Origin of the sequence: Escherichia sp. WS2035, from assembly GCF_046487065.1 — a bacterium.
Classification (GTDB): Bacteria; Pseudomonadota; Gammaproteobacteria; order Enterobacterales; family Enterobacteriaceae; genus Escherichia; species Escherichia coli.
Window position 1 is genome coordinate 400,808 of sequence record NZ_JBJQKD010000001.1, and the last position, 114,828, is coordinate 515,635.

Annotated in this window: 111 protein-coding genes, 7 tRNA genes and 3 pseudogenes (2 of these 121 only partly in view); 40 read left to right on the forward strand and 81 right to left on the reverse strand. The window is 50.9% G+C overall.

Going from position 1 to position 114,828, the window contains the following annotated elements:
• From ACJHX4_RS01920 to dsbG, 3 genes are all read right to left on the reverse strand, one after another.
• Window positions 1-555 carry the 5' portion of a phosphoadenosine phosphosulfate reductase gene (locus ACJHX4_RS01920; RefSeq protein ID WP_000029772.1) on the reverse strand. Its footprint begins 666 nt before the window's first position, so only the first 555 of its 1,221 coding nucleotides appear in the window; it begins with the start codon at window positions 553-555; the stop codon falls past the left edge of the window.
• Between the two features lie 146 nt (window positions 556-701).
• Entirely contained in the window at window positions 702-1,604 is a 903-nt protein-coding gene (gene citR, locus ACJHX4_RS01925) for a DNA-binding transcriptional repressor CitR (protein WP_001295853.1), read from the reverse strand.
• Between the two features lie 204 nt (window positions 1,605-1,808).
• Window positions 1,809-2,555, reverse strand: a complete 747-nt coding sequence (gene dsbG, locus ACJHX4_RS01930; RefSeq protein ID WP_001295854.1) for a thiol:disulfide interchange protein DsbG — start codon at window positions 2,553-2,555, stop codon at window positions 1,809-1,811.
• A gap of 371 nt (window positions 2,556-2,926) precedes the next feature.
• Between dsbG and ahpC the strand changes: the two genes are divergently transcribed.
• Window positions 2,927-3,490: an alkyl hydroperoxide reductase subunit C gene (gene ahpC, locus ACJHX4_RS01935; RefSeq protein WP_000052796.1), complete on the forward strand. Its 564-nt coding sequence runs from the start codon at window positions 2,927-2,929 to the stop codon at window positions 3,488-3,490.
• Window positions 3,491-3,660: 170 nt separating this feature from the next.
• The gene (gene ahpF / locus ACJHX4_RS01940; protein ID WP_000887629.1) at window positions 3,661-5,226 is read left to right on the forward strand and encodes an alkyl hydroperoxide reductase subunit F; all 1,566 of its coding nucleotides are present in this window, start codon (window positions 3,661-3,663) and stop codon (window positions 5,224-5,226) included.
• 120 nt (window positions 5,227-5,346) lie between these two features.
• On the opposite strand, the gene uspG is transcribed toward ahpF, so the two are convergent.
• The 11 genes from uspG to citC all read right to left on the reverse strand — a co-directional run bounded on the left by uspG (window position 5,347) and on the right by citC (window position 14,430).
• Window positions 5,347-5,775 (reverse strand): universal stress protein UspG, encoded by a 429-nt coding sequence (gene uspG / locus ACJHX4_RS01945; RefSeq protein ID WP_001295855.1) that lies wholly within the window; start codon window positions 5,773-5,775, stop codon window positions 5,347-5,349.
• Window positions 5,776-5,898: 123 nt separating this feature from the next.
• Window positions 5,899-5,988, reverse strand: coding sequence for a small membrane protein YldA (gene yldA, locus ACJHX4_RS01950; RefSeq protein WP_001287361.1), 90 nt, complete (start codon window positions 5,986-5,988; stop codon window positions 5,899-5,901).
• Window positions 5,989-6,130: 142 nt separating this feature from the next.
• Window positions 6,131-6,541 (reverse strand): nucleoside diphosphate kinase regulator, encoded by a 411-nt coding sequence (rnk, locus tag ACJHX4_RS01955; protein ID WP_000089731.1) that lies wholly within the window; start codon window positions 6,539-6,541, stop codon window positions 6,131-6,133.
• A 229-nt stretch (window positions 6,542-6,770) separates the two neighbouring features.
• Window positions 6,771-7,577 carry a ribonuclease I gene (rna, locus tag ACJHX4_RS01960; protein WP_001295857.1) on the reverse strand — a complete coding sequence of 269 codons (807 nt, stop codon included), beginning with the start codon at window positions 7,575-7,577 and terminating at the stop codon, window positions 6,771-6,773.
• Between the two features lie 113 nt (window positions 7,578-7,690).
• Window positions 7,691-9,154 carry a citrate/succinate antiporter CitT gene (gene citT / locus ACJHX4_RS01965; protein WP_000050328.1) on the reverse strand — a complete coding sequence of 488 codons (1,464 nt, stop codon included), beginning with the start codon at window positions 9,152-9,154 and terminating at the stop codon, window positions 7,691-7,693.
• Between the two features lie 50 nt (window positions 9,155-9,204).
• Window positions 9,205-10,083, reverse strand: a complete 879-nt coding sequence (gene citG / locus ACJHX4_RS01970) for a triphosphoribosyl-dephospho-CoA synthase CitG (RefSeq protein WP_000062475.1) — start codon at window positions 10,081-10,083, stop codon at window positions 9,205-9,207.
• Window positions 10,058-10,609, reverse strand: a complete 552-nt coding sequence (gene citX, locus ACJHX4_RS01975) for a citrate lyase holo-[acyl-carrier protein] synthase (protein WP_000550407.1) — start codon at window positions 10,607-10,609, stop codon at window positions 10,058-10,060. Before citX ends, citG begins: the two co-directional genes overlap by 26 nt.
• Window positions 10,610-10,612: 3 nt before the next feature.
• Entirely contained in the window at window positions 10,613-12,145 is a 1,533-nt protein-coding gene (gene citF / locus ACJHX4_RS01980) for a citrate lyase subunit alpha (RefSeq protein ID WP_001295860.1), read from the reverse strand.
• A gap of 10 nt (window positions 12,146-12,155) precedes the next feature.
• The gene (gene citE / locus ACJHX4_RS01985; RefSeq protein WP_000622357.1) at window positions 12,156-13,064 is read right to left on the reverse strand and encodes a citrate (pro-3S)-lyase subunit beta; all 909 of its coding nucleotides are present in this window, start codon (window positions 13,062-13,064) and stop codon (window positions 12,156-12,158) included.
• The gene (gene citD, locus ACJHX4_RS01990) at window positions 13,061-13,357 is read right to left on the reverse strand and encodes a citrate lyase acyl carrier protein (protein ID WP_000700703.1); all 297 of its coding nucleotides are present in this window, start codon (window positions 13,355-13,357) and stop codon (window positions 13,061-13,063) included. The genes citE and citD overlap by 4 nt, the downstream gene beginning before the upstream one ends.
• A 14-nt stretch (window positions 13,358-13,371) precedes the next feature.
• A complete protein-coding gene (citC, locus tag ACJHX4_RS01995; protein WP_000467705.1) occupies window positions 13,372-14,430 on the reverse strand; it encodes a [citrate (pro-3S)-lyase] ligase in 1,059 nt (352 codons plus the stop codon).
• A 379-nt stretch (window positions 14,431-14,809) separates the two neighbouring features.
• On the opposite strand from citC, the gene dpiB reads away from it, so the two are divergent.
• Both dpiB and dpiA read left to right on the forward strand, forming a co-directional pair.
• A complete protein-coding gene (dpiB, locus tag ACJHX4_RS02000; RefSeq protein ID WP_000939762.1) occupies window positions 14,810-16,468 on the forward strand; it encodes a sensor histidine kinase DpiB in 1,659 nt (552 codons plus the stop codon).
• Window positions 16,437-17,117, forward strand: coding sequence for a two-component response regulator DpiA (gene dpiA, locus ACJHX4_RS02005; RefSeq protein WP_000126500.1), 681 nt, complete (start codon window positions 16,437-16,439; stop codon window positions 17,115-17,117). Before dpiB ends, dpiA begins: the two co-directional genes overlap by 32 nt.
• 40 nt (window positions 17,118-17,157) lie before the next feature.
• Here dpiA and dcuC read toward each other — a convergent pair whose 3' ends face one another.
• Complete coding sequence (dcuC, locus tag ACJHX4_RS02010) at window positions 17,158-18,543, reverse strand: anaerobic C4-dicarboxylate transporter DcuC (RefSeq protein WP_000955057.1); 1,386 nt, start codon at window positions 18,541-18,543, stop codon at window positions 17,158-17,160.
• Between the two features lie 586 nt (window positions 18,544-19,129).
• On the opposite strand from dcuC, the gene pagP reads away from it, so the two are divergent.
• Together pagP and cspE are read left to right on the forward strand one after the other, a co-directional pair.
• On the forward strand, window positions 19,130-19,690 hold the full coding sequence (gene pagP, locus ACJHX4_RS02015; protein ID WP_001103088.1) for a lipid IV(A) palmitoyltransferase PagP: 561 nt from the start codon (window positions 19,130-19,132) through the stop codon (window positions 19,688-19,690).
• Between the two features lie 174 nt (window positions 19,691-19,864).
• A complete protein-coding gene (gene cspE / locus ACJHX4_RS02020) occupies window positions 19,865-20,074 on the forward strand; it encodes a transcription antiterminator/RNA stability regulator CspE (RefSeq protein ID WP_000034825.1) in 210 nt (69 codons plus the stop codon).
• A gap of 53 nt (window positions 20,075-20,127) precedes the next feature.
• Here the strand turns inward: cspE and crcB are convergent, their stop codons facing one another.
• The gene (gene crcB / locus ACJHX4_RS02025; protein WP_000939738.1) at window positions 20,128-20,511 is read right to left on the reverse strand and encodes a fluoride efflux transporter CrcB; all 384 of its coding nucleotides are present in this window, start codon (window positions 20,509-20,511) and stop codon (window positions 20,128-20,130) included.
• 92 nt (window positions 20,512-20,603) lie between these two features.
• Here crcB and ACJHX4_RS02030 point away from each other — a divergent pair, with 92 nt between their 5' ends.
• On the forward strand, window positions 20,604-21,392 hold the full coding sequence (locus tag ACJHX4_RS02030) for a deaminated glutathione amidase (protein ID WP_001295861.1): 789 nt from the start codon (window positions 20,604-20,606) through the stop codon (window positions 21,390-21,392).
• Window positions 21,393-21,520: 128 nt separating this feature from the next.
• Window positions 21,521-21,724, forward strand: a complete 204-nt coding sequence (gene tatE, locus ACJHX4_RS02035; protein WP_000503931.1) for a twin-arginine translocase subunit TatE — start codon at window positions 21,521-21,523, stop codon at window positions 21,722-21,724.
• Between the two features lie 99 nt (window positions 21,725-21,823).
• Here tatE and lipA read toward each other — a convergent pair whose 3' ends face one another.
• From lipA to leuS, 15 genes and pseudogenes are all read right to left on the reverse strand, one after another.
• A complete protein-coding gene (lipA, locus tag ACJHX4_RS02040; protein WP_000042632.1) occupies window positions 21,824-22,789 on the reverse strand; it encodes a lipoyl synthase in 966 nt (321 codons plus the stop codon).
• 240 nt (window positions 22,790-23,029) lie between these two features.
• A pseudogene (locus ACJHX4_RS02045) lies at window positions 23,030-23,554 on the reverse strand (YbeF family transcriptional regulator); the annotation flags it as partial.
• Between the two features lie 259 nt (window positions 23,555-23,813).
• Window positions 23,814-24,455, reverse strand: coding sequence for a lipoyl(octanoyl) transferase LipB (gene lipB, locus ACJHX4_RS02050; RefSeq protein WP_000284040.1), 642 nt, complete (start codon window positions 24,453-24,455; stop codon window positions 23,814-23,816).
• Window positions 24,456-24,555: 100 nt separating this feature from the next.
• Window positions 24,556-24,819, reverse strand: coding sequence for a DUF493 family protein YbeD (gene ybeD / locus ACJHX4_RS02055; RefSeq protein WP_000850550.1), 264 nt, complete (start codon window positions 24,817-24,819; stop codon window positions 24,556-24,558).
• Between the two features lie 109 nt (window positions 24,820-24,928).
• A complete protein-coding gene (gene dacA, locus ACJHX4_RS02060; RefSeq protein ID WP_001092082.1) occupies window positions 24,929-26,140 on the reverse strand; it encodes a D-alanyl-D-alanine carboxypeptidase DacA in 1,212 nt (403 codons plus the stop codon).
• A 139-nt stretch (window positions 26,141-26,279) separates the two neighbouring features.
• Window positions 26,280-27,368 (reverse strand): endolytic peptidoglycan transglycosylase RlpA, encoded by a 1,089-nt coding sequence (gene rlpA / locus ACJHX4_RS02065; protein ID WP_001231421.1) that lies wholly within the window; start codon window positions 27,366-27,368, stop codon window positions 26,280-26,282.
• A 10-nt stretch (window positions 27,369-27,378) separates the two neighbouring features.
• Entirely contained in the window at window positions 27,379-28,491 is a 1,113-nt protein-coding gene (mrdB, locus tag ACJHX4_RS02070; RefSeq protein WP_000131717.1) for a peptidoglycan glycosyltransferase MrdB, read from the reverse strand.
• A 2-nt stretch (window positions 28,492-28,493) separates the two neighbouring features.
• Entirely contained in the window at window positions 28,494-30,395 is a 1,902-nt protein-coding gene (mrdA, locus tag ACJHX4_RS02075; protein ID WP_000776191.1) for a peptidoglycan DD-transpeptidase MrdA, read from the reverse strand.
• Window positions 30,396-30,425: 30 nt separating this feature from the next.
• Window positions 30,426-30,893 (reverse strand): 23S rRNA (pseudouridine(1915)-N(3))-methyltransferase RlmH, encoded by a 468-nt coding sequence (rlmH, locus tag ACJHX4_RS02080; RefSeq protein ID WP_000776104.1) that lies wholly within the window; start codon window positions 30,891-30,893, stop codon window positions 30,426-30,428.
• A gap of 3 nt (window positions 30,894-30,896) precedes the next feature.
• Window positions 30,897-31,214: a ribosome silencing factor gene (gene rsfS, locus ACJHX4_RS02085; protein WP_001161664.1), complete on the reverse strand. Its 318-nt coding sequence runs from the start codon at window positions 31,212-31,214 to the stop codon at window positions 30,897-30,899.
• Window positions 31,215-31,473: 259 nt separating this feature from the next.
• Window positions 31,474-32,085: an adenosylcobalamin/alpha-ribazole phosphatase gene (locus ACJHX4_RS02090; RefSeq protein WP_001295864.1), complete on the reverse strand. Its 612-nt coding sequence runs from the start codon at window positions 32,083-32,085 to the stop codon at window positions 31,474-31,476.
• A 23-nt stretch (window positions 32,086-32,108) separates the two neighbouring features.
• The gene (gene nadD / locus ACJHX4_RS02095; RefSeq protein WP_000838881.1) at window positions 32,109-32,750 is read right to left on the reverse strand and encodes a nicotinate-nucleotide adenylyltransferase; all 642 of its coding nucleotides are present in this window, start codon (window positions 32,748-32,750) and stop codon (window positions 32,109-32,111) included.
• Window position 32,751: 1 nt separating this feature from the next.
• On the reverse strand, window positions 32,752-33,783 hold the full coding sequence (holA, locus tag ACJHX4_RS02100; protein WP_000620539.1) for a DNA polymerase III subunit delta: 1,032 nt from the start codon (window positions 33,781-33,783) through the stop codon (window positions 32,752-32,754).
• Entirely contained in the window at window positions 33,783-34,364 is a 582-nt protein-coding gene (gene lptE, locus ACJHX4_RS02105; protein WP_001269673.1) for an LPS assembly lipoprotein LptE, read from the reverse strand. Before lptE ends, holA begins: the two co-directional genes overlap by 1 nt.
• A gap of 14 nt (window positions 34,365-34,378) precedes the next feature.
• Window positions 34,379-36,961 (reverse strand): leucine--tRNA ligase, encoded by a 2,583-nt coding sequence (gene leuS, locus ACJHX4_RS02110; RefSeq protein WP_001157896.1) that lies wholly within the window; start codon window positions 36,959-36,961, stop codon window positions 34,379-34,381.
• Between the two features lie 234 nt (window positions 36,962-37,195).
• On the opposite strand from leuS, the gene ACJHX4_RS02115 reads away from it, so the two are divergent.
• A complete protein-coding gene (locus tag ACJHX4_RS02115) occupies window positions 37,196-37,678 on the forward strand; it encodes a zinc ribbon-containing protein (RefSeq protein WP_001044880.1) in 483 nt (160 codons plus the stop codon).
• Between the two features lie 69 nt (window positions 37,679-37,747).
• On the opposite strand, the pseudogene ybeQ reads toward ACJHX4_RS02115, so the two are convergent.
• A pseudogene (gene ybeQ / locus ACJHX4_RS02120) lies at window positions 37,748-38,083 on the reverse strand (Sel1 family TPR-like repeat protein YbeQ); the annotation flags it as partial.
• A gap of 4 nt (window positions 38,084-38,087) precedes the next feature.
• Between ybeQ and ACJHX4_RS02125 the strand changes: the two are divergent.
• Window positions 38,088-38,213: pseudogene (locus ACJHX4_RS02125) on the forward strand (hypothetical protein); the annotation flags it as partial.
• 9 nt (window positions 38,214-38,222) lie between these two features.
• Here ACJHX4_RS02125 and ACJHX4_RS02130 read toward each other — a convergent pair.
• Window positions 38,223-38,777, reverse strand: coding sequence for a tetratricopeptide repeat protein (locus ACJHX4_RS02130; RefSeq protein WP_001295868.1), 555 nt, complete (start codon window positions 38,775-38,777; stop codon window positions 38,223-38,225).
• Between the two features lie 101 nt (window positions 38,778-38,878).
• Between ACJHX4_RS02130 and ACJHX4_RS02135 the strand changes: the two genes are divergently transcribed.
• Entirely contained in the window at window positions 38,879-39,586 is a 708-nt protein-coding gene (locus tag ACJHX4_RS02135) for a DUF1266 domain-containing protein (RefSeq protein WP_001030943.1), read from the forward strand.
• Complete coding sequence (gene djlC, locus ACJHX4_RS02140) at window positions 39,583-41,034, forward strand: co-chaperone DjlC (protein ID WP_001295869.1); 1,452 nt, start codon at window positions 39,583-39,585, stop codon at window positions 41,032-41,034. The genes ACJHX4_RS02135 and djlC overlap by 4 nt, the downstream gene beginning before the upstream one ends.
• Before the next feature lie 59 nt (window positions 41,035-41,093).
• Here djlC and hscC read toward each other — a convergent pair whose 3' ends face one another.
• The 6 genes from hscC to gltI all read right to left on the reverse strand — a co-directional run bounded on the left by hscC (window position 41,094) and on the right by gltI (window position 47,118).
• A complete protein-coding gene (gene hscC, locus ACJHX4_RS02145; RefSeq protein WP_000367903.1) occupies window positions 41,094-42,764 on the reverse strand; it encodes a molecular chaperone HscC in 1,671 nt (556 codons plus the stop codon).
• 83 nt (window positions 42,765-42,847) lie between these two features.
• Window positions 42,848-43,783, reverse strand: coding sequence for a pyrimidine-specific ribonucleoside hydrolase RihA (gene rihA, locus ACJHX4_RS02150; protein ID WP_001207535.1), 936 nt, complete (start codon window positions 43,781-43,783; stop codon window positions 42,848-42,850).
• A gap of 117 nt (window positions 43,784-43,900) precedes the next feature.
• The gene (gltL, locus tag ACJHX4_RS02155; protein WP_000631387.1) at window positions 43,901-44,626 is read right to left on the reverse strand and encodes a glutamate/aspartate ABC transporter ATP-binding protein GltL; all 726 of its coding nucleotides are present in this window, start codon (window positions 44,624-44,626) and stop codon (window positions 43,901-43,903) included.
• On the reverse strand, window positions 44,626-45,300 hold the full coding sequence (gene gltK / locus ACJHX4_RS02160) for a glutamate/aspartate ABC transporter permease GltK (protein ID WP_000272824.1): 675 nt from the start codon (window positions 45,298-45,300) through the stop codon (window positions 44,626-44,628). Before gltK ends, gltL begins: the two co-directional genes overlap by 1 nt.
• Window positions 45,300-46,040 carry a glutamate/aspartate ABC transporter permease GltJ gene (gltJ, locus tag ACJHX4_RS02165; protein WP_000020941.1) on the reverse strand — a complete coding sequence of 247 codons (741 nt, stop codon included), beginning with the start codon at window positions 46,038-46,040 and terminating at the stop codon, window positions 45,300-45,302. The genes gltK and gltJ overlap by 1 nt, the downstream gene beginning before the upstream one ends.
• A 169-nt stretch (window positions 46,041-46,209) precedes the next feature.
• Complete coding sequence (gene gltI / locus ACJHX4_RS02170) at window positions 46,210-47,118, reverse strand: glutamate/aspartate ABC transporter substrate-binding protein GltI (RefSeq protein WP_001295870.1); 909 nt, start codon at window positions 47,116-47,118, stop codon at window positions 46,210-46,212.
• Window positions 47,119-47,571: 453 nt separating this feature from the next.
• Here gltI and ACJHX4_RS02175 point away from each other — a divergent pair, with 453 nt between their 5' ends.
• Complete coding sequence (locus ACJHX4_RS02175) at window positions 47,572-49,449, forward strand: rhomboid family intramembrane serine protease (protein WP_001276754.1); 1,878 nt, start codon at window positions 47,572-47,574, stop codon at window positions 49,447-49,449.
• Between the two features lie 126 nt (window positions 49,450-49,575).
• Here the strand turns inward: ACJHX4_RS02175 and lnt are convergent, their stop codons facing one another.
• The 5 genes from lnt to miaB all read right to left on the reverse strand — a co-directional run bounded on the left by lnt (window position 49,576) and on the right by miaB (window position 55,188).
• A complete protein-coding gene (lnt, locus tag ACJHX4_RS02180) occupies window positions 49,576-51,114 on the reverse strand; it encodes an apolipoprotein N-acyltransferase (protein WP_000853068.1) in 1,539 nt (512 codons plus the stop codon).
• A gap of 24 nt (window positions 51,115-51,138) precedes the next feature.
• Window positions 51,139-52,017 (reverse strand): CNNM family magnesium/cobalt transport protein CorC, encoded by an 879-nt coding sequence (corC, locus tag ACJHX4_RS02185; RefSeq protein WP_001278605.1) that lies wholly within the window; start codon window positions 52,015-52,017, stop codon window positions 51,139-51,141.
• A gap of 89 nt (window positions 52,018-52,106) precedes the next feature.
• Complete coding sequence (gene ybeY, locus ACJHX4_RS02190; RefSeq protein WP_000084467.1) at window positions 52,107-52,574, reverse strand: rRNA maturation RNase YbeY; 468 nt, start codon at window positions 52,572-52,574, stop codon at window positions 52,107-52,109.
• Window positions 52,571-53,611, reverse strand: a complete 1,041-nt coding sequence (locus tag ACJHX4_RS02195; RefSeq protein WP_001018040.1) for a PhoH family protein — start codon at window positions 53,609-53,611, stop codon at window positions 52,571-52,573. Before ACJHX4_RS02195 ends, ybeY begins: the two co-directional genes overlap by 4 nt.
• Window positions 53,612-53,763: 152 nt before the next feature.
• Window positions 53,764-55,188, reverse strand: a complete 1,425-nt coding sequence (gene miaB / locus ACJHX4_RS02200) for a tRNA (N6-isopentenyl adenosine(37)-C2)-methylthiotransferase MiaB (RefSeq protein ID WP_000162747.1) — start codon at window positions 55,186-55,188, stop codon at window positions 53,764-53,766.
• Window positions 55,189-55,333: 145 nt separating this feature from the next.
• Here miaB and ubiF point away from each other — a divergent pair, with 145 nt between their 5' ends.
• Complete coding sequence (gene ubiF / locus ACJHX4_RS02205; RefSeq protein WP_247773303.1) at window positions 55,334-56,509, forward strand: 3-demethoxyubiquinol 3-hydroxylase; 1,176 nt, start codon at window positions 55,334-55,336, stop codon at window positions 56,507-56,509.
• A gap of 154 nt (window positions 56,510-56,663) precedes the next feature.
• On the opposite strand, the gene ACJHX4_RS02210 is transcribed toward ubiF, so the two are convergent.
• The 7 genes from ACJHX4_RS02210 to ACJHX4_RS02240 all read right to left on the reverse strand — a co-directional run bounded on the left by ACJHX4_RS02210 (window position 56,664) and on the right by ACJHX4_RS02240 (window position 57,369).
• Window positions 56,664-56,738: transfer RNA gene (locus ACJHX4_RS02210), tRNA-Gln, on the reverse strand.
• A 37-nt stretch (window positions 56,739-56,775) separates the two neighbouring features.
• Window positions 56,776-56,850 (reverse strand) — tRNA-Gln (locus ACJHX4_RS02215).
• Window positions 56,851-56,898: 48 nt separating this feature from the next.
• Window positions 56,899-56,975, reverse strand: a tRNA-Met gene (locus ACJHX4_RS02220).
• A 15-nt stretch (window positions 56,976-56,990) separates the two neighbouring features.
• Window positions 56,991-57,065: transfer RNA gene (locus ACJHX4_RS02225), tRNA-Gln, on the reverse strand.
• 34 nt (window positions 57,066-57,099) lie between these two features.
• Window positions 57,100-57,174, reverse strand: a tRNA-Gln gene (locus ACJHX4_RS02230).
• Window positions 57,175-57,197: 23 nt separating this feature from the next.
• Window positions 57,198-57,282: transfer RNA gene (locus tag ACJHX4_RS02235), tRNA-Leu, on the reverse strand.
• A gap of 10 nt (window positions 57,283-57,292) precedes the next feature.
• Window positions 57,293-57,369: transfer RNA gene (locus ACJHX4_RS02240), tRNA-Met, on the reverse strand.
• A gap of 333 nt (window positions 57,370-57,702) precedes the next feature.
• On the opposite strand from ACJHX4_RS02240, the gene ACJHX4_RS02245 reads away from it, so the two are divergent.
• Entirely contained in the window at window positions 57,703-58,140 is a 438-nt protein-coding gene (locus tag ACJHX4_RS02245; RefSeq protein ID WP_000943484.1) for a hypothetical protein, read from the forward strand.
• 41 nt (window positions 58,141-58,181) lie between these two features.
• Here the strand turns inward: ACJHX4_RS02245 and asnB are convergent, their stop codons facing one another.
• The 5 genes from asnB to nagB all read right to left on the reverse strand — a co-directional run bounded on the left by asnB (window position 58,182) and on the right by nagB (window position 64,139).
• Complete coding sequence (asnB, locus tag ACJHX4_RS02250; RefSeq protein WP_000337077.1) at window positions 58,182-59,846, reverse strand: asparagine synthase B; 1,665 nt, start codon at window positions 59,844-59,846, stop codon at window positions 58,182-58,184.
• A gap of 255 nt (window positions 59,847-60,101) precedes the next feature.
• Window positions 60,102-60,854, reverse strand: coding sequence for a ribonucleotide monophosphatase NagD (gene nagD, locus ACJHX4_RS02255; RefSeq protein ID WP_000153129.1), 753 nt, complete (start codon window positions 60,852-60,854; stop codon window positions 60,102-60,104).
• Window positions 60,855-60,901: 47 nt separating this feature from the next.
• Window positions 60,902-62,122 carry a DNA-binding transcriptional regulator NagC gene (gene nagC / locus ACJHX4_RS02260; RefSeq protein ID WP_000187594.1) on the reverse strand — a complete coding sequence of 407 codons (1,221 nt, stop codon included), beginning with the start codon at window positions 62,120-62,122 and terminating at the stop codon, window positions 60,902-60,904.
• Between the two features lie 8 nt (window positions 62,123-62,130).
• A complete protein-coding gene (nagA, locus tag ACJHX4_RS02265; RefSeq protein ID WP_000271154.1) occupies window positions 62,131-63,279 on the reverse strand; it encodes an N-acetylglucosamine-6-phosphate deacetylase in 1,149 nt (382 codons plus the stop codon).
• Between the two features lie 59 nt (window positions 63,280-63,338).
• On the reverse strand, window positions 63,339-64,139 hold the full coding sequence (gene nagB / locus ACJHX4_RS02270; protein ID WP_001237072.1) for a glucosamine-6-phosphate deaminase: 801 nt from the start codon (window positions 64,137-64,139) through the stop codon (window positions 63,339-63,341).
• Window positions 64,140-64,471: 332 nt separating this feature from the next.
• Between nagB and nagE the strand changes: the two genes are divergently transcribed.
• Complete coding sequence (nagE, locus tag ACJHX4_RS02275; protein WP_001023114.1) at window positions 64,472-66,418, forward strand: PTS N-acetyl glucosamine transporter subunit IIABC; 1,947 nt, start codon at window positions 64,472-64,474, stop codon at window positions 66,416-66,418.
• A gap of 88 nt (window positions 66,419-66,506) precedes the next feature.
• Here nagE and ACJHX4_RS02280 read toward each other — a convergent pair whose 3' ends face one another.
• The 6 genes from ACJHX4_RS02280 to ACJHX4_RS02305 are packed head-to-tail and all read right to left on the reverse strand — an operon-like array spanning window position 66,507 to window position 72,339.
• Entirely contained in the window at window positions 66,507-67,787 is a 1,281-nt protein-coding gene (locus tag ACJHX4_RS02280) for an SLC13 family permease (RefSeq protein WP_000177661.1), read from the reverse strand.
• Between the two features lie 13 nt (window positions 67,788-67,800).
• Complete coding sequence (locus ACJHX4_RS02285) at window positions 67,801-68,271, reverse strand: YhcH/YjgK/YiaL family protein (RefSeq protein ID WP_000583481.1); 471 nt, start codon at window positions 68,269-68,271, stop codon at window positions 67,801-67,803.
• Window positions 68,268-69,437, reverse strand: coding sequence for a sialidase family protein (locus tag ACJHX4_RS02290; protein ID WP_000109425.1), 1,170 nt, complete (start codon window positions 69,435-69,437; stop codon window positions 68,268-68,270). Before ACJHX4_RS02290 ends, ACJHX4_RS02285 begins: the two co-directional genes overlap by 4 nt.
• Before the next feature lie 35 nt (window positions 69,438-69,472).
• The gene (locus ACJHX4_RS02295) at window positions 69,473-70,231 is read right to left on the reverse strand and encodes a TerC family protein (protein WP_000480543.1); all 759 of its coding nucleotides are present in this window, start codon (window positions 70,229-70,231) and stop codon (window positions 69,473-69,475) included.
• A gap of 59 nt (window positions 70,232-70,290) precedes the next feature.
• A complete protein-coding gene (locus tag ACJHX4_RS02300) occupies window positions 70,291-71,178 on the reverse strand; it encodes a dihydrodipicolinate synthase family protein (protein WP_001126959.1) in 888 nt (295 codons plus the stop codon).
• A gap of 3 nt (window positions 71,179-71,181) precedes the next feature.
• Window positions 71,182-72,339, reverse strand: a complete 1,158-nt coding sequence (locus ACJHX4_RS02305) for an iron-containing alcohol dehydrogenase (protein WP_000234742.1) — start codon at window positions 72,337-72,339, stop codon at window positions 71,182-71,184.
• A gap of 169 nt (window positions 72,340-72,508) precedes the next feature.
• On the opposite strand from ACJHX4_RS02305, the gene dtnK reads away from it, so the two are divergent.
• The 6 genes from dtnK (at window position 72,509) to chiQ (ending at window position 79,594) form a co-directional block, all read left to right on the forward strand.
• Window positions 72,509-73,744, forward strand: coding sequence for a D-threonate kinase (dtnK, locus tag ACJHX4_RS02310; RefSeq protein WP_000410734.1), 1,236 nt, complete (start codon window positions 72,509-72,511; stop codon window positions 73,742-73,744).
• On the forward strand, window positions 73,737-74,723 hold the full coding sequence (locus ACJHX4_RS02315; protein WP_001059579.1) for a D-threonate 4-phosphate dehydrogenase: 987 nt from the start codon (window positions 73,737-73,739) through the stop codon (window positions 74,721-74,723). The genes dtnK and ACJHX4_RS02315 overlap by 8 nt, the downstream gene beginning before the upstream one ends.
• Before the next feature lies 1 nt (window position 74,724).
• Window positions 74,725-75,486 carry a DeoR/GlpR family DNA-binding transcription regulator gene (locus ACJHX4_RS02320; RefSeq protein ID WP_000679501.1) on the forward strand — a complete coding sequence of 254 codons (762 nt, stop codon included), beginning with the start codon at window positions 74,725-74,727 and terminating at the stop codon, window positions 75,484-75,486.
• 219 nt (window positions 75,487-75,705) lie between these two features.
• Window positions 75,706-77,370 (forward strand): glutamine--tRNA ligase, encoded by a 1,665-nt coding sequence (gene glnS, locus ACJHX4_RS02325; RefSeq protein WP_001287134.1) that lies wholly within the window; start codon window positions 75,706-75,708, stop codon window positions 77,368-77,370.
• Between the two features lie 441 nt (window positions 77,371-77,811).
• The gene (gene chiP / locus ACJHX4_RS02330) at window positions 77,812-79,218 is read left to right on the forward strand and encodes a chitoporin ChiP (protein ID WP_001201175.1); all 1,407 of its coding nucleotides are present in this window, start codon (window positions 77,812-77,814) and stop codon (window positions 79,216-79,218) included.
• A gap of 49 nt (window positions 79,219-79,267) precedes the next feature.
• Window positions 79,268-79,594, forward strand: coding sequence for a ChiQ/YbfN family lipoprotein (gene chiQ / locus ACJHX4_RS02335; RefSeq protein WP_000733594.1), 327 nt, complete (start codon window positions 79,268-79,270; stop codon window positions 79,592-79,594).
• Window positions 79,595-79,677: 83 nt separating this feature from the next.
• Here the strand turns inward: chiQ and fur are convergent, their stop codons facing one another.
• The 5 genes from fur to ybfF form a co-directional block, all read right to left on the reverse strand.
• Window positions 79,678-80,124: a ferric iron uptake transcriptional regulator gene (gene fur / locus ACJHX4_RS02340; protein ID WP_001531486.1), complete on the reverse strand. Its 447-nt coding sequence runs from the start codon at window positions 80,122-80,124 to the stop codon at window positions 79,678-79,680.
• Window positions 80,117-80,203: a fur leader peptide gene (gene uof, locus ACJHX4_RS02345; RefSeq protein ID WP_001406816.1), complete on the reverse strand. Its 87-nt coding sequence runs from the start codon at window positions 80,201-80,203 to the stop codon at window positions 80,117-80,119. The genes fur and uof overlap by 8 nt, the downstream gene beginning before the upstream one ends.
• 209 nt (window positions 80,204-80,412) lie before the next feature.
• A complete protein-coding gene (fldA, locus tag ACJHX4_RS02350) occupies window positions 80,413-80,943 on the reverse strand; it encodes a flavodoxin FldA (protein WP_001018618.1) in 531 nt (176 codons plus the stop codon).
• 139 nt (window positions 80,944-81,082) lie between these two features.
• Complete coding sequence (ybfE, locus tag ACJHX4_RS02355; protein WP_001300829.1) at window positions 81,083-81,376, reverse strand: LexA regulated protein; 294 nt, start codon at window positions 81,374-81,376, stop codon at window positions 81,083-81,085.
• Window positions 81,377-81,515: 139 nt separating this feature from the next.
• Window positions 81,516-82,280, reverse strand: coding sequence for an esterase (ybfF, locus tag ACJHX4_RS02360; protein WP_000773282.1), 765 nt, complete (start codon window positions 82,278-82,280; stop codon window positions 81,516-81,518).
• A gap of 184 nt (window positions 82,281-82,464) precedes the next feature.
• Here ybfF and seqA point away from each other — a divergent pair, with 184 nt between their 5' ends.
• Window positions 82,465-83,010 (forward strand): replication initiation negative regulator SeqA, encoded by a 546-nt coding sequence (gene seqA, locus ACJHX4_RS02365; protein WP_001295872.1) that lies wholly within the window; start codon window positions 82,465-82,467, stop codon window positions 83,008-83,010.
• Window positions 83,011-83,035: 25 nt separating this feature from the next.
• Window positions 83,036-84,676 (forward strand): phosphoglucomutase (alpha-D-glucose-1,6-bisphosphate-dependent), encoded by a 1,641-nt coding sequence (gene pgm / locus ACJHX4_RS02370; protein ID WP_001295873.1) that lies wholly within the window; start codon window positions 83,036-83,038, stop codon window positions 84,674-84,676.
• 56 nt (window positions 84,677-84,732) lie between these two features.
• On the opposite strand, the gene potE is transcribed toward pgm, so the two are convergent.
• The 10 genes from potE to kdpF form a co-directional block, all read right to left on the reverse strand.
• Window positions 84,733-86,052: a putrescine-ornithine antiporter gene (gene potE, locus ACJHX4_RS02375; RefSeq protein WP_000075845.1), complete on the reverse strand. Its 1,320-nt coding sequence runs from the start codon at window positions 86,050-86,052 to the stop codon at window positions 84,733-84,735.
• On the reverse strand, window positions 86,049-88,247 hold the full coding sequence (gene speF / locus ACJHX4_RS02380; protein WP_001531487.1) for an ornithine decarboxylase SpeF: 2,199 nt from the start codon (window positions 88,245-88,247) through the stop codon (window positions 86,049-86,051). Before speF ends, potE begins: the two co-directional genes overlap by 4 nt.
• A 309-nt stretch (window positions 88,248-88,556) precedes the next feature.
• Window positions 88,557-88,661 (reverse strand): leader peptide SpeFL, encoded by a 105-nt coding sequence (gene speFL, locus ACJHX4_RS02385; protein ID WP_001312672.1) that lies wholly within the window; start codon window positions 88,659-88,661, stop codon window positions 88,557-88,559.
• On the reverse strand, window positions 88,640-88,774 hold the full coding sequence (locus tag ACJHX4_RS02390) for a hypothetical protein (protein ID WP_001295874.1): 135 nt from the start codon (window positions 88,772-88,774) through the stop codon (window positions 88,640-88,642). Before ACJHX4_RS02390 ends, speFL begins: the two co-directional genes overlap by 22 nt.
• Before the next feature lie 161 nt (window positions 88,775-88,935).
• Window positions 88,936-89,613 (reverse strand): two-component system response regulator KdpE, encoded by a 678-nt coding sequence (kdpE, locus tag ACJHX4_RS02395; RefSeq protein WP_000186068.1) that lies wholly within the window; start codon window positions 89,611-89,613, stop codon window positions 88,936-88,938.
• Window positions 89,610-92,294, reverse strand: coding sequence for a two-component system sensor histidine kinase KdpD (gene kdpD, locus ACJHX4_RS02400; protein ID WP_001295875.1), 2,685 nt, complete (start codon window positions 92,292-92,294; stop codon window positions 89,610-89,612). Before kdpD ends, kdpE begins: the two co-directional genes overlap by 4 nt.
• The gene (kdpC, locus tag ACJHX4_RS02405) at window positions 92,287-92,859 is read right to left on the reverse strand and encodes a K(+)-transporting ATPase subunit C (RefSeq protein ID WP_001295876.1); all 573 of its coding nucleotides are present in this window, start codon (window positions 92,857-92,859) and stop codon (window positions 92,287-92,289) included. The genes kdpD and kdpC overlap by 8 nt, the downstream gene beginning before the upstream one ends.
• Before the next feature lie 8 nt (window positions 92,860-92,867).
• Window positions 92,868-94,916, reverse strand: a complete 2,049-nt coding sequence (kdpB, locus tag ACJHX4_RS02410) for a potassium-transporting ATPase subunit KdpB (RefSeq protein ID WP_000088001.1) — start codon at window positions 94,914-94,916, stop codon at window positions 92,868-92,870.
• Window positions 94,917-94,938: 22 nt separating this feature from the next.
• Window positions 94,939-96,612: a potassium-transporting ATPase subunit KdpA gene (kdpA, locus tag ACJHX4_RS02415; RefSeq protein ID WP_000741157.1), complete on the reverse strand. Its 1,674-nt coding sequence runs from the start codon at window positions 96,610-96,612 to the stop codon at window positions 94,939-94,941.
• Window positions 96,612-96,701 carry a K(+)-transporting ATPase subunit F gene (gene kdpF, locus ACJHX4_RS02420; RefSeq protein WP_001272653.1) on the reverse strand — a complete coding sequence of 30 codons (90 nt, stop codon included), beginning with the start codon at window positions 96,699-96,701 and terminating at the stop codon, window positions 96,612-96,614. The genes kdpA and kdpF overlap by 1 nt, the downstream gene beginning before the upstream one ends.
• 312 nt (window positions 96,702-97,013) lie before the next feature.
• On the opposite strand from kdpF, the gene ACJHX4_RS02425 reads away from it, so the two are divergent.
• The 3 genes from ACJHX4_RS02425 (at window position 97,014) to phrB (ending at window position 99,245) form a co-directional block, all read left to right on the forward strand.
• Complete coding sequence (locus ACJHX4_RS02425; protein ID WP_000424788.1) at window positions 97,014-97,220, forward strand: YbfA family protein; 207 nt, start codon at window positions 97,014-97,016, stop codon at window positions 97,218-97,220.
• Window positions 97,221-97,320: 100 nt separating this feature from the next.
• Window positions 97,321-97,830 carry a YbgA family protein gene (locus ACJHX4_RS02430; RefSeq protein WP_001075784.1) on the forward strand — a complete coding sequence of 170 codons (510 nt, stop codon included), beginning with the start codon at window positions 97,321-97,323 and terminating at the stop codon, window positions 97,828-97,830.
• Window positions 97,827-99,245 carry a deoxyribodipyrimidine photo-lyase gene (phrB, locus tag ACJHX4_RS02435; protein ID WP_000207133.1) on the forward strand — a complete coding sequence of 473 codons (1,419 nt, stop codon included), beginning with the start codon at window positions 97,827-97,829 and terminating at the stop codon, window positions 99,243-99,245. Before ACJHX4_RS02430 ends, phrB begins: the two co-directional genes overlap by 4 nt.
• A 41-nt stretch (window positions 99,246-99,286) precedes the next feature.
• On the opposite strand, the gene dtpD is transcribed toward phrB, so the two are convergent.
• Entirely contained in the window at window positions 99,287-100,768 is a 1,482-nt protein-coding gene (gene dtpD / locus ACJHX4_RS02440; RefSeq protein WP_001032722.1) for a dipeptide permease DtpD, read from the reverse strand.
• Between the two features lie 270 nt (window positions 100,769-101,038).
• Here dtpD and ybgI point away from each other — a divergent pair, with 270 nt between their 5' ends.
• The 5 genes from ybgI to nei are packed head-to-tail and all read left to right on the forward strand — an operon-like array spanning window position 101,039 to window position 104,938.
• Window positions 101,039-101,782 (forward strand): radiation resistance protein YbgI, encoded by a 744-nt coding sequence (ybgI, locus tag ACJHX4_RS02445; RefSeq protein ID WP_000798857.1) that lies wholly within the window; start codon window positions 101,039-101,041, stop codon window positions 101,780-101,782.
• A gap of 22 nt (window positions 101,783-101,804) precedes the next feature.
• Window positions 101,805-102,461, forward strand: coding sequence for a 5-oxoprolinase subunit PxpB (gene pxpB / locus ACJHX4_RS02450; RefSeq protein WP_001188329.1), 657 nt, complete (start codon window positions 101,805-101,807; stop codon window positions 102,459-102,461).
• Window positions 102,455-103,387, forward strand: a complete 933-nt coding sequence (gene pxpC, locus ACJHX4_RS02455; RefSeq protein ID WP_000912730.1) for a 5-oxoprolinase subunit PxpC — start codon at window positions 102,455-102,457, stop codon at window positions 103,385-103,387. The genes pxpB and pxpC overlap by 7 nt, the downstream gene beginning before the upstream one ends.
• A complete protein-coding gene (gene pxpA / locus ACJHX4_RS02460) occupies window positions 103,377-104,111 on the forward strand; it encodes a 5-oxoprolinase subunit PxpA (RefSeq protein ID WP_000687120.1) in 735 nt (244 codons plus the stop codon). The genes pxpC and pxpA overlap by 11 nt, the downstream gene beginning before the upstream one ends.
• Before the next feature lie 35 nt (window positions 104,112-104,146).
• Window positions 104,147-104,938 (forward strand): endonuclease VIII, encoded by a 792-nt coding sequence (gene nei, locus ACJHX4_RS02465; protein WP_001531488.1) that lies wholly within the window; start codon window positions 104,147-104,149, stop codon window positions 104,936-104,938.
• Here the strand turns inward: nei and ACJHX4_RS02470 are convergent.
• Window positions 104,935-105,981 (reverse strand): AbrB family transcriptional regulator, encoded by a 1,047-nt coding sequence (locus ACJHX4_RS02470; RefSeq protein WP_001144717.1) that lies wholly within the window; start codon window positions 105,979-105,981, stop codon window positions 104,935-104,937. The genes nei and ACJHX4_RS02470 overlap by 4 nt on opposite strands.
• 179 nt (window positions 105,982-106,160) lie before the next feature.
• On the reverse strand, window positions 106,161-106,874 hold the full coding sequence (locus tag ACJHX4_RS02475) for a FadR/GntR family transcriptional regulator (RefSeq protein ID WP_000004202.1): 714 nt from the start codon (window positions 106,872-106,874) through the stop codon (window positions 106,161-106,163).
• A gap of 263 nt (window positions 106,875-107,137) precedes the next feature.
• Here ACJHX4_RS02475 and ACJHX4_RS02480 point away from each other — a divergent pair, with 263 nt between their 5' ends.
• From ACJHX4_RS02480 to ACJHX4_RS02515, 8 genes are read left to right on the forward strand one after another with little or no spacing between them, the layout of a single operon-like run.
• Complete coding sequence (locus tag ACJHX4_RS02480) at window positions 107,138-107,824, forward strand: RraA family protein (RefSeq protein ID WP_000265973.1); 687 nt, start codon at window positions 107,138-107,140, stop codon at window positions 107,822-107,824.
• A 12-nt stretch (window positions 107,825-107,836) separates the two neighbouring features.
• A complete protein-coding gene (locus ACJHX4_RS02485) occupies window positions 107,837-108,850 on the forward strand; it encodes a zinc-binding alcohol dehydrogenase family protein (RefSeq protein WP_000646085.1) in 1,014 nt (337 codons plus the stop codon).
• An 11-nt stretch (window positions 108,851-108,861) separates the two neighbouring features.
• Window positions 108,862-109,617 (forward strand): SDR family NAD(P)-dependent oxidoreductase, encoded by a 756-nt coding sequence (locus ACJHX4_RS02490; RefSeq protein ID WP_000991076.1) that lies wholly within the window; start codon window positions 108,862-108,864, stop codon window positions 109,615-109,617.
• 14 nt (window positions 109,618-109,631) lie between these two features.
• Window positions 109,632-109,943, forward strand: a complete 312-nt coding sequence (locus ACJHX4_RS02495) for a UxaA family hydrolase (protein ID WP_001295877.1) — start codon at window positions 109,632-109,634, stop codon at window positions 109,941-109,943.
• Window positions 109,943-111,139 carry a UxaA family hydrolase gene (locus tag ACJHX4_RS02500; RefSeq protein ID WP_000399432.1) on the forward strand — a complete coding sequence of 399 codons (1,197 nt, stop codon included), beginning with the start codon at window positions 109,943-109,945 and terminating at the stop codon, window positions 111,137-111,139. Before ACJHX4_RS02495 ends, ACJHX4_RS02500 begins: the two co-directional genes overlap by 1 nt.
• 27 nt (window positions 111,140-111,166) lie before the next feature.
• Window positions 111,167-112,135: a C4-dicarboxylate TRAP transporter substrate-binding protein gene (locus ACJHX4_RS02505; RefSeq protein WP_000735581.1), complete on the forward strand. Its 969-nt coding sequence runs from the start codon at window positions 111,167-111,169 to the stop codon at window positions 112,133-112,135.
• Between the two features lie 59 nt (window positions 112,136-112,194).
• A complete protein-coding gene (locus ACJHX4_RS02510; protein ID WP_001237779.1) occupies window positions 112,195-112,656 on the forward strand; it encodes a TRAP transporter small permease in 462 nt (153 codons plus the stop codon).
• The gene (locus tag ACJHX4_RS02515) at window positions 112,656-113,966 is read left to right on the forward strand and encodes a TRAP transporter large permease (protein ID WP_000126143.1); all 1,311 of its coding nucleotides are present in this window, start codon (window positions 112,656-112,658) and stop codon (window positions 113,964-113,966) included. The genes ACJHX4_RS02510 and ACJHX4_RS02515 overlap by 1 nt, the downstream gene beginning before the upstream one ends.
• Window positions 113,967-114,012: 46 nt before the next feature.
• Here ACJHX4_RS02515 and gltA read toward each other — a convergent pair whose 3' ends face one another.
• Window positions 114,013-114,828, reverse strand: partial view of a citrate synthase gene (gene gltA, locus ACJHX4_RS02520; protein WP_000785832.1) — the 3' portion only. Its footprint extends 468 nt past the window's final position; the window shows 816 of its 1,284 coding nt (coding positions 469-1,284); its start codon lies off the right edge, out of view; the stop codon is at window positions 114,013-114,015.

The window sequence follows — 114,828 nt, forward strand, 5'->3', positions numbered from 1 at the left end:
ACGTTGTTTATTTAAACTGGCGATGGCGACAAAACGGTTGTAGGACTCATCTGCACGGATGCCGATCATCATCGCCGCCGGACGTTTTTGTGAAAACCATTCAGCAAACTCACGCACAAATTGTTCGAAGGTCATGCCAGGCTGGTAAAAGGAGAAAAAGTCAGGATCGGTTATCGCATCTTGCGGGGGCTGACGCACCCATTCGACATCAGGTTCCCAGCACTGCCATTCGGGTTGGTATTGAGAAAGGGAATTTTGCGTCGTAAGCGGGAGCGCAACCCAGTAAAACTCTTCGATGACATCGGCGTAAAACTCACGTAATGACTGAACATAGTTAATAGTGCATGAGAACTGCGCTTCCCAGTCGATAAACAAAACGCAGATTTTTTTGCCCATTTGTCGGGCAATTTCAGCTGTCAGATGCAGCATTAATCCGGAATCTTTACCACCCGAAAAAGAAACACAGATACGGGGTAGGGTATTAAGTGTCCAGGTAATACGTTCTTTTGCAGCTTCCAGAATATTCAGTGGAAGCGGGATTTTATAAATAGACATCTAAAAACGCTCTCTGAACGTTACGGGGTGACTCGTGAGATGAATCCGCTAATTATAGGATAAACGAAGCAAGATAGAGCACATTATTTTATATTCACACAATGAATTAATTGATGCGTAATATATTATTTGTCAGTGGTAATGAATCAGAAGCTATCATTTAAACGATCTATGAATCGAGAGAAGACAAGGTTGTTCAACGAAGCCTTGTTATAGGAAATATAAAGTTTAACCGCAGGAAGAGGTTGTTCCAGTTTTATTTCTTTTAACTTCAAAAAGTCACGATGTAAATCGTACAGTTCGGTGGGCACAATGCCTAATAAGTCAGTAACAGAAATGCTATTAATTATAGTCAACAAAGAAGAACTGCGAAATGAAACTTTACGGTTTATAAAACGTTCATCTATGTCCATTTGAATTTCGTCAATCCCTGCTGATTTAGATATCAACAGGGTGAATTCTTCGGCGATAATTTGTTCATAGTTACTGGTATCAGTAATACGAGGATGTTTGTTGCTACATATAAGGGAATTGCGAATAGTGTGTAACGGCATGCAGATGACAGAGCGACTAATTACTGGTTGCAGCGTAATTGCCAGGTCAGTTTTGCGTTGAACCAACAGTTCTTCGGCATTTTCAGCTGAAAGCAGTATGTCATGGCATTCTATATCGATTGAAGTATCTTGTCTAAGACAGCGGATTAGCATGTTGTTATTAGTACAAGAAATAAGCTGAGGACCGTAGATAATAAAATTTTTCTTTAGTTCAGACTTATTAACGATATTGATCGTTTGTTCAAGGCCTCTGAGATTTTTCTCAAGATGGTGATGCAGGTTTAACCCTGTTGTAGTCGGCGCGATACCTTTCCCTGAGCGAATGAATAACGGGTCATTAAATTGCGCACGTAAACGTTGTAACGACTGACTAACAGCAGAGGGTGTTATATATAATGATTCTGCCGCTTTACTAATGCTGAGATGTTGATAAATACATTCAAATATAACCAGTAAATTGAGGTCAAATTTTTTTAGATCATAAAGATTAGCCATAACATACTCCGTTGTATTGTCTCTTCCATAAATCATTCACTTGATCAATAATGTTGTTGTATTTATATGTATTATGTTTTTCTGCTTAACTTTGGATTAAGATTTTCTAAAATAGCATAGCTGTCAGGTGGGTTACGAGCAATTCATGCGTTTTTAGGATGGTTGAAAAGCAATGATGTATTTCAACCATCCATGAATTATCTTTTATTTATTCCTCATAATGATATTAAGCGTTTTCTGATCGGGTAATCCGACGGCTTGTTGCAGGGTATTTTCCTTACTCATGTAATAGATAGCTGGTGTGACATTTGCCCCCAGATCGTCCATGAGTTTCTCGTTGTCGCTTAACACTTTCATTTGCTCTGTGCTTACGTTTGCAGGCACGCTTAGCTTAAGCTTGCCACCAGAGGCTTCATATTGTTGCCAGGTTTTTGCGGGATCTTTGGAGGCAAGAATTGCCGCTGCTGTCGCCGGGCTTTCTGGCTTGATAACCCCAACCAACAATGTTCTCAATTGCACTTTGCCAGAATCTACCCACGGACGAGCCTGCTGCCAGAACTGTTTACAATATGGGCAGAACGGATCGGCGAAGACGTAGACAATGACCGGCGCGTCTTTTTTACCGTCGAGGAGCCAGTGGGATTGTTCCATCCGTTGCCACATTTCACGTCCGGCGGGTGCGTAAATTTCTTTTTCGATAAGCGTGTTACTCAGGTTTTCACCTTTTTCGTTGTACATGTAACCAGAGATAGCGTGCTTACCATCTGGAGTCAGGTAGATGGTGACGCCCATATCCTGATACTTACCGAGATAACCTTTCATTCCTCCAGGGGCATCGAACGTTTTGATGATTGTAATACCCTGTTTTTCAATCGCTTTTACTGGGGCAGGAAGTTCCTCTGCGAAGGCGATTGCAGGAAGCAGGGCCAGTAAAAGTATCTTTTTTAACATTAATTTGTCCTTTTCAGTCAGTGCAAAAGTCGAGTAAAAGGCATAACCTATCACTGTCATAGGTAAGAGCTTAGATCAGGTGATTGCCCTTTGTTTATGAGGGTGTTGTAATCCATGTCGTTGTTGCATTTGTAAGGGCAACACCTCAGCCTGCAGGCAGGTGCTGAAGATACCAAAGGGTAGTTCAGATTACACGGTCACCTGGAAAGGGGGCCATTTTACTTTTTATCGCCGCTGGCGGTGCAAAGTTCACAAAGTTGTCTTACGAAGGTTGTAAGGTAAAACTTATCGATTTGATAATGGAAACGCATTAGCCGAATCGGCAAAAATTGGTTACCTTACATCTCATCGAAAACACGGAGGAAGTATAGATGTCCTTGATTAACACCAAAATTAAACCTTTTAAAAACCAGGCATTCAAAAACGGCGAATTCATCGAAATCACCGAAAAAGATACCGAAGGCCGCTGGAGCGTCTTCTTCTTCTACCCGGCTGACTTTACTTTCGTATGCCCGACCGAACTGGGTGACGTTGCTGACCATTACGAAGAACTGCAGAAACTGGGCGTAGACGTATACGCAGTATCTACCGATACTCACTTCACCCACAAAGCATGGCACAGCAGCTCTGAAACCATCGCTAAAATCAAATATGCGATGATCGGCGACCCGACTGGCGCCCTGACCCGTAACTTCGACAACATGCGTGAAGATGAAGGTCTGGCTGACCGTGCGACCTTCGTTGTTGACCCGCAGGGTATCATCCAGGCAATCGAAGTTACCGCTGAAGGCATTGGCCGTGACGCGTCTGACCTGCTGCGTAAAATCAAAGCAGCACAGTACGTAGCTTCTCACCCAGGTGAAGTTTGCCCGGCTAAATGGAAAGAAGGTGAAGCAACTCTGGCTCCGTCTCTGGACCTGGTTGGTAAAATCTAAATTTCCTTCGTCTTTCGCGCTATCAACTCCGGCGCGAGATACTTCGGAAATTCACCTAATTCTTCGGGTGCTGCGGCACCCGATTTTCTTCCCCGCACCATGATGCAAGCTGCATCCAGCTAGCCGCAGAGGCCGCTTGCATGATGATGTTTAAAGCCCAGGAGATAAACATGCTCGACACAAATATGAAAACTCAACTCAAGGCTTACCTTGAGAAATTGACCAAGCCTGTTGAGTTAATTGCCACGCTGGATGACAGCGCTAAATCGGCAGAAATCAAGGAACTGTTGGCTGAAATCGCAGAACTGTCAGACAAAGTCACCTTTAAAGAAGATAACAGCTTGCCGGTGCGTAAGCCGTCTTTCCTGATTACCAACCCTGGTTCCAACCAGGGGCCACGTTTTGCAGGTTCCCCGCTGGGCCACGAGTTCACCTCGCTGGTACTGGCGTTGTTGTGGACCGGTGGTCATCCGTCGAAAGAAGCGCAGTCTCTGCTGGAGCAGATTCGCCATATTGACGGTGATTTTGAATTCGAAACCTATTATTCGCTCTCTTGCCACAACTGCCCGGACGTGGTGCAGGCGCTGAACCTGATGAGCGTACTGAACCCGCGCATCAAGCACACTGCAATTGACGGCGGCACCTTCCAGAACGAAATCACCGATCGCAACGTGATGGGCGTTCCGGCAGTGTTCGTAAACGGGAAAGAGTTTGGTCAGGGCCGCATGACGTTGACTGAAATCGTTGCCAAAATTGATACTGGTGCGGAAAAACGTGCGGCAGAAGAGCTGAACAAGCGTGATGCTTATGACGTATTAATCGTTGGTTCCGGCCCTGCGGGTGCAGCGGCAGCAATTTACTCCGCACGTAAAGGCATCCGTACCGGTCTGATGGGCGAACGTTTTGGTGGTCAGATCCTCGATACCGTTGATATCGAAAACTACATTTCTGTACCGAAGACCGAAGGCCAGAAACTGGCAGGTGCGCTGAAAGTTCATGTTGATGAATACGACGTTGATGTGATCGACAGCCAGAGCGCGAGCAAACTGATCCCGGCAGCGGTTGAAGGCGGCCTGCATCAGATTGAAACAGCTTCTGGCGCGGTACTGAAAGCACGCAGCATTATCGTGGCGACTGGTGCAAAATGGCGCAACATGAACGTTCCTGGCGAAGATCAGTATCGCACCAAAGGCGTGACCTACTGCCCGCACTGCGACGGCCCGCTGTTTAAAGGCAAACGCGTAGCGGTTATCGGCGGCGGTAACTCCGGCGTGGAAGCGGCAATTGACCTGGCGGGTATCGTTGAGCACGTAACGCTGCTGGAATTTGCGCCAGAAATGAAAGCCGACCAGGTTCTGCAGGACAAACTACGCAGCCTGAAAAACGTCGACATTATTCTGAATGCGCAAACCACGGAAGTGAAAGGCGACGGTAGCAAAGTCGTAGGTCTGGAATATCGCGATCGTGTCAGCGGCGATATTCACAACATCGAACTGGCCGGTATTTTCGTCCAGATTGGTCTGCTGCCGAACACCAACTGGCTGGAAGGCGCAGTCGAACGTAATCGCATGGGCGAGATTATCATTGATGCGAAATGCGAAACCAACGTCAAAGGCGTGTTCGCAGCGGGTGACTGTACGACGGTTCCGTACAAGCAGATCATCATCGCCACTGGCGAAGGTGCCAAAGCCTCTCTGAGTGCTTTTGACTACCTGATTCGCACCAAAACTGCATAAGAAGAAGTAAGATTCACCTGTAATTGCTTAGCCGCCGGGGTCAAACCTGGCGGCTTTTTTATGGCATTAAAAAGCCCTGCAGGGATGGCTCCGGGCAGGGCGGGAGACTTATTCTGGCAATTAACGCACAACCAGCACCGGCAAATTGGCGTGGCGGATTACGCTCGAGGCGTTAGAACCCAACAGATGAGTTGAAATTGATGGGTTACGCGAACCAATCACTACTACATCTGCATCAAGTTCTTTCGCTAACTCGTTAACTTCATCCCGCACACTACCAAAACGGACATGTTGCTTAATGCGGGAAGGATCGATGGTGAAGTGGCTGACCATCGTTTGCAAACGTTCTTCTGCTTCATGTTGCAGATGCTCTTCAAAACGACGTACATCAGCGGCAAAACGGTGCAGGCTCAGGCTGGCTGACCCCGGTAGTACGTGAAGTAGATGAATAACTCCGTCATCCTGGGCGAGGAATTCAGCGTGGCGAATCGCTTTGTCGCTCAATTCCATTTCGAAAACATCCACTGGCATGATGATTGTTTTGTACATAAGCATTCTCTCCTTGTTTTTGCATGTATACATAACAGCACATTATTGGTTATGAATCTATAATTTGCGAGGCTGATTTGATCTGAATTTGCTATTGAGCTGGAAAATAAATAAAACCAGGCGCTACCAGCGTTGTTCAAGGTATAGCACTGCAGCAACAATAATTGCTGCTATGAATATATAAAATGCAGTGATACCGAGAGCTTCGCTCATATGAGGTTCCGCAGATGAATAACCAGTTCAGATTAGAATGCTGCGCTTAAGAGCAAAATGATAAATCTGGTTGATATTTGAGCGGAAAGAGGATGCGAGTGCATCCTCTGGGCAAAGCGAGTTATCGCTTGTGCAGATGGGATTAAAGCAGGTAGTCGCCAGCAGCTTCTGGCTGGTATTCGAGTTCCAGCACTTCAAGGTGGGTTGCAACGCCGCCCGGAAGTTCCCAGTGAATGGAATCGCCAACGCGCAGCCCCAGCAGTGCGGCACCTACCGGAGCCATAACGGAAAGCTGAGTATTGCTATCGGTCATTTTTGCCGGATACACCAGCGTGCGCACACGCACTTCGCCATCGCTAAGATTGCGGAATTTAACCCGGCTGTTCATTGTCACCACGTCGTGTGGCATCTCTTCTGGCGAACACATTTGGGCGCGATCCAACTCTGCGTTTAACGCGTCGGCGATTGGCAAACCAGCATAGGCGGGTTGCTCCAGCAGAATATCGATGCGTTCGGCATCCAGGTCGTTAATGATGATAGTTGGTCTGGACATTTTTACTCCATGTCGTCGGTACTGCGAGTGTCGCAGATAAACATACCCAAAAGAAAACCCTCACCGTCAGGCGGCGAGGGTTTAACTCACATGATGATACTGACTGTTGCTCACTCTTTGAAGTGATTTGCGTCACATTCAGGGAATTCCTCAATGTAGCGCATTATGTATAAATCTTAATCGTCATGGTTTATGGAAGACGAATTAGCGTGTTTTGTAAATCAGAGGATTAATAACCTGCTTTATCAATCACAAAGGTTTTGCCACAGTTGCCTGGGTGTGGTTGTGGCAAGAATGAGTTGGCAGAAAGCGGAGCGTTGATGGCGTCAGCTTTGATCGAGATCTGAATTTCAGTCAAATACGCAGGGTTACCCTGGCACGTTAGCTTAACTGCTTTCACGTTCTCTTTTCCCCAGCTTTTGGCAAAGGCGGCATCAAAGTCACGGCGGCTCACTGTTTTACCGTAGTTATCCGCAAGGAATTTTCCGGCTTCGCTCTCTTTAATTTCTTGATTCAGGCGTACCATCGTGCCGAAGTATGCGTCTGGATCAAAACCAAAGCAGGCACCGTGTTTGGCATATTCGTAGCGTTCCAGGCAGGAACGTCCGCCAGCTCCTGGCATGACTTCACTTAGTTTAGCTGCCGTTTCCAGCGATAACCCGGTTTCCGGCGATGAACACATCCGGCTGGCGCGTGCTTCTGGCAGATTCGGGATTGGGCGAGTAGCGCAACCGAAGCGCATCCAGCGGCGTTCATCAACACCACGGGCAGCAACCGATTTAGGCAATCCTGGCCACAGACCATGTACGGTCAAAAAATCAGCTTTGTTGGTCGTTTCGGTTTGCAGGCGACATTCATCTCGTTCGTTACGATTTCGATCGTGTTGACTCTGGCAAAATCCGGTTTGCCAGGAGAGGGCCAGGACATAGCGATCAAAATCGCCATACTGTTTTGCCTGCAACGCCACGGCGTTGGCAGAAGAGAAGGGAAGCAGAGAAACCGCGAGCAACGCGGCGTTACGCCAGAATGCTTTCATAATGGGTGTGGAACTCATACATACACTGAATATTATCTATTAAATCATAAAAAAGCCCGCCAGGTGGGCTTACCTGGCGGGCGTGATGATTTATTCAGCGTTTGGCGAACGTATTAGTTCCACATGGCGAGAATCGGCCAGCCAACCAACAGCAGCATAGAGATGTAAATCACCCCGAAGATTGCGCCAAGACGCCAGTAATCTTTTGATTTCACATAGCCACAGCCGTAAATAATCACCCCAGGACCGGTTGCATAAGGCGTCAGACAGCCCATGATACCGATAGACAGCACCAGCAGGATACACAGTTGTTCCATTGGTACGCCCGGAATCCCTTTACCGACGGCCAGAATAACCGGCAGCATGGTTGCGGTGTGCGCAGACAGGCTGGCAAACAGGTAGTGTGCAAAGTAGAACACCAGAACCAGTACAATCACCGTTGCGTTTGGTGAGAAGCCTTCCAGGTGTGTACTCATCGTGTTGGCGAACCAGTCGATAAAGCCAGAACGGGTCAGGCCATTCGCCATAACAACCAGCGTTGCCAGGTTGACCAGCGTGTTCCATGCGCTGTTATAGCGAGTAATGTCTTTCCACGGCACAACGTGCAGCGCCAGCATCAGCGAAACTGCCAGCAGACCTACCGCAGTAGCATTAATGACTTCACTGCCAAATACCCACAAACCTAAGCTGAGCAATACAAGGCCAATCAGCGTCCACTCTCTGCGCGTCAGCGCACCCATGGTTTTTAGTTCATCACCCGCCCAGGTTGCCACTTCTTCACTGTGTGTGATTTCCGGTTTGTACAGCACGTAGGAAAGCCACGGCGCAATGATAAGCAAGATAACCCCAACCGGCAGGAAGCAGAGGAACCACTGCAACCAGCTAATCTGGATACCGGCAATTTTGCTGACGAACTCCAGACCCAGCACGTTTGGTGCCGCACCGGTGACAAACATGGACGAACTCAGACTGGTACTAATGACCATCATCCACATCAAATAGCCGCCAATACGACGCGCGGACGGATCGTTCGGGAATGATTTAAACAGCGGCGGCAGGTTTTTAATGACCGGAAAAACCGTACCCCCGGTACGCGCGGTGTTGGACGGTGTAAACGGTGCCAGCAGAATGTCGATAATGACAATCGCATAACCCAACGTCAGCGTGCGTTTCCCCATGAATTTCACCAGGAAAAGGGCAATACGACGGCCTAACCCGGAAACTTCATACCCTAATGCAAAAATAAATGCGCCAAATACCAGCCATACCGTGGTGCTGGAAAAACCAGCCAGACCCCATTTCAGCGCCTGTTTTTGCGCATTAAACGCTGGGTCAGCTAATTCTTTGGCATCAAAGAGCAGGTAATTACTGCCAATAACGCAAATAGTAACCGCAATAAAACTGATCGCCGTTGCCGGAATTGGCTCGAGGATCATGCCGACAATCATTGCCACAAACACTGCAAAGTAATGCCACGCCTGCGGCGGCATACCGTCAGGTACAGGGATAAGAAACATGACACCCATCACCACCAGGGGCGCCAATAGTTTCCATATATTATCTTTTGCTAAAGACATACGGGTTCTCCGAAAATTAATATTTCCAAATTTATCAAGTGCTTAAATAATTAAATCTGTGCTAAAAACCAGGTAAGAATCAGCAGGTCGGCACTGCCGCCTGGACTGAGATTTCGTTCGATACACTCCCTGTCGAACTGCCGGAGATAATCGAGATCGGCGGGGGTTCGGATGCCCCCATTGTTTAATAGTGTTTGCGCCTCGCGCTGTAGCCAGCGCAGGCCCCCCTCGCCACCGCGCGATGCAACGTTGGTATCGCCGTTGGTAGCCATCAGTAGGAGCAAGGTATCGAGCAGTGCCAGTTCAGGATCTAACCCCTGATCCAGCAGAGTGAGGTAATGCGGCAAGGCGTGGTTGATTACCAGTGGATAACCTGCTTCGGCTTCACCGCGTGCGCCGGTAAGGCCAAGCTGCTGGTACAACCGTTGACCTGCCGTCAGTCGTGAATTATTGGTACGCAGTTCGCGATCGGTCAGGCCACGGCAGAAACTTGCCGCCGTAGAACAAACGGTTGTTGGCGTTACCGGCTGGTTGAGCTGAAGCAAACGGCCAATTGCCGCACACAGTAGCCCTAAAGAAAAAATGCTTCCTTTATGCGTGTTTACGCCCGCAGTGGCGCGGAACATATCACCTTCGCAAGCCATACCAATTGGGCGTAATCCGTTGAGTACCGCTTCCGGTGCCATTTCTGCACTACAGGCACCAAATTCAATGAAACGGGGTAACCAGCCCTGAATCGCCAGCGCGCTGCGGTGGAAATCTTCCAGCGCCATATCTTTGTGCGCACCGCAGTTAATGCGATCCACGAGGCCTGGTTTCGGTGACAGGTTGACTTCAGTCAGCATGGCGCGCCAGCCCAGCAGGGCGTACTCATCAATTAATGACGTCGCAAGCTTTGTGGTTTTAGTTGACGTTGCAGGCATCGACATCGTTTAGCAGCGCCTCCATGCGGTTGAGTAAATCGGTCAGTTGATGGGTTTTTCCACGCGCGCAAACAGCTGCGCTTTGCTCGCACAACAGGCAGCGGCGAGGCGGCAGTGAATAATCGCGGCGGGAGAGAATGTCGCCTTCGGGCGTCAGGACATCGATATCCCATAACCGCCCGAGAGGATGACTATGTTCAAGCTCAATGGTGGCGAGCTTGAGGTCGCGAGCCGGGGCGGCAATGCTCAACATGCCCTCCGGCCCGCTGGCGGAAACCAGTGCAGCCTGCTCCTGAATTTGCCAGCCCTGTTTTGCGGCTAAGGCACGCAAGGCTGTCACGCCATGATTAAAAATTCGGCGTGTGACCTCGCTGTCTTTAATCGGCCCTGGCGCAACCACGGTAAAGGAGACCAGTGGAACAGGATGGCGCTTGAGCCAGGCGTGTTGCCGTGCTTGCCTTTCATCCCGGCTGACGAGCAGCTCGGGAATTGACACCGCATGGTGGCTGGCGAGTTCAGGAAGCAGGTGCATGGCTTATTCCTTCACCTGATGCACAACATCGATCACCGAGCCATCGCGGTAACGCACAACGGCAACGACGCGGTCGGTGAATTCAATCGGCTGTGGTTCACCGGTCAGCAGACGCGCACGTTCACGCAGCCACTCAATAGAAACCACTTTGATCCCCGCTTCCTGCAGACGTTCTGCCAGCTCCGGACGTGCCGGGTTAACAGCGATGCCGTGGTCTGTGACCAGAATATCGACACTGGAGCCCGGGGTGATGCAGGTCAGCACGTTATCCACCAGCGTCGGAATACGACCGCGTACCAGCGGCGCGACGATGATGGAAAGCGCAGAGGCAATCGCGGTATCGCAGTGACCACCGGAAGCACCACGCAGTACGCCGTCAGAGCCGGTCAGCACGTTAACGTTGAACTGGGTGTCAATTTCCAGCGCACTCAGTACCACCACGTCGAGACGATCAACCGATGCGCCTTTCGACCCCCAGTTAGCGTATTGGTTGGCGCTGATTTCGATGTGATTGGGGTTACGGGCCAGCGATTGCGCAGCTTGGCTGTCAAAGCTCTGCACATCCAGCAGTTTGCGGATCAGACCTTTTTCGTGCAGGTCAACCATCGTCGCGGTAATACCGCCGAGGGCGAAGTCGGCGCGAATATCGCGGCTACGCATTTTGTCTTCCAGGAAACGGGTTACCGCCAGCGAAGCGCCGCCGGTGCCGGTCTGCATGGAGAAACCTTCTTTGAAGTAGCCAGAGTTAACAATCACATCCGCAGCGCTACGGGCAATAAGCAGTTCGCGCGGGTTAGTGGTCATACGGGTAGCACCAGCGCCGATTTTTGCAGCATCGCCAACGCGATCAACTTTGACGATCAGATCAACCTGATCTTGCTCAATGCTTGCCGGATTATGCGGATAAGGCAGCAGTTCTTCGGTAAGCATCACGACCTGTTTTGCGTTGTCGGCATCAACCATTGCATAGCCGAGGGAGCCGCAGCAGGCTTTACCGGAGTAGCCGTTGGCATTACCGAATTCATCACAGGACGGGACGCCGAGGAAAGCCACATCGATATTCAGTTCGCCGCTCTGTACCAGATGCACACGTCCGCCGTGAGAGTGGATTTGCACCGGTTCCGCCAGCAGACCACGGGAGATTTCTTCCGCCAGTGGACCGCGCAGGCCAGAGGTATAAATGCGGGTAACCACGCCCTGGCGAATGTGTTCTACCAGCGGCGCATGGCAATCACTCAGGGAGCTGGAGGCCAGAGTCAGGTTTTTAAAGCCCATCTTCGCGATGACGTCCATCACCATATTGACGGTCAGGTCACCGCCACGGAAAGCGTGATGGAAGGAAACCGTCATGCCGTCCTGTAAACCAGAGCGACGAATCGCTTCTTCCAGATCGGCGCACAGTTTGCGATCGCGCGCTTTTTCAGCCTGGTAGGTTTGCTTTGGCGAGTTCTGGAAAGCGGCAAGATCGCATTCAGCGCGACGATTCCAGGCCGCTACCCGTTCTTGTCGTTGAGATTGTTCAATTTTCTGCGTCATTTTGATTGCCTTATTCTTCGCGGATGCCGGAAAGTTCTGCACGGGAGAGCACCAGACGGGCGCGATCGATAACCGGACCGTCCACCATCTTGCCGTTCAGGGAAACCACGCCGAGGCCTTCGCGAGCGGCGGCTTCAGCGGCTTCTACGACGCGGCGGGCGTGATCCACTTCTTTCTGGGTCGGTGCGTAGAGGTTGTGCAGCAGATCAATCTGACGCGGGTTGATCAGCGATTTGCCGTCAAAGCCCAGCTGTTTGATGTGGGCGGCTTCTTGCAGGAATCCGGCTTCGTTGTTAGCGTCGGAATAGACGGTATCGAACGCCTGAATACCCGCAGAGCGCGCGGCCTGCAAAATGGAGCAGCGAGCGAACAGCAGTTCAGTTCCTTCCGGGGAGCGTTCTGTACGCAGGTTGCGCACATAGTCTTCTGCGCCGAGGGCGATACCGATCAAACGCTCGGAAGCGTGAGCGATTTCCACTGCGCGGGTAATGCCCAGCGGAGATTCAATCGCCGCCAGCAGGCCGGTACTGCCGGGTTCACGACCACAGGCTTTTTCGATACGCAGGATCTCTTTTTCGATATCCAGAACATCCTGAGCGGTATCGGTTTTCGGCAGACGCACAACGTCCGCACCACCGCGAACGACGGCTTCCAGGTCGTTAACACCCCATTCGGAATCCAGCGCGTTTACACGCACAATGGTTTCAATATCGCGATAAAGCGGATGTTGCAGCGCGTGGTAAACCATGCGGCGGGCGGTGTCTTTTTCACGCAATGCTACGGAGTCTTCGAGGTCAAACATCAGGGCATCAGCCGGGTAGATGAAGGAGTTGCTGACCATCGCGGCATTAGCACCAGGCACAAACAACATACTGCGGCGGGTGCGAGTTTTACGTTGTTGCAGCGAAGCGGAAATCATTGGCAATCCTCCCATGGCAGAGCCGGGATACCGCTGGCGCGTGCCAGCAGGGCTTCCAGTCGTGCACGTAAAATGCAGTCCAGTGCGCCTTTGTCATCGACATTCAGCTGTACGCCGCGCACGTTGTAGCGGGCGAGAACGTCCAGAATGGTGGTGCGAATTGCATCGCCAAACTGTTTCTCAACGCTGCTGTTGATTTGCAGGTCGATATCCTGCGTATCGAGTGGGGCGATGCGTATCATCACATCCCCAGACTCAAGGGTGCCTGCAACGGCGGGCTGGTTTATTTTCATTTTTCACCTGTTTCTCATGCGGGGGTCTTTTGACGAGCTGCCGCGTCCTGGCGGGAGTGCTCAAGCAGGTTCTGCAAATAATGCAGCGTGACTGCAGGGACCAGCGGCGCGATAGCCGTGAGATCGTTTTTTGCCAGCAGTTGACGTACCCGGGAAGCGGATATCGGCATCTCCTGGTAACGCAGCCGCTCAATTTCAACTAGTTCGATGGGCGGTGCGGAGATAGTCGGCGTTTCCAGCCAGTAGCGCATATCCTGGTTGTACTGGGCGGTAACGCGACAAAAGGGTTCAGTACCGACAAAGCGGTGAGTTACACCCAGCGCGGGAGCGAGGTACTGACGGAAAATCTTCAGATCAATTTCGGTGTAGCAATGGTTAATGACGCTCTGTTCTTTAATGAAGTAGCAAGGGAACGTTGCGCGGGAGATGATGTATTCGGAGCCGCGATGCACAGTCAGGCGTGGAATATCGGCGGTGCCTTTTAACACCAGATCCAGCCGGTCTTCATAGGGGAAGCGTGAAGAATCTTCTTTGACTAAAAACAGATGCAACCAGTCGCATTGTGCCGCAGCCTGTTGAATCAGATAACGGTGACCATTCGTAAAGGGATTGGCGTTCATCACAATGCAGCCAATTTTGTTCCCTGGATGACGAAATTTTTTCAGCGATTCGGCATAGCGTTTCAGTCGCGTGGCGCTGTTTTCCATCAGCACCATCACGCCGGGTACGCTGGTCAGCGTGGAAAAACCGCACTGGCGGAACAGCGCCTCGTATTCGGTTTTGGTATAAATAAACAGATGCGTGCTGTGCCGCTCATAGGCGAGGTTTATCAGTTCAGTGGCTAATGTCAGCGCCAGTCCTTCACCGCGAACGGATTCACTGATAGCAACGCATTTAATAATATTTCCGGCAATTCCACCGCACGCGATAAGCTTTTCATCGCGGGTTACGGTAATAAATACTTCGACTGTGGTGTCAACGCTCAAATCATTTTCATGCAGGAATTGGGCGATTTCCGCCATTTTTTTATTTTCTGAACGTTTTACGCGGGTGAAAATATCATTGCCGAACATAATAAATAGTATCCTGAAGGTGCATGTTGTTATCGATTTGCAACGAATGTTGTTCAATGTTGCAAATTGATAACCTTTTATTTTCACTTGGGAGAAAGGGGGGTGATCGAGGTATATCTTTTTCTCCTTTCGCTATACATCCTAAGGAGTATTTCGGCGTGAAATTTTGATTTATTTCACATAGAGTTAGTGGTTTTTTATTTATTTAATGGTTTTAAGTTTTTTAACTAATGTAATTACGAAATAACCCGCAGGTTTAAGTGATTTAATTGATTTAATGAATAAAATTTGCCACGATCATATTTAATATCTATGTATTTTTATTCAACATTTTAATTACATCCGTCAAAGAGGCTCGGGACAACCCGCAAGGAAAACAATGTTGCAGCTTAACGAGAATAAACAGTTTGCATTTTTCCAAAGACTGGCATTTCCGCTGCGTATCTTTTTGCTGATTCTGGTGTTCTCAATATTTGTCATTGCAGCCCTGGCGCAATATTTTACGGCCAGTTTTGAGGACTATTTAACGCTTCATGTGCGCGACATGGCAATGAATCAGGCAAAAATTATTGCTTCTAATGACAGTATCATCAGCGCAGTGAAAACGCGTGACTACAAGAGGCTGGCGACCATCGCTGACAAATTACAAAGAGATACTGATTTCGATTATGTGGTGATTGGCGACCGGCACTCGATTCGTCTTTACCATCCTAATCCGGAGAAAATTGGTTATCCTATGCAGTTCACCAAACCGGGCGCGCTGGAGAAAGGGGAGAGCTACTTCATCACCGGGAAAGGGTCAATTGGCATGGCGATGCGTGCCAAAACGCCAATCTTTGATGACGATGGAAAAGTCATCGGTGTGGTGTCGATTGGCTATCTGGTGAGTAAAATCGATAGCTGGCGGGCTGAGTTTTTATTACCGATGGCAGGCGTGTTTGTCGTGCTGTTAGGGATTTTGATGTTGCTATCGTGGTTCCTGGCCGCGCATATCCGTCGGCAGATGATGGGCATGGAGCCAAAGCAAATCGCACGCGTGGTCCGTCAGCAAGAGGCGCTGTTTAGTTCGGTTTATGAAGGGCTGATTGCGGTGGATCCGCACGGGTACATTACCGCCATCAATCGTAACGCAAGAAAGATGCTGGGGCTGAGCTCCCCCGGACGGCAATGGTTGGGTAAACCCATTGCTGAAGTGGTCAGGCCCGCCGATTTCTTTACCGAACAGATTGATGAAAAACGTCAGGATGTGGTGGCGAACTTTAACGGTCTGAGCGTTATCGCCAATCGGGAAGCTATTCGTTCTGGCGATGATTTGCTGGGGGCCATTATCAGCTTTCGTAGTAAAGACGAAATTTCCACCCTCAATGCGCAACTGACGCAAATTAAACAATACGTCGAGAGCCTTCGTACATTGCGACACGAGCATCTCAATTGGATGTCGACGCTCAATGGTCTGTTGCAGATGAAAGAGTATGATCGCGTGCTGGCGATGGTGCAGGGTGAGTCTCAGGCCCAGCAACAGCTTATTGACAGCCTGCGTGAGGCGTTTGCCGATCGCCAGGTGGCGGGGCTGCTTTTTGGTAAAGTGCAGCGCGCCCGCGAACTGGGGCTAAAAATGGTCATCGTCCCCGGTAGCCAGCTTTCGCAACTGCCGCCAGGACTGGACAGCACCGAGTTTGCAGCCATTGTTGGCAATTTACTTGATAACGCCTTCGAAGCAAGCCTGCGTAGCGATGAAGGAAACAAGATTGTTGAATTATACCTCAGCGATGAAGGCGATGATGTGGTGATTGAAGTCGCCGATCAGGGCTGCGGCGTTCCAGAGTCTCTACGAGACAAAATATTTGAGCAGGGTGTCAGTACGCGTGCTGACGAGCCCGGTGAACATGGCATTGGGTTGTACTTGATTGCCAGCTACGTAACGCGCTGCGGTGGTGTTATCACTCTCGAAGATAATGATCCCTGCGGTACCTTATTTTCAATCTATATTCCGAAAGTGAAACCTAATGACAGCTCCATTAACCCTATTGATCGTTGAGGACGAAACGCCGCTGGCAGAGATGCATGCGGAATATATTCGTCACATTCCCGGATTCAGCCAGATATTACTGGCGGGAAACCTGGCGCAGGCCCGAATGATGATCGAGCGTTTTAAGCCGGGGCTAATCTTGCTCGATAACTATCTTCCTGACGGTAGAGGGATTAATTTACTGCATGAACTGGTGCAGGCGCATTATCCCGGCGACGTGGTGTTTACCACTGCAGCCAGCGATATGGAAACGGTGTCTGAAGCCGTACGTTGTGGTGTATTTGATTATCTCATTAAGCCAATTGCCTATGAACGTCTGGGGCAAACGCTAACCCGTTTCCGCCAGCGTAAACATATGCTGGAAAGTATTGATAGCGCCAGCCAGAAGCAAATTGATGAGATGTTTAATGCCTATGCTCGCGGTGAACCCAAAGACGAACTGCCGACCGGCATTGACCCCTTGACGCTAAACGCGGTGCGAAAACTGTTCAAAGAGCCTGGTGTGCAACATACGGCAGAAACGGTGGCGCAGGCACTGACCATCAGTCGCACCACTGCCAGGCGTTATCTTGAATATTGCGCCAGCCGCCATCTGATTATTGCTGAAATTGTTCACGGCAAAGTTGGCAGACCGCAACGCATATACCACAGTGGGTGACATGATAAAGCCGGAGGAAACTTGCCTCCGGCATTACTATTTACTTGCCTGTGACCGCTGCTGCCGTTCCTGGCACCATCAGCTCTGTAGCAACGATAACAATCACCAAACCAACAAGCACCGGCACCGAGGTGCGTTTTACGACTTCAAACGGCGAGATCTTCGCCATCCCGGCAACCGCAACGACTACGCCAGAAACGGGTGATAGGGTACGACCCAGGTTTGACGCCTGCAGCATCGGGATAGTCAAATACGCCGGGTTAATGCCGGAGGAGTGCGCCAGTTTCGGGATCATCTCAACAAACGCATAAAACGGCGCATTGCCTGAACCGGTCGTGACTGCCGCCAGCATTGTCAGGATCACCAATACCAGCATCAGGATGATACTCGCCGAACCAAACGAGGTAGCGATAGAAATCAGACTTTGAATAAAGCCGATGGTGCTAAGCCCCTGAGCGAATACCCCAGCGGCAACCAGCAGCATCACCACGTTAGCAAATGCATCTGCCATACCGCGATAAGCCACTTCCAGACCAGAGAAAACTTTCTGGGTATTAAAGCTGCGGATGAACTCCAGAATGGAGGCAATTAGCATACAAATCACCAGAATAGTGATGATGTGTAATTGCGGACCCCATTTGCCGTCAAAAATCAGCACTCCGATGATCGGCGTGAACGGCAAAATGGCATAAAACGCAGGGGCAGTGGTGGTGATTTCACTGACATCTAACATTTCATGAGAGATGTGCTCTTTTTTATCCAGATAACGTTGCCAGAAGAAGTGGGCGATCGCCATGCCGATAATTGCAGCAATTGAGATAGGCAGCGTTGTTTTGAAGGCGAAGTCAATCAGCGACATTTCGGAAGCCTGCGCTGCCAGCACCACATCCCCTGAAGTCGGTGCGAGAATAATCGCCGCCGGGGAGGCACAAATGGCAGCAGCTGCGCCACGACTGATACCAACGTTTACCATCACCGGAAACAGGGTTGCCATCAGCAAAACACCCAGACCGGTTGCGGAAGAGACGGCCAGTGACATCAGACAGGCAACAAAATAGGCGGCAATCATCAGAAGGTAAGGGGAGTTAATATACTGCAATGGTTTTGACGCCAGCTTGACCACCATATCATTCGCGCCGATATGGGTCATGTAAGCGGCAAAGCCACACAGCATCATAATCATCATGCCGAGGTCGCCGCCGCGGCTCATTAGCAATATTTTAACGTATTCAACGATATCCGTGGCGCTGTAGCCTGTTGAAGCCTGGCTGGACGGTAACACTTTGTGCCCCATAATGGCACTGATAATCAGCAATAACAGGCCACCGACAAATAACACGCCAGTGGCAGAATACCCTTTAATGATGTAGCGAGCTACACCCACAATAACCACAACCCCAATAAGGAGTTCAATGAATGTCAGCATAATTTTTCCTGTCTCCAGGCCCCAAAGTAAATAATAAAAAATTCCTAAAAGTTAAGGAAAAAATATGCCCAATAAATTGGCGGTGAATGCTGATTAAAATCAAGAAAAACTGCCATTAAGACATTGAAGTTGCTGTTTTTATACGTAGATAACAAAACGCATATTTAGCGGTTGGCAAATATCACATAATAATGTGTGTAAATTGATGGCGGATTGATGCAAATTTGTTAATTGTAAGGTGTTAGCTGCGGTTGTGTGCTCAAAAAATAATCTTCCATGAGCATGGGTTGACGATACATAATATATTTTTCGTTAAGATATTTTTTATATCTTATTAAAAAATAAGGTAATTTTTATCGGTTGTATTTTGTTATCAGAAACGACTTGGTTTTTCTTTTATGACTATTCCCATCGCAGAAAACGATGCATCGTCTTTAATCGATGCGCGGAAATATTTATCTTGAACTAGCGGAAATAAATAGAGCAGCTATTCATATTATTCTTCATGTTGGGGCTATTGAGGTTATGTTAATTGTAGTTTTGCTATGTTAGTAGTAGATTTTTGATAAATGTTTAATGGTCACAAATGAACGTGAGTAAATATGTCGCTATATTTTTCTTTGTTTTTATTCAGTTAATCAGTGTTGGTAAAGTTTTTGCTAACGCTGATGAGTGGATGACAACGTTTAGAGAAAATATTGCACAAACCTGGCAACAGCCAGAACATTATGATTTATATATTCCTGCCATCACCTGGCATGCGCGTTTTGCCTATGACAAAGAAAAAACCGATCGCTATAACGAGCGACCGTGGGGTGGCGGTTTTGGTCAGTCGCGTTGGGATGAAAAAGGAAACTGGCATGGCCTGTATGCAATGGCATTTAAGGACTCGTGGAACAAATGGGAACCGATTGCCGGATACGGATGGGAAAGTACCTGGCGACCGCTGGCGGATGAAAATTTTCATTTAGGCCTGGGATTTACCGCTGGCGTAACGGCGCGCGATAACTGGAATTACATCCCTCTTCCGGTTCTACTGCCATTGGCCTCTGTGGGGTATGGCCCCGCGACGTTTCAGATGACCTACATTCCGGGTACCTACAACAATGGCAATGTGTACTTTGCCTGGATGCGCTTTCAGTTTTGAGACAAATGAAGTTTTAGTAAATTCTTTAAAATCAACCACTAAAATAATTAACATCAAAAATAACGCGACTTTTATCACTTTTTAGTAAAGTTGCACTGGACAAAGCGTACCACAATTGGTGTACTGGTAACCGACACAGCATTTGTGTCTATTTTTCATGTAAAGGTAATTTTGATGTCTAAGATTAAAGGTAACGTTAAGTGGTTTAATGAGTCCAAAGGATTCGGTTTCATTACTCCGGAAGACGGCAGCAAAGACGTGTTCGTACACTTCTCTGCAATCCAGACTAATGGTTTTAAAACTCTTGCTGAAGGTCAGCGCGTAGAGTTCGAAATCACTAACGGTGCCAAAGGCCCTTCTGCTGCAAACGTAATCGCTCTGTAAGATACGTCAGCAAGAATTCAAAACCCGCTTAATCAGCGGGTTTTTTTTGGTCTTTAGTGTGCGGTTGAGGCGGAAAACAGCCAGAAAGCCAGTGCGGTCATGGCAAAAGACCCCAAAAGGTTGACGAAAACGTTCAGTAACGCCCAGCCAAAGCGGCCCTCTTGTAACAAAAACACCACTTCTGCCGAAAATGTTGAGAAGGTTGTTAGACCGCCACAAAATCCGGTGGTGATTAATACTTTCCACACTGGATCAATGTTCGTCATCCTGCTGAACCAGGCGAATCCCATTCCTATGATGAATGCCCCAATCAGGTTTGCTGCCAGCGTTCCCAACGGAATCGCCTGATGCAGCGGGTTAAATCGCATACTTAACAGCCATCTCGCCACGCTTCCCGTACCACCGCCAATAAAAACTGCTAAAAGAAGTTGTAACACTGCAAAATCCTGCTATTTGATTTGTATGAGTGATAAGTGTAACGCCGAATAATCGCCGTTGGCGAATTTTACGACTCTGACAGGAGGTGGCAATGCTGGTTGCCGCAGGACAGTTTGCTGTTACATCTGTGTGGGAAAAGAACGTTGAGATTTGTGCCTCGTTGATGGCGCAGGCGGCGGAAAACGAGGTTTCGCTGTTTGTCCTGCCGGAAGCATTACTGGCGCGTGATGATCATGATGCAGATCTATCGGTTAAATCAGCACAACTGCTGGAAGGCGAATTCCTCGGTCGTTTACGGCGAGAAAGTAAACGTAACATGATGACGACAATTCTGACGATTCATGTTCCTTCAACACCGGGGCGCGCATGGAATATGCTGGTGGCGCTACAGGCAGGAAACATCGTCGCCCGTTATGCCAAACTGCATCTCTATGATGCATTTGCCATTCAGGAATCACGCCATGTTGATGCTGGTAATGAAATAGCTCCGTTACTGGAGGTGGAGGGGATGAAGGTCGGTCTGATGACCTGTTATGACTTACGCTTTCCAGAGCTGGCGCTGGCACAGGCATTACAGGGAGCTGAAATACTGGTACTTCCTGCCGCCTGGGTTCGTGGGCCGCTCAAAGAGCATCACTGGTCAACGTTGCTTGCCGCTCGTGCGCTGGATACCACCTGTTATATGGTGGCGGCGGGGGAGTGCGGGAACAAAAATATCGGGCAAAGCCGGATTATAGATCCCTTTGGCGTCACCATTGCGGCAGCGTCAGAAATGCCTGCACTCATTATGGCGGAAGTGACGCCCGAACGTGTGCGTCAGGTGCGCGCGCAACTGCCCGTCTTAAACAACCGTCGCTTTGCGCCGCCGCAATTATTATGATGTTTTTTTACTCGGCGCTTGATTCACCTTGTTACAGATTGCTATTGTGTGCGCGCGTCGAATGACCGTTAATATTCTCTGGTTTTTAAGGCGCGTTCTGTTGCCGGTTATATGTCAAGAAGGTATCTATGGGTGAGATTAGTATTACCAAACTGCTGGTAGTTGCGGCGCTGGTCGTTCTGCTGTTTGGGACTAAGAAGTTACGTACGCTGGGCGGAGACCTTGGAGCGGCCATTAAAGGGTTCAAGAAGGCGATGAATGATGACGATGCTGCGGCGAAAAAAGGCGCAGACGTTGATCTTCAGGCTGAAAAGCTCTCTCATAAAGAGTGACGTGGCGAGCAGGACGCTCCCTCAATATCTTGTTCGATACAAAAACCCGCTTCAAAAAGCGGGTTTTTTATCAGACAGATGTAAGTAATTATTACAGGATTACTTAACTTCCATCCCTTTCGCCTGCAAATCGGCGTGGTAAGAAGAGCGGACAAACGGACCGCATGCAGCATGGGTAAAGCCCATCGCCAGCGCTTCGGCTTTCATTTCGTCGAACTCATCCGGGCTAACGTAACGTTGAACCGGCAGGTGATGGCGGCTTGGCTGCAAATATTGCCCCAGCGTTAGCATCGTCACACCATGACGGCGCAGGTCGCGCATTACCTCAATAATTTCTTCATTGGTTTCACCCAGTCCCACCATCAGACCAGACTTGGTCGGGATTTCCGGATGCGCTTCTTTAAAGCGTTCCAGCAGCTTAAGCGACCAGTTGTAATCTGCACCAGGCCGTACCTGACGGTAAATACGCGGTACGTTTTCCAGGTTATGGTTGAACACATCTGGTGGCGTTGCAGTCAGAATATCCAGAGCACGATCCATACGACCGCGGAAATCCGGCACCAGAGTTTCAATTTTGATTTGCGGGCTTTTTTCCCGAATGGCAGTAATGCAATCCGCAAAGTGCTGGGCACCGCCATCGCGCAGATCATCACGGTCAACGGAGGTGATAACCACATAACGCAGCGCCATATCGGCAATGGTCTGCGCCAGTTTCACTGGTTCATTGGCATCAGGAGCTACCGGGCGACCGTGGGCAACGTCACAGAACGGGCAACGGCGGGTACAAATAGCGCCGAGGATCATAAACGTTGCAGTGCCGTGGTTAAAGCATTCCGCCAGGTTAGGGCAGGAGGCTTCCTCGCAGACAGAATGCAGGCCATTTTTGCGCATTGCGGCTTTGATGCCCTGGATACGTGTAGAGTCCGCTGGAAGCTTGATTTTCATCCATTCCGGCTTGCGCAGCAGGGCTTCGCGCTCTGTTGCCACGTTTTTAACCGGGATAAGGGCCATCTTATCGGCATCGCGGTATTTAACACCGCGTTCCATCACAATGGGTTTACTCATAGCGTGCGTGTTCCAGTTGCGAATTACGAAGGAAAGCGTTTCAATTCAATAGATTGTTGTAATTATCAACTATTTTTGAATTAACGACTGGCAGTATATCATTGAAACGGACCTGAAAGCAGCCAAAGCGGTCGCGAAAATGTAAAATTGTTGTTGGATTGTGCCATTTTATCGTTGTGCGCTGTGATCTGGCTGTAACAATACTTTTTCAAAATGCATTACGGATAACATCTATGACCCCGTGCAAAACATGTTATTGATGATGAGATCGGTTTGAAACTGACTGAGTTGGTTTTCCGCGCCGCTGATGGGCGGGTTGCGCAGTAAAAGCTGTGGATAGTGAGTTTTAATCGCCCGATAGATGACAGGAAGGACCAGGGCTCCGACCGAGGGGGAGGGCGCAATAGTTATCGTCCGTTGCTTATCATAGCTTCCTTCGATATCCAGCGCGCCAAGAATGGACTCAAGTCCCTGAGTGATAGACTCATATAGATACATCGCAAATGCGGTAGGAGTGACACCCTGGCCTTTGCGAATAAACAATAGGTCAGGGAATATAACGCGCAGTTTCTGAATAGGCTGATAGATTGCCGAGGGGGGGCAGATTAAGCACTTTCGCTGCATTAACGATTCCTTTATGGACATATGCAACTTCAAAATAGTCAGAAGGGTAAGATCAATATTTCGTAAGGTTGTAAATATTTGTGGTTTACCTTCTGACGATTTTCTGCTTAAACAGGGTTCAATTTTATTATTACTATCCACGCACTTACTCCAATTTTATTCATGAAAAAATAATATTTAAAAAAATTACAATAATCTTATGTCTAATTGGGACGGAACGCTTTTGCTCACCATGGTCAATTATTTCAATGAGTTAATCAATTAGGTGGGCTACGGAGCAAGGCGTAGCATCGCATTTCTGCAAGTGATAAAGAAAATATACAAACGCGAAGGAGATGTAAAGCATTAGCAGGTATTATGAGTAATGACCCAGTGTAAATTGGGCCATTGATGTATGGAATTAAGCGGTAATATATTCGAAGTCAGGATTGTTTAGTAGCGCTAAAATATTTTCCAGTAAACGTGGTGCAATATTATTAGTCGTCGCTTCGGGTTTCCATTGTGATATTTTAGCCATTTCCATTCCTGCATACCCACAAGGATTAATACGTAAAAATGGTGAAAGATCCATATTGACGTTTAATGCCAGACCGTGGAATGAACAACCGCGTCGAATACGTAAACCCAGTGAGCAAATTTTCTTTTCCCCGACATAGACACCAGGCGCGTCAGCCCGAGGATGCGCTTCTATACCCAGTTCAGCCAGGGTATTCACCACTGTTTGCTCAAGCAAGGTCACCAGTTCACGCACACCGAGTTTACGGCGTTTCAGGTTAAGCAACACATACATCACCTGTTGCCCCGGCCCGTGATAAGTCACCTGCCCACCGCGATCGCTCTGGATCACCGGAATATCACCCGGCATTAAAATGTGCTCCGCCTTTCCTGCCTGCCCTTGGGTGAATACCGGATAGTGCTCGACCAGCCAGATTTCATCAAGGGTACTTTCATCGCGGGTATCGGTGAATTCATGCATAGCCTGGGAGATTGGCTCGTAAGGCTGAAGACCGAGCTGGCGGACAAGAATTTTATCCTGATACAAAACGGCATCTCCGTGGAGAATGAGTAAAAGTGGGGGAAAAGTATATCACAGCGAGGAGAGGGGAGTTACCCGACCAGGAGCCGGGTAACGGAGAAGCGAGTTACAGAACCATGCGGACAATATCGATTTTGCCCAGTTCTTCATACAGTGTTTCAACCTGCTCGATATGAGTGGCGTTGATAGTGATAGATACCGAGTGGTAGTTGCCTTTGCTGCTTGGTTTTACCGTTGGGGTGTAGTCACCTGGCGCATGGCGCTGTACCACTTCAACCACCTGATCAACCAGCTCAGGTAACGCCTGCCCCATAACTTTGTAAGTAAAAGGAGTAGGGAATTCAAGCAGTTCGTTAAGTTTGGTTTTCATGTCAGCTCCGGCGTAACGTAATTAAATAGCAACTCCCGCCAGAAGGCGGGAGTTTTTTACTGATGCTTAGTATATGGGGACGGAAATTACACTTTCAAGTGTTCAATTTTTAACCAAACCAGTGATGGAACATTAATTTAATGTAATCAATGATTTTGCCGAAGAAGTTACCTTCCGGGATTTCTTGCAGCACAACCAGCGGGCGTTGTTCGATCGTTTTGCCGTCAAGCTGGAAGTTGATAGTTCCGACGACCTGATTCTTTTGCAGCGGCGCATGCAATTCACTGCTGTTCAGCACATAGCTAGCTTTCAGATCTTTCATGCGACCACGCGGAATGGTCAGGTACACGTCTTTATCAACCCCTAACGAAGCGCGATCAGAATCACCAAACCAAACCGGTTCAGAGGCGAACTCTTTACCTACTTTCAGAGGATTAACGGTTTCGAAGAAACGGAAGCCCCAGGTTAGCAATTTTTTACTTTCGGCTTCACGGCCTTTAAAAGTACGTCCGCCCATCACCGCAGAGATCAAGCGCATCTGGCCTTCAGTCGCAGAAGCAACAAGGTTGTAACCTGCTTTGTCAGTGTGTCCGGTTTTGATGCCGTCGACATTCAGGCTGTTATCCCATAACAGGCCGTTACGGTTCAGCTGGCGAATACCGTTAAACGTAAATTCTTTTTCTTTATAGATCGAGTATTCATTCGGTACGTCACGGATCAACGCCTGGCCGATCAGCGCCATATCTCGCGCGGAGCTGTACTGACCATCAGCATCCAGACCGTGTACCGTCTGGAAGTGGGTATTTTTCAGGCCCAGGGCGTTAACGTAGCTGTTCATCAAGCCAACAAAAGCGTCCTGGCTACCAGCGGCAAAATCGGCCATGGCGACACAAGCATCGTTACCCGATTGCAGGTTAATACCGCGGATCAGCTGAGAAACCGGAACCTGCATGCCCGGTTTGAGGAACATCAGCGAAGAACCTTTAAACACCGGGTTACCGGTGGCCCATGCGTCGTTGCCGATAGTGACTAAATCAGTTTCTTTAAATTTACCGGCTTTCATTGCCTGGCCGATAACGTAACTGGTCATCATTTTGGTCAGGCTGGCAGGATCGCGGCGGACATCAGCGTTCTGTTCGGCGAGTACTTTGCCGGAGTTATAGTCAATCAGGATGTAGGACTCCGCGTCGATCTGCGGTACACCCGGGATCATGGTTTTGATATTCAGGTCATCGGCATGTGCAGCAGAGATAAAGGCTGTGCAAAGAGCCGTGGTGAGCGCCAGGCGCTTCATGATACGAGCGGAAAAAATGGTATTCATGGTCTGAACTACGACATCCGTGATGGAATTAAAAAAAGTGCCCTACTATAGCAAATGCACTACCGGCAGGCATCTGACTTTCCGCGTGACTTTGTTAACGTCATTTACAGAAATTGACACATCAGATGCCTGCTTTACGCTACTGCGCGGTGGTAATAAATGACTGTAATTGGGCTTCGGTTTGCAAACGTTGCTGCAAGGTACTGGCTTCGGCTTTGCTGGCGAATGGGCCAAGCTGGATCCGCCAGACCGCGCCATTTTGAGTTACGCGACCGGGGACGCCGAACTTCTGTCCCAGTTGCTGTTGGTACTGTTGCGCACGAGCCTGATCGCTAACGGCCCCGACTTGCACCATAAAGTTGCCGCTGGCGCTTTGCGAGGCGGCTTGCGGTGTCACCATTGCAGGTGAGGTTGCAGGCGTTGTCGACGGAGCTGTAACAACGGGCTGTGGCGCAGGCGTCGGTTCGCTGCCTTCCAGTACACCAGGCGCTAAGGTCGTTGGTGCGCCGAGGAAACCGCTGCTGGTTACCGGCGCGCCGGTCGGATCTTCGCTTTTTAGCGTCGAATTACTGACCGGAAGAATGTCACCCTGCGGGACAGGCACTGAACTTGTTCCCGCGCCACCGCTTAAATCGGGAGGTGCTGGCAGGGCGTAAGTCTGTTTGGCGACTGTGGTACAAGCCATACCAGGACCAGAAAGCGAACCATCCTGGGCGACAATAATCGGATCGATACGAACTTTGGTGTTGTTTGACGTGTTAAGACGGTCAGCTGCCGCGCGAGAAAGCGAAATCACGCGGTCGTTGCCATAAGGGCCGCGATCATTAATGCGCACCACGATCATTCGCCCGTTAGCCAGGTTAGTGATTCTGGCGTAGCTGGGGATCGGAAGCGTTGGATGGGCCGCCGTCAACTGTGTCGGATCGAAAGCTTCGCCAGAGGCCGTCAGGTTACTGCCGGGTTCGGCATCATAGATTGCCGCCAGTCCCGCCTGGCTAAATCGAGACGGATCCTGCACGATTTTGTAGCTTTTACCGTCGCGCTGGTAATCCTGATTTGCCGTCGCGTTCAGTGGTTCGAAACGCGGGTCTGCCCCGCTAATTTCAACTATGGGGCCGTTACATACCGCAGGCTGCGGTACACTTACCGTCTGTTGCTGACCATCATCGCTTGTACATGCCGCGAGCATTCCTGCCGCGATGCAGATCCCGAGCCACTGCTTACGCATTGCGCACCTCTTACACGCTTTTCGACAACATTTTCCTGTGGGTGTGGATTGACATTACAATCCCGAACCCAGCCATCAGCACAATTAGCGCCGATCCTCCATAACTGACCAGTGGGAGCGGAACCCCTACAACCGGCAGAATACCGCTTACCATACCAATATTTACGAAGACATAAACGAATAATATCAGCATTAAGCCGCCAGCCATGACGCGACCAAAGGTGGTTTGCGCTCTGGCGGCTATCCACAGCCCGCGCATGATCAGCAGAATGTAGAGAGCGAGCAGAATCAAAATGCCCACTAATCCCAGCTCTTCCGCCAGTACCGCGAAGATAAAGTCGGTATGGCGTTCGGGGAGAAATTCAAGCTGTGACTGAGTGCCGTGCAGCCAGCCTTTGCCGCGTAATCCGCCGGAGCCAATAGCAATTTTAGACTGAATAATGTGATAGCCTGCGCCGAGTGGGTCTGATTCCGGGTCCAGGAGCATCATTACGCGCTGGCGCTGGTAATCATGCATCAGGAAGAACCACAGAATCGGAATGAACGCCGCTACCAGCACTACTGCGACGCCAATCAGACGCCAGCTAAGGCCAGAGAGGAACAGTACAAACAGGCCGGAAAGCGCAACGAGGATTGATGTTCCCAGGTCAGGCTGTGCAGCCACCAGCAGCGTGGGCATAAATATCAGCACCAGCGCGATAGCTGTATTCTTCAATGAAGGTGGGCAAACGTCGCGGTTGATAAAGCGTGCAACCATCAACGGTACGGCTATCTTGGCAATTTCCGACGGTTGAAAACGAACAATACCGAGGTCCAGCCAGCGTTGAGCGCCTTTAGAGATGGCACCGAAAGCATCTACCGCCACCAGCAAAATAATACAGATGATATAGAGATAGGGGGCCCAGCCTTCATAAACGCGTGGAGGAATTTGCGCCATCACCACCATGATGACCAGACCCATCGCAATCTGGCCGATTTTACGCTCCATCATGCCAATATCCTGACCGCTGGCGCTCCAGATAACCAGGGCGCTGTAAACCAGCAATGCCAGTAAGATCAGCAGCATTGTGGGATCGAGATGGACTTTATCCCAGAATGTTTTTTTATTCGGATTATCCGTCATGATTAATGGTCCTCCGCTGCGGCAACCGCTGGATTTTCCGCAGGCAGATCGGTGTTGTTATCACCCAGCATAATGTGGTCGAGGATCTGGCGCATCAGCGTACCAACCGCCGGACCCGCGCCACCGTTCTCCAGAATCATGGCGACAGCCACTTGCGGATTGTTGTATGGCGCAAAGGCGGTCATCAGTTTGTGGTCACGTAAACGCTCGGCAATTTTGTGCGCATTATAGGTTTCGTTCGCTTTCAGACCGAAGACCTGAGCGGTACCGGATTTCGCCGCAATTTTGTACGGTGCGCTGGCAAAATATTTATGCGCCGTACCGTTAGGGCGGTTAGCAACACCGTACATACCGTCTTTCGCCAGCTCCCAGTAACCGGAATGAATATCGCCGACGGGCGGTTCATGCGGTTGTACCCATGGCACCTGTTTGCCGTCTTCGGCGGTGCTCATCAGCAAATGCGGAACCTTCACGATACCGTCATTAATCAGGATCATCAGTGCCTTACTCATCTGGATTGGGGTCGCTGTCCAGTAACCCTGACCGATACCAACCGGAATGGTGTCACCCTGATACCACGGTTTTTTAAAGCGTTTCTGTTTCCATTCGCGGGTAGGCATGTTGCCGGAACGTTCTTCCGCCAGGTCGATACCGGTGTAATGACCATAACCGAATTTACCCATCCATTCGGAGAGGCGATCGATCCCCATATCGTAGGCCACCTGATAGAAGAAGGTATCCGCAGATTCTTCCAGCGATCTTGTGACATTCAGACGCCCGTGGCCCCATTTTTTCCAGTCACGATAACGTTTTTCCGAACCTGGAAGTTGCCACCAGCCGGGGTCAAACAACGTCGTATTGCGCGTGATCACTCCGGCGCTCAATGCCGAAACCGCCACATAGGGTTTAACTGTAGACGCGGGAGGATAAACCCCCTGTGTGGCGCGGTTCACCAGCGGTGTATTCGGGTCGTTCAGCAAGGCGGAATAATCTTTGCTGGAGATACCGTCAACAAACAGGTTTGGGTCATAACTAGGCGTGGAAACCAGCGCCAACACCCCACCGGTACGCGGATCGGTGACTACCACAGCTGCGCGGCTACCCGCCAGCAGCGTTTCAATATATTGCTGGAGTTTGAGATCCAGCGTCAGGTAAATATCGTGTCCGGCCTGCGGTGGTACTTCTTTTAACTGGCGGATAACACGCCCACGGTTGTTAACTTCAACCTCTTCATAACCGGTCTGACCGTGCAGCACGTCTTCATAGTAACGCTCAATGCCCAGCTTACCGATATCATGCGTTGCCGCATAGTTGGCCAGTTTGCCGTCATTATTCAGGCGTTCGACGTCTTTATCGTTGATTTTCGACACATAGCCGATGACGTGGGTCAACGCCGAACCGTAAGGATAGTAACGACGTTTATAGCCTTTAACTTCAACACCCGGAAAACGGTACTGGTTGACGGCAAAGCGAGCTACTTGTACTTCGGTCAGGTTAGTTTTCACCGGAATAGAGGTGAAACGGTGTGAACGTGCGCGCTCTTTTCGGAATGCAGCAATATCATCATCGGTCAGATCAACCACGCTGCGCAAAGCGTCCAGCGTTTGCTGCACGTTATCGACTTTCTCCGGCATCATTTCTATCTGGTAGATAGTGCGGTTGAGAGCCAGAGGGATACCGTTACGGTCGTAGATAATGCCGCGGCTGGGTGCGATAGGCACCAGCTTAATGCGGTTTTCATTAGAGCGGGTCTGGTAGTCGGTAAAGCGAACAATTTGCAGATTATACAGGTTGGCGATAAGCACGCCGGTCAGCAGCAAAATCCCCAAAAAGGCGACCAGCGCCCGGCGCACAAACAGCGCGGACTCTGCCGTATAGTCGCGAAAAGAGTTCTGTAGTTTCATCCGCTGCGTTTTCTACTCAAAGCTCACTTATCACTCACGGTGATAAGGATGGTTGGTGGTGATGCTCCACGCCCGGTACAGACTCTCTGCGACCAGCACGCGAACCAGCGGATGGGGAAGGGTAAGTGCCGACAGCGACCAGCTCTGCTCCGCCGCCGCTTTACAGGCAGGCGACAACCCTTCAGGCCCGCCAATCAGTAGACTGACGTCGCGACCATCCAGCTTCCAGCGTTCCAGCTCAGCGGCTAACTGCGGCGTATCCCAGGGCTTGCCTGGAATATCGAGGGTGACAATGCGGTTTTTGCCTGCGGCCGCCAACATCTGCTCACCCTCTTTGTCGAGTATGCGCTTGATGTCCGCATTCTTGCCGCGTTTTCCGGCCGGAATTTCAATCAGCTCGAAGGGCATATCTTTCGGAAAACGACGCAGGTACTCGGTAAAACCGGTTTGTACCCAGTCCGGCATTTTCGTTCCCACGGCGACAAGTTGCAGCTTCACGCATTAACTCCAGAGTTTTTCCAGTTCATACAGGCGACGGCTCTCTTCCTGCATGACATGGACAATCACATCGCCCAAATCCACGACAATCCAGTCGGCGCTGTTTTCACCTTCTACGCCGAGCGGTAACAGGCCCGCTGCGCGAGACTCCTGCACAACGTGATCAGCAATGGACATAACATGGCGGCTGGACGTACCCGTACAGATGATCATGCAGTCGGTGATGCTGGATTTGCCCTGAACGTCTAAGGCGATGATGTCCTGACCTTTGAGGTCATCAATTTTGTCGATAACAAAATCCTGGAGTGCTTTACCCTGCAAGTTTTCCCCCTGGGTGAATCAAATAGATAAAAATGGTCTGTCAGTATACCTGAACCAGAGGCGATTTCGGGACAATTGTCGCCGAATCGGCTTTCGAAAGTGGGCTATCATCCCACCCCGCGCCGCAGATTGCATCGCCATTTTTGTAAAACAATTTCTACAAAGTCGTGTCTGGCGGAAAAAGTCTGGCTGCGGAGAATATCAGCCTGCCCGGGGCTGTCAATGGTCGTTGCGGCTTACCCGTAAAAAAACAGAAAAGTCATGCATTCTCGACCCCGATGGCACGGCTATTGAGGACGCGTAGCGTCGCGAATTTTTGGTTGATATCAATGGCGCTCCAACACCCCTGGTCAACGCGGAAATGCCACATAGACTCGGCAGGCATACCAATTAAACGAGCAATTAACAGACTCAGTACGCCCTGATGGCTGACGACTAAAATATTCTGATAGTGCTGATATTCACTAAGCCTTGCGATAAATCGTTCCACACGTTGCGAAAATGCCTGAAATCCTTCACCGTTCGTGGGGATAGCTTGCTGCCAGTCATTGCACCACGCGCTATAGTTTTCGGCATCTTCTTGCATGAGGTCACGATGATGTCGCATCTCCCAGTCGCCAAAAAACATTTCATTGAGTTCAGGGATGATATGAACGGGGTGCTGGCGGTCACTAAGAACCAGTCGCGCGGTATGCTGTGCCCGTTCCAGTTCACTGCATAAAACCAGGTCAAAGGAAACATCATGTAGCAGCGTATGCAGATTTTGCGCTTGCTCAATACCGCGCGCGGTCAGGGGTGTGGGCGCATGACCGCTGTACAGACCATCGACATTCGCTTGCGTTTCACCATGACGAATTAACCACAGTCGCATCATGCCCTCCGTAACGACAGGTATCAGCGATACAAGCCTTGTTGGTTAATGTAAGTCAGTACCGGTTCCGGTAATAAATCCTCACACGATTCACCGTTTTGCAAACGTTCGCGGATGATGGTCGCCGAGATGTTAAACCACGGCGTTTCAGCCAGATAAATTTTACCGGCAGGCTGAAGGTGAAGATCTTCCGGGTTATGTGTCAAATGATCTTCCAGCCATTGCTGGTATTGCGGTTGCGCCATTTCAAGTGGGTAACCTGGACGCCGACAGACGATCAAATGTGCATTGTCGAGTATCGTTTCGTATTCGTACCAGGTCGGAAAGGTCAGCAATGAATCCTGACCAATAATAAACGCCAGCGGCACGTCCGGTCCTTGTTCCTGCCGCCACTCTTTCAGTGTTTGCGCAGTGTAAGAGGGGGCATTGCGCTTTAGCTCGCGTTCATCAAGAGTAAATAATGGCTTGTCGGCAATCGCCAGTTCAAGCATGTGTTTACGCTGCATGCTGTTCGCTTCCGGCTGGGGACGATGCGGAGGAACATTATTAGGGATGATTGTGACCCGCGTCAGACCAATCAAATTCGCCAGCGTTTCCACGGGTTTAAGATGACCATAGTGCACCGGATCAAAGGTGCCGCCAAACAGAGCCTGTAAAGATTTCATATCAACCGTCGATAAATACGTCCGCCAGGGGTTTATGGCACAACAGAAGAGATAACCCTTCCAGCTCTGCCCACACTGACTGACCGTAATCTTGTTTGAGGGTGAGTTCCGTTCGTGTCAGGAGTTGCACGGCCTGACGTAACTGCGGCTGGCTTAAGCGATTTAACGCTTCGCTCATCATGCCCCGGCGGTTCTGCCATACCCGATGCTTATCAAACAACGCACGCAGTGGCGTATGGGCAGACTGGCGTTTCAGGTTAACCAGTAACAACAGTTCACGTTGTAATGTGCGCAACAAAATAACCGGTTCGCTGCCTTCCAGACGCAGTTGCTGAAGAATATGCAACGCGCGCTTACTTTTTCCCATCAACAAAGCATCAACCCAATGAAAAGGGGTGAAATGCGCGGCATCATTCACCGCCTGTTCAACGCGCGGTAATGTCAGTTTGCCGTCCGGCCAGAGTAGCGATAAACGCTCCAGTGCCTGGGCCAGCGCCAGCAGGTTACCTTCATAACAGTAGCAGAGCACCTGATTTGCAGCGTCATCCAGTTCTAAGTTGAGCTGTTTTGCGCGCGCAGCAACCCAGCGGGGCAGCTGAGCCTGCTCCGGTGTCTGACAGGTCACCTGCACGCTGCGATTCGCAAGAGCAGTAAACCAGGCGGCATTTTCTTGCGCTTTGCTTAATTTATTACCGCGGACGATCAACAGTAGATCGTCATGCAGAAGTCCGGTGAGTGTGAGAAGTTGTTCATTGATCGCCGCATTCGGTCCGTTTTCGGGTAACAACAGCAATAGCGTTTGTCGACTGGCAAACAGGCTCATGGCCTGGCATAACGAAAAAATCGCATTCCAGTCGGTGTTGGGATCAATGGAAAAAGTGTGGTGTTCTTCGAACCCTTGCGCCGCAGCGACCTGACGAACAGCGTCCTGGCTTTCCTGCAATAACAGAGGATCGTTACCAAGTAAAAGATACGCCGCGCGCAGCCCTTCATTGAGCTGCGCGCGGAGTTGTTCCGGGTACAACCGAATCATCAGTTACCCAGCGTGGTGGAGACGCGTGCAGGCGTTGCCGGAGTATCCGTTGTGGTCGACGTCTGTTCTTCGTCGGAACGAATATCTGCAGCACGGATGCTTGGCAGCTTACGAATCAGCTGTTCGGCAGCACGGTCGTACATCTCTTTTACGATCATGTCTTGTTCGTTATCTTTCGCTAACGCCATTTGCGGGTTATCGAAGAACGAACGGAAGACCTTGGCGCTAATCGGGTAGATGTCACGGCCGGGGATCAACACGGTCGCATTCACCGTCATGATCATCTGATACTCTGCTGTTTGACCGTTACGGAATACCGATGCGGTATCTTTCGCGATGCTCACTTTACCCAAACGCAGGGATGGAACGTCCTTACGCGTGGTTTCTTTATCAAGCAACTCGACACCATTCAGACGTAACTGGTTACGCACCGCACGGCTTAATGGCCCGTTCGGATCGCCTGAGTCCAGGATCATGACTTTCATAGTGGAAGGAACCTGCGTGGTGTCACGCAGATGCCAGCCACACCCGGCGGTGATTAACACCGCCAGAGATAACAACAATGTTGCCAGATATCGCACGCTTCCTCCCGCGCTTAGCCAACGACCAGATTGAGGAGTTTACCTGGTACGTAAATCACTTTACGTACAGTAACGCCATCAAGATATTTTGCTACCAGATGTTCCTGGCCAGCACGTTCGCGAACCTGTTCTTCCGTTGCGTCCACCGGAACGGTGATTTTTGCACGGACTTTACCGTTAACCTGCACCACGACCAGCGTGGAGTCTTCCACCATCGCTTTTTCGTCAGCAACCGGCCACGGCGCGTTGTCGATATCGCCTTCGCCTTTCAGTTCCTGCCACAGCGTGAAGCAGATGTGCGGGGTGAACGGGTTAAGCATACGGACTACCGCCAGCAGCGCTTCCTGCATCAGGGCGCGATCCTGCTCGCCATCGGTCGGTGCTTTCGCCAGTTTGTTCATCAGCTCCATAATCGCCGCAATTGCGGTGTTGAAGGTCTGACGACGGCCGATATCATCGGTTACTTTAGCGATAGTTTTATGCACATCGCGACGCAGCGCTTTCTGATCTTCAGTCAGCGCATCGACGTTCAGTGCCGCAACATCACCTTTTGCTGTGTGCTCGTACACCAGTTTCCAGACACGTTTCAGGAAGCGGTTAGCCCCTTCCACGCCGGATTCCTGCCATTCGAGAGTCATATCAGCCGGAGAAGCAAACATCATAAACAGACGAACGGTGTCCGCGCCGTAACGTTCAACCATCACCTGCGGGTCGATACCGTTGTTCTTCGACTTGGACATTTTGCTCATGCCGGTATAAACCAGTTCATGGCCTGCCGCATCTTTCGCTTTCACGATACGGCCTTTCTCGTCACGTTCAACGATAGCATCAACCGGGGAAACCCAGTTACGTTCGCCGTTTTCACCAACATAGTAGAAGGCATCTGCCAGCACCATACCCTGACACAGCAACTGTTTCGCTGGTTCGTCAGAGTTCACCATGCCTGCATCACGCATCAGTTTGTGGAAGAAGCGGAAGTAGAGCAGGTGCATAATGGCGTGTTCGATACCACCAATGTAAATATCCACCGGCAGCCAATAGTTAGCCGCTTTGGAATCCAGCATACCTTCTTTGTACTCCGGGCAAGTGTAGCGCGCATAGTACCAGGAGGACTCCATAAAGGTGTCGAAAGTGTCGGTTTCACGCAGTGCTGGCATACCGTTAACGGTAGTTTTTGCCCACTCCGGATCTGCTTTAATCGGGCTGGTAATGCCGTCCATCACCACATCTTCCGGCAGGATCACCGGCAGCTGGTCGTCCGGGGTCGGCATTACGGTACCGTCTTCCAGCGTCACCATCGGAATCGGCGCGCCCCAGTAACGCTGACGAGAAACACCCCAGTCGCGCAGGCGGTAGTTCACTTTACGCTCGCCAACGCCCATCGCAGTCAGTTTATCGGCGATGGCGTTGAAGGCCGCTTCATGGTCAAGACCATTAAACTCGCCAGAGTTGAACAGCACGCCTTTTTCAGTCAGGGCTTGCTGAGAAAGATCTGGCTCAGAGCCGTCAGCTGCCAGGATAACCGGTTTGATGTTCAGGCCGTATTTAGAGGCAAACTCGTAGTCGCGCTGGTCGTGACCCGGAACCGCCATAACTGCGCCCGTGCCGTATTCCATCAATACGAAGTTTGCTGCCCAAACGGGAATTTCTTCGCCCGTTAATGGGTGAACCGCTTTAAAGCCAGTATCGACGCCTTTTTTCTCCATCGTCGCCATTTCAGCTTCGGCAACTTTGGTGTTACGGCATTCGTCAATAAAGGCGGCCAGTTCAGGATTATTTTCCGCCGCTTTCTGTGCCAGCGGATGACCCGCAGCCACCGCCAGGTAGGTACAACCCATAAAGGTGTCCGGGCGGGTAGTGTAAACGGTCAGCGTGTTGTCATAGTCGTTAACGTTGAAGGTGATTTCCACGCCTTCGGAACGACCGATCCAGTTACGCTGCATTGTTTTAACGGTGTCTGGCCAGTGATCCAGTTTATCCAGATCGTTGAGCAGCTCGTCAGCGTAAGCTGTGATTTTGATAAACCACTGCGGGATCTCTTTACGCTCAACTTTGGTATCGCAGCGCCAGCAGCAGCCGTCGATAACTTGTTCGTTCGCCAGTACGGTCTGGTCGTTCGGGCACCAGTTGACCGCAGAAGTCTTCTTATATACCAGGCCTTTTTTATACAGCTCGGTGAAGAATTTCTGTTCCCAACGGTAGTATTCCGGCGTACAGGTCGCCAGCTCGCGGCTCCAGTCATAACCAAAGCCCAGCATTTTGAGCTGGTTTTTCATATACGCGATGTTGTCGTACGTCCACGGTGCTGGCGCGGTGTTGTTTTTCACCGCCGCGCCTTCCGCAGGCAGACCAAATGCGTCCCAGCCGATTGGCTGCAGAACGTTTTTGCCCAGCATGCGCTGGTAGCGGGCGATCACGTCACCGATGGTGTAGTTGCGAACGTGGCCCATGTGTAGTCGACCAGAAGGATAGGGAAGCATAGACAGGCAGTAATACTTCTCTTTGCTCTCGTCTTCGGTTACTTCAAATGTGCGCTTCTCATCCCAGTGAAGCTGTACTTTGGATTCTATCTCTTCCGGGCGGTATTGCTCTTGCATGGCAGCCAGTGGTCCTGTTTTCAATACGGCTACAAATGTAGCGTTGATGTGGTTTTTCAGATCCGCATAGCATAGCCCAAACGCCCGCGTCAAAACAGCCTTTCGCGCACTCGACGTTGAAATGATGCCCGGATTATTCATACATTAATTTACAGAGTTTGTGGGCGTATTAGCAAAGCAAGGAACAAAGAACGTCTATTATTATAGTCAGTTAACGACCCGGGAGATGAAACGATGAACAAGGTTGCTCAATATTACCGTGAACTGGTCGCGTCACTGAGCGAACGCCTGCGCAATGGCGAACGTGATATCGACGCACTGGTGGAACAGGCGCGCGAGCGCGTAATAAAAACAGGGGAGTTAACGCGAACCGAGGTCGATGAGCTGACGCGAGCTGTCAGACGTGACCTGGAAGAGTTCGCCATGAGCTATGAAGAGAGCCTGAAAGAAGAGTCTGACAGCGTCTTTATGCGGGTGATTAAAGAAAGCTTGTGGCAGGAGCTGGCAGACATCACCGATAAAACGCAGCTTGAATGGCGCGAAGTTTTCCAGGACCTCAATCATCATGGGGTTTATCACAGCGGAGAAGTGGTAGGGCTGGGAAATCTGGTCTGCGAGAAATGTCACTTCCATCTCCCGATCTACACACCGGAAGTGCTGACGCTATGCCCTAAATGTGGTCATGACCAGTTCCAGAGACGCCCGTTTGAGCCGTAATAGTCTGATTTCGCACAGCAATAAAGAGAATATGGGCCGAATGAAATTCCCCGGCCCTTGTTTTTATCTCTACAGTAAATCTTCAATCTCACGAATTTCTTGACTGACATCTCTGGTTCCGGATGACTGAACTTTACGATACAAGTCGAGAGCCTGTCGGAGATCGACAGGTCTTCCTTCTCCGTAGTGATACATAATGGCCAGGTTATACCAGGCTGTGGCGTCATTGCATTCAGCGGCTATCGTAAACTATTCAAAGGCGGCCTGATAATCTTTCTCAACGCCTTGTCCGTGTTTATACATATAACCGATGTTGACGTAAGCGCCGACGCTTTCCTGAGCAGCAGCCTTCAGATACCAGTACATCGCTTGCTTATAGTCCTGGTCCACCCCTTCGCCAGCGTTATCGGAGCCGCAACCGCAGCCAATGCCCGTTGACGATGGTGGGCCAGGCTGTCTGGGCATCATTAAAATTATTTTCTATATTTTTATCTTTGCTGGTTTGATAGGGAAAATACTCCATCTGTTCGGGTGACAGTCGACGTTAATGTGCGGAAAGCCCGGCAAGTAATCTTTCCGCATTTTTGTAATGTTGTTTGGCGGCCAGTTTTAACCATTTTTGAGATTCATAATGGTTAACATTAATACCTGAGCCATTTCTGTAGATCAAACCCAAAGTATATTGAGCATGAGCATACCCTTGTTCAGCTGCTTCCTTATACCAGAGAATTGCTTTACGGGTGTCGGGTTTGACCCCCAGACCTTTGAGGTAGATCCACCCCAGTTTACTTTGCGCGCGTGGATTTTCCTGTTCTGCTGATTGCTCATACCAGTATCTCGCCTGTGTATAATCCAGTGGTTTACCGTCGCTACCATGAAGATAAAATTCTCCAAGGCGATATTGCGACGTTGAGTGACCATGAATCGCGGAAAGCTCCGTGGCTGCCGTGGTGAATGGAAGACTGCCCGGTGAGCTTAAATAATCAAAGGCATAATTCGCCATGGCTTTATCACGCAACGTCGTTTTCTTGGGTTGGCTAATACAGGTTATTGCTGCAACTATAAATATTGCGAATATATACATTAATTTTTTATTCATGTGTGAATGCTTCGATTTTCTTTTTATTTTGAAAGCGTCAAGTTTATACTCATCAATAATAAAAAAGTAGTCAGTTAATGCACTTAAGGGATTATTAACAAATGAATAAGGAAGAACAATATCTTCTTTTTGCGCTTTCTACGCCCATGGAAATACTTAATCAGGGTTGCAAGCCCGCGCATGACTCGCCAAAAATGTATACCGGGATAAAAGAATTCGATCTCTCATCATCCTGGGGAATAAATAATCGTGATGATTTAATTCAGACTATTTATCAGATGACCGATGATGGTCATGCCAATGATTTAGCTGGCTTATATCTGACATGGCATCGCTCTTCCCCTGAAGAGTGGAAAGCATTAATTGCTGGCGGCTCGGAGAGAGGGTTGATTTATACCCAATTCGTTGCCCAAACCGCTATGTGTTGTGGGGAAGGGGGAATCAAAGCCTGGGATTATGTGCGGATGGGTTTTTTATCACGGGTTGGTGTGCTCAACAAGTGGTTGACGGAAGACGAGAGTTTATGGCTGCAATCGCGCGTCTATATACGAGCACACCATTACTATCACAGCTGGATGCACTATTTTTCTGCCTATTCGTTAGGGCGTCTCTACTGGCAATCTTCTCAGTGCGAAGACAACGCTTCGCTACGCGAGGCGCTAACCCTGTACAAATACGATAGCGCCGGGAGTCGGATGTTCGAAGAGCTGGCAGCGGGAAGCGACCGTTTCTATGCCACGCTTCCCTGGCAGCCATTAACTGTCCAGCCTGAATGCCCGGTAACGCTTAAGGATGTGAGCGACCTATGAAAACATGTTGGCAAATCCTCGAAATTGAAAGCACGACGCAAATAGACATTATCCGCCAGGCTTATCTTGCTCGCTTACCGTTATGTCATCCCGAAACCGATCCACAAGGGTTTAAAGCATTACGCCAGGCCTATGAAGAGGCGCTGCGACTGGCGGTAAATCCTGTCGAGGAAGCAGATGATGAAGAAAAAGATGCTGCCACTGAGCATGAAATACTACGTGTATTCAGGGCATTACTGGATTCAGAAAATGATCGTTTTCAGCCCTCCGCCTGGCAGAAATTTATTCAGCAATTAAATACCTGGAACATGGAGGATGTCGATCAATTACGCTGGCCGCTGTGTGCAATCGCTATAGAAGCGCGATATCTTTCATTAAATTGTGCTTCTTTGCTGGCAGAGCGTTTGAACTGGCATTCGTTTAATGACTGCGAAGGAATAGATGAGGAAGAAAGGGAGGCTTTTCTTGAGGCCATTCAGGCTGGTGATTGTTTCGATTTCCTTAGCCTTCTGGAATATCCCGTTGCGTTGCAGAACCAGACGGTTGAGTATTACTTCTCGCTGGAACGTTGCTGCCGTTACCATCCTGACTATGTCACTGCGTTTTTGGCGATGGAAGGTCCGTGGTTCATTCCTGATGATGCGAAGTTGCATCGCAAACTGTTGCGCTGGTACAGCTCGGTGCAAACAGGTATGGCGGAACTCATTCCTGTCGCTCAACAGTGGCAAGCGGAAGAACCAGAAAGCGAAGATGCCCGTTATTACCAGTGCGCACAACGGTTGTACTGCGGCGAGGGGGAAAGCCTGCTTGCCGATCTCTGCGCGTACCGGGAAAGTTACCCATCTACACAAGCCGATAATTTGTTGTTGCAGTGGAGCAAGCGTCATTGCCCGGATTATTTCGCGTTATTAGTGATGGTTATCGAAGCGCGGAGCATGGTAGATGCGCAAGGTAAGCCGTTGAAATATGTTCCTGGTGAGAGCGCCCGGACGCGGCTGTTATGGGCGGAGATTTTACATAGCGGAAAATTATCGCCGTTAGGTCAATCGTTTATTGAGTCGTTATTCTTCAAACGCAAAGCATGGGCGTGGTGGAAATCGAGAGTCGGTAGCGAGACAGAGCAAGATTCACCGTTACTGGATTTGTATCGGGTAGCGGAACAGGTAGTACTTGAAGCGTTTCCGAAACAAGAGATGCTGGCCCGTCTGGACGCGCGGCTGGAACGCGGAGAGGCACATCCATTAGAGACCATTATCACCCGAATGCTGTTGACGAAAGTGAAGCTCGAGCCGGAGGATGAAGATGTCGATGAGCCAACACCTGAAAACCATGAAGAAATAAATGATGAGGATGAAAAACCACAGAGCATTACCAGCATTATCAAAATCAGTTTAACGGTGCTGGTGATAGGTTATGCTCTCGGCAAAATCGCGATGTTGTTTAGTTGACGATGTGTTTTTTGCGCCGATGCCGGATGCAGCGTTTACGCCGCATCCGGTAGCCGTGTTTATGGGATCTCAATGGCTAAATAATCGCTCGCCCGCCGCCGAACTTCATCCACGCGGGCCATATCGTTTGACTGCAACGCCGCATCAAAATCGGTGATCACCCGACCAATCTCTTCTCGCTCGTCACCCAGCGCCCGCGCCCACAACTCTTCCAGTTTGGCTTTAAAGGTGCGATTGATGAGCATATCGCGCGGATAAATTTTCAATGCGGATAACCGCGTCCGACTCTCTTCAATCTGCTGCGCGCTCAATGTTACCGGACTGTGATTAATCACTCTGGACTTAACGCTGCCGTCTTCCAGAAGCACGTCAACTTCAAGCAAGCCGTTGATATCATAACTAAAGCGAATATCAATCGACTGATAAGTCCCGGTTTTCTTCAACGGCACATCGAAGGATTCCACAAGAATGTTATTTTTAACTTTGTGGTTTTCTCCCTGATAGACGTTAACCGTAATTGAATCCTGTTCCGGGTGCATGGTTGAATAAGTTTCTACACGCGACACCGGTACTGTGGTGTTTCGTTCAATAATCGGCGAGAAAATGCCGGATACGCCCTGACGGTTAACTTCAACACCCAACGAGTAAGGGCAAATATCAGTGAGGATCACTTCTTCAATATCTTCATTGCGTAAGCGGCAGGCGGCCTGGATTGCTGCGCCCAGCGCGACAATGGTGCTCGGATCGTAACTTTGATACGGTAATTTGCCAAACAGACGCACTGCGATTCGCTGCACCAGCGGCATTTGTGACGCGCCGCCAACCAGCACCAGACTGTCGATTTGACTCGGCTTCAGACGTGCATCGCGCAACGCCTGTTCAATCGGCACTCGCAAGCGATTGAGCAGCGGCAACCACAAATCTTCCAGTTCGTTCTCGTAAAATTCGCATTTCCGCATTTCATCCTGGTACTGCCAGCGAATGTGCATTGGCGATTGATTGCTACATTTTGCCGCTTCCACGCAGGCGTACAAGGCTGCCAGTTCGCTATCGTTAAGCGTGGTTTTGGCAACTTCCGCGCGTTTTAAAACCTCATCGACCAGCATATGGGTAAAATCTTCGCCACCGAGGAAGTTATCGCCAGCGGAGGCGTTAACTTCAATCACCGGCGTGGCGTACTCGAGCACCGTAACGTCGAACGTGCCGCCACCGAGATCAAAAACCAGCGAGCGGGTATTTTGCTGCGTATGCAGGCCATACGCCATCGCGGCTGCCGTTGGCTCATTAATCAGGCGCACTGCATTTAGCCCGGCTAACTCTGCTGCTAAACGGGTATGCTTGCGTTGTTCATCGCTGAAATAAGCAGGAACGGAGATCACCACATCTTTAATCGGACGTTGCAGAAATTCTTCGGCATCTTCTTTTAATGAGCGTAATACCAAAGAGGACAGTTCTGGCGCGTTAAATGTGTCGCTGCCTAACCGCCAGTTGGTATTACTGCCCATTGCACGTTTAAATAACGCTGCCGTTTTATCCGGATGCGAAGTCCGCCGTGATACAGCCGGTTTTCCGACTAAAATATGATTATTTTCATCCATGCTAATTATGGATGGTGTTAAATATTCACCGAACTTATTTGGAATTAATTGCGCGGCACCGTCTTTCCAGACGGCAATTAAACTATTGGTAGTACCGAGATCGATACCAATAGCAAGTTCTGCATTATCCATTGCATTTATATCTTGAAAGAAAAAGAGATAACCAGATTAAGACCACCCAGGTAATGCGTGGTGATCTTAATCAATGACGTATGTTAAGCGTAAAATTTCAGACGATCAGCCAGTAAATCAACAAAGCCCTGACGATCAACATCGACCATTACGGTGGCATTCGGTTTATTGCCAGTCAGATAATAATAATCAACAACTGTCATACCCTGGGTATATTTCCCTTGTGTTTCCACGCCAACCCAGCGCTCAACAGTGGTAAACAACTCCGGTTTCAACAGCCAGGCGATGGTGCATGGGTCATGCAGTGGTGCGCCGACAAAGCCCCATTTTTCGTCTTTGTGATATTCGAGGAAGAAATCCAGCAGTTCGGCAACAATGGTTGAAACAGGGTTGCCAATCGCGCGGAAACGCTCAGTGTCTTCAACGTGGATTTGTGCTTTGTGAGTAACATCCAGACCGGCCATCACCACCGGAATTCCTGACTGGAAGACAATTTCTGCCGCTTCCGGGTCAACGTAAATATTAAATTCAGCCGCAGGCGTCCAGTTACCAAGCCCCATTGCGCCGCCCATAATCACGATACGGGCAATTTTGCTATGCAGTTCCGGGTGGCTATTGAGCAGCAAGGCAACGTTAGTTTGCGGTCCGGTAGAAACAATGGTGACAGGTTCCGCACTTTCACGCAGCGTTTTCGCCATCAGCTCCACTGCCGTGCAGTTTTGCGGTGCAAATGCCGGTTCCGGCAATGCCGGGCCGTCCAGGCCGCTTTCGCCGTGCACGTTGTCCGCAATAATCAAATTACGCATTAACGGTTTTACCGCACCGCTTGCTACCGGAATATCGGTGCGATTAAGCAAGGTCAGCATACGCAGAACATTGCGTAAGGTTTTTTCTGGTGTCTGGTTTCCGGCGGAAGACGTAATTGCTTTGACATCAAGCTCTGGTGAGGCGAGGGCGAGAACTATTGCGATAGCGTCGTCATGACCTGGGTCGCAATCTAACAGAATTGGCAGTGCCATTGTTGCTCCTTGTTGTGTGTTTCTTTGCGACAAGGGTAACGCCGGGATGTAACAGATACGAGGGACGAAACGAGAAAGCGTGAGATGGCGCGCAATTGAGTATGCGCGCCAGAGTGATTAATGCAGGATTTTTGCGAGGAAGTCTTTTGCGCGGTCCGATTTCGGATTATCGAAGAAAGCGTCTTTCGGCGAGTCTTCGATAATTTTACCCTCGTCCATAAAGATCACCCGATTCGCCACTTTACGGGCAAAGCCCATTTCGTGGGTCACCACCATCATCGTCATTCCTTCGTTCGCCAGTTCGACCATCACGTCCAGCACTTCGTTGATCATCTCCGGATCCAGCGCCGACGTTGGTTCGTCGAACAGCATGGCAATAGGATCCATGCACAATGCGCGAGCGATCGCCACACGCTGCTGCTGGCCGCCGGAAAGCTGCGCCGGAAACTTATTGGCATGTGCGGAAAGCCCGACGCGCTCCAGCAATTTCAATGCTTTTTCACGAGCCGGCGCTTTATTGCGTTTAAGCACTTTCACCTGCGCCAGGGTCAGGTTTTCGATAATCGACAGATGGGGGAACAGCTCGAAATGCTGAAACACCATCCCGACGCGGGAACGCAGTTTCGCCAGATCGGTTTTCTTGTCGTTAACCACGATGCCATCGACGGTGATTTCACCTTGCTGCACCGGTTCGAGGCCGTTGACGGTTTTAATCAGCGTTGATTTGCCGGAACCAGACGGGCCGCAAACCACCACAACTTCGCCTTTTTTCACTTCGGTTGAGCAGTCGGTCAGCACCTGAAAGTGACCATACCATTTTGAAACATTTTTCAGGGTAATCATTATGCTGTCCTTCTTTTCAAGTAGCTGACCAACAACGACGCGCTAAGGCTAATAACGAAATAAACAAATCCGGCAAACAGGATCATCTCAACCTGCGTACCATCACGCTCACCAATGGTTGAGGCGGTACGGAAGAAATCGGCCAGAGATAACACATACACCAGTGAGGTATCCTGAAACAGTACGATGCCCTGAGTGAGCAACAGCGGCACCATCGCGCGGAACGCCTGCGGCAGAATAATCAGTTTCATCGACTGCCAGTGAGTCATTCCCAACGCCAGCGCGGCGCTCGACTGACCACGAGAAATACTTTGAATACCAGCACGGATAATCTCTGAATAGTAGGCCGCTTCAAACATCGAAAACGCCACCATCGCCGAAATTAAACGGATATCATTTTTGGGTGATAATCCCAGCACGTTTTGCAGAAAACCCGGTACGATCAGGTAAAACCACAGCAAAACCATAACTAAAGGAATCGAGCGGAATACGTTAACGTAGGCTTTGGCAAACCACGCTACGGGCGCAAAGCTGGACAAGCGCATCACCGCCAGCATGGTGCCCCACAAAATACCAATCACCACTGCCGTGACGGTGATTTTCAGCGTGATCACCAGCCCGTCGAGCAGATATGGCAGGGAAGGAACAATGGAACTCCAGTCAAACTCGTACATTATTTGCCCCCCATGTTGCCGGGCAGGCGAACTTTACGTTCAACCAGCGTCATCACCAGCATGATAAAAGCGTTAATCAATACATACGCCAGCGTGATGGCGGTAAACGACTCCCAGGCGTGGGCCGAGTAATCGAGCAATTTACCCGCCTGCGCCGCCATATCCACCAGACCGATAGTCGAGGCGATGGCGGAGTTTTTCACCAGGTTCATCATCTCTGAGGTCATCGGCGGGACGATAACGCGATAAGCATTAGGCAGCAGTACGTAGCGGTAAGCCTGCGGTAGCGTCAGACCCATCGCCAGCGCGGCATTTTTTTGCCCACGCGGCAGCGACTGAATAGCTGCGCGTACCTGTTCGCAAACACGGGCGGCGGTAAACAGCCCCAGGCAGAGCATGGATGAAAGGAAAAACTGAATATTGGGATCCAGCTCTGCCTTAAACCACATGCCGATTTTCTCTGGCAGCAGCTCCGGGATCACTAGGTACCAGGTAAAGAATTGCACAATCAACGGCACGTTGCGGAACAGTTCGACATACAACGTACCCAGACCGGAGAGAAAACGGTTTGGAACGGTACGTAAAATGCCGAAAAATGAACCGACGAGGAAAGCGATAATCCAGGCGCAGATCGACAAAGCGATCGTCACCTGAAAGCCACTCCAGATCCAACCAAGATAGGTGGTGTTGCCGAACGGGGCTTGTTGTAAAAAAATACCCCAGTTCCAGTCTATAGACATAAATCTACTCCAGAAAAAAGAGGGTAGCAGCGTTAACTGCTACCCTCGAAGATTGTTACCCAGCGTATTGCGGTTTTCAGGCCCGATGGGGAACGACCACCAGGCGTATAGTCTGTCCGTGCTACGTAACAATCGAGAGGGCTGGAATTTCCGCCCCTGGTTCTTGTAATTAGTTCAGTGCCTTGTCATTCGGTTCTTTGAACAGTGCTTTCATTTCGTCTGACAGTTCGAAATTCATGTTCAGGTTTTTCGGCGGAATTGGATTTTTGAACCACTTATCAAACCATTTTTCCGCTTCACCGGAGGTCTGCACCTGAGCGATGGTATCATCCATCAGCTTTTTGAACTGCGGATCGTCTTTACGCAACATGCAACCATAGGCTTCCTGAGACTGCGGCTTGCCGACGATTTCCCAGTTGTCTGGTTTCTTCGCTTTCGCACGTTCACCGGCCAGCAGAGCATCATCCATCATAAAGGCAACGGCACGACCGCTTTCCAGGGTACGGAAAGAGTCACCGTGATCTTTGGCGCTGATGATGCGCATATTCATTTTTTGCTCTTCATTCAGTTTGTTGAGCAAAACTTCAGAGGTGGTGCCGGAAGTGACGACTACGGCTTTGCCTTTCAGGTCGGCAAAATCTTTGATATCACCGCCCTTTTTGGTCAGCAGGCGCGTACCGACCACGAAAATAGTGTTAGAGAAAGCCGCCTGTTTTTGGCGTTCGGCATTGTTGGTGGTAGAACCGCATTCAAAATCGAAAGTGCCGTTTTGCAGCAGTGGAATACGGTTTTGTGAGGTGATCGGAATCAATTTCACCTGTAAGTCTGGTTTGTTGAGTTTCTTTTTCACTGCTTCAACAATGGCGTTGGAGTAATCCTGCGAGTAGCCCACCACTTTTTGCTGATTGTCGTAATAAGAGAAAGGTACTGAAGATTCACGGTGACCGACGACAATCACGCCGTTTTTGGCGATTTTGTCCAGCGTATTGCCAGCTGCCGGGGCGGCGTCATCTGCCTGTGCCAGTCCTGCGGAAAGCGCCAGGGCCAGGATTGCTGTGGCAGGTTTACGTAATTGCATATCCAACTCCTTTATCTTCTGCGTTAAAAACGCATGGATACCCGTTGTGAGTGTTTGTGTTGTTATCATCTGCGACTTTATTGTGCAGTGTTGTGCTTGTTAGGTAACATTTAGTTTGGATAAATGTAAAGATATTGCTGTTTTATTGTTTGTTTTTGCGAGGTGCGCCGCACCATTCCGAAGCAAAATTCTTAAACCGCACCTTTTTGGTGCTACCGCTGATTTGTGGTGGTGCAACCCGGTTGCGTTGCGGCTGATTTCATTGCTTACACAGTAAATAAAGCAACTTACATGCCAAAAAATACTTAGGGGTGAATTAATTACGATTGTAATTTCAGTTTGAAAAAGTCATATTTCGGACAGTGTTAACTTTTCGGTGTGGGACGTTTGCCGGGATGATAACTACACACGGGAAAATGCTTTTTACTAGTCTTTTCAAGGAAGAATCACCTTATGTCTGCATCTTCGGTTAAGCCGTTAAATGTTCAATTACCCGCAATAACCCTGATCCTTTTTGCGCTCTGTGTTGGGATATTTTGTTACCTCGCACAATGGATGAGTTACGAAGAAGTCGATCAATCCGCACTCATCCATCTCGGCGCTAACGTTGCTTCTCTCACGTTGTCGGATGAATCCTGGCGCTTATTGAGCAGTGTTTTTCTGCACAGTAGTTTTTCCCATTTGCTGATGAATATGTTTGCACTCCTGGTGGTGGGGACAGTGGCGGAACGGATACTGGGGAAATGGCGACTCCTGATTATCTGGTTATTCTCCGGCATCTTTGGTGGGCTGATCAGCGCCTGTTATGCGTTACGCGAAAGTGAGCAGATAGTCATCAGCGTTGGGGCATCCGGGGCAATTATGGGAATAGCGGGCGCTGCGATAGCAACACAGCTTGCTTCAGGTGCGGGCACACACCATAAAAACCAGCGGCGAGTATTTCCTCTGTTGGGTATGGTGGCGCTGACACTGTTGTATGGTACCCGGCAAACAGGAATAGATAACGCTTGCCACATTGGCGGCCTGATTGCGGGGGGCGCGTTGGGTTGGCTGAGTGCGCGTTTAGTTGGGCAAAATCGGCTCGTTACGGAAGGCGGGATTATTGTTGCGGTCACTCTTCTTCTGACCGGGACTATCTGGCTTGTGCAGCAGCAGATTGATGAATCAGTTTTACAGGTCAGGCAAAGCCTGCGTGAAGCGTTTTATCCGCAGGAGATTGAACAAGAGCGACGACAAAAAAAGCAGCAGTTAGTGGAGGAGCGCAACGCCCTCAGGGAAACATTATCCGCTCCGGTAAGTCGTGAGCAGGCCAGTGGTGATTTACTCGCTGAGATTGCCGATATCCATGATATGGCGATCAGTCGGGATGCTAATACGTTGTATGCCGCAATTGAAAACACGAACAGCATTGTTGTTTTCGACCTCGGACAAAAGAAAATCCTGCATACCTTTACAGCCCCCATAGCGAAAGAAAAGTCAGTCAAACATTGTGGTGGCTGTAAAGATCAGGGCGTCAGGTCGCTGGCGCTAAGCCCGGATGAAACGTTGCTGTATGCGACTTCATTTGAAGCGAATGCATTATCGGTCATTAACGTGGCAACGGGGGAGATTATTCAGTCGATTACCACCGGCGCACATCCTGACAGCCTTATCCTCTCGCGTGATGGCACAAAAGCCTGGGTGATGAATCGCACCAGTAATAGTGTGTCAGCGATTGATCTGGTGGCTTATCAGCATGTGGCGGATATCCCGCTGGAGAAATACGACGGGACGGGGATGAGCGGTAAACCAGGCGCCTGGGTTATGGCACTTTCCCCGGATGAAAAAACATTACTGGTTCCGGGAGCAGGCAGAGGTAACATCGTGCGGATCAATACCATCACGCATCAGAAAGAAGACTTTCCCGCAGGTGATGCGCGTGGTGTCGTTTCTGCGATGGGATTCCGACCAAAAAATGGTGAGATTATTTTTGCCGATAGCCAGGGGATTTCACGTATAAGAGCTGAGGATCAACAAGCCAGCATTATGACGCAATGGTGTAGCAGGAGCGTTTATTCCGTTGAGGGTATTAGCCCGGACGGTCAATATTTAGCGTTGGTGTCATATGGCCTGCAAGGTTATGTCATCCTGCTCAATATTAATGCCGGGCAGATTATTGGCGTTTATCCTGCCAGCTACGTGAATCATCTTCGTTTTTCAGCGGATGGTAGAAAGATATTTGTTATGGCGAAGAACGGGCTAATACAACTGGACAGAGAAAGTTCACTTGATCCGCAGGCAATTATTCGGCATCCCCAATATGGCGATGTGGCTTGTATCCCTGAACCGTAAGAAAAAAGGGCATGATAATCATGCCCCAGAGCGTGTTGAAAAAGTACGCTTTATCCTACAAAATCGCGAAAATTCAACATATTGCAAAAATCGCGTAGGCCTGATAAGCGTCGCGCATCAGGCACATTAACGTTTGCGAGCACGCAGACTCATCAGTACAGCGGCAAAGCCAAACAGTGCCGTCAGCACCCACAGTGGCCAGTTGCCGGTACGTGAGTACGGGGTGAGTCCGGTGGTCGGCGTTACGTTAGTGGTTAACACCTCGCGGGTGAACTGCGGGATCATCGCCTGAATCTCACCCTGCGGGCCAATCACCGCCGTAATGCCGTTGTTGGTGCTGCGCAACAGTGGGCGCGCCAGCTCCAGCGCACGCATTCGCGCCATCTGGAAGTGCTGCCATGGACCAATAGACTTACCAAACCACGCATCGTTGGAGATAGTCAGCAGATAGTCGGTATCCGGGCGGAAGTTATCGCGCACTTGCTCGCCGAGAATGATTTCGTAGCAAATGGCCGCAGTAAGTTGAATGCCATTCAACGACAGCGGTGGCTGAATATATGGTCCGCGGCTGAATGACGACATCGGCAAATCAAAGAACGGTGCTAATGGACGCAGAATCGACTCCAGTGGGACAAACTCGCCAAACGGCACCAGATGGTTTTTGTTATAGCGATCGGCTGATTCATAGCTGTACGGTGCGCCTTTACCCAGTGTGATGATGGTGTTGTAGGTATCGTAGCGGTTCTGTTTATTGAGACGCGCGTCGACAATCCCGGTGATCAGCGAGCTACCTTTATCGCGCAACTCACCGTCCAGAGCTTTGAGGAACGGTTGCTGATTAATTTCCAGATCGGTTATCGCCGACTCCGGCCAGATAATCAGCGATGATTTGCCCATCAGCGGTGCCGTTGCGTTGTAGTAAATCTTCAGCGTATTAAGAAGCTGGCCTTCGTCCCATTTCAGCGATTGCGGAATATTGCCCTGAACCATCGAAACCTGAATGGTTTTCTCCGGTTGCGGGGTAAACCACTGGACGTAACGCAGCGGGAAGGGAAGGGCAAACAGCACGACGGCCACCACCAGCGGACGCCAGTTGCGTTTGACCAACGCCAGTGCCAGCAGGCCACTAACCATCATCAGCAGGAAGTTAATGGCTTCCACGCCCATTATCGGTGCCAGCCCTTTTAACGGGCCATCAATCTGGCTATAGCCGAACTGTAACCACGGGAAGCCTGTTAGTACCCAACCGCGCAGAAACTCGGTCACTTGCCAGAGAGCAGGGGCGGCAATCGCCACGCGCAGCCAGGTGGTTTTCGGCCACAGACGCGACAGCACGCCAGCAAACAGTCCGGTATACAGCGACAAATACGCCGCCAGCAGTACCACTAGGAAGATGTTAACCGGGCCAGGCATTCCGCCAAAGGTCGCGATGCTGACATAGACCCAGTTAATACCGCTGCCAAAGAGGCCAAATCCCCAGCAAAAGCCAATAGCGGTAGACTGGAGTGGACGGCGGTTAAAGGTCAGCGCCTGAAGTCCCATCAGCGAAATAATCGCCGCAGGCCAGACGTCGTAAGGAGAGAAGGCCAGCGTTCCGCAGGCACCGAATAATAACGCCAGCAGCAGGCGAATGCGCTGGCGTTCAATTAATGAGGCAAAAGCCATGTAGTTATCTATCCAGTTTCGGTTTTATTCATCCAGCTTCGGCTGGGGTGAGTCATCCGGGATTTTGACATGAACCTGAATAATACGCCGACTGTCGGCCATCGCCACTTTGAACTGGTAACCGTCGATGTCGATGGTTTCGCCACGCGCCGGAAGATGCCCAAATGCCTGCATCACCAGACCACCGATAGTGTCAACCTCTTCATCGCTAAAGTGGGTGCCGAACGCTTCGTTGAAGTCTTCAATAGAAGCCAGTGCGCGCACGGTCCAGGTATGACGACTCAGCTGACGGAAGTCGATATCATCTTCTTCGTCATACTCGTCTTCAATCTCACCAACAATCAGTTCCAGGATGTCTTCAATGGTCACGAGACCGGAAACCCCACCGAATTCGTCAATGACGATCGCCATGTGGTAACGCTGAGAGCGAAACTCTTTCAGCATCCGGTCTACGCGCTTACTTTCAGGAACGACAACCGCCTGACGTAACACTTTGTCCATGCTGAAGGCTTCAGCATCGCTGCGCATAAACGGCAGCAAGTCTTTCGCCATCAGAATCCCTTCAATGTGATCTTTGTCTTCGCTAATCACCGGGAAACGTGAGTGGGCGGACTCGATGATGACATCAAGGCATTCGTCCAGCGTCTGGTTGCGTTTCAGGGTAATCATCTGGGAGCGGGGGATCATGATGTCGCGAACGCGTTGGTCTGCGATGTCCATCACCCCTTCGAGCATATCGCGCGTATCTTCGTCGATAAGGTCGTTCTGCCCGGAATCACGGATCAGCGCCAGCAGTTCGTCACGGTTTTTCGGTTCACCGTGGAAAAGTTGGCTGAGTAACAGGGAGAAAAATCCCTTCTTGTTGCTTATCGTGTCACTACTGTGTGAATTGTCGTCGCTCATGGCGTCGTATGGGTTCTCATGTTAGTTAATCAAAACGCCGTCGTTAATCACCAACGGCGGGGACGTCTGCCAGTCAAATGCCTGGCAAATTATTCTTTCTCGGCAATGTACGGATCCTCATAGCCCAGAGCAAGCATAATCTCTGTTTCGATGGCTTCCATTTCTTCTGCTTCGTCATCTTCGATGTGATCGTAACCTAACAAATGCAGACTGCCGTGCACCACCATATGCGCCCAGTGCGCCTCCAGTGGTTTGCCTTGCTCCTGAGCTTCCTTCTCAACCACCTGACGGCAGATAACCAGATCGCCCAGTAGCGACATTTCCATGCCAGGCGGCACTTCAAACGGGAAGGAGAGCACGTTGGTCGGCTTATCCTTACCGCGATAGGTCAGATTCAGACTGTGGCTTTCGGCGGTATCGACCACGCGAATAGTCACTTCCGATTCTTCCTGAAACTGCGGGATCACCGCATTCAGCCATGTCTGAAACTGGCTCTCTTCCGGTAACCCGGAATTATCTTCACATGCCAGTTGTAAATCGAGGATCACCTGACTCATTTTTGTTCCTGTTCTTCGCGCTTGCGTTCTGCCGCCAGCGCCGCTTTACGTTTTTGTTCGGCTTCTTCCCAGGCTTCATAAGCGTTAACGATACGCGCCACCACCGGGTGACGAACCACGTCTTCGCTGTGGAAGAAGTTAAAGCTGATCTCTTCGACATCAGCCAGCACTTCGATGGCATGACGCAAACCAGACTTGGTATTACGCGGCAGGTCGATCTGTGTGACGTCGCCGGTGATAACCGCTTTTGAGTTAAAACCGATACGGGTCAGGAACATCTTCATCTGTTCGATGGTGGTGTTCTGGCTCTCATCAAGAATGATAAACGCGTCGTTCAGCGTACGACCACGCATATAGGCCAGCGGTGCGACTTCAATAACGTTGCGCTCAATCAGTTTCTCGACTTTCTCAAAGCCCAGCATTTCAAACAGCGCGTCGTACAGCGGGCGCAGATACGGGTCTACTTTCTGGCTTAAATCGCCAGGCAGGAAGCCCAGTTTCTCACCGGCTTCGACCGCCGGACGAGTCAGCAGAATACGGCGAATTTCCTGACGCTCCAGGGCATCAACTGCCGCAGCCACTGCCAGGTAGGTTTTACCCGTACCCGCCGGGCCAACGCCGAAGGTAATGTCATGGTCGAGAATATTGGCGATGTACTGCGCCTGGTTTGGCGTGCGCGGCTTAATTACGCCGCGTTTGGTTTTGATATTGACTGCTTTGCCGTACTCCGGCACGCTCTCCGCGCTTTGCTCCAGTACCCGCGCTTCTTTAATCGCAAGGTGGATCTGTTCCGGTTCGATATCCTGAATCTGACCGCGCATCGGGGCAGTATCGACATACAGGCTACGCAGAATGTCTGCCGCAGCGGTGACGCAAATCGGACGGCCGGTCAGTTTAAAGTGGTTATCACGGCGATTGATTTCGATGCCGAGACGGCGTTCGAGTTGTTTGATGTTGTCATCAAACGGGCCGCACAGGCTCAACAGACGCGCATTGTCTGCTGGCTCCAGGGTGATTTCGCGAGTGTCTATGTTCAAACCGTTCCTCTTATCTGTATGCCGCCGGAAGCTGAACATTCACCGGCCTATAAGGAAATTATTCACGCCACAGGAAAAAGGCGCAAGCATTGCGATAAAGATGGGGATAAAGAGAGAAAAAACAAGGCCCACCGGAACGGCGGGCCTGAGAATTACGGCTGATAATAACCCACGCCAAGGTCGTTTTCTTTGCGGGTACGGGCAATCACCGATTCCGGTGTTTCTGCGACGCGCAGACCCATTTCATCTTCAGTACGCACCACTTTTCCGCGCAGGGAGTTTGGATAGACGTCGGTAATTTCTACATCGACGAATTTACCGATCATATCCGGCGTGCCTTCGAAGTTAACCACGCGGTTATTTTCAGTACGACCGGAAAGCTCCATGATGCTCTTACGCGATGTACCTTCTACCAGAATACGCTGGGTGGTGCCGAGCATACGGCGGCTCCATGCCATCGCTTGCTGATTAATGCGCTCTTGCAGAATATACAGACGCTGCTTCTTCTCTTCTTCCGGAACATCATCAACCATATCGGCGGCAGGCGTTCCTGGACGAGCGGAGAAGATAAAGCTGTAGCTCATGTCGAAATTGACGTCGGCAATCAGCTTCATCGTTTTCTCGAAGTCGTCGGTGGTTTCGCCAGGGAAGCCAACGATGAAGTCAGAACTGATCTGAATATCCGGACGCGCCGCACGCAGTTTACGGATGATCGCTTTGTACTCCAGCGCCGTGTGAGTACGGCCCATCAGGTTCAGAATGCGATCGGAACCGCTCTGTACCGGCAAGTGCAGGAAGCTCACCAGCTCCGGCGTGTCGCGATACACTTCGATGATATCGTCGGTGAATTCGATCGGATGGCTGGTGGTAAAGCGAATACGATCGATCCCGTCAATCGCCGCAACCAGACGCAGCAGATCGGCAAACGTTCCGGTGGTGCCGTCGTAGTTCTCACCACGCCAGGCATTCACATTCTGACCGAGCAGGTTGACTTCACGCACGCCCTGAGCCGCAAGCTGGGCGATCTCAAACAGAATATCGTCGGACGGACGGCTTACCTCTTCACCACGGGTGTAAGGCACCACGCAGTAGGTGCAATATTTATTGCAGCCTTCCATGATGGAGACAAACGCGGTCGGCCCTTCGGCGCGCGGTTCCGGCAGACGGTCAAACTTCTCGATTTCCGGGAAGCTGATATCTACAACCGGGCTGCGGTCGCCGCGCACGGAGTTGATCATCTCCGGTAGACGATGCAGCGTTTGCGGCCCAAAAATAATATCGACATAGTGGGCGCGCTGGCGAATGTGCTCGCCTTCTTGCGATGCCACGCAGCCGCCGACGCCGATAATCAGGTCTGGATTCTTCTCTTTTAACAGTTTCCAGCGACCCAACTGATGGAAGACTTTTTCCTGAGCCTTCTCGCGGATTGAGCAGGTGTTCAGCAGCAGCACATCCGCTTCTTCCGCCACGTCGGTCAGTTGATAGCCGTGGGTGGCATCCAGCAGATCGGCCATCTTCGATGAATCGTACTCGTTCATCTGACAGCCCCAGGTTTTAATATGGAGTTTTTTGGTCATCGACTTGCTCTTGCGAAATAGTAGCCAGGAATGCAGGGCGCATAGTGTAATGCTTTGCTGCCGTTGTGACCAGTATGAGCGTTATCAGCCCTTGGGGGTAAAAATCCTGTAAACTTAAAGCATATTGCTAACAGGATGATTGACCATGACAAATCAACCAACGGAAATTGCCATTGTCGGCGGAGGAATGGTCGGCGGCGCACTGGCGCTGGGGCTGGCACAGCACGGGTTTACGGTAACGGTGATCGAGCACGCAGAATCTGCGCCGTTTGTCGCTGACAGCCAACCGGATGTGCGGATCTCGGCGATCAGCGCGGCTTCGGTATCATTGCTTAAAGGGTTAGGGGTCTGGGATGCAGTACAGGCTATGCGTTGCCATCCTTACCGCAGACTGGAAACGTGGGAGTGGGAAACGGCGCATGTCGTGTTTGACGCCGCTGAACTTAAGCTACCGTTGCTTGGCTACATGGTGGAAAACACTGTCCTGCAACAGGCTTTGTGGCAGGCGCTGGAAGCGCATCCGAAAGTAACGTTACGTGTGCCAACCTCGCTGACTGCACTGCATCGCCATAATGATCTTCAGGAGCTGGAACTGAAGGGCGGTGAAACGATCCTCGCGAAGCTGGTGATTGGTGCCGACGGCGCAAATTCGCAGGTGCGACAGATGGCGGGAATTGGCGTTCATGCCTGGCAGTATGCGCAGTCGTGTATGTTGATTAGCGTACAGTGTGAGAACGATCCCGGCGACAGCACCTGGCAGCAATTTACCCCGGACGGACCGCGTGCGTTTCTGCCGTTGTTTGATAACTGGGCATCGCTGGTGTGGTATGACTCTCCGGCGCGCATTCGCCAGTTGCAGAATATGAATATGGCGCAGCTACAGGCGGAAATCGCGAAGCATTTCCCGTCGCGTCTGGGTTACGTGACACCGCTTGCCGCTGGTGCGTTTCCGCTTATACGTCGCCATGCGTTGCAGTATGTGCAACCAGGGCTTGCTCTGGTGGGCGATGCCGCGCATACCATCCATCCGCTGGCGGGGCAGGGAGTGAATCTTGGTTATCGTGATGTCGATGCCCTGATTGACGTTCTGGTGAACGCCCGCAGCTACGGCGAAGCGTGGGCCAGTTATCCTGTGCTCAAGCGTTACCAGATGCGGCGTATGGCGGATAACTTCATGATGCAAAGTGGTATGGATCTGTTTTATGCCGGATTCAGCAATAATCTGCCACCGCTGCGTTTTGTGCGTAATCTTGGTTTGATGGCGGCGGAGCGTGCTGGCGTGTTGAAACGTAAGGCGCTGAAATATGCGTTAGGGTTGTAGCCTCACAACATTGCTGGATGCATGCCAACCGTAGGTCGGATAAGACGCGGCAGCGTCGCATCCGACTTTGTAAGGATAAGACGAGTCAACATCGTATTCGGCATTGAATATACGCAGAAAAGCAAAAAGCTCGCCGAAGCGAGCTTTTTTAATGTGGCTGGGGTACGAGGATTCGAACCTCGGAATGCCGGAATCAGAATCCGGTGCCTTACCGCTTGGCGATACCCCAACTGGGTGCACTTACAAGGTAAGCGTCTTGAATAAATTGGCTGGGGTACGAGGATTCGAACCTCGGAATGCCGGAATCAGAATCCGGTGCCTTACCGCTTGGCGATACCCCAACAAATTGGTTTTTGAATTTGCCGAACATATTCGACACATTCAGAATTTGGTGGCTACGACGGGATTCGAACCTGTGACCCCATCATTATGAGTGATGTGCTCTAACCAACTGAGCTACGTAGCCAGATTGTTTCTTCGATGGCTGGGGTACCTGGATTCGAACCAGGGAATGCCGGTATCAAAAACCGGTGCCTTACCGCTTGGCGATACCCCAATAACCGGGCGGTGAACCGCTTACTCGAAGAATATGGCTGGGGTACCTGGATTCGAACCAGGGAATGCCGGTATCAAAAACCGGTGCCTTACCGCTTGGCGATACCCCATCCGTACAACGCTTTCTGGTGAATGGTGCGGGAGGCGAGACTTGAACTCGCACACCTTGCGGCGCCAGAACCTAAATCTGGTGCGTCTACCAATTTCGCCACTCCCGCAAAAAAAAGATGGTGGCTACGACGGGATTCGAACCTGTGACCCCATCATTATGAGTGATGTGCTCTAACCAACTGAGCTACGTAGCCATCTTTTTTTTTCGCGATACCTTATCGGCGTTGCGGGGCGCATTATGCGTATAGAGCCTTGCAGCGTCAACCTCTTTTTCAAGGAAAATTGCTCGAAAGTGACTGTTTGGTTAGGTTGCGAACAGCATGGCGCTATATTCGTCAATTATTGTTTACTTTGTGTTTTTTCCCCACCCTACAGCCATTCTTTTGTCATACAGGATGAAATTCGGAATTCAACAATAGTGGTGGGAAATTAATCTATGAAATACTGGCCCGTTGCAACAGGACAGGGCAGGGATCGCTACGCCTGCATCTCTGCTACCACTTCAGGCGATTTATTGAGGGAATACTATGCTGCGTTTTATGACGGCGTTGATGGGTGCGTTATTACTTATGCAATCTGCGTTCGCCGATACGGTTAAACCGGAAATCGGTAAATATGTTTTTGGCTATCGTGGGCAGGAAGGCGCTGTGGTGTGGATGATGCGGATAGGCCCGAAAGCTTCTAATGAAGCCCTCATTCAGGTATCGCATGTTGATAATGACATCGATGGTCAGATATTTCGCTGTAAAGTGAAAGCATTACAGGAAGGTGAGAAATCCTATACCGCCGTAATTAAGGGCAAATCTTTTGAGTTATTACGCCTGAAAGAGGGAAATGGCAGACTGCATATTCCGGATGAGCAGGCGACCTGGTTGGTGGCCTACAGTGATGAGTTGTCAAATAGCGATGTGGCAAACCCGGAACATTTCCTTACTGCATATCAGAATCAACAAGCGCCCCAGTAACTGAAATTGCCCCGGATTTCTCCGGGGCAATATTACACGTCTTATTTATATGCCGACTGGTGAACGCCAACCGCGCGACCAGACGGATCGTCCATTTTCTTGAACGCTTCATCCCACTCAATCGCTTTAGCGGAAGAACAAGCGACGGAAGGACCGCCCGGCACGCACTCAGCGGCGCTCGGAAGCGGGAACAATTCTTCAAAGATCTCCCGGTACAGATACGCTTCTTTTGAGGTCGGCGTGTTGTACGGGAAGCGGAAGCGGGCAGTTTCCAGCTGTTGATCAGAAACCTGCTGCGCTGCCACTTCTTTCAGGGTGTCGATCCAACTGTAACCGACGCCATCGGAGAACTGCTCTTTTTGCCGCCAGGCCACGCTTGCAGGCAGATACGCTTCAAAACATTCACGCAGGATGTGTTTTTCCATTTTGCCGTTACCGCACATTTTATCCTGTGGGTTAATGCGCATCGCCACATCAAGGAATTTTTTGTCGAGGAACGGAACGCGTGCTTCCACGCCCCAGGCTGACATCGCTTTGTTGGCACGCGCGCAGTCATACATATGCAGGGCCAGCAGTTTACGCACCGTCTCTTCATGCAACTCTTTAGCGTTCGGCGCTTTGTGGAAGTAGAGATAACCGCCAAACACTTCGTCAGAACCTTCACCGGACAGCACCATTTTAATGCCCATCGCCTTGATCTTACGCGACATTAAATACATCGGTGTTGAAGCGCGAATAGTGGTCACATCATAAGTTTCGATGTGGTAAATCACGTCGCGGATGGCATCCAGACCTTCCTGTACAGTGAAGTGAATTTCGTGATGCACCGTGCCCAGATGGTTTGCCACTTCCTGGGCTGCTTTCAGATCCGGTGAACCCGGCAGACCTACAGCAAAGGAGTGCAACTGCGGCCACCAGGCTTCAGAGCGTTCCTGATCTTCCACGCGACGGGCGGCGTATTTCTTGGTGATAGCGGAAATAATTGAGGAATCCAGACCACCAGAAAGCAGCACACCGTAAGGCACATCAGACATCAGATGGCTTTTAACGGAATCTTCCAGTGCCTGACGCAGCTCGTTTTTGTCGGTCACGTTATCTTTCACCGCATCGTAGTCGAACCAGTCGCGATGATAATAAGAACGGATTTCGCCGTCCTGACTCCACAAATAGCTCCCCGCCGGAAACTCTTTAATCGTGCGGCAAACTGGCACGAGGGCTTTCATTTCTGAGGCCACATACAGCTGACCGTGTTCGTCATAGCCCATATACAGTGGGATGATCCCCAGATGGTCGCGACCAATCAGATATGCATCTTTTTCGCTGTCGTACAGGGCAAAGGCAAACATGCCCTGCAAGTCGTCGAGAAATTCCGGCCCTTTTTCCTGATACAGCGCGAGGATCACTTCACAGTCAGACCCGGTCTGGAACTGGTAACGATCGCCATATTCAGCGCGCAATGCCTGGTGGTTGTAGATTTCACCGTTTACTGCCAGCACATGAGTTTTTTGTTGGTTGTAGAGAGGTTGCGCCCCCGCGTTAACGTCAACAATTGACAGACGTTCGTGGGCGAGAATGGCGTTATCGCTGGCATAAATACCGGACCAGTCCGGGCCACGATGACGCATCAGGCGTGACAGCTCGAGTGCTTTCTTACGCAGCTCAACTGCGTCTGTTTTGATATCGAATACGCCAAAAATTGAACACATAACCTTCTCCATTAACCTGGTGTTTACTGCGTGTTGTGTTTACTTGTTAAAAAAATGCCGCAAAGCAGCACGGTGCGCAAGCGATTTGGCAGTGGAAAAATAAAAAACGTAATGGCGATTGCTGATTGATGAAAAAGGGGAGGGCTTTTGGGTATATTTATTGATGGATCGATAGTTTTTGACGGGTTTTATTGAATGGGGTGATTTTAATGATGGGTAAAAATAAGAAACCACGCCCTGAGGCGTGGTTGCTATTCAGATAACGTCGATTTCAGCGACCGATGGGTAAATCCAACTTGGGCGGAACGGCATACTGTCGATATCGTCGAGCGACGAAACACCAGAAAGCACCAGAATCGTCTCCAGACCGGCCTGGAAGCCCGCCAGAATATCGGTACGCAAGTTATCGCCGACAATCACCGTTTCTTCCGAATGCGCCTGCATTTTGTTTAATGCCGCGCGGATGATCCACGGACTCGGCTTTCCAACATAGAACGGTTTGCGCCCGGAGATTTTCTCGATCCCTGCACACAACGCGCCACAGGCGGGATAAAAACCGCGCCCGTGGGTGTCCGGGTTGGTGGCGATAAAGCGTGCACCGTTAGCGACGAAATAGGCTGCTTTATGCATCATGTCCCAGTTGTAGGAACGCGTTTCGCCAACAATCACAAAATCAGGGTTCACATCGGTAATAGTGAAACCGGCTTTGTACAGTTCATGAATCAGTGCGCCTTCGCCCACCACATACGCTTTCTTGCCTTCCTGGCGACGCAGAAAATCGGCGGTCGCCATTGCGGAGGTATAAAACACGCTATCCGGTACATCGACACCGGCAGTGGCAAAGCGATTCGCCAGATCTTGCCCGGTCTGCGAAGGATAGTTGGTCAGCAACACCAGCGGCAGGCCTTTATCCATAATCCCGTGCAAAAATTCCGCTGCACCCGGTACGGCGACGTTATCGTGCATCAGCACGCCGTCGATATCGCAAATTACATTTTTAATGGTCATGGACTACCCAGAATATTGACAACAATAAGCGCCACTATAAAAGCACATTAATTTTCCAGCAAATGCTGGAGCAAAATACCGTTGAGCATGGCGCGTTTTACCAGCGCAAAAGCGCCGATTGCCGAGCGGTGATCCAACTCAGAACGTACCACCGGTAGATTAGTACGAAACGCCTTCAGCGCCTGGGTATTAATGCAGCTTTCAATAGCAGGGAGCAGCACTTTATCGGCTTCGGTGATTTCTCCAGCAATAACAATTTTTTGCGGATTAAATAAGTTGATAGCAATGGCGATGGTTTTACCCAGATGACGACCGACATATTCAATCACTTCCGAGGCCAGGCTATCGCCTTTGTTCGCGGCTTTGCAGATAGTTTTGATGGTGCAGTCGTCCAGTGGCACACGGCTCTGGTAGCCCTGCTTTAACAGATTCAACACCCGTTGTTCAATGGCAGCATTGGCGGCGATAGTTTCCAGGCAGCCAAAGTTGCCGCAGTGGCAGCGTTCACCCAGCGGTTCGACCTGAATATGGCCAATTTCACCGACGTTGCCGTTGCGCCCGATAAAAATTCGCCCGTTAGAGATAATCCCGGCCCCGGTTCCGCGATGGACACGCACCAGAATGGAGTCTTCGCAATCCTGACTTGCACCGAAGTAGTGCTCTGCCAGCGCCAGACTGCGGATATCGTGGCCGACAAAACAGGTCACTTTAAAACGCTCTTCCAGTGCTTCAACCAGCCCCCAGTTTTCTACCTGAATATGCGGCATGTAATGAATTTTGCCGCTGTCCGGGTCTACAAGCCCTGGCAGGATCACCGAAATCGCGATCAGCTCGCGTAGCTTGCGCTGGTAGCTATCAATAAACTGAGCAATGGCATTCAGCAGGGCATGTTCCAGCGTCTGCTGGGTACGTTCCGGCAGCGGGTAATGTTCTTCTGCCAGCACTTTGCTGCTGAGATCAAACAAGGTGATGGTGGCGTCGTGACGACCAAGCCGTACGCCGATTGCGTGGAAATTGCGGGTTTCGGTGACGATGGAGATAGCGCGGCGGCCCCCGGTGGAGGCCTGCTGATCAACTTCTTTGATCAGCCCGCGTTCGATAAGCTGACGCGTAATTTTGGTTACGCTGGCGGGGGCAAGCTGACTTTGCTCGGCAATCTGAATCCGCGAGATTGGCCCGTACTGGTCAATCAGGCGATAAACCGCCGCGCTGTTAAGCTGTTTTACGAGATCAACATTACCTATCTGAGCTTGTCCGCCTGGTGTCATACTTTCTCTTATTGAGTTACGACCTCGTTACCGTTAACGATGGTCCTGGTGATTTTAAAATCAGGTGTGAATGCAGTCAGGTTGGCTACTTTACCTGCGGCGAGCGTGCCGAGACGTTTCTCAACGCCAATCGCACGTGCCGGATAGAGCGTCGCCATACGCAGCACTTCATCCAGTGCGATACCACAATGTTCGACCAGATTACGCACGCCTTCAATCATGGTTAAGGATGAACCGCTTAACGTACCGTTCTCATCCACACAAAGTCCGTTACGGTAGTATATTGTTTTACCCGCAAAAATGAACTGTTCAATGTTGGCACCTGCTGGCGCGGTGGCATCGGTAACCAGACACAATTTGTCGCCTTTCAGACGTTTAGCGTTACGAATGTTGGCGTAATCAACATGCAGGCCATCAGCGATAATACCGCAATAAATGTCAGCTTCGTCGAGGATCGCGCCCGCCAGGCCCGGTTCACGACCGGTAATATACGGCATCGCGTTGTACAGATGGGTGGCAAAGGTAATCCCCGCGCGGAAACCGGCTTTCGCTTCTTTCAACGTCGCGTTGGAGTGACCAGCAGAAACCACAATCCCGGCATTTGCCAGTTTGCTGATGACTTCCGCTGGAACCATTTCCGGTGCCAGAGTCACTTTGGTAATCACGTCGGCGTTCTCACACAGGAAATCGACCAGCGCGGCATCAGGCTTACGCACAAAATTCGGATTATGGGTGCCTTTTTTTACCAGATTCAGCCACGGACCTTCCAGATGCAGACCTAACGCCTGGTTCGGATGTTTTGCCAGGTACTCGCGCATAACGCGCACGCCCTGTTTCATCAGCTCATCGCTGGTGGTGATAAGCGTCGGCAGATAGTTAGTACAGCCTGATTTCTCATTGGCTTTCTGCATGATTTCCAGCGTTTCCACGCTGACCGCTTCAGCGGTGTCGTTAAACTGTACGCCGCCGCAGCCGTTTAACTGCACATCGATAAAACCGGGGGAGAGAATGGCCCCGTTCAGTGAACGTTGTTCGATCTCTGGCGGCAGTTCCGCTACCGGACAGACGCTTTTAATCAGGCCATCAGCGATAACAACCGCGTGGTCATCAAGAAATTCGTGGCCGGTAAAGATCCGGCCCTGGGTTAATGCATACATTCTGACCCCCGATTTTAAAAAATATTGCCCTGAGCAAGGAGCCAGGGCAGGGATAACAATTACAGACCCTTGATATTTTCTGCTTCTAATTCATTGAAATATCTTAAAGTCTTAACTTTCAGCTCCATGGTGGAAGGTTCATCGCACACCATGATCGCTTTTGGATGCAGTTGCAGACAACTGATGGTCCACATGTGGTTCACGCAACCTTCAACGGCGGCCTGCAGTGCCAGTGCTTTCTGACTACCCAGCACCAGAATCATCACTTCTTCGGCATCCAGCAATGTACCAACACCGACAGTCAGGGCATATTTTGGCACCTGATTAACATCGTTATCAAAGAAACGAGAGTTCGCGACGCGAGTGTCATGAGTCAGGGTTTTGATACGAGTACGAGAAGCCAGAGAAGACGCCGGTTCGTTAAATGCAATATGACCGTCGTTACCTACACCGCCCATAAACAGATGAATTTTTCCGTAAGAACGGATTTTTTCTTCATACTGGCGGCATTCGGCGTCGATATCCGGGGCGTTGCCGTTGAGAAGGTTGATATTTTCTGCTGGAATATCAACGTGATCGAAGAAATTACGGTGCATAAAGCTGTAGTAGCTTTCCGGATGCTCTTTCGGCAGACCGACATATTCGTCCATGTTGAAGGTGACAACGTGCTTAAAGCTGACCTGGCCTGCTTTATGCATTTCGACTAACGCTTTATAGGTGGTCATCGGCGTGCCGCCAGTCGGCAGGCCCAGTACAAACGGACGATCGGCAGTCGGTTTGAACGCATTGATACGATTGACGATATGGCGAGCAGCCCATTTGCCGACCTGTTCAGCGGTAGTCAGGGGGATCAGTCTCATTATTCACCTCAATAAGTAAAATGTAAGCCGTTGGCGGATTAGGCATCTTTAAGCGTAACCTGGATTTGCGCAGACAGGCGTCAATCCGACCTGATTTTTTGAATGATAAAATAAGTTTTCTGGTTTAGCCAGTAAAAGGGAGTGATGATAACGATATTTGGTGACAAAACTCACAAAAGACACGCGTTTAATTTGCGATACGAATTAAATTTTCACACACTCTGTAGCAGATGATCTAACAATCTGATTACAGAACATCGGCAGTACAATTTGCAGCAAAATAAAAATACGGCTTTAAACGAGCCAAATAGGGTTCTCGTAGGGGGAATAAGATGAATATTTTAGGTTTTTTCCAGCGACTCGGTAGGGCGTTACAGCTCCCTATCGCGGTGCTGCCGGTGGCGGCGCTGTTGCTGCGATTCGGTCAGCCAGATTTACTTAACGTTGCGTTTATTGCCCAGGCGGGCGGTGCGATTTTTGATAACCTCGCATTAATATTCGCCATCGGCGTGGCATCCAGCTGGTCGAAAGACAGCGCAGGTGCGGCGGCACTGGCGGGTGCGGTAGGTTACTTTGTGTTAACCAAAGCGATGGTGACCATCAACCCAGAAATTAACATGGGTGTACTGGCGGGTATCATTACCGGTCTGGTTGGTGGCGCAGCCTATAACCGTTGGTCCGATATTAAACTGCCGGACTTCCTGAGCTTCTTCGGCGGCAAACGCTTTGTGCCGATAGCCACCGGCTTCTTCTGTCTGGTGCTGGCGGCCATTTTTGGTTACGTCTGGCCACCGGTACAGCACGCTATCCATGCAGGCGGCGAGTGGATCGTTTCTGCGGGCGCGCTGGGTTCCGGTATCTTTGGTTTCATCAACCGTCTGCTGATCCCAACCGGTCTGCATCAGGTGCTGAACACCATCGCCTGGTTCCAGATTGGTGAATTCACCAACGCGGCGGGAACGGTTTTCCACGGTGATATCAACCGCTTCTATGCCGGTGACGGCACCGCGGGGATGTTCATGTCCGGCTTCTTCCCGATTATGATGTTCGGCCTGCCGGGTGCGGCGCTGGCGATGTACTTCGCAGCACCGAAAGAGCGTCGTCCGATGGTTGGCGGGATGCTGCTTTCTGTTGCTGTTACTGCGTTCCTGACCGGTGTGACTGAGCCGCTGGAATTCCTGTTCATGTTCCTTGCACCGCTGCTGTACCTCCTGCACGCACTGCTGACCGGTATCAGCCTGTTTGTGGCAACGTTGCTGGGTATCCATGCCGGCTTCTCTTTCTCTGCGGGGGCTATCGACTACGCGTTGATGTATAACCTGCCGGCCGCCAGCCAGAACGTCTGGATGCTGCTGGTGATGGGGGTTGTCTTCTTCGCTATCTACTTCGTGGTGTTCAGTTTGGTTATCCGCATGTTCAACCTGAAAACGCCGGGTCGTGAAGATAAAGAAGACGAGATCGTTACTGAAGAGGCTAACAGCAATACTGAAGAAGGTCTCAATCAACTGGCAACCAACTATATTGCTGCGGTTGGCGGTACTGACAACCTGAAAGCCATTGACGCCTGTATTACTCGTCTGCGCCTTACCGTGGTTGACTCAGCTCGCGTCAACGATGCGATGTGTAAACGTCTGGGTGCTTCTGGGGTAGTAAAACTGAACAAACAGACTATTCAGGTGATTGTTGGCGCGAAAGCAGAATCCATCGGCGATGCGATGAAGAAAGTCGTTGCCCGTGGTCCGGTAGCCGCTGCGTCAGCTGAAGCAACTCCGGCAACTGCCGCTCCTGTAGCAAAACCGCAGGCTGTACCAAACGCGGTATCTATCGCGGAGCTGGTATCGCCGATTACCGGGGATGTTGTGGCACTGGATCAGATTCCTGACGAAGCATTCGCCAGCAAAGCGGTGGGTGACGGTGTGGCGGTGAAACCGACAGATAAAATCGTCGTATCACCAGCCGCAGGAACAATCGTGAAAATCTTCAACACCAACCACGCGTTCTGTCTGGAAACCGAAAAAGGCGCGGAGATCGTCGTCCATATGGGTATCGACACCGTAGCGCTGGAAGGTAAAGGCTTTAAACGTCTGGTGGAAGAGGGCGCGCAGGTAAGCGCAGGGCAACCGATTCTGGAAATGGATCTGGATTACCTGAACGCTAACGCCCGTTCGATGATTAGCCCGGTGGTTTGCAGCAATATCGATGATTTCAGCGGCCTTATCATTAAAGCTCAGGGCCATGTTGTGGCGGGTCAAACACCGCTGTATGAAATCAAAAAGTAATCTGCTTTATGTCTGATGCGACGCGGCAGCGTCGCATCCAACAATAAAAAGCGGCAGGGATCTTCTCTGCCGCTTTTTTTGTCTGAGATTACATTGGGAAGATAAAAACAGCGCCTGCACAAAGCGCCAGAATGCGGATGAGATACATTGGTACAGAGAACACCCAGAATTCGGGAAGTTTGTATTTCCCCATTCCGAGGATCATGGCTGGCATTCCGTCAATAGGCATATAGCCGCCATTCCAGCCAGAAATCACCACCGCAATCGCGGCAGCGGTCGGGTTAAGCCCAAGGCTAGTACAGGCGGCAATGGCGATGGGGGCAAAAATATATACTGACCCCATATTCGAACCCGTGAAGGTGGCGCAGGTACTGGTAAGCAAAGCAAAGGCGACAATAAATACAAACGGTGAGACGCCAGAACCGAGCACACCTGCAACGGCATCGCCAACCATCGCCGTAAAGCCGGTGCCCGCCAGTGCATCAGCTACACCGATCACCCCCGCCATCATTAAAATGACCGGAGCCCCCATATGATCGCGAACTTCTTTGAAGTCCAGTACATCGATCATCAGAACAAACGCACCCGCAAGACCCGGAATAACGAAGGCGATATTTCCCAGAATGTTCATTAGCATCATGCCGATAACGCTGACAGCGAATGCGGCAATAGTGCAATATTCTTTCCAGGCAGGAAGGGCGTTAAACGTTTCCTCGCGTGCCGCCAGCGCATCCTCGGAAGCATCCGCAATGGGATGATCCGGAAGAAAACGGTAGGCAATAAGACTCCATGCGAGGAAAGCCGCTGACATGATGAGATTCACCAGCGCAAAGCGCCCCATCGAAATCGCCTGATGAAACCCCGCGGTTTCGAGTACGGTCGCCGTAACGCCAAAGAGAAGCGCGAGATTGATAGGAAGAAGCGGGTGGTTGGTGGCAAATCCCAGGGGCATCATTAATTTCGATGTTGGTAGCTTTTTACTGTACGGAATGGTGGATACCAGCGACAGAATTAGCACGTAATAACCGGTCGCTCCGGTGCCGGCAAGACTGGCACCCAGCATAACAATGACTAACAACAGCCCATAGCTGCGGTAACTGCCTTTATTGACCAGGCTTATCATCGCAGATTTAACGTTGCTGATAAGCCGGGTTTTTTGTAGCGCCGCCATGACCACCATAAACCCTGCAATCATCACCACGCTTGGATTGACGAATCCGGCAAAAGCCTGTTGAACGGTCGAAAGTCCCGATACAACCAGCAATAAACACGCAAGCAGTGGCGGTGCGCCAAAAGGCATTTTGTCCGACATGATCAGCACGATCATCAGGACCAGTATTCCTAATGCCAGGATCATTTCCATTGTCATTTTTTCTCTCCTTTTAGGCTTCCAGCATGTCGCGCGGTACTTTAAAGACCGCTTTGCGTATTGAAGTAGCCGTGCCAATTGCGCACAGTGCCTGGTGAGGTTCCTCAGGCATAAAGACGGCGAAATCACCGGCGTGTAGGGTGATGGCGACACTGTTTTCAGGGGATGGGGCGATAAACAGATCGGGCTTACGTTCTTCATCGTTTTCGCGAGCGATGGGCCGCGTTCCCGCATTAATGCCCTCACAACCAGTAATCACCACCTGTATATCGGCCCATAGATGGTGATACTCCGTATGGCGAAGTTCGGCGGGTTGCGTGTCTGAAGTTCCCAGCGAGCAGAACCACCGACATCCTTCAGGTTGCCAGCGACCGTCCTCTCTGGTGGATAACGCCGATAACGAACACTCCGGGCGCAGCAGAATATTTCTCACCCAGGCAGGAAGCCCCGCCAGCGACAAATGGTTGAGATTACCGATAATCATGATGCCTGCCCCTTAACCCACTCGGGGGAGATGCGTACGTACTTGATGGCCTGACGCCACCAGGTGTAAGCGATATGTAGCGTACCGTCCGGGCTTTGTTTGATGCTGGGGTAGGAGAACTCACGATTTAGCTTTTCCAGGGAATTGTTGGTCATGCAGTAGCCGTCGCCTTCATCGAGATTGCGCCGCCACGACCAGCTTTTCCCACCATCGGCAGAAATCGCTACCGTCATCGGCGCGCGTGGGGCACCCCAGAAAGCGGAGCGTCCGACGGCTGTCGGTTCTTTGCGGCTGTCGTCGCCATCGTCGATTTCGTCATAAAGCGACGCGCGACGTTCTACTGCGCCTGCCGCACTCATCGCGTTGTACACCAGCGCCAGTTCGCCGCTGGCAAGCGTCGTTACCTGAATAGACGAATTGTTGTTGGGCAATTCGGTTGCTTGCGGCACCGACCAACTCTCGCCGTTGTCCACTGAATGGCTGATATAGATGTTGTCTGCCCAACGGCTGCGAAAGAGAGCAACCAACGTACCGTCGTGCAACATTGTGATATTCATATGAACACAGCCGAGACTTTGCGGCACCTCGACATCGCGCCAGGAGTGACCACCGTCAGCGGAAATTTTCACTGCGCTGATATCATCATTGCCGACCCATTTTTCGCCGGGTTGGGTACGGCAATAAAAGACGGGCAGCAGCCAGTTGCCGTTATCAAGCACCGTGATTGGCTGTCGAATGAACGTACCGGGTTTATCAAGCAGGGTGGCAATCTCGCCCCAGGTTTGTCCGAGGTCGTCTGACTTACGGTAGCGGACGATGGCGGTGTCCTGATTACCGGATATTTGTGCGGTCCATAGGAGCCACAGCACGTTATCCGGCGCGAGAAACAGCACCGGGTTTTGCTCTGAACGCGTGTCATCGTGGGAAAGTTTGGCCGCATCGCTCCACTGCATTCCGCCAGCGGGCAATCGCGATCCCCAGACAGAAATATCGGCAATACCTTCCTGCGTTCCCGCAAACCAGACGCACATTAACGCGCCATCCGGCAAAGGCAGAATATTCGCCGCGTGGTTTTGCGGGCAGGACGAGGGCAGCATGGCGGTAAGCACATGCGAATCGTTTTCGGATGGACGGATGACGCCGTCACGAATAAGGGCTACAGACATAGTTAGACTCCATCTTAAAGTTGGTAATAGATTTATTAATGCGAGTGCGATTCATGCGTTTCGATCAATGTCGAAACTTTTTTATTTTTTCTTTCACGGATAATATTGAGTGTCTCAACACTTAATGAGAAAAATATCGCGAAGTAGAGATACTCTTTGGCAATATGAATGTTGAGACTATCGGCAACCAGCAATACACCGACAAACAATAAAAAGGTTAACGCCAGTATTTTTATTGACGGCGTGGCGTTAACGAAATCACCAATTGTTTTCGCCGCAAACATCATGACACCGACGGCAATCATTACGGCGGCAATCATGATAAATATATGCTGAGAAAGGCCGACGGCGGTGATCACCGAATCCAGGCTAAACACGATATCGAGCAGCATTATCTGTACAATGGCACCGCACAACGACAGTTGCCGCGATCCGCTGCCATGTTCGTCTTCCTGCGCGGGCGACAGCTCTTCGCGTATCTCCTGTATCGCTTTATAAATCAGGAACAGCCCGCCCCCGAGCAGAATCAACGTGCGGAACGAAATCTCCAGCGTCAGCACGGTAAAAAGCGGCTGGGTAATATGTGAAAGCCACGCAATGGATATCAGCAATAATATCCGCATAATCATCGCGCAGCTTAAACCCAGTTTACGCGCCATATTTTGTTGTGATAACGGAAGTTTTGCCACCACCAGTGAAAGAAAAATAATATTATCCACCCCAAGAATAATTTCCAGAAAGGTGAGGGTAATTAAAGTGAGCCAGATATCTGGCTGCATAAACCACAAAAACATGGGGTAATCCTTTATTCTCTTTATCTAAACTTTATAGCGGGCTGGATAATAGAGTTAATTTAATTAATGTTATAATGACGAATAATTTGTTGAATCTCGCTGATCTGTTCAGGCGTGAAATTAACCGCGTAGCGGCTATCACCAACATCATGCCCCATAAGCTGCAACGCTTTTTTCACCGCAGCCGGGGAGAATGCTACTTTATAAAGATCGGTACGCAGGCCCGTTACACTCTCCTGTGCTTCATAAGACCCTTCAATATCACCGGCATGGAAGCGAGACCAGATGGCATTGATTTCTCGCGGCGCGACGTTGGCGAGCCCAGAGATACAGGCTGAACATCCCTCGACAAACCCTTTATGGATCAGCGAATCCGGGCCGTTGAGCACATTAAAGCCGTCAATGTCGCGCACCGCATCGAGAAAACCCTTCAGGCTTTCGTCGCTTCCGTCGCTGTCTTTAATCCCAATGATATTGGGGTGCGACGCCAGAGCACGCGCGGTTTCTGGCTGGATCGTATTGCCAGTGCGGGCCGGGATGTTATAGAGAAACATCGGAATGCTCAGTGTGTCGGCAATTGCGCTGTAATGCGCAATCAACTCTTCCTGTTTCAGCGGTACGAAGTAAGGGGCAATGACCGACACGGCATCTACGCCAAGTTTTTCAATCTGCTGACCCAGACGAATCGTTTCGCGCGTAGAGATCTCGCCAATGTGTGCCACGACTGGCGCACGACCAGCCACTTCATCCACGCAGGTTTGCGTAACGCTGAGCTTCTCCTGTTCATTCAACACAAAAAACTCGCCGTTGGTGCCGCCGCAAAAAATCGCGTTACCCGCTTCCAGTTGACGATTCACCTGCACTTTTAACGCCGGGATATTCAGACTGCCGGTCGCGGTAAACGGGGTGACGATAGCGGTTAATACACCTTCAATGGTTTTCGGCATGATTTATTCCTTAAATTGATGTTGCGGAAACAGTGTTTGGTAAATGGCCTGTACGTCCTGTAGATCAAGCTGGCACGGCACATTGTTCATAAGGCGCTTCACGTTCAGTGCCGCCTCGCTCAGAGAGGCAATATCCTCTGGCGGTACGCCGAGATCCGCGAGATTGTTGGGTAGCTTGAGTTGATTGACTAATGCCTGTAACCAGGTCACCAGGGCATGAGATTTTTCTTCCGCGCTCAGGGCGGTTTCCGCATCGGGAATGCAATCCCAGACCTGGGCAAATTTCTCGACCGCCCAGGGGCGAACAAACGCCATGCACGGCGCCAGCAAGATGGCATTCGCGACGCCATGCGGCAGATGATATTTGCCACCTAACGGGTAGGAGAGCGCATGAACGAGATGCGTGCCCGCATGGGTTATCGCTACGCCGCCATAGTAAGACGCCCACAGCATTTCCAGTTTTGCGCGCAGATCCTGAGGATCGTTCACGGCGGGTTGAATGTGCCGGAAAAGTTTACTTAACCCAGTCAGCGCCGCGTTATCGCTGACCGGATTTGCCACGGTCGCGGTAAAACACTCCAGTAAGTGGCAAAGAGCATCAATGCCCGTGGACGCCGCAATATGCGCGGGCATACTGGTGGTCAGTTCCGGGAAAAGCGCCACATAGTCTGGTAACAGCACCTGGGAAATAATACCCACCTTCGTGCTTTGCTCAGGGATTGCCAGAATCGCATTCGGCGTGGCTTCTGAGCCGGTTCCGGCGGTTGTAGGAATCAACCATGATTGCACCCGCTGAGTCGGTTTTTCACCCGCAAGCAGCGCATCCAGCCCCGGTGATTGTGGATGGCAAAGCACCGATAGCAGCTTCGCCACATCCAACACGCTGCCACCGCCGATCCCGACCACCACATCAAAAGAGGCATCGCCAAGGGCATCCATTAGCTGGCGCACATCATGATGCGTGGGCTCTGCGGGCACATTATCGATAACGTTAACCTGCGGGCAGTGCTTTTCCAGTAAGGCGCGAATCTGCTGCACACCGTCGAGCTGCGCAATATTACGGTCAGTGACCAGCAGCATTTTTCTGATGTCGGGTAAGAGCGACGTCAGGGAAGGGATAGCGCCTGCGCCGCTCAGTATCGTGCTATTGATAATTACCACAAATAACCTCTCTTCTGGTGATTGAATTCAATCATTCAAAATGCCGTAGCCTACGTAACATGGTCTAATTTTATAATTTATTCGAGTGATTAATAACTTGAGCTTGCTCACATTTAATCAATCATGATTGAATATAATCATTGTTATCATAAAACAACCTGGAGTGATGATGGAAAAGGGAATCACTAAGCCGAGCATTCTCATCGTTGCCGATGATTTCACGGGAGCCAACGACGCGGGGGTAAGCCTGGCGCAGGTGGGGCATACAGTTGATGTGGCCTTTGAAATGCCTTATCGCGGTGATGCCAGCGTATGGGTGATTAACAGCGACAGTCGGGCGATGGATCCTAAGCTGGCGGCGATGAAAATAACCTCGCTGATGAGTCATCTCCCTCTGGCGAATAACCCGCCGCTCGTGATTAAAAAGATAGATTCCACGCTGCGAGGCAATATCGGCGCAGAAATTGAAGCCCTGATGAAGGCATGCGGTATAACGGGCGCAGTGGTTGCCCCCGCATTTCCTCAGGCGGGAAGGACCACAGTGGCCGGTGAGTGTTGGGTAAACGGTGTGCGGATAACGGAAACCGAGTTTGCTAGCGATCCGAAAACCCCGGTATTGAGCGCCCGAATTGCGGACATCATCCGGTTGCAGACGGCCATTCCATGCCAGCCCGTTACGGTTTCTCAGCTCAGCCATTTGTCTTATGAGCAACCGTGGATTGGCGTGATAGATGCGCAGACGGACAGCGACCTGGATCGCATCGCTGCCGCTGTGATGCAGGCTAAACAACCGCTGCTGCTGGTCGGCTCCGCTGGTATTTGTGATGCCGTTGCCCGGCGCTCCGCGATTATGCCGCCACCCACCGTGCTGGCCATTATTGGTTCAATGAGCGAAATCGCTCAACGGCAGATCGCCACACTTCATTCACACCCACGTATCACACAGATATACGTCGATGTTGAACACATTCTGGCAGGCAATGCCAGTGACTATGACGCGCGTATTGTGCAGGCCTTGCAGAAAGGCGACCACTGTATTGTCCACACCTGTAACGATTCTGTAGCAAGGCATCAGATCGACACCCTTTGCCAGCGTTGGCAGATGAGTCGCGCTGCACTTGGGGAAAAAATTTGCCGGTTTCTTGGCGAACTTACCCGGCAAGTTCTGCTTTGCGCAATGCCCGATGCGCTTTATCTCTCTGGTGGTGATGTCGCAATGGCAACAGCCAGTGCGTTAGGCGCGACCGGATTTCGTATTACGGGGAAGGTGGCGCAATGCGTTCCATACGGTCACTTTCTGGGCGGCGTCTGGTCCCGTTCGGTGATGACGAAAGCCGGTGGGTTTGGCGATGAGACCACGTTGCATCAGGTTCTGAATTTTATCGAGGAGAAGCGTAGTGAATAATATTATTGCGGTAACGATGGGCGATCCGGCGGGTATTGGCCCGGAGATCATTATTAAATCCCTGAGCGAAGCCGGGCTTGCTGGTGCCCCGGTGGTGGTGGTGGGCTGTGTGCGCACGCTGCGACGTATTATGGCGATGAATATCACGCCGCAGGCAGAGTTACGCGTCATTCAAAAGGTGTGCGACGCCCATTTTGCTCCCGGCGTGATTAACGTGATGGATGAGCCGCTGGCTAACCCCGATGCGCTGACACCCGGAGTGGTACAGGCTGTGGCAGGCGATTTAGCGTATCGCTGTATCAAACGTGCAACGGCTCTGGCCTTATCAGGCGAGGTGAAAGCCATAGCCACTGCGCCGCTGAATAAAGAAGCGCTGCATCTTGGCGGGCATAACTATCCGGGGCATACGGAATTGCTGGCCCATCTTACCGGCAGCAAAGAGTACGCGATGGTGCTCTATACCGAGAAGCTCAAGGTTATCCATATTTCGACTCACATCTCACTGCGTAAATTCCTGGATACTTTGAATGGTGAAAGGGTCAAAACGGTTATTCGAGTTGCGAACCACTTCCTGAAACGTGTTGGTATTGAGCGTCCGCGTATTGCCGTGGCGGGTGTAAATCCACATGCAGGGGAACATGGTTTATTCGGCACTGAGGAAATCGAGATTATCGCGCCTGCGATTGAAGCAATGCAGGCCGAAGATATTGATGTTACTGGCCCGTGCCCGCCAGATACCGTGTTTATGCAATGCCATGAAGGGCTATTCGATATGGTAGTGGCTATGTACCACGATCAGGGGCATATCCCTTTAAAACTGCTTGGATTTTATGATGGGGTGAATATCACCGCCGGGTTGCCATTTATTCGCACTTCTGCCGACCACGGCACCGCGTTTGATATTGCCTGGACAGGAAAAGCCAAGTCTGAGAGCATGGCAGTTTCCATCCAGTTAGCAATGCAGATTTCGCGAGAATAAAATGAAGGGATATAACCGGTTAGAGCAGATCATGGATTACCTGAAAAGCCATAATCTGGTCACCGTAGATGAGCTGGTGGCGGTAACCAATGCGTCGCCGGCTACGATTCGTCGAGACCTGATAAAACTCGATGAGCAGGGTGTTATCAGCCGTACACACGGCGGTGTGACTCTCAACCGGTTTATTCCTACCCAACCGACTACCCATGAGAAAATGCAGCGCAGCCTGGCGGAAAAACATGCCATCGCCAGCGCAGCGGCGTCAATGGTCAAAGCGGGGGATTCCGTCGTCCTTGATGCCGGTACGACAATGATTGAACTTGCGCGGCAGATTACACATTTACCGCTTCGCGTGATCACAAGCGACCTGCATATCGCGCTTTTTTTGGCTGAATTCAAGCAAATTGAAGTGACGATTATCGGCGGACGTATTGACGACTCCAGCCAGTCCTGCATTGGCGAACATGGTCGTAAATTGCTGCAAAATACCTGGCCGGACGTGGCATTTTTAAGCTGTAACAGCTGGGATCTTGAAAAGGGTATTACAGCACCCACGGAAGAGAAAGCCGCACTAAAACGCGATCTTATCGCGCATGCTTCGCGCAAAATTCTCCTGGCTGACAGCTCAAAATACGGTTCATGGTCGCTGTTTAATATCGCGCATCTTAATGAACTGACAGAGATTATTACGGATAGTCAGCTTGATGGGCAGACGCGTAGAACGCTTGCGTCCTTGTCGACGCGTTTAATCATAGCCGACTAATCTACGACTCTGCGGCCAGCTCATCCGGAAATTTAATAAATGCGTCAGGCTGGCGACGTTTGGCCTTACGTTTCCAGCGCGAGGATCTGCTGGCAGTAGCGCAGAAAACGCCCCAATATCTTACGCAAAACCATTTTTTCGCTAACTAACAGTTGTCAGCCTGTCCCGCTTATAAGATCATACGCCGTTATACGTTGTTTACGCTTTGAGGAATCCACGATGAGTGAGGCAGAAGCCCGCCCGACTAACTTTATCCGTCAGATCATCGATGAAGATCTGGCCAGTGGTAAGCACACCACAGTACACACCCGTTTCCCGCCGGAGCCGAATGGCTATCTGCATATTGGCCATGCGAAATCTATCTGCCTGAACTTCGGGATCGCCCAGGACTATAAAGGCCAGTGCAACCTGCGTTTCGACGACACTAACCCGGTAAAAGAAGATATCGAGTATGTCGATTCGATCAAAAACGACGTAGAGTGGTTAGGTTTTCACTGGTCTGGTAACGTCCGTTACTCCTCCGATTATTTTGATCAGCTCCACGCCTATGCGATCGAACTGATCAATAAAGGCCTGGCGTACGTTGATGAACTGACGCCGGAACAGATCCGCGAATACCGCGGCACCTTGACGCAGCCGGGTAAAAACAGCCCGTACCGCGATCGCAGCGTTGAAGAGAACCTGGCGCTGTTCGAGAAAATGCGTACCGGCGGTTTTGAAGAAGGTAAAGCCTGCCTGCGTGCGAAAATCGACATGGCTTCGCCGTTTATCGTGATGCGCGATCCGGTGCTGTACCGCATTAAGTTTGCTGAACACCACCAGACTGGCAACAAGTGGTGCATCTACCCGATGTACGACTTCACCCACTGCATCAGCGATGCGCTGGAAGGTATTACGCACTCTCTGTGTACGCTTGAGTTCCAGGACAACCGTCGTCTGTACGACTGGGTACTGGACAACATCACCATTCCTGTTCACCCGCGCCAGTACGAATTCTCGCGCCTGAATCTGGAATACACTGTGATGTCCAAGCGTAAGCTGAACCTGCTGGTGACCGACAAGCACGTTGAAGGCTGGGATGACCCGCGTATGCCGACCATTTCTGGTCTGCGTCGTCGTGGTTACACTGCGGCTTCTATTCGTGAGTTCTGCAAACGCATTGGTGTGACCAAGCAGGACAACACCATTGAGATGGCGTCACTGGAATCCTGCATCCGTGAAGATCTCAACGAAAATGCGCCGCGCGCAATGGCGGTTATCGATCCGGTGAAACTGGTTATCGAAAACTACCAGGGCGAAGGCGAAATGGTTACCATGCCGAACCATCCGAATAAACCGGAAATGGGCAGCCGTCAGGTGCCATTTAGCGGTGAGATTTGGATCGATCGCGCCGATTTCCGCGAAGAAGCTAACAAGCAGTACAAACGTCTGGTGCTGGGTAAAGAAGTGCGTCTGCGTAATGCTTACGTCATTAAGGCAGAACGCGTGGAGAAAGATGCCGAAGGCAATATCACCACCATCTTCTGTACTTATGACGCCGACACCTTAAGCAAAGATCCGGCAGATGGTCGTAAAGTCAAAGGTGTTATTCACTGGGTGAGCGCGGCACATGCGCTGCCGGTTGAAATCCGTTTGTATGACCGTCTGTTCAGCGTGCCGAACCCTGGTGCTGCGGATGATTTCCTGTCGGTGATTAACCCGGAATCGCTGGTGATCAAACAGGGCTTTGCTGAACCGTCGCTGAAAGATGCGGTTGCGGGTAAAGCATTCCAGTTTGAGCGTGAAGGTTACTTCTGCCTCGACAGCCGCCATTCTACGGCGGAAAAACCGGTATTTAACCGCACCGTTGGGCTGCGTGATACCTGGGCGAAAGTAGGCGAGTAAGTTTACGTTGTCGGATAGAGCGTTTACGCCGCATCCGGCAAGAAATATGCAAATTATCCCAAACGCCGCGCTCTGCGGCGTTTTTTTCTGCTTTTCTTCGCGAATTAATTCCGCTTCGCAATTTATCCATAAAATAAATTTAAAATCACAAAACATAATTAAATAAAATGTAACCGCTTTCATCTTGCTGGAATTTCACGTTTTTATTCTTCTGCAAGCCTTTCAACTGCAAACTTAAGCCTTGTAACAAAAATCATCAAAATATGTGCGGTTGCTCATGTTCTTACATTCTGGTTACAGAAAGAGATTGATAATTCGCGTCGCGAAAAATAGTCTGTTCCTGTAGTCAGCGAGACTTTTCTCAACGCTACTTTTTTAATTTTTATTTTTTTCGCTGTTCACCTTTGGTGCAGCAATTTATACGTCAAAGAGGATTAACCCATGCGTGCGTTTAGTGGCAAACGTAGTACGCTGGCGCTGGCTATCGCCGGTGTTACAGCTATGTCGGGCTTTATGGCAATTCCGGAGGCTCGCGCCGAAGGATTCATCGACGATTCAACCTTAACCGGCGGTATCTATTACTGGCAGCGTGAACGCGACCGTAAAGATGTTACCGACGGCGATAAATACAAAACCAACCTTTCTCACTCCACCTGGAACGCCAACCTCGATTTTCAGTCTGGTTATGCTGCTGATATGTTCGGCCTTGATATTGCCGCGTTTACGGCGATTGAAATGGCGGAAAACGGCGACAGCTCTCACCCGAACGAAATCGCGTTTTCAAAAAGTAATAAAGCCTATGACGAAGACTGGTCCGGCGATAAAAGCGGTATAAGCCTGTATAAAGCAGCGGCCAAATTTAAATACGGTCCGGTTTGGGCGAGGGCAGGTTATATTCAGCCAACCGGTCAGACGCTGTTAGCGCCACACTGGAGCTTTATGCCGGGTACTTATCAGGGGGCGGAGGCCGGGGCGAATTTTGATTACGGCGATGCTGGTGCGTTGAGTTTCTCCTACATGTGGACCAACGAATACAAAGCACCGTGGCATCTGGAAATGGATGAGTTTTATCAGAACGATAAAACCACCAAAGTTGATTATCTACACTCCCTTGGGGCGAAGTACGACTTCAAAAATAACTTCGTACTGGAAGCGGCGTTTGGTCAGGCCGAAGGGTATATCGATCAATATTTTGCCAAAGCCAGCTACAAATTTGATATCGCCGGTAGCCCGTTAACCACCAGCTACCAGTTCTATGGCACGCGCGATAAAGTTGACGATCGCAGCGCCAACGATCTTTATGACGGCACCGCCTGGCTGCAGGCGTTGACCTTTGGTTACCGGGCGGCTGACGTAGTGGATTTGCGTCTGGAAGGCACCTGGGTTAAAGCCGACGGTCAGCAGGGATACTTCCTGCAACGTATGACACCAACCTACGCTTCCTCGAACGGTCGCCTGGATATCTGGTGGGATAACCGTTCTGACTTCAACGCCAACGGCGAAAAAGCGGTCTTCTTCGGCGCGATGTATGACCTGAAAAACTGGAATCTTCCAGGTTTTGCCATCGGCGCCTCCTACGTTTACGCATGGGATGCTAAACCCGCTACCTGGCAGAGCAATCCGGATGCGTACTACGACAAAAACCGGACTATTGAAGAGTCTGCCTACAGCCTGGATGCGGTCTACACCATTCAGGACGGCCGCGCCAAAGGCACGATGTTCAAACTGCACTTCACCGAATACGACAACCACTCCGACATCCCAAGCTGGGGCGGTGGTTATGGCAACATCTTCCAGGATGAGCGTGACGTGAAATTTATGGTAATCGCACCATTCACCATCTTCTGATGCCCGATGCGGCAGGTTTTGTGCCTGCCGCACGTTTGAGGAATTTGCTATGAAAAAACTGATTCTCATCGCCATGATGGCATCGGGGCTGGTGGCTTGTGCGCAATCAACCGCGCCACAGGAAGACAGTCGTCTGAAAGAGGCTTACAGCGCCTGTATCAACACCGCGCAAGGTTCGCCGGAAAAAATTGAAGCCTGCCAGAGCGTGTTAAACGTGCTGAAGAAAGAGAAACAACATCAGCAGTTTGCCGAGCAGGAAAGTGTCCGCGTACTGGATTATCAGCAGTGCATTCAGGCAACGCAAACCGGAAATGATCAGGCGGTGAAAGCCGATTGTGATAAGGTCTGGCAGGAAATTCGCAGTAATAACAAATAAGTGAGAGCTGTAACTCTCGCTTTTCTTATTTCCCTTGTATAAAAAAGCCAACCTGCAGGTTGGCTTTTCTCGTTCAGGCTGGCTTATTTGCATTCGTGCGCGTGCTCATCTTCGCGGCAATCGCCTTCGGCACAGTGACCGTAAAGATAGAGACTGTGGTTAGTCAGGCGAATGCCATGTTTTGCGGCGATTTCACGCTGACGCGCTTCGATGGAATCATCACTAAATTCGATAACCTTACCGCAGTCGAGGCAGATCAGGTGATCGTGGTGATGTTGCTGTGTCAGTTCAAATACGGATTTACCGCCTTCAAAATTGTGGCGGGTGACGATACCAGCGTCGTCAAACTGGTTCAGTACGCGATATACCGTAGCCAGACCAATTTCTTCACCCATATCGATCAGACGTTTGTATAAATCTTCCGCACTGACGTGATGGTTGTCCGGCTCCTGAAGAACTTCCAGGATTTTTAAACGAGGAAGCGTTACTTTCAGGCCAGCTTTCTTTAGGGCGGTATTGTTATCAGTCATGCGGAATCTGTCCTGTTACTAAGCGGTTCACTTCATTAGAAGAAGTGACAGAATTTGCTCTTGAGATAATGCGTATCATTATAGAATTGCCACGCCTAAATGAAAACTACAAGTCCCTGGCAAATATTGTTAATAAAAACGTGGCACAGCTTACATTTACAACGGCAAGGCCACTTGAACACCGGGACATTGTACAGGTACAACAGCAAAAGTTACAAATTTGTAGCAATTATTTTGATTGGCATTATCTATTAATACGGCGTAGACATGAGTCTACGCCGCATCACATCAGGCATTGAGAATTTCGTCGAGATGCAGCTCTTCAGAAATTTGTTTAACCCATTTTTCTACACGTTCAGCGGTCAGTTCCGGCTGACGATCTTCGTCGATAGCCAGACCGACAAAGTGGTCATCATCAGCCAGACCTTTTGACGCTTCGAAGTGGTAGCCCGCGGTTGGCCAGTGACCAACGATAGTTGCGCCGCGCGGTTCAATGATGTCGCGGATGGTGCCCAATGCATCGCAGAAGTATTCTGCGTAATCTTCCTGGTCGCCACAACCAAACAGCGCAACCAGTTTACCATTAAAATCAATCTCTTCGAGAGTCGGGAAGAAGTCATCCCAGTCACACTGCGCTTCGCCGTAATACCAGGTTGGGATGCCCAGCAGCAGAATGTCATATGCTTCCAGATCTTCTTTGCTGCTTTTTGCAATGTCATGGACATCGGCAACGTCTTTACCAAGCTGTTTTTGAATCATTTTTGCGATATTTTCGGTATTACCGGTGTCGCTGCCGAAAAAGATGCCAGTGATAGCCATGAGTGAAATAACCTCTTGAAACTTATTGAAATGGGGGTGGAAAATTGCCCACGGATAAAGGCAATCATAGCAGAACAGGCAGTCTTGCGGAATCAGCAAACGAGCAGGACTGCACACTGTGCTACATGAAAGTGGAAATTTAAACGATGCCCTGACTACGCAGCGCCGCCAGTTGCTGCATTAACATCTCTTCGATCAGTTCGCTACGGCTCATATTACGCGATTCCGCCAGCTCGTTCAGCGCCTCGACAGCTTCCGCGTTCAGCTTCAGTTCGACACGCTTAAGGCCACGTACTTTGTCGCGTTTTAGTTGGTTGCGTTTATTAATACGCAGCTGTTCATCGCGCGAAAGCGGATTAGTTTTCGGTCGTCCCGGTCGACGCTCGTGCGCGAACAGATCTAATGTCGTACGGTCCGTTTGTTCTTTGGCCATGATCTTGGTGACTTCGGGGGAAACAATCAGCCAGGCCTCTGCCCGGATGGATAGCGCGCCATAATACATCAGCGCGATGAGTCACGCCAACGTCCACGCGCGGAAAGCGACGCGGACGCTGGGTTTTTAATCAGTTGCGTTAATCATTGAGATAGCGACGGATAGCGCGTAATACCGCATCCGGTTTTTCAGCATGGACCCAGTGACCCGCGCCTGCAATCACATGCGCCCGAGCCTGTGGAAATTGTGCCAGTAAATCATCACGGTACTGCTCGCTAACATACGGAGAATTGCCGCCAGGGATAAACAGGGTAGGATGATCCCATGCCGGGATTTTCTCCCAACCCACAATATGCGGATACTGATCCCACAATACTGGCACGTTAAAGCGCCACTCCCCGTCAACAAAAGATTTCAACAGAAACTGAATCACCCCTTCTTCATTAAGATGCTGGCGCATTATTGCCGCTGCTTGCTGGCGTGTTTGTGCGTCTGATTCACTGACTGCGTTGATGGCCGCGAAAATCTCATCATGACGGCGAACGTGATAATCGACCGGCGCAATATCAATCGCCACCAGCTTGTCAATGCGATCAGGGGCTAGTGCAGTAAGAGCCATTACCGCTTTACCGCCCATGGAGTGACCGATAAATGTTGCTTTGTCGATCTGCTGTGCATCCAGGGTATCAACAAGATCCTGCGCCATCGCCGGGTAATTCATTACCGGATCTCTCGGTGAAAGACCGTGGTTACGCATATCAACCTGGATGATATTGTGATCGTTTACCAGATCGCGAGCCAGTACGCCAAGGTTGTCGAGGCTGCCAAACAGACCATGGACAAGAACGATGGGAGAATTATTGTGCTGGTTTTGTGCAGTTTGCGCGCGGATATTCAATTTCATGGCAAAGTTCTTTTTTTCGCGTTGTCGGGTTAGGGTATTATGTTGACCATTGTGCCACAGGGCTGCAACAAATAAGGTTTATTCCGAGTTTTTCTGCAAGCCAGGCTTGACGCTATCCGCTGCCGGGATTTATTCATATACTCCTGGCGACTTGTATTCAGCTAAGACACTGCACTGGATTAAGATGAAAACGATTGAAGTTGATGATGAACTCTACAGCTATATTGCCAGCCACACTAAGCATATCGGCGAGAGCGCATCCGACATTTTACGGCGTATGTTGAAATTTACCGCCGCATCACAGCCTGCTGCTCCGGTGACGAAAGAGGTTCGCGTTGCGTCACCTGCTATCGTCGAAGCGAAGCCGGTCAAAACGATTAAAGACAAGGTTCGCGCAATGCGTGAACTTCTGCTTTCGGACGAATACGCAGAGCAAAAGCGAGCGGTCAATCGCTTTATGCTGCTGTTGTCTACACTATATTCTCTTGACGCCCAGGCGTTTGCCGAAGCAACGGAATCGTTGCACGGTCGTACACGCGTTTACTTTGCGGCAGATGAACAAACGCTGCTGAAAAATGGTAATCAGACCAAGCCGAAACATGTGCCTGGTACGCCGTATTGGGTGATCACCAACACCAACACCGGCCGTAAATGCAGCATGATCGAACACATCATGCAGTCGATGCAATTCCCGGCGGAATTGATTGAGAAGGTTTGCGGAACTATCTAAAACGTTGCAGACAAAGGACAAAGCAATGGCAATCCACAATCGTGCAGGCCAACCTGCACAACAGAGTGATTTGATTAACGTCGCCCAACTGACGGCGCAATATTATGTACTGAAACCAGAAGCAGGGAATGCGGAGCACGCGGTGAAATTCGGTACTTCCGGTCACCGTGGCAGTGCAGCGCGCCACAGCTTTAACGAGCCGCACATTCTGGCGATCGCTCAGGCAATTGCTGAAGAACGTGCGAAAAACGGCATCACTGGCCCTTGCTATGTGGGTAAAGATACTCACGCCCTGTCCGAGCCTGCGTTCATTTCCGTACTGGAAGTGCTGGCAGCGAACGGCGTTGATGTCATTGTGCAGGAAAACAATGGCTTCACTCCGACACCTGCCATTTCCAATGCCATTCTGGTTCACAATAAAAAAGGTGGCCCGCTGGCAGACGGTATCGTGATTACACCGTCCCATAACCCGCCGGAAGATGGTGGTATCAAGTACAATCCGCCAAATGGTGGCCCGGCTGATACCAACGTCACTAAAGTGGTGGAAGACAGAGCAAACGCACTGCTGGCTGATGGCCTGAAAGGCGTGAAGCGTATCTCCCTCGACGAAGCGATGGCATCCGGTCATGTGAAAGAGCAGGATCTGGTGCAGCCGTTTGTGGAAGGGCTGGCCGATATCGTTGATATGGCGGCGATTCAGAAAGCGGGCCTGACGCTTGGCGTTGATCCGCTGGGCGGTTCCGGTATCGAATACTGGAAGCGTATTGGCGAGTATTACAACCTCAACCTGACTATTGTTAACGATCAGGTCGATCAAACCTTCCGCTTTATGCACCTTGATAAAGACGGCGCGATCCGTATGGACTGCTCCTCCGAGTGTGCGATGGCGGGCCTGCTGGCACTGCGTGATAAGTTCGATCTGGCGTTTGCTAACGACCCGGATTATGACCGTCACGGTATCGTCACTCCGGCAGGTTTGATGAATCCGAACCACTACCTGGCGGTGGCGATCAATTACCTGTTCCAGCATCGTCCGCAGTGGGGCAAAGATGTTGCTGTCGGTAAAACGCTGGTTTCATCTGCGATGATCGACCGTGTGGTCAATGACTTGGGCCGTAAGCTGGTAGAAGTCCCGGTAGGTTTCAAATGGTTTGTTGATGGTCTGTTCGACGGCAGCTTCGGCTTTGGCGGCGAAGAGAGCGCAGGGGCTTCCTTCCTGCGTTTCGACGGCACGCCGTGGTCCACCGATAAAGACGGCATCATTATGTGTCTGCTGGCGGCGGAAATCACCGCTGTCACCGGTAAGAACCCGCAGGAACACTATAACGAACTGGCAAAACGCTTTGGTGCGCCGAGCTATAACCGTTTGCAGGCAGCAGCGACTTCCGCACAAAAAGCGGCGTTGTCTAAGCTGTCTCCGGAAATGGTGAGCGCCAGCACCCTGGCAGGTGACCCGATCACCGCGCGTCTGACGGCGGCACCGGGTAATGGCGCTTCTATCGGCGGTCTGAAAGTGATGACTGACAACGGCTGGTTCGCCGCGCGTCCGTCAGGCACGGAAGACGCATATAAGATCTACTGCGAAAGCTTCCTTGGTGAAGAACATCGCAAGCAGATTGAGAAAGAAGCGGTTGAAATTGTTAGCGAAGTTCTGAAAAACGCGTAAACATATCAAATAAGAAAAAGGGCGGTCGGAAGATCGCCCTTTTTTGCTTTGCTTAATTAACCGTGTTTATTTTTCAGTTCAAAGCGTGGTGAGACCAGACCATACAGTGTCCAACCGAGGAAGGTCACGATGGAACCGTATAGCATGGCTTCTTCCCCGGATGAGTACAGCGCATAAAAGCTGTACATCGCGCCAACAAAAGCAACAAAGTTTGCAACTTTCGCTTTTGAGGGGGGCACATTAGCGACCTTCTGAATAATGACTAATGCCGCCATTGACAGAATATACGGAATGATATTAGTCACCACGGCCAGGTTAACCAGCACGTTGAACTGACTGTTTAGCGACGGGCTAATCGTCATCAGCGCCAACCCGCTCTGGATAATCACAATGGTCAACATTCCCTGCACCGGTGCATCCACTTTGGTTACACGGGAGAAAATTTTAGGGAAGTAGCCTTCATCAGATGAAGATTTAAACACCTGGGCAATGGTGAACTGCCAGCCAAGCAGCGAACCGCAGCAGGACATCACCATCAGCGCCATAATGACTTTACCCACTTCCGGCGTGAACATCTGCGCGAAGGCCAGACCAAATGGTGCCGTTGAATTTGCCAGCTCCATATTTGGCACAATCCCGGCAATCACGTTGGTGGAGACGATATAAATCACCGCCGCACCTAACGTACCGCCGAGTACCGCGATTGGCACATTACGTTCCGGGTTTTCCACTACATCAGTATTCGCACACGCAGACTCCAGACCAAGAAAAGCCCACAGCGTCATAGCGATGGAAGAACCTACCGCACTGAAGAAGGGTGCATGATGCGGATTCCAGGAATCAACGTAAAGCGTCGGGCTAAACCAGAACCAGCCGATAATGCACAGGCCTACCACCGGAATAATGACCCCCCACACGGTAATGCTACTGATTTGCCCGGTAATGCGCGCACCACCAAAGTTAGCCACGGTACAAATCCACAGCACCCCGATGGTCGCAAGACCAATCTGCACTGGCGACAAACTCGCGCCGAGCAGTTCGGTGCCGTAACCAACCGCCGAAATAGCAATCGCGACGTTAGCAATCAGCAGCGAGACGCCGTAGGTATAGTTCGCCATAAAGTTACCGGATTTACCGAAAGCATACTCGGCATAACCGCCCATACCTCCTGATTTACGGCTGAACATACCGCATTTTGCGAATGCCCATGCCAGTGCCATTGAGCCTACGGCTGTCACCAGCCAGGAGATAATTGAGATTGTCCCGACTTCGGCAAGCTTTGTCGGCAGCATGATGATACCGGAGCCCATCATGTTGACCATCGTCAGTATGGTTAACTGAACGACACCCATTTTGTTCGATTTCGCCTGACTCATAATTTTTCCCCTTTCAACAGGGCGCTTTGCGCATCACGAGGCTTGATGACATAGCACCAAACTTGCTTACGACCATCATGTTCTTCGATATAGACACCCTGCAGCTCCGGTGCAAAACCTGGCAGCAGGTTGATGCCTTCTTCCAGAGCGCTGAAGTAACGCAGAACAGCACCACCCCAGATTTCACCAGGAACAACACACAGCACACCCGGAGGATAAGGAAGCGCACCTTCGGCAGCGATACGGCCTTCTGCATCCGGCAGACGAACCAGCTCCACTTCACCGCGTAAGTAGGCGTAGTTGGCTTCTTGCGGATTCATGCTGACGCGAGGGAAGTGTTCCTTACGGAACATCTCTTTTTGCAGTTGTTTCACGTTGTGACGGGCATACAAATCATGCATTTCCTGGCACAACTGACGCAGGGTATAACCGGCGTAGCGCTCTTCATGCTGTTTGTAGATGGAAGGCAGTACTTCCGCCAGAGGCGCATCAGCTTCCAGTAGTTTTTCGAAGCGTACCAGCAGGGCAACAAGTTGCTGCAGTTTGGCCATATCTTCTGCCGGAGTCAGCAGGAAGAGGATGGAGTTAAGATCGCATTTTTCCGGCACTACGCCATTTTCGCGCAGGAAGTTAGCAAGAATCGTTGCGGGTACACCGAACGCTTCATATTCGCCGTTACGTGCATCAATACCTGGAGTTGTCAGCAACAGTTTGCACGGATCGACAAAGTATTGGTTCTCTGCGTAGCCTTCAAAAGAATGCCAGTGCTCACCGGGTACAAATTTAAAGAAGCGCAGATCAACCGCAATTTGCGCTGTTTCATACGACTGCCAGGGTTTACCATCCACCAGTTCAGGAACGAACGGGCGAATGTGCTGGCAGTTATCGAGGATCAATTTGCGGGCATTAATACCGTTAACCACACAATCCATCCACATATTACGACCGCTGACACCTTCATGCATTTTGGCGTTGATATCCAGTGCGGCAAACAGCGGATAGAACGGGCTGGTGGAGGCGTGCATCATAAAGGCGTTGTTCATGCGTTTGTGCGGTACATAACGCTGTTGCCCTTTGATATGGCTGTCTTTTTTATGAATTTGTGAAGTCTGAGAAAAACCAGCCTGTTGTTTATGCACAGATTGCGTAACCAGAATACCCGGATCGTTCTCATTAAGCTCCAGTAGCAGCGGCGAACAGTCCGCCATCATCGGAATAAACTGTTCATAGCCGACCCATGCGGAGTCAAACAGGATGTAGTCACACAGATGGCCGATTTTATCCACCACCTGGCGGGCGTTATAAATAGTACCGTCGTAGGTGCCTAACTGAATCACAGCGAGGCGGAACGGACGCGCCTCTTTTGCCCGTTGCGGTGCAACTTCTGTAATCAGTTCACGCAGATAACTTTCTTCGAAGCAGTGCGCATCAATGCCACCGATAAAACCATACGGGTTACGTGCTGTTTCCAGATAAACCGGTGTTGCACCAGCCTGTAGCAACGCTCCGTGGTGGTTAGACTTATGGTTATTACGGTCAAACAGCACCAGATCACCCGGTGTCAGCAGGGCGTTTAAAACCACTTTGTTGGAGGAGGATGTGCCGTTTAAAACAAAGTACGTTTTATCGGCATTAAACACTTTAGCCGCATGTTGCTGTGCAATGCATGGCGCACCTTCATGAATCAGTAGATCGCCCATTGCAACGTCGGCATTACACAAGTCGGAGCGGAAGAGCATTTCGCCAAAATATTCCACGAACTGATTGCCTGCCGGATGGCGACGGAAAAACTCACCTCCCTGATGACCCGGGCAGTCAAAAGCGCTATTGCCCTGATTGACATAATCGACCAGTGCGCGGAAGAAGGGCGGGCGCAGTTGCGTTTCATAATGGCTGGCAGCGGTTTCTAACTGACGTCCATAAAACTCTTTCCGTGATTCGCAATGCTCGAAGACACCAGAAATACGTGGCAGATATTCTGCTGGTACACGTTCTTCATTTTCCGTTGCAATAAAAACAGGAATGCCATAGCCAGTAGCGTCTATTTCATCGAGTTTTCCATGTTCAACATCATTGACTGATAAAATAATGGCGGCAACGTCAATATAATTACTTTTGTCAATATTCACGCATTCACGATGAGTGGAAAAACAATCCGGGCAAGAACGGCTAACGGCAATTTTTAATTCTGACATTTTGTTCATCTCTTTATTTCAGGTAATAGCAGGTCCTCAATTTCTCAAAGGAGAAATTGATCACGCCGGAAAAAAGCAAAACCCCACCGCTGATAAATAAATCAGTAGTTTGCTTTTTGCAGATGCAATAACCCAGACCAGCCCGGTAACTGGCTATACTCGTCATACTTCAAGTTGCATGTGCTGCGACTCGAATTATTTAGAGTTTAAAAGGGTTAGCAGTATATGAGCACCGAGGGATACAGGTATTAACCTGTAATGCTTAAAGTCAGGGAGACCTGTACGCTGGGGTGCCCTTTAGTCAGAAGACTAGCGGGCATTAAAGAAATGAAAGTCAAAACTATTACGATGGGCAAACTTCATGATATGGGTTGTCCGCCTTATATGAGGCATTAAGCGGTTATTATTTTCCATTTACCTTTACCTTTTTCTGTGTCAGTTGAAGGTAGGGTTATTCTATCCATGAAATGGCTATAATCTGTGAAGAAGATCAACAAAAAACGATCATATCCCAAATAATAAATCATTAATGATGAATAGCGCCATATTAGATGCTGTTTTGTTGTTTAAATGTTGCAATTTTGTGGGTTGTATTTTCATTAAGAAATTAAACCTGCCAAATAATAATTTTCGGGGCAGGTTTAATAATAAATTAATAATTATTTAAGCGTATTTATTGAATAATAATTCATGGCATAAACCGATACCCAATACCGGTTTCAGTAATAAAATGGCGGGGGCGGGCGGGATCTTGCTCCAGTTTTTGTCGCAGATGCCCCATATAAATACGCAAATAGTGGCTGTGTTCGACCGCGTTTGGTCCCCACACCTGATTGAGTAACTGGCGCTGGGTGAGCACTTTTCCGGCGTTGTTGAGCAACACTGCCAGCAGGCGGAACTCAATCGGGGTGAGATGCACCTCTTCCTCGCCCCGATGGATAACGCGGGCGGCTAAATCGACGGTAACATCGGAAAATTTCACCAGCGGATCGGGCGCGGCGGTGGCGGAGTGGCGACGTAAAGCGACGCGCAGACGGGCCTGCAATTCGCCAATGCCAAACGGCTTACTCAGATAATCATCCGCTCCGGCATCCAGCGCGGCGATTTTGTCGCTCTCTTCGCTACGTGCGGAAAGCACAATCACCGGCACCGCGCTCCACTGGCGCAGGTCGCGGATAAACTCAATCCCATCACCATCGGGCAGGCCGAGATCGAGAATAATCAAATCTGGCTTACGGGTAGCCGCTTCCAGCAAGCCGCGTTGCAGCGTTTCGGCCTCAAAGACGCGCATCCCATCGCCCTCCAGCGCCGTGCGCAGAAAGCGACGAATAGCCTGTTCATCTTCAACAATCAGAACGTTTGTCACATATCCTCATGAAATTCTTCAAGTTCAGGGGCTGTTTGCTGGGGAAGTGTAACACGAAAACAGGCACCACCTTCCGGTCGGTTGAATGCGGTAATGGTGCCGCCGTGTACATCCACTATCGCCCGACAAATTGCCAACCCAAGCCCTACACCCGGTACCGCCGACTCTTTATTCCCGCGAGCAAACTTATCAAATATCGTCTGCTCCTGGCCTGGTGGAAGACCGGGGCCGTTATCCCAGACATCCAGTTGTAGATTTTCGCCCTCGATGTGGGCATTGATACCAATTTCGGCCTGCGCCCCCGCATATTTCACCGCGTTCTCCAGCAGGTTAATCAGCACCCGTTCAAAGAGTGGCCCGTCAACGTGGATTAAGGTCAGCGGCTCTGGCAGAGAAAGATTGATGGGCGACGATAAACCCGGTTCCAGCATTTGCAGCGCGCTGCCGACCACTTCTTCCAGCGTTAACCACTCTTTCTTCAAATTAAAGCCGCCGGACTGAATTCGCGCCATATCCAGTAGATTATTCACCAGTCGGGTGGTGTTCAGCACATGCTGACGAATCTCGCTGGCCTGGCGGGCGTGGGGCGATCCTTCGCTTGCCAGATCGAGCGTTAAGATTTCTGCCTGACCGAACAGCACCGTAAGCGGCGTGCGTAAATCATGCGAAAGCGCCGCCAGCAGGGCGTTGCGGATCTGTTCACGTTCGCTTGCCATCCGCGCCTGTTCTTCGCTGGCGGTCAGTGTCAGTCGCTCAAGGGCATTGGCGACTAACAGCGTAAACGTCTCCAGCAGGCGCTGCTGTTCCGGGATCATCAACTGGCGCAGATTCCCCGGTTCCACCACCACCAGTCCGTAGGTTTTCTCGCCGCTTTTTAGCGGCAAAATCTGGTACGGTACACCGGGTAACGTGTCGGTGCCCGCGCCCGCAGGCAGGCCTTTATCAAAACTCCACTGCGCGATGGCATCGTCCCACGGCGTCATTCCTTGCGGATGTGTTAAAGGCTGCAATTTACCGTTGTCATCAGGCAGCAACACCTGGCTACGGGCATGAAACGTGGAGGCAATAAACTGTTCGCTGGTGGCGGCGATATCCTGCGAACTACGGCCCACAGCCAGAGCTTTGGACATTTCATATAAGTGCCGTGTGCGTTGTTCGCGGTAACGGGCTACCCGCGCCTGATAACGCACGCCAGCAGTAAGGTTCCCGATCACCAGCCCGACGGTTAACATCACCGCGAAGGTCAGCAGATATTGCACATCAGAGACGGCGAGCGTGCCGCGTGGGGCGATAAAAAAGAGATCGAAACTCACCACATTAATGACGGTCGCAACCACCGAAGGCCAGCGTCCGTAAAATAGTGCCACCACAACCACGCCAAGCAGATACAGCATCACCAGGTTGGCGGCATCAAACGCCATCAGCCACTGCATGGCAATTAAGGTGATAACGGCGCATAACGCGGCGGCAACCACGCATCCCTGAATCTGTACCCGCCACTTGTCTTTAAAAGAGCGGCTATCCGGCGCGTTATTAATCGTGCGGGCGGGTGGTTCATCAAGCGCGACCAGTACCTGATCGAGATCGGGGGCGATGCGCGCCAGCCGGTCAGCAAACGTTTCCCGACGCCACCAGCGGCGCGAGGCCGGGCGACCGAGAATAATCTTGCCGAGATTATGTTCACGGGCATAACGCACTACTGCTTTTTCTTCCGCTGGATCAGAAAGTGTTGCCGTCTCCGCGCCCAACTCCTGCGCCAGACGTAAGGCGCTGAGAATTGCCCGACGTTTTTTCTCCGGTAAGCGATGCAGGGCAGGGGTTTCAACATACACCGCGTGCCAGACACTGCCCAGGCGCGACGCCAGCCGCGCCGCCGCGCGGACCAGTTTCTCACTGCCGGTGTTATGCCCGATGCATAAAAGGATCGCGTCGCGCGTGTGCCAGACTTTCTCTTCGCCAGGATGCCCCCGCCACGCGCGCATTTGCTCATCTACGCGATCGGCAGTACGGCGTAGCGCCAGCTCGCGCAGGGCGATCAGATTGCCTTTGCGGAAAAAATGCTCAATGGCGCGTTCTGCCTGCCCGGCAATATAGACTTTGCCTTCTTTCAGTCGTTGGCGCAGATCGTCCGGGGGCAAGTCCACCAGTACTACGTCGTCGGCGGCATCGAAAAAAGGATCGGGCACGGTTTCCCGAACCTGAATTCCGGTTACGCCACTGACCACATCGTTCAGGCTTTCCAGATGCTGAACGTTGACGGTAGTGAAAACATCAATGCCTGCTTCCAGCAGCTCTTCGATGTCCTGCCAGCGTTTAGGATGACGAGAACCTGGCGCATTACTGTGCGCCAGTTCGTCCATTAAGATCAGTGCCGGACGGCGGGCGAGGGCGGCATCGAGATCAAACTCGCTGATATGCCGCCCACGGTACGCCTGGCGTTTCAGCGGCAGAACAGCCAGACCTTCCAGCATTGCGGCGGTATCTTTCCGCCCGTGGGTTTCTACCACGCCAACCACAATATCCAGCCCTTGCGCCCGCAGTCGCTGGGCTTCTGCCAGCATCGCCCAGGTCTTTCCGACGCCTGCGCAGGCACCGAAGAAAACTTTCAGCTTCCCCCGATGCGGCGCGGCAGTTTGTTCCAGCAGACGATCGGGGTCGGGACGTAAGGGTTCGTTATTCATCAAGCTTATCCAGCGCCAGATTGAGTTCTACAACGTTGACGACCGGCTGGCCGATATAGTTCACCAGCGGTTGTTGGCTGTATTTTGCGATCAGTTGCGTGAGCTGTTCAACGCTGAGATTACGCGCTTTCGCCACGCGTGGGATCTGCCAGGCCGCCGCTTGCGGGGTAATATTATTGTCCAGCCCGCTTGCTGACGCTGTCACCAGTTCAACCGGAACGCTCGTGCTGGCGTCCGGGTTAGCGGCCCGTAATGCGGCAACGCGTGCGGCTATCTGTTTATCCAGCACCGGGTTACTGACTGCCAGATTGCTCCCGCCAGAAGCCTGTGGATTATAGGGCATTTCTGCTGTTGCCGACGGGCGACCATGAAAATAGCCGTTGCCGGTAAAATTTTGCCCGATTAATGCCGAACCGCGCACCGTATCACCTTCACGAATCAATGAACCGTTGGCCTGCCAGGGAAACCACCATTGCCCCAGTGCGGTGGTCAGCAGCGGGTAAACGCCGCCAGTAATCAATAACAGAAAGAGAAATGTCGATAATGCCGGACGTAATCCACTCATGGTAAACCTCACACCAGACCGCAAACGGTTAGCAGTAAATCAATGACTTTGATACCAATAAACGGCACCAGCAGCCCACCCAGACCGTAAATCCATAAGTTACGGCGCAACATGGCAGAAGCGGTAAGCGGTTTATAACTCACGCCTTTTAACGCCAGGGGAATCAAAAAGACGATAATCAAGGCGTTGAAAATGACCGCACTGAGAATGGCGGAGTCGGGCGAATGCAGGCGCATGATGTTCAGCGCATTTAACTGCGGATACGTTGCCGCGAACGCCGCTGGAATAATGGCGAAGTATTTCGCCACATCGTTGGCAATGCTGAAGGTGGTCAACGAGCCACGGGTCATCAGCATCTGTTTGCCAATGTGCACCACCTCGATCAACTTGGTCGGGTTGGAGTCGAGATCCACCATATTGCCTGCTTCTTTCGCCGCCTGGGTGCCGGAGTTCATCGCCACCGCGACATCCGCCTGCGCCAGCGCCGGAGCATCGTTGGTGCCATCGCCGGTCATCGCCACTAAACGGCCTTCTGCCTGATACTGACGAATCAACGCCAGCTTGGCCTCCGGTGTTGCTTCGGCGAGAAAATCATCGACGCCCGCTTCCGCGGCAATCGCGGCGGCAGTCAGACGGTTATCGCCGGTAATCATCACCGTTTTAATGCCCATTTTACGCAGCTGGGCGAAGCGCTCTTTAATACCGCCTTTGACGATATCTTTCAGCGCAATAACGCCCAGCACACGAGAACCTTCCACCACCACCAGCGGCGTGGCTCCCTGACGCGCAACTTGATCGACTTTTTGATCAACATCGGCAGGGAAGTGACCGCCGTTAGCCTCAACATGGCGGCGAATGGCATCGACAGAACCTTTACGGATCATGCGGTTGTCGATGTTGATCCCGCTCATCCGGCTTTGCGCAGTAAACGGTACAAAGGTGGCATGGAGCGACTGCACATCGCGCTCGCGCAGGTTAAAACGCTGCTTGGCGAGGATCACAATACTGCGGCCTTCCGGCGTTTCATCAGCCAGCGAAGCCAGTTGTGCGGCGTCAGCCAGCGTTTTTTCATCCACGCCCTGCGCAGGGATAAACTCCGACGCCTGACGGTTACCGAGTGTGATGGTGCCGGTTTTATCCAGCAGCAGGACGTCCACGTCGCCCGCCGCTTCAACTGCACGCCCGCTGGTGGCAATAACATTCGCGCCCAGCATCCGACTCATCCCGGCGACGCCAATCGCTGACAACAGGCCGCCAATAGTGGTTGGGATCAGACAGACCAGCAGTGCCACCAGTACCGTTACGCTGACTGCATTACCGCCCCACGCGGAAAACGGCCACAGCGTGGCGGTTGCCAGTAAAAAGACGATAGTCAGGGCAATCAGGAGAATGGTCAGGGCAATCTCGTTCGGCGTTTTACGTCGCTGCGCACCTTCCACCATCGCGATCATCCGATCCAGAAATGTCTCGCCGGGGTTAACGCTGCACTCAATCACCAGCCAGTCAGAAAGAATACGCGTGCCGCCAGTGACGGAGGCAAAATCACCGCCGGATTCACGGATCACCGGAGCCGATTCCCCGGTGATGGCGCTTTCATCGACCGATGCGCCGCCTTCAATGACTTCACCATCGCAGGGGATAATATCGCCAGCTTCTACCAGTACGATATCGCCTTTACGCAGTTGATCGGCAGGAACTTTGTCTGCCACAGCGCCATATTTCGGTTCGCGCAGCTTGCGAGCAAAAGCGGTTTTTTTCACCCCTTTCAGACTGTTGGCCTGCGCTTTACTGCGGCCTTCTGCCAACGCCTCGGCGAAATTAGCGAACAGTACGGTGACCCACAGCCAGCCGCTAATTGCCGCGCTAAACAGCGCATTACCAGGCATCACACCGCTTGCCATCGCGATGCTAATACAGGTGGTCAGCAGACTGCCGATCCAGACGATAAACATCACCGGATTGCGCCATTGCGCCTGCGGGTTTAATTTTTTCACCGCTTCTTTCAGCGCCTGAACGACAAGTGTTGGTTCGAATAGCGCCAGTTGTTTACGACTCATATTCAGTGCTCACTCAATATCATCAGGAGAGATATTCCGCCACCGGACCAAGCGCCAGGGCAGGGATAAAGGTCAGTGCGCCAACCAGCAACACGGTGCCGATTAACAGGCCAACAAACAGCGGGCCGTGCGTTGGCAATGTGCCGGAGCTGGCGGGTTGGCTCTTTTTACTCACCAGCGAACCGGCAATTGCCATCACCGGGATAATCACCCCGAAGCGCCCGACAAACATGCACAACGCCAGTAAACAGTTCCAGAATGGAGAGTTGGCGCTTAATCCGGCAAAGGCGCTGCCGTTGTTGTTAGCGGCGGATGACACGGCGTACAGCACTTCGCTAAAACCATGCGGGCCAGGGTTGAGCATGGCGCTACGTCCGGCGTCGGTCATCATTGCCAGCGCCGCGCCCATCAGCACCAGCGTCGGGGTGACCAGAATCGCCAGTGCAGTCAGTTTCATCTCGCGTACGTCGATTTTTTTACCCAGATATTCCGGTGTACGACCAATCATCAGCCCGGCAATAAACACCGCCAGCAGGACAAACAGCATCATGCCGTAAAGGCCGGAACCGACGCCGCCGAATACCACTTCACCAATTTGCATCAACCACATCGGCACCATGCCACCAAGAGCGGTAAACGAATCATGCATCGCAATCACCGCGCCGCAGGAAGCCGCCGTAGTCACGACCGCAAACAGGCTACTGACCAGCACGCCGAAACGGCTCTCTTTACCTTCCATATTGATGCTGCTGTCCGCGCCGAGCGCCAGCAGATGAGGATTACCCTGAACTTCTGCCCACATCACTACGCCTACGCAGATGACAAAAATCACCGACATCGCCCACAGCAACATGCGCCCCTGGCGACGATCGCCCGCCACTTCACCAAAGGCAAAGCACAGCGCTGTTGGGATCAAGAAAATCGCCAGCATTTGCACGAAGTTGGTCAGTGCGGTTGGGTTTTCAAACGGATGCGACGAGTTGGCATTAAAAAAGCCACCGCCGTTAGTTCCGAGCATTTTGATCGCTTCCTGAGAAGCTACTGGCCCCATGGGTAACAGCTGTTGTGCTCCTTCAACGGTATTCACCGCCTGATAGGGCAGAAAGTTTTGCAGCGCACCTTGTTGAATAAAAAACAGTGCGATCAACAACGCCACAGGGACTAGCACCCATAACGTGATGCGTAGCAGATCGACCCAGGCATTCCCGAGTGTGCTCATGCTCTGGCGGGTAAATGCACGAATGAGGGCAAAAATCACCGCAATCCCGCTGGCGGCAGAAAGAAAGTTTTGTACCGTTAAGCCCGCCATCTGGCTGAAATAGCTCAACGTGGTTTCACCGCTATAAGATTGCCAGTTGGTATTGGTGACAAAGCTGACGGCGGTATTGAGCGCCAGATCCCACGACAGCCCTGGCAACTGCTGTGGATTAAGCGGCAGATAGTGCTGACCGAGCAACATAAAAAACAGCACCGCCAGCCCCAGTATATTCAGGCCAAGAATGGCTGAGAGATACTGCTTCCAGTTCATCTCGCGGTCAGAGACGCCAAGCGCGCTAAAGAGTACGCGTTCAACGCCCGTCGTACCAGGAAGAGGAATATCATTAATCAGCCGCGCCAGCCCGCTACCTAAGGGACGCGCCAGCACCATTAATACCAGTAAAAACGTGGCAATCAGTAAGAACCCTTGCGCAGCCATCAGAATGCCTCCGCATTGATCAGGGCATAAACCAGATAACCCAGTAATAAAAACACCAGCAACACGCCGGTTATCACGCCTGCACTCACAGTGCACCTCCAGTGGCCTAAAAGTGATACCGGAAGGGTAGAGTTCTGGCTGCAAAGATTTCGCAAAAATCTGCGGGCGTGGTGTAAAAAAAGTATAAAAATGGCAAAAGCAATGATTTAACTAATGTTTAGTATTAATTTAACTTTTATGTAACTTAATTACACGGTGAATATAAATAAACCATCAATAAGCAAAAATAAGTGGTCGGATGAGTAGTAAAATTACACAAACAGCGGTACTATTTTCATCAGATAAACGAATTCATTTTTCCGGTGCTATTCACCGGGTAGATACAAAAGGGGGAGAAAAGTATGGAACTCTACAAAGAATATCCTGCATGGCTTATCTTTTTACGCCGTACTTGTGCGGTTGCAGCGGGCGTTCTGGCGCTGCCTTTCATGCTTTTCTGGAAAGACCGCGCCCGCTTTTATAGCTACCTGCACCGCGTCTGGTCGAAAACCAGCGATAAACCGGTGTGGATGGATCAGGCCGAAAAGGCAACCGGTGATTTTTACTGATTGCCAAACATGACGTTTAAAGAAAACCGCCGGTGGAAACGCTGGCGGTTTTCTTTTTTCGGCGTCTACACTTACTCCTGTAAACCGTTCAGGAGCAGTAATGAATCAACAACTTTTTGATGACAGCACCCTTATCCGCATTTTTGCTTTGCATGAGTTACACAATCTCAAAGATCGAGGACTAACGCGCGGGGCGCTTCTCGATTATCACAGCCGCTATAAACTCGTCTTTCTGGCGCATTCTCAGCCGGAGTACCGCAAACTTGGCCCGTTTGTGGCTGATATTCACCGGTGGCAAAGTCTGGATGACTATTACAACCAGTACCGCCAACGCGTGATTGTTTTGCTTTCTCACCCTGCCAACCGGCGTGATCATACTAACGTTTTGATGCACGTTCAGGGATATTTTCGCCCACATATTGATTCCACAGAACGCCAGCAGCTGGCGGCGCTTATCGACAGTTATCGCCGTGGCGAGCAATCGCTTCTTGCGCCGCTGATGCGTATCAAACACTATATGGCGCTTTATCCTGACGCCTGGCTTTCAGGGCAGCGTTATTTCGAACTTTGGCCGCGTGTGATTAACTTGCGCCATGCAGGAGTTTTATGACTACCCATCTGGTCTGGTTTCGCCAGGATTTACGTCTGCACGATAATCTCGCACTGGCTGCCGCCTGCCGCAATTCGTCTGCACGCGTGCTGGCGTTGTATATCGCTACCCCACGCCAGTGGGCGGCGCATAATGTGTCGCCGCGTCAGGCTGAACTTATCAATACACAACTTAATGCGCTGCAAAACGCGCTGGCGGAAAAAGGTATTCCTTTATTGTTCCGTGAAGTGGATGACTTTGCCGCCAGCGTCGAAATAGTTAAACAGGTGTGCGCGGAAAACCGCGTTACTCATCTTTTTTATAACTATCAGTATGAGGTAAATGAGCGGGCGCGGGATGTGGAAGTTGAAAGAGCGCTGCGTAACGTGGTGTGTGAAGGATTTGATGACAGCGTGATCCTGCCGCCGGGGGCGGTGATGACTGGCAATCATGAGATGTACAAAGTCTTTACGCCTTTTAAGAATGCCTGGCTGAAACGGCTGCGGGAAGGGATGCCGGAGTGCGTCGCTGCGCCAAAAGTACGTAGTAGTGGAGCGATAGATCCCGCGCCATCCATTACGCTGAATTATCCTCGTCAGTCTTTCGATACTGCGCATTTCCCGGTGGAAGAAAAAGCGGCGATTGCGCAATTACGCCAGTTTTGCCAGAACGGTGCCGGAGAGTATGAGCAACAACGAGATTTTCCGGCAGTAGAAGGCACCAGTCGTTTGTCCGCCAGCCTGGCAACGGGCGGGTTATCGCCTCGCCAGTGTTTGCATCGCTTGTTGGCGGAACAGCCGCAGGCGCTGGACGGTGGAGCCGGTAGTGTCTGGCTTAGTGAGCTGATCTGGCGCGAGTTCTACCGCCATTTGATGACGTATTATCCTTCGCTGTGTAAACATCGTCCGTTTATTGCCTGGACGGATCGTGTACAGTGGCAAAGTAATCCCGCCCATTTAAAGGCCTGGCAGGAAGGCAAAACGGGATACCCGATTGTCGATGCTGCCATGCGTCAGCTTAACAGCACTGGCTGGATGCATAACCGGCTACGGATGATTACAGCCAGTTTTCTGGTGAAAGATTTGTTGATCGACTGGCGCGAAGGCGAGCGATATTTCATGTCGCAGCTGATTGATGGTGATTTGGCAGCTAATAACGGTGGCTGGCAGTGGGCCGCTTCTACGGGTACTGATGCAGCGCCGTATTTTCGTATTTTCAACCCGACAACTCAGGGCGAGAAATTTGACCGCGAAGGCGAATTTATCCGCCAGTGGCTACCGGAGCTGCGCGATGTACCGGGGAAAGCGGTGCATGAGCCGTGGAAGTGGGCAGAGAAAACAGGTGTGACGTTGGATTATCCGCAACCGATAGTCGATCACAAAGAGGCAAGGCTGCGAACGCTGGCAGCGTACGAAGAAGCGAGGAAAGGAGCCTGATAAAACGCAGCGAGCGTTTTATCAGGCATGGTGCTGGCTTATTAAGACTCCAGCGCCAGCGCGCGGTTTCTGAACTTAAGCGCCTGATACAGCCAAATCATCAGTACCAGTCCTACACACGCCAGTGCGCCCCAGGTAATTTGATCAAATACTTCAATATATGCATTGATGGAGTAGTTGATCGCCCCGGAAGCATCAAACGAAGCCTGCGATGTCTGATCGGCAATCACGCCCGCCAGATAGTTCGCAATCGCGCCGGAAAGCAGCATATAAATGCCGGTTAATACGCCGGTCACGCCGGGGATTTCAATGCGCGTAATCTGCGACATAGCAACCGGGTCGATAAACAGTTCCGCAAAGCCCATCACCGCCAGGCCTAACACCATCAGTGGCAGAGAAGAGTGACCATACATTGCGGACCAGCGGGCGCTTAAGGTCAGAATGCAGAATCCGGCGCTCATCAGGCCAAGGCCAAGAGCAAATTTTCCCCAGATGCGCACGGTACGATTACCTGCGACGCTTTCTTTAACCACCCACGCCAGGAACACACCGCACAGCATAACTGCGAAGGCATTAATCGACTGGAACATAGCAGTCGGAACGGTATAACCAAACATATCGCGGTTAACGAAGCGGTCGATATAAAGGCTAATCGAGCTACCCCCCTGTTGTGCGAATGCCCAGAACAACATGCTGAAGAAGGTGAGGGTAACAATCAGCCCCAGCTCCTTACGCTGTTTTTGGTTTTCTGCTTTGCGATAAATTTTTGCCAGAACCCCAAGGCCAATGATCGTCGCGACAATCAAGGCGTATACCGACCACTCTTTCCAGAACAACACGGTAATCAGCGCAGGCGTTGCCACCAGCAGAACCAGTAGCCATCCCCAGTTGGGCAGGAGAAAGTTTGTCGCACGCAGTACCTTTTTGTTAACGCCGCGGGTATGTGTGAAATGACGATTGCCACATAAGAAAATGACCAGACCCGCGATCATACCCACCGCTGCCAGGCCAAAGCCCATCGCCCAACTGTACTCTTCCTGGGCGAAACCACAGGCGATAGGTGCGATAATAGACCCCACGTTACCCGCCGCATACATCAGCGAGAAACCGCCATCACGACGTGGATCGGTTGGCTCATACAGCTCACCGAGCAGGCAACTGACGTTGGATTTAAACAGACCATAGCCGCAGACGATAATCGCCAGGGACAGATAGAGGAATGACGGATGGATCTCACTGGCACCCAGCACCACATGACCGATCGCCATCAACAACGCCCCCAGCATCACCGCCATGCGATTGCCGAGAACTTTATCCGCCAAAAAGCCACCGAGGATTGGCGTGACATATACCAGCGAACAGTAGGCGCTAAATAACTCGTAGGCGTGATTATCGCTATATTTTAGTTGATTGGTGAGATAGAGGATCAGCAGGGCACGCATGCCGTAAAAGCTAAAATATTCCCAGATTTGCAGCGCAACGACATAGTAAATAGCGCGCGGTTGTGATGCGTGTTTATTCATAATAATTCCACAATTGACTGCAACGTCACGTAATAGTTGCGCGGCGTGCTTGTGTTTCCTTAAAGTTAAAACTTTGATACAGATCTGATTATTTATGCAATATGCTGTCTGATTGCATAAATATACATTAGCTGAAGCGTGATGATATAAACAATTTGCGTCTTTTGGCGTCGGGTTTGTTTCTTAATATGTCAAAAGATTGGCTATCGACGAACAGGCGAGGTAACGCTATGTTAACGGTGTAGCTATCAGAATACGGAAGGCGCGAAGATGAAAAACACCGAACTGGAACAACTGATTAACGAAAAACTGAACAGCGCGGCGATTAGTGATTACGCGCCGAATGGTTTGCAGGTGGAAGGCAAAGAGATGGTGCAAAAAATTGTTACCGGTGTAACTGCCAGCCAGGCTTTGCTCGATGAGGCAGTGCGTCTGGGCGCGGATGCGGTCATTGTGCATCATGGCTACTTCTGGAAAGGTGAATCTCCGGTCATTCGCGGAATGAAGCGTAACCGTTTAAAAACGTTGCTGGCGAATGATATCAACCTGTATGGCTGGCATCTGCCCCTGGACGCGCATCCGGAGCTGGGTAATAACGCACAGCTGGCGGCGTTACTGGGGATCACGGTCATGGGCGAAATTGAGCCGTTGGTGCCGTGGGGCGAACTGACCATGCCTGTGCCGGGACTGGAACTGGCCTCCTGGATTGAAGCGCGTCTGGGACGTAAGCCGTTATGGTGTGGCGATACCGGACCTGAGGTGGTCCAGCGCGTCGCCTGGTGCACGGGGGGTGGGCAAAGTTTTATCGATAGCGCCGCGCGTTTTGGCGTGGATGCTTTTATTACTGGCGAAGTTTCTGAACAGACCATTCATTCAGCCCGCGAGCAGGGATTGCATTTTTATGCTGCGGGTCACCATGCCACTGAACGCGGTGGTATTCGCGCATTGAGCGAGTGGCTGAATGAAAATACCGATCTTGATGTGACCTTTATTGATATTCCTAATCCTGCATAACGAATAATCAGAGGGATCGAAAGTGCAACGAGCGCGTTGTTATCTGATAGGTGAAACGGCGGTAGTACTGGAACTGGAACCGCCGGTGACGCTGGCTAGCCAGAAACGGATCTGGCGACTGGCACAGCGTCTGGTGGATATGCCGAATGTGGTTGAAGCCATTCCTGGCATGAACAATATCACAGTGATTTTGCGTAATCCTGAGTCGCTGGCGCTGGATGCCATAGAGCGTTTGCAACGCTGGTGGGAGGAGAGTGAGGCGCTGGAGCCGGAGTCTCGCTTTATTGAAATTCCGGTAGTTTACGGTGGCGCAGCCGGACCGGATTTGGCGGTGGTCGCGGCGCATTGTGGATTGAGCGAAAAACAGGTTGTTGAATTGCACTCCTCCGTGGAATACGTGGTCTGGTTTTTAGGTTTTCAACCGGGCTTCCCGTATCTCGGGAGTTTGCCGGAACAACTACACACGCCACGGCGCGCTGAACCGCGCTTGCACGTTCCGGCAGGTTCTGTCGGGATCGGCGGGCCGCAGACCGGTGTTTATCCGCTGGCAACGCCGGGTGGCTGGCAGTTGATTGGTCATACCTCACTCAGCCTGTTTGATCCGGCGTGTGACGAACCCATCTTATTACGTCCGGGAGACAGCGTGCGCTTTGTACCGCAGAAGGAGGGAGTATGCTGAAGATTATTCGTGCGGGCATGTACACCACCGTGCAGGATGGCGGCCGTCACGGCTTTCGTCAGTCTGGTATCAGCCACTGTGGCGCACTGGATATGCCTGCGTTACGCATTGCTAACCTGCTGGTGGGTAATGACGCCAATGCCCCCGCGCTGGAGATCACGCTCGGTCAGTTAACGGTTGAGTTCGAAACTGATGGGTGGTTTGCTCTGACGGGTGCCGGTTGCGAAGCGCGGCTGGATGATAATGCCGTCTGGACCGGCTGGCGATTGCCGATGAAAGCAGGCCAGCGTTTAACGCTTAAACGCCCGCAGCACGGGATGCGCAGTTATCTGGCGGTCGCGGGTGGTATTGATGTTCCGCCGGTAATGGGATCATGCAGCACCGATCTCAAAGTGGGGATTGGCGGGCTGGAAGGCCGTTTACTGAGGGATGGTGACCGACTCCCGATTGGCAAAGCGAAGCGTGATTTTATGGAAGCGCAGGGCGTTAAACAGCTGCTCTGGGGCAACCGCATTCGCGCCTTGCCGGGGCCGGAATATCATGAGTTCGATCGCGCCTCGCAGGATGCATTCTGGCGTTCGCCCTGGCAGCTTAGCCCGCAAAGTAACCGCATGGGCTATCGCTTACAGGGGCAAATTTTAAAACGCACCACCGATCGCGAACTGTTATCTCACGGTTTGTTGCCGGGCGTGGTGCAGGTGCCGCATAACGGCCAGCCGATTGTATTGATGAACGACGCACAGACCACCGGTGGTTACCCGCGTATTGCCTGTATCATTGAGGCTGATATGTACCATCTGGCGCAAATTCCGCTCGGTCAGCCGATTCATTTTGTCCAGTGTTCACTGGAAGAGGCACTGAAAGCGCGGCAAGATCAGCAACGTTATTTCGAACAATTAGCGTGGCGGCTGCACAATGAAAATTGACCTGAACGCCGATCTGGGCGAAGGCTGCGCCAGCGACGCAGAGCTATTAACGCTGGTTTCCTCTGCCAATATTGCCTGTGGATTTCATGCAGGAGATGCGCAAACCATGCAGGCTTGCGTGCGTGAAGCAATAAAAAATGGTGTCGCGATTGGCGCTCACCCGAGTTTTCCCGACAGGGAAAATTTTGGTCGCAGCGCCATGCAGCTGCCGCCAGAAACCATTTTCGCCCAGACGCTGTATCAAATTGGCGCGCTGGCAGCGATTACCCGTGCGCAAGGCGGCGTAATGTGTCATGTCAAACCGCACGGCATGTTATACAACCAGGCGGCGAAAGAGGCACAACTGGCAGACGCTATCGCCAGAGCGGTATACGCTTGCGATCCGGCATTGATTCTCGTCGGGCTGGCAGGAAGCGAGCTGATTCGTGCAGGCGAACGATATGGCCTGGTAACGCGCGAGGAAGTGTTTGCCGATCGTGGTTATCAGGCAGACGGTTCGCTGGTGCCGCGAAGCCAGCCAGGCGCGTTGATTGAAAACGAAGAACAGGCGCTGGCGCAAACGTTGGAGATGGTGCAACACGGCAGAGTCAAAAGTATCACCGGCGAATGGGCAATGGTCACGGCGCAAACGGTCTGCCTACATGGCGATGGCGAGCACGCACTGGCGTTCGCCCGCCGATTACGAGCTACATTTGCTGAAAAGGGGATTGTTGTCGCAGCATAACCCCGCTTAATAAAGAATGAAAAAAGGATATCACCATGCCTGAAGGCCCGGAGATCCGCCGTGCAGCGGATAACCTGGAGGCGGCGATCAAAGGCAAACCACTAACTGATGTCTGGTTTGCCTTCCCGCAGTTAAAATCTTATCAATCACGACTTATCGGTCAACACGTTACCCATGTGGAAACGCGTGGTAAGGCGTTGTTAACTCATTTTTCCAACGACTTAACGCTCTACAGCCATAATCAGCTTTACGGCGTCTGGCGCGTGGTTGATACCGGCGAAGAGCCGCAGACCACGCGAGTATTGCGGGTAAAACTGCAAACGGCTGACAAAACCATTCTGCTTTATAGCGCCTCGGATATTGAGATGTTGACTCCGGAACAACTGACCACGCATCCGTTTTTACAACGCGTTGGTCCCGATGTGCTGGATCCGAATCTGACGCCGGAGGTGGTAAAGGAACGATTATTGTCGCCGCGCTTTCGTAACCGTCAGTTTGCTGGATTACTGCTCGATCAGGCGTTTCTGGCAGGACTTGGCAATTATTTGCGGGTGGAGATCCTCTGGCAGGTTGGGTTGACCGGAAATCATAAAGCGAAAGATCTCAATGCGCCGCAACTGGATGCACTCGCACACGCGTTACTGGATATTCCGCGACTTTCTTACGCTACGCGGGGGCAGGTGGATGAAAACAAATATCATGGGGCGCTGTTTCGCTTTAAGGTTTTTCATCGTGATGGCGAACCTTGCGAACGCTGTGGCGGCATCATTGAGAAAACCACGCTGTTATCGCGCCCGTTTTACTGGTGCCCAGGCTGCCAGCACTAGGCCGAACGCTTCGGCGCATAGGTTGAAATAAACCGTGCGATGGCAGGCCCCGTCAGCAAAATACTGAACAGGCGCAGGGTTTGCATCGCAATGATGAGCGCCATATCGGCATTGCTCCCTGCGGCGATGACCGCCACGGTATCAAGCCCGCCGGGGCTGGTGGCGAGGTAGGCGGTCATAAAATCAATATGCATAAACCGGGTCAGCCCCCACGCCATGCCCGCACAAATAGCCAGCAGAGCAAAAATCGACAGCAGGATTTGCGGTAGCGGGCGCAATGCCCGCAGTAATATTTGCTTATCGAAACCAAGACCAATCCGCCAGCCAATTGCCATATATGCCATCGCCAGCAGCCATTCCGGGAGTTCAATCGTGATGAGCTGACCAGACTGGAGCACTGCGCCCGCCAGCATCGGGATGAGCATCGTGCCGGAAGGAAGACGTAGCAAGCATCCCGCCGTACCGGCAACGACCGCGAGCAAAATCGTAAGCAGGAGATTAATGCTCACTGGCGGGAACCAGACGATCTGCTGGTTAACCGCTTCAGCGTTATCGCCCAGCATCATGCGGGTGACCAGAACAGCGGCTCCTGCGACGAACAGCACTCGCAGATATTGCATAAACGCCACCAGGCGAATATCTGCGCCGTAATCTTGCGCCATTGCGACCATTGCCGCCGCGCCGCCAGGAGAAGAACCCCAGGCCCCGGTATTCCCAGGCAGTGAGCTATAGCGCACCAATAACCAACCCACGATGGCGCTGGAAAGCAGCGTCACCAGTAAAATCGCAAGCACGATCGGCCAGTTGACGGCCAGCGTGGTGAGAATCGAACCAGTGAGGTTTTGTGCAATCATGCAGCCAAGAATGGCTTGGGCAGCGAGAAAAGCGGAGCGGGGAAGTTGCAGAGTGACTCCGTGCATACTGAAGATGATCCCCGCGATCATCGGGCCAAGCAGGAGTGCCGCCGGGAGATGTAAAGCGAGGAAGCCAATAGAAAGGAGAAGTGACAGAACACATAACATTCCCCACTGTAGCACTGGCATCCGTCACTCCCTGTTTAACTTACCTTTGGTGTATCGATACAGCATAAAGAATGCGCCTCAACGAAAAAATAGCGGTAATCAAGAAAAAGACAGATTTTGGCTAAAGGGCGTATTAAGTACCGTTGTCTCCCTCTCGTTTGTAAAAGAGGGAAGAGTAAACGATTGAACTGAGATAAGTCTTATGACGAGGAATTATTGATCAGTGCACTGACCGGGCTGTCGAAGTGTGATTTCATGGCTTGAGTCGCCGTTTCGACATCCCTGGCACACACAGCATCGCAGATTTTCTGGTGTAGTGTGATGATGTGATTGCCATACTCTTTCTGATCGCTTTGGGCGTTTAAACCCTCCTGGATGGATTGCCGCAACTGCTGATGTAATGCCTGCAATAACATCATAAAAAGCGGATTTTTTGAGGCAACGGCAAGTAACTGATGGAAGCGGATATCATGGGTGATAAAGCTTTCAACATCATTGAACTGTTCGCGGATTTTTGCCATTTCAGCCCGTAGGTTAGCAAAATCTTCCTCTTCGCCATTACGGGCAGCAGCTTCCACAACGCCCAACTCCAGCCAGCGGCGTACTTGAAGAATTTGCTCTGTTGTCACTTGTTCGGTCGCCAGGGCAAATCCAAACACCACGCGCAGCACTTCATCATCAAATTTTTTGATTCGTGGCACTTTACCGCTGTGCGTTTCCAGAATCCCCAGGGCGGCAAGTGAACGATAGGCCTCACGCACAATACCCCGACTGACACCCAATTTCTGAATCAGCTGAACTTCACTGGGAACTGGCATCCCCGGTGTCAATTTTTGTTCGGCGATCAGATTAAGAATATGATTTTTGACCTGTGACGATAACGTTACGCTGGTCAATAACGCACTCTCACTCATTTTTACTCCTGTTGTACTTTTTCCTGGTCGGTGAAATCCAGAATACCGGGACTGTATCCTTCATATTTTCCTCCAGAACCCTTGATTATCAATAGACTACTGCGCCTGTGCGCCCGCCATGCAGTGCGAATCAAAGACATATTGTGTGAAAGAGTGGCGAAGAAATAGTAAATACACAACTTTTTCGTGACGCCCTTCGCAGTATTGTGCGCTTTTTCTCCTTACCCTGTAAACCTGTTAAACAGGCTTACAGGACGAAAATAATGTGGAAGAGTGATAACGAACTTTTTGCTTTGATGAAAACCCGGCTATTTACCGCCGTGGTTGGCGATATTCTCGACACGCTGGGCTATATGCACCAGTTTGTTTCTCCGGCAATCAAGCCGCTGGATGTGAATACGGTGGTGGCAGGCCGGGCAATGCCGGTGCTGGAGTCGGACGTTTACGAAACCAAATCGACGTCGGGTAAGACGGCGATTGGCGAAAAACCGTTTGGCATCATGTTTGAAGCGCTGGATGCCCTCAAAGAGAACGATGTTTACATCACTACGGGCAGCTCTCTGCGCTATGCCTTGTGGGGCGGGTTGATGTCTACCCGTGCCATGCATCTGAAAGCAGCAGGTGCGGTACTCGATGGTTACGCCCGTGACTCTGCTGAAATTCTTGAATTGAAATTTCCCACTTTTTGTCATGGCACTTACGCACAGGATCAAGGTCCGCGCGGCAAGGTCATCGACTTCGGCGTACCTATTGAATTTCACGGCGTGCGAGTGAATCCGGGCGATATCGTGTTTGGTGATCGTGACGGATTACTGATTATTCCCCAGGTTGTTGAGAAAGAAGTTATTACCCAGGCCCTGGAAAAAGTGGCAACTGAAAGTGAAGTGCGCAAAGCCATCAGTGATGGCATGAGCACGGTACAGGCCTTTGAAACCTTCGGCGTAATGTAAGGAGAGCAATGAATGAAGGCATTAACCATTGAGCAGGGAAGTCAGGCGCGATTTGTTGATATCCCCGAACCTGTCTGCGGTAAAGGAGAAGTGCTAATCAATGTTGAGCGTGTCGGACTGTGTGGTTCTGACCTCAATACCTGGCGGGGACTAAATCCGCTGGTTAATTATCCCTGTATTCCGGGGCATGAAATTGGCGGCACGGTGCTGGCAACTGGCGATATGGCAGGGGCGATCAAGCCAGGTGACCGGGTGGTCGTTCTGCCTTGCACTGAGTGTGGCGTGTGCAGCTCCTGTCTGAGCGGTCGTCCTAACGCCTGTAAAAACAACCAAACTCTTGGTGTGCAACGTCAGGGGGGGATGGCGCAACAACTGACGATGCCTGCACATAAAGTCATTGTCTGTAATGCCTTAAGTGTTGATGAGTTAGCGCTGGTAGAACCGCTGGCCGTGGGACTACATGCGGCCAGACGTGCGCAAATTAATGTGGGTGAATGGGTCGCAGTTATCGGTTGTGGGGTAATTGGCCTTGGCGCTATCGCCGCGGCATCCGCCATGGGGGCGCGCGTAATTGCTATCGATATTGATGATCGCAAGCGGAACATTGCCCTGGAATGCGGTGCGCAACGTTTTCTTAATTCGCAGCAATGTGACGTGGCGGCAGAACTGGTGCTGTTAAATGACGGTCGCGGCCCGGAAGTGGTGATTGAAGCGGTGGGTAATCAACAAACCATTGAACAGGCTACAGGGTTGGTGGCGTTTAGCGGTCGTGTGGTTTATGTCGGTTACGCCAAACAGCCAGTGAGTTATCAGAGTGCGCAGTTCCTGATGAAAGAACTGGATATCCGTGGTTCGCGCAATGCCACCGTGGCGGATTTTCGTGCCGTGCTGGCATTGATGGAGTCCGGGCGTTATCCGGTCAGCAATCTGGTGAGTGCTCACTACCCGCTGGAACAGGCTGATCACGCTTTTAGCGACTGGGCAAGTGATCCCGGCGCGTATACCAAAATCCTCATTGACCTTTAAGGAGCGACACCATGAATGCTTTTTCTTTACATAACAAAACCGCGTTGATCACCGGTGCAGCCAGTGGGCTGGGGCTGGCAATGGCGAAATGCATGATAGTCAGCGGGGCGAAGGTCATTATTGCTGACCTGAACGGCGAGCTGGCGCAAGCGACCGCCGGAACATTGGGGTCGCAGGCCAGTTGGATACAAATGGATGTCGGGGATACCGCAGCCGCGCAGGAAAAAGTTGATGTGCTTATTAGCGAACACGGGGCTATCGATATCCTGGTCAATAACGCAGGCAATCACTGCAAAAAACCGATTGAAGAGATGAGCGTCAGTGATTTTGAGTCAGTACTCGACGTTCACGTAGTCGGCGCATTTGCGTTAACCAAAGCGCTGGTGCCGCATATGAAACAACGCGGTAAAGGCTGTGTGCTTTTTACTGCATCGATGACCTCATTTCTTGGGCAGCCTCTGGTTACTGGCTACAGCGCAGCGAAGTCAGCCTATCTCGGCATGATTCGCGGTATGACCACGGAGCTTGCCGTTCATGGGATTCGCGTCAATGGTATTGCGCCAGGCTGGATCGATACACCAATGTTGCGTAAGGCCATTGAAGGTGATGACGAACGCCGTAACAAAATCCTGGGTCGTACCCCGATGAAAAAATTCGGCAAGCCGGAGGATATCGGTTGGGCTGCGGTTTATCTGGCTTCAGACGCAGCGGCGTTTGTCAGTGGTCAGGTGCTGGTGGTGGATGGCGGCGCATTGATCGGCTTCTGATGTACGGAGGAATTATGCGCAAACGTGCGTTAAAGCTACATGCCAAAGATAACTGTGTAGTCGCGCTGAATGACATCGCCAGTGGCGATATTGTCTGGTGGGATGAGGGGGAAATGGTGGCCTGTAGTTCCGTTACCCTGGGGCACAAACTGGCCTGCGAAGCGCTGAACAATGGTGATTCGATTCTGAAATACGGCGCCATTATCGGACACGCCACTCGCGATATTGCCATGGGTGAACATGTGCATTCCCATAATCTTGCCAGCAATGCCATCGCCATTTTTCATCATGATGATGCCGGCTATCAGTCAGAGGAAAAAGCATAATGGAAGGTTATGTACGGCAAAATGGTCGACCAGGTATTCGTAATACTGTGCAGGTAATCTTTATGGTGGAGTGTGCCAGCCATGTCGCTAAAAAGATTGCCGAAGGATTTCCTTGTCACGACGTGCAGTATTTTGGTTTTTCAGGTTGTTATCCCAGCGATTATGGCTATCGGCTGGTGAAAAATCTGGCGACTCATAGCAACGTAGGTGGTGTACTGATTATTTCGCTGGGGTGCGAGAATTTCGATCGCCGTCGGCTGGAGCAAGAAGTACGAGAAAGTGGGCGACCGTGCCATACGCTGGTCATTCAGGAAAATAAAGGCACGACCAACACCATTACTCTGGGTAAGCAGTTGGTCGCTGAAATGCTGGAACAGCTTGCGGATACACCGCGTTGTATCCTGAACTGGAGCGACCTGGTGGTTGGTACTATCTGCGGTGGCTCCGATGGCACCAGTGGTATCACGGGTAACCCGGCAGTAGGACGTGCCTTTGACCAACTGCTGGAGAAAGGGGCTACCTGTATTTTTGAAGAAAGCGGTGAGTTGCTTGGTTGTGAGCAGCATATGATGTCGCGCGCGGCTAGTTCGCAGGCACGTGATGCCATCGAAGTGGCAATGACAAAAGCCGAACGTTATTACAGTTTGATGGGGCTGGGGAGTTTTTCTAACGGTAATGCTGAAGGCGGCTTAACCACTCAGGAAGAAAAATCCCTTGGGGCTTATACCAAGTCGGGCGATGCGCTGATTGCTGGCGTTATTTTGCCGACGCAACAAACGCCCTTTCCTGGGCTTTGGTTGATGGACGTGGTGCCTGATGGTGAACCTCGTTTTGGGTATCCGAATATTAACGATTCCTCAGAAGCACTGGAACTTATCGCCTCTGGCTGTCATATGGTGTTATTTACCACAGGTCGCGGTTCAGTTATTGGTTCAGTGATCGCTCCTATTATTAAAGTGTGTAATAACCCGCAGACGTGGGAGCATTTATCTGACGATATGGACGTTAATGCCGGTCGTGTAATTAGCGAAGGCGCAACGCTCGACGATATTGCAGACGATATTATGCAGGTGATTGAACATGTCGCCAACGGTCAATATTGTGCCGCAGAACGACTGGAACATCAGGAGTTTGTTTTAACGTATAAAGCATTTGATTACAGCAAAAGTGCAGTCTGTCGGGCAGATCCCCGTTAATCGATAAAGCTCTTACAGGTAATAATAATGAAAAAATTACTGACACCACTTTTATTTCTTTTAGCTTTATTTAGTCCGATGCTGAATGCCGCACCGGTAACTATCAAAATCGCCTATGAAAGTAACCCCGGCGAGCCAGCGGATACAGTAGTGAAGCACTGGGCAGAACTTGTGAAGAAAAAAAGCAATGGAGATATTGTTTTCGAACTTTACCCAAGTTCACAGTTAGGTTCTAAACAAGATATTACTGAACAAGCGTTGATGGGGATGAATATTATCACCATCAGTGATGTAGGATTTTTAACTGACTACGATGCAGACTTGGGAATATTGTTTGGGCCTTATTTAACCGAAGATCCGCAGAAACTGTTTGCGATTTATGCCAGTGACTGGTTTAAACAAAAAGAACAGAAACTACGGGAAAAAGGTGTGCATATTGTCATGAGCAACTATCTGTACGGTACCAGGCAGATCATTGCTAAAAAACCGATTCGTACACCTGAAGACTTGAAAGGGATGAAGATCCGCGTGCCGAATAACGTCATGCAGATTAAAGCTATCGAAGCGATGGGCGCAACCCCAACACCAATGCCGCTGGGAGATGTTTATCCGGCGCTGACTCAGGGGATGATCGATGGTGTGGAAAACCCGGTTTCTGTTCTCTATGGGCAAAAGCTGCATGAGCAGGCGAAATATCTGTCAATGGTGAACTATCTGACCAATACATCATTATGGTTGGGTGGCGAAGCGTTTTTCAGTACCCTGACACCTGCGCAGTTAGATATTATTCACCAGACAGCGTATGAAGCTGGTTTATATAGCCAGAAAATTACCACTGAGCAGGATGCGACAATGTTGAAAACCATGCAGGAGCAGGGCGTGGAAATCATCTATCCTGACGTCGCCCCTTTCAAAGAAAAAGCCTTAAAAGTCTATCAACAATTCCCGGAATGGACCCCTGGTTTGTATGACACTATTCAGCAACAGCTGAAATAACTTCATGGCATAAGGACTGGTCGGTGTTTCGGCACCGACCGTTAAGAGCAGAGGTGTTTATGCGTCTTTTAGGGAAAATGATTGAAGTTGCTGCGGTATTAACGCTCTTTATATTGGTAATCATGACCATTGCTGCGGTAATAATGCGTTACTGTTTTCATATGCCATTACAGTGGACAGAAGAGGTTTCCGGTTTATTAATGATTTGGGTAGTCATGTTTGGTGCGGTTGTTGCTGAACGAGATAATACCCATTTATCGATTCCATTTTTAGCCGATGCACTTACTTCACGCGGGCAACGTATATTAGCGTTTTTAGTCTCTCTGATGTCTATTATTTTGCTGGTGGTCATGGCCTGGTCAGCATGGAAATTAGCTGCCGGGACAGCCTTTAAAACCACGCAAATATTAAAAATATCCTGGTTTTGGATCGATATTGCCGTCACGGTTGGCGCTATCGGTGTCGCCTGTTTTACTGCCTTACAACTGATCAAGAAAACGCCACGCAAGGAAGGTGAATAATGACAGCATTGAGTGAATTACTGGCGGGAAGCTGGCTGGATAACTGGCTGATGATCATTCCGCTTATGTTCGTCTGTTTATTTATCAATATGCCGGTATGGCTGGCGATGTTTTGCGGCATTCTGACCTACTTCCTTTGCTATTCAAATGTGCCGTTAATGGTGGCAATTCAGCGTTTGATTGCCACGACGCAAACCCCTTCGCTGTTAGCTATTCCGTTTTTTATCTTATTAGGCACGTTAATGAGCTATACCGGTATTGCCGCGCGTATTTTGCAAATTGCCAACGTGTTGATTGGCAGAATGCGCGGTGGCCTGGGTGGGGCTAATATTCTGGTCAGTACCATGATGGGCGGTGTCAGTGCCTCAAATCTGGCGGATGCCGCAATGTTATCGCGCATGATGGTGCCGGAAATGGAACAGAAAGGTTATTCCCGTGGCTTTGCGGCGGCGATAACGGCAAGTGGTTCGCTGATTACACCAATTATTCCACCGGGTATTGCACTGATCCTTTACGGACTGGTGGCGGATGTCTCCATCGGCTCCATGTTTATGGCCGGGATCCTGCCAGGTCTGCTGTGCTCCGCCATGTTGATCGTTACCGTATGGTTGGTGGCTATTCGTCGCGGTTTAAAACCTTCCAGCGAACACTGGCCAAAACCGAAAGAAGTGTCAGTGGCGCTGGTGCAGGCCTGGCCAGCACTGTTCTTAATTGTTGCGGTTATCGGTGGTATTCGGGCAAATATCTTTACGCCAACGGAAGCCGGAGCGGTAGCAGTATTATTGGTAATGTTTATTGGTTTTGTAATTTATCGCGAACTGAAAATCAGCCATGTATTTACAGCACTCTCTGAGACGGCGCGTTCCACGGCATCGGTCATGTTAATCATTATGGCGAGTGCCGCGCTGGGCTGGATATTTTCCCTTGAGCGGGCAGGTATCACGGTTGCGGAGTTTGTAACTTCTCTGACCGATAATAAATACGTCTTTTTATTGATTATCAATCTATTGCTGCTGGTGCTTGGCATGTTCCTTGAAGGTAGTGCCATTCTGCTGATATTAGTCCCATTACTTAAACCCGTGGTGGCTCATTTTGGCATTGATCCGGTGCATTTTGGCATCATTATGATCCTCAACTTATCGTTAGGAACGTTATCACCACCTGTCGGAACGGTGATGCTGCTGGTATGTAATACCGTACAGGTTTCTGTCGGGCAATTTATGCGTGAAGCGGTGCCATTACTGATCAGTCTTATTTTACTTCTGTTGGTCATTACCTATATTCCGGCAATATCTTTGCTGCTGGTGTAGAATTAAAAACCCTGCGTGTCCACGCAGGGTTTTGTCGGTGTCATTTTTACTTCTTAATATCCGACTTAAAATCACGCTGCGCGTAGCCGGTATACAGCTGACGCGGACGGGCAATCTTCATACCGTCACTGTGCATTTCGCTCCAGTGGGCGATCCAGCCAACCGTACGTGCCATAGCGAAGATCACGGTGAACATAGAAGACGGAATACCCATCGCTTTCAGGATGATACCAGAGTAGAAATCGACGTTCGGGTACAGTTTTTTCTCGATAAAGTACGGGTCGTTCAGCGCGATGTTTTCCAGCTCCATAGCCACTTCCAGCAGGTCATCTTTGGTGCCCAGCTCTTTCAGCACTTCATGGCAGGTTTCACGCATTACGGTGGCGCGCGGGTCGTAGTTTTTGTACACGCGATGACCGAAGCCCATCAGGCGGAAAGAATCATTTTTGTCTTTCGCACGACGAACAAATTCCGGAATGTGTTTAACGGAGCTGATTTCTTCCAGCATTTTCAGCGCCGCTTCGTTAGCACCACCGTGCGCAGGTCCCCACAGTGAAGCAATACCTGCTGCGATACAGGCAAACGGGTTCGCACCCGAAGAGCCAGCGGTACGCACGGTGGAGGTGGAGGCGTTCTGTTCATGGTCAGCGTGCAGGATCAGAATACGGTCCATAGCACGTTCCAGAATCGGATTAACTTCATACGGTTCGCACGGTGTGGAGAACATCATATTCAGGAAGTTACCGGCGTAGGAGAGATCGTTGCGCGGGTAAACAAATGGCTGACCAATGGAATACTTGTAACACATCGCGGCCATGGTCGGCATTTTTGACAGCAGGCGGAACGCGGCAATTTCACGATG

Bases quoted from the DNA above. Each gene is read 5' to 3' on its own strand.
- citR (WP_001295853.1), bottom strand. From the start codon at position 1,604: ATGGCTAATCTTTATGATCTAAAAAAATTTGACCTCAATTTACTGGTT.
- dsbG (WP_001295854.1), bottom strand. From the start codon at position 2,555: ATGTTAAAAAAGATACTTTTACTGGCCCTGCTTCCTGCAATCGCCTTC.
- ahpC (WP_000052796.1), top strand. From the start codon at position 2,927: ATGTCCTTGATTAACACCAAAATTAAACCTTTTAAAAACCAGGCATTC.
- ahpF (WP_000887629.1), top strand. From the start codon at position 3,661: ATGCTCGACACAAATATGAAAACTCAACTCAAGGCTTACCTTGAGAAA.
- uspG (WP_001295855.1), bottom strand. From the start codon at position 5,775: ATGTACAAAACAATCATCATGCCAGTGGATGTTTTCGAAATGGAATTG.
- yldA (WP_001287361.1), bottom strand. From the start codon at position 5,988: ATGAGCGAAGCTCTCGGTATCACTGCATTTTATATATTCATAGCAGCA.
- rnk (WP_000089731.1), bottom strand. From the start codon at position 6,541: ATGTCCAGACCAACTATCATCATTAACGACCTGGATGCCGAACGCATC.
- rna (WP_001295857.1), bottom strand. From the start codon at position 7,577: ATGAAAGCATTCTGGCGTAACGCCGCGTTGCTCGCGGTTTCTCTGCTT.
- citT (WP_000050328.1), bottom strand. From the start codon at position 9,154: ATGTCTTTAGCAAAAGATAATATATGGAAACTATTGGCGCCCCTGGTG.
- citG (WP_000062475.1), bottom strand. From the start codon at position 10,083: ATGTCGATGCCTGCAACGTCAACTAAAACCACAAAGCTTGCGACGTCA.
- citX (WP_000550407.1), bottom strand. From the start codon at position 10,609: ATGCACCTGCTTCCTGAACTCGCCAGCCACCATGCGGTGTCAATTCCC.
- citF (WP_001295860.1), bottom strand. From the start codon at position 12,145: ATGACGCAGAAAATTGAACAATCTCAACGACAAGAACGGGTAGCGGCC.
- citE (WP_000622357.1), bottom strand. From the start codon at position 13,064: ATGATTTCCGCTTCGCTGCAACAACGTAAAACTCGCACCCGCCGCAGT.
- citD (WP_000700703.1), bottom strand. From the start codon at position 13,357: ATGAAAATAAACCAGCCCGCCGTTGCAGGCACCCTTGAGTCTGGGGAT.
- citC (WP_000467705.1), bottom strand. From the start codon at position 14,430: ATGTTCGGCAATGATATTTTCACCCGCGTAAAACGTTCAGAAAATAAA.
- dpiB (WP_000939762.1), top strand. From the start codon at position 14,810: ATGTTGCAGCTTAACGAGAATAAACAGTTTGCATTTTTCCAAAGACTG.
- dpiA (WP_000126500.1), top strand. From the start codon at position 16,437: ATGACAGCTCCATTAACCCTATTGATCGTTGAGGACGAAACGCCGCTG.
- dcuC (WP_000955057.1), bottom strand. From the start codon at position 18,543: ATGCTGACATTCATTGAACTCCTTATTGGGGTTGTGGTTATTGTGGGT.
- pagP (WP_001103088.1), top strand. From the start codon at position 19,130: ATGAACGTGAGTAAATATGTCGCTATATTTTTCTTTGTTTTTATTCAG.
- cspE (WP_000034825.1), top strand. From the start codon at position 19,865: ATGTCTAAGATTAAAGGTAACGTTAAGTGGTTTAATGAGTCCAAAGGA.
- ACJHX4_RS02030 (WP_001295861.1), top strand. From the start codon at position 20,604: ATGCTGGTTGCCGCAGGACAGTTTGCTGTTACATCTGTGTGGGAAAAG.
- tatE (WP_000503931.1), top strand. From the start codon at position 21,521: ATGGGTGAGATTAGTATTACCAAACTGCTGGTAGTTGCGGCGCTGGTC.
- lipA (WP_000042632.1), bottom strand. From the start codon at position 22,789: ATGAGTAAACCCATTGTGATGGAACGCGGTGTTAAATACCGCGATGCC.
- ybeD (WP_000850550.1), bottom strand. From the start codon at position 24,819: ATGAAAACCAAACTTAACGAACTGCTTGAATTCCCTACTCCTTTTACT.
- dacA (WP_001092082.1), bottom strand. From the start codon at position 26,140: ATGAATACCATTTTTTCCGCTCGTATCATGAAGCGCCTGGCGCTCACC.
- rlpA (WP_001231421.1), bottom strand. From the start codon at position 27,368: ATGCGTAAGCAGTGGCTCGGGATCTGCATCGCGGCAGGAATGCTCGCG.
- mrdB (WP_000131717.1), bottom strand. From the start codon at position 28,491: ATGACGGATAATCCGAATAAAAAAACATTCTGGGATAAAGTCCATCTC.
- mrdA (WP_000776191.1), bottom strand. From the start codon at position 30,395: ATGAAACTACAGAACTCTTTTCGCGACTATACGGCAGAGTCCGCGCTG.
- ACJHX4_RS02090 (WP_001295864.1), bottom strand. From the start codon at position 32,085: ATGCGACTGTGGTTAATTCGTCATGGTGAAACGCAAGCGAATGTCGAT.
- nadD (WP_000838881.1), bottom strand. From the start codon at position 32,750: ATGAAATCTTTACAGGCTCTGTTTGGCGGCACCTTTGATCCGGTGCAC.
- holA (WP_000620539.1), bottom strand. From the start codon at position 33,783: ATGATTCGGTTGTACCCGGAACAACTCCGCGCGCAGCTCAATGAAGGG.
- leuS (WP_001157896.1), bottom strand. From the start codon at position 36,961: ATGCAAGAGCAATACCGCCCGGAAGAGATAGAATCCAAAGTACAGCTT.
- ACJHX4_RS02115 (WP_001044880.1), top strand. From the start codon at position 37,196: ATGAACAAGGTTGCTCAATATTACCGTGAACTGGTCGCGTCACTGAGC.
- ACJHX4_RS02130 (WP_001295868.1), bottom strand. From the start codon at position 38,777: ATGAATAAAAAATTAATGTATATATTCGCAATATTTATAGTTGCAGCA.
- ACJHX4_RS02135 (WP_001030943.1), top strand. From the start codon at position 38,879: ATGAATAAGGAAGAACAATATCTTCTTTTTGCGCTTTCTACGCCCATG.
- djlC (WP_001295869.1), top strand. From the start codon at position 39,583: ATGAAAACATGTTGGCAAATCCTCGAAATTGAAAGCACGACGCAAATA.
- hscC (WP_000367903.1), bottom strand. From the start codon at position 42,764: ATGGATAATGCAGAACTTGCTATTGGTATCGATCTCGGTACTACCAAT.
- rihA (WP_001207535.1), bottom strand. From the start codon at position 43,783: ATGGCACTGCCAATTCTGTTAGATTGCGACCCAGGTCATGACGACGCT.
- gltL (WP_000631387.1), bottom strand. From the start codon at position 44,626: ATGATTACCCTGAAAAATGTTTCAAAATGGTATGGTCACTTTCAGGTG.
- gltK (WP_000272824.1), bottom strand. From the start codon at position 45,300: ATGTACGAGTTTGACTGGAGTTCCATTGTTCCTTCCCTGCCATATCTG.
- gltJ (WP_000020941.1), bottom strand. From the start codon at position 46,040: ATGTCTATAGACTGGAACTGGGGTATTTTTTTACAACAAGCCCCGTTC.
- gltI (WP_001295870.1), bottom strand. From the start codon at position 47,118: ATGCAATTACGTAAACCTGCCACAGCAATCCTGGCCCTGGCGCTTTCC.
- ACJHX4_RS02175 (WP_001276754.1), top strand. From the start codon at position 47,572: ATGTCTGCATCTTCGGTTAAGCCGTTAAATGTTCAATTACCCGCAATA.
- lnt (WP_000853068.1), bottom strand. From the start codon at position 51,114: ATGGCTTTTGCCTCATTAATTGAACGCCAGCGCATTCGCCTGCTGCTG.
- corC (WP_001278605.1), bottom strand. From the start codon at position 52,017: ATGAGCGACGACAATTCACACAGTAGTGACACGATAAGCAACAAGAAG.
- ybeY (WP_000084467.1), bottom strand. From the start codon at position 52,574: ATGAGTCAGGTGATCCTCGATTTACAACTGGCATGTGAAGATAATTCC.
- miaB (WP_000162747.1), bottom strand. From the start codon at position 55,188: ATGACCAAAAAACTCCATATTAAAACCTGGGGCTGTCAGATGAACGAG.
- ubiF (WP_247773303.1), top strand. From the start codon at position 55,334: ATGACAAATCAACCAACGGAAATTGCCATTGTCGGCGGAGGAATGGTC.
- ACJHX4_RS02245 (WP_000943484.1), top strand. From the start codon at position 57,703: ATGCTGCGTTTTATGACGGCGTTGATGGGTGCGTTATTACTTATGCAA.
- asnB (WP_000337077.1), bottom strand. From the start codon at position 59,846: ATGTGTTCAATTTTTGGCGTATTCGATATCAAAACAGACGCAGTTGAG.
- nagD (WP_000153129.1), bottom strand. From the start codon at position 60,854: ATGACCATTAAAAATGTAATTTGCGATATCGACGGCGTGCTGATGCAC.
- nagC (WP_000187594.1), bottom strand. From the start codon at position 62,122: ATGACACCAGGCGGACAAGCTCAGATAGGTAATGTTGATCTCGTAAAA.
- nagA (WP_000271154.1), bottom strand. From the start codon at position 63,279: ATGTATGCATTAACCCAGGGCCGGATCTTTACCGGCCACGAATTTCTT.
- nagB (WP_001237072.1), bottom strand. From the start codon at position 64,139: ATGAGACTGATCCCCCTGACTACCGCTGAACAGGTCGGCAAATGGGCT.
- nagE (WP_001023114.1), top strand. From the start codon at position 64,472: ATGAATATTTTAGGTTTTTTCCAGCGACTCGGTAGGGCGTTACAGCTC.
- ACJHX4_RS02280 (WP_000177661.1), bottom strand. From the start codon at position 67,787: ATGACAATGGAAATGATCCTGGCATTAGGAATACTGGTCCTGATGATC.
- ACJHX4_RS02285 (WP_000583481.1), bottom strand. From the start codon at position 68,271: ATGATTATCGGTAATCTCAACCATTTGTCGCTGGCGGGGCTTCCTGCC.
- ACJHX4_RS02290 (WP_000109425.1), bottom strand. From the start codon at position 69,437: ATGTCTGTAGCCCTTATTCGTGACGGCGTCATCCGTCCATCCGAAAAC.
- ACJHX4_RS02295 (WP_000480543.1), bottom strand. From the start codon at position 70,231: ATGTTTTTGTGGTTTATGCAGCCAGATATCTGGCTCACTTTAATTACC.
- ACJHX4_RS02300 (WP_001126959.1), bottom strand. From the start codon at position 71,178: ATGCCGAAAACCATTGAAGGTGTATTAACCGCTATCGTCACCCCGTTT.
- dtnK (WP_000410734.1), top strand. From the start codon at position 72,509: ATGGAAAAGGGAATCACTAAGCCGAGCATTCTCATCGTTGCCGATGAT.
- ACJHX4_RS02320 (WP_000679501.1), top strand. From the start codon at position 74,725: ATGAAGGGATATAACCGGTTAGAGCAGATCATGGATTACCTGAAAAGC.
- glnS (WP_001287134.1), top strand. From the start codon at position 75,706: ATGAGTGAGGCAGAAGCCCGCCCGACTAACTTTATCCGTCAGATCATC.
- chiP (WP_001201175.1), top strand. From the start codon at position 77,812: ATGCGTGCGTTTAGTGGCAAACGTAGTACGCTGGCGCTGGCTATCGCC.
- chiQ (WP_000733594.1), top strand. From the start codon at position 79,268: ATGAAAAAACTGATTCTCATCGCCATGATGGCATCGGGGCTGGTGGCT.
- fur (WP_001531486.1), bottom strand. From the start codon at position 80,124: ATGACTGATAACAATACCGCCCTAAAGAAAGCTGGCCTGAAAGTAACG.
- uof (WP_001406816.1), bottom strand. From the start codon at position 80,203: ATGATACGCATTATCTCAAGAGCAAATTCTGTCACTTCTTCTAATGAA.
- fldA (WP_001018618.1), bottom strand. From the start codon at position 80,943: ATGGCTATCACTGGCATCTTTTTCGGCAGCGACACCGGTAATACCGAA.
- ybfE (WP_001300829.1), bottom strand. From the start codon at position 81,376: ATGGCCAAAGAACAAACGGACCGTACGACATTAGATCTGTTCGCGCAC.
- ybfF (WP_000773282.1), bottom strand. From the start codon at position 82,280: ATGAAATTGAATATCCGCGCGCAAACTGCACAAAACCAGCACAATAAT.
- seqA (WP_001295872.1), top strand. From the start codon at position 82,465: ATGAAAACGATTGAAGTTGATGATGAACTCTACAGCTATATTGCCAGC.
- pgm (WP_001295873.1), top strand. From the start codon at position 83,036: ATGGCAATCCACAATCGTGCAGGCCAACCTGCACAACAGAGTGATTTG.
- potE (WP_000075845.1), bottom strand. From the start codon at position 86,052: ATGAGTCAGGCGAAATCGAACAAAATGGGTGTCGTTCAGTTAACCATA.
- speF (WP_001531487.1), bottom strand. From the start codon at position 88,247: ATGTCAGAATTAAAAATTGCCGTTAGCCGTTCTTGCCCGGATTGTTTT.
- speFL (WP_001312672.1), bottom strand. From the start codon at position 88,661: ATGGAAAATAATAACCGCTTAATGCCTCATATAAGGCGGACAACCCAT.
- ACJHX4_RS02390 (WP_001295874.1), bottom strand. From the start codon at position 88,774: ATGATTTATTATTTGGGATATGATCGTTTTTTGTTGATCTTCTTCACA.
- kdpD (WP_001295875.1), bottom strand. From the start codon at position 92,294: ATGAATAACGAACCCTTACGTCCCGACCCCGATCGTCTGCTGGAACAA.
- kdpC (WP_001295876.1), bottom strand. From the start codon at position 92,859: ATGAGTGGATTACGTCCGGCATTATCGACATTTCTCTTTCTGTTATTG.
- kdpB (WP_000088001.1), bottom strand. From the start codon at position 94,916: ATGAGTCGTAAACAACTGGCGCTATTCGAACCAACACTTGTCGTTCAG.
- kdpA (WP_000741157.1), bottom strand. From the start codon at position 96,612: ATGGCTGCGCAAGGGTTCTTACTGATTGCCACGTTTTTACTGGTATTA.
- ACJHX4_RS02425 (WP_000424788.1), top strand. From the start codon at position 97,014: ATGGAACTCTACAAAGAATATCCTGCATGGCTTATCTTTTTACGCCGT.
- ACJHX4_RS02430 (WP_001075784.1), top strand. From the start codon at position 97,321: ATGAATCAACAACTTTTTGATGACAGCACCCTTATCCGCATTTTTGCT.
- phrB (WP_000207133.1), top strand. From the start codon at position 97,827: ATGACTACCCATCTGGTCTGGTTTCGCCAGGATTTACGTCTGCACGAT.
- dtpD (WP_001032722.1), bottom strand. From the start codon at position 100,768: ATGAATAAACACGCATCACAACCGCGCGCTATTTACTATGTCGTTGCG.
- ybgI (WP_000798857.1), top strand. From the start codon at position 101,039: ATGAAAAACACCGAACTGGAACAACTGATTAACGAAAAACTGAACAGC.
- pxpC (WP_000912730.1), top strand. From the start codon at position 102,455: ATGCTGAAGATTATTCGTGCGGGCATGTACACCACCGTGCAGGATGGC.
- pxpA (WP_000687120.1), top strand. From the start codon at position 103,377: ATGAAAATTGACCTGAACGCCGATCTGGGCGAAGGCTGCGCCAGCGAC.
- nei (WP_001531488.1), top strand. From the start codon at position 104,147: ATGCCTGAAGGCCCGGAGATCCGCCGTGCAGCGGATAACCTGGAGGCG.
- ACJHX4_RS02470 (WP_001144717.1), bottom strand. From the start codon at position 105,981: ATGCCAGTGCTACAGTGGGGAATGTTATGTGTTCTGTCACTTCTCCTT.
- ACJHX4_RS02475 (WP_000004202.1), bottom strand. From the start codon at position 106,874: ATGAGTGAGAGTGCGTTATTGACCAGCGTAACGTTATCGTCACAGGTC.
- ACJHX4_RS02480 (WP_000265973.1), top strand. From the start codon at position 107,138: ATGTGGAAGAGTGATAACGAACTTTTTGCTTTGATGAAAACCCGGCTA.
- ACJHX4_RS02485 (WP_000646085.1), top strand. From the start codon at position 107,837: ATGAAGGCATTAACCATTGAGCAGGGAAGTCAGGCGCGATTTGTTGAT.
- ACJHX4_RS02490 (WP_000991076.1), top strand. From the start codon at position 108,862: ATGAATGCTTTTTCTTTACATAACAAAACCGCGTTGATCACCGGTGCA.
- ACJHX4_RS02495 (WP_001295877.1), top strand. From the start codon at position 109,632: ATGCGCAAACGTGCGTTAAAGCTACATGCCAAAGATAACTGTGTAGTC.
- ACJHX4_RS02500 (WP_000399432.1), top strand. From the start codon at position 109,943: ATGGAAGGTTATGTACGGCAAAATGGTCGACCAGGTATTCGTAATACT.
- ACJHX4_RS02505 (WP_000735581.1), top strand. From the start codon at position 111,167: ATGAAAAAATTACTGACACCACTTTTATTTCTTTTAGCTTTATTTAGT.
- ACJHX4_RS02510 (WP_001237779.1), top strand. From the start codon at position 112,195: ATGCGTCTTTTAGGGAAAATGATTGAAGTTGCTGCGGTATTAACGCTC.
- ACJHX4_RS02515 (WP_000126143.1), top strand. From the start codon at position 112,656: ATGACAGCATTGAGTGAATTACTGGCGGGAAGCTGGCTGGATAACTGG.